This is a genomic window from Rubripirellula tenax (assembly GCF_007860125.1).
GTDB lineage: Bacteria > Planctomycetota > Planctomycetia > Pirellulales > Pirellulaceae > Rubripirellula > Rubripirellula tenax.
Map to the genome: position 1 here is coordinate 161,553 of NZ_SJPW01000008.1, position 115,343 is coordinate 276,895.

General features: G+C 56.0%; 81 protein-coding genes, 1 tRNA gene and 1 pseudogene (1 of these 83 only partly in view). 48 read left to right on the forward strand and 35 right to left on the reverse strand.

Translation table 11 applies throughout. From position 1 onward, the window contains the following. Positions 1-647 precede the first annotated feature (647 nt). The 8 genes from Poly51_RS26675 to Poly51_RS26710 form a co-directional block, all read right to left on the reverse strand. Positions 648-1,115, reverse strand: a complete 468-nt coding sequence (locus Poly51_RS26675) for a GNAT family N-acetyltransferase (protein ID WP_186775839.1) — start codon at positions 1,113-1,115, stop codon at positions 648-650. A 664-nt stretch (positions 1,116-1,779) separates the two neighbouring features. Then, on the reverse strand, positions 1,780-2,238 hold the full coding sequence (locus Poly51_RS26680; RefSeq protein WP_146461884.1) for a hypothetical protein: 459 nt from the start codon (positions 2,236-2,238) through the stop codon (positions 1,780-1,782). A 1,284-nt stretch (positions 2,239-3,522) separates the two neighbouring features. Continuing rightward, positions 3,523-3,921: a hypothetical protein gene (locus tag Poly51_RS26685; protein WP_146461887.1), complete on the reverse strand. Its 399-nt coding sequence runs from the start codon at positions 3,919-3,921 to the stop codon at positions 3,523-3,525. Positions 3,922-4,970: 1,049 nt separating this feature from the next. Next, entirely contained in the window at positions 4,971-5,471 is a 501-nt protein-coding gene (locus tag Poly51_RS26690) for a tetratricopeptide repeat protein (RefSeq protein WP_146461889.1), read from the reverse strand. Between the two features lie 104 nt (positions 5,472-5,575). Beyond that, positions 5,576-6,199, reverse strand: a complete 624-nt coding sequence (locus tag Poly51_RS26695) for a hypothetical protein (RefSeq protein ID WP_144059389.1) — start codon at positions 6,197-6,199, stop codon at positions 5,576-5,578. Between the two features lie 665 nt (positions 6,200-6,864). After that, positions 6,865-7,251 (reverse strand): hypothetical protein, encoded by a 387-nt coding sequence (locus Poly51_RS26700; protein WP_146461892.1) that lies wholly within the window; start codon positions 7,249-7,251, stop codon positions 6,865-6,867. A 269-nt stretch (positions 7,252-7,520) separates the two neighbouring features. After that, complete coding sequence (locus Poly51_RS26705) at positions 7,521-7,877, reverse strand: Imm8 family immunity protein (RefSeq protein WP_246114824.1); 357 nt, start codon at positions 7,875-7,877, stop codon at positions 7,521-7,523. Positions 7,878-8,408: 531 nt separating this feature from the next. Further along, a complete protein-coding gene (locus Poly51_RS26710) occupies positions 8,409-9,335 on the reverse strand; it encodes an AP2 domain-containing protein (protein ID WP_146461897.1) in 927 nt (308 codons plus the stop codon). Between the two features lie 45 nt (positions 9,336-9,380). On the opposite strand from Poly51_RS26710, the gene Poly51_RS26715 reads away from it, so the two are divergent. The 3 genes from Poly51_RS26715 (at position 9,381) to Poly51_RS30750 (ending at position 11,934) form a co-directional block, all read left to right on the forward strand. Further along, positions 9,381-9,686: a hypothetical protein gene (locus Poly51_RS26715; protein ID WP_146461899.1), complete on the forward strand. Its 306-nt coding sequence runs from the start codon at positions 9,381-9,383 to the stop codon at positions 9,684-9,686. A 535-nt stretch (positions 9,687-10,221) separates the two neighbouring features. Then, positions 10,222-11,679 carry an integron integrase gene (locus Poly51_RS26720; RefSeq protein ID WP_222435933.1) on the forward strand — a complete coding sequence of 486 codons (1,458 nt, stop codon included), beginning with the start codon at positions 10,222-10,224 and terminating at the stop codon, positions 11,677-11,679. Between the two features lie 93 nt (positions 11,680-11,772). Then, complete coding sequence (locus Poly51_RS30750) at positions 11,773-11,934, forward strand: hypothetical protein (protein ID WP_186775841.1); 162 nt, start codon at positions 11,773-11,775, stop codon at positions 11,932-11,934. 326 nt (positions 11,935-12,260) lie between these two features. On the opposite strand, the gene Poly51_RS26725 is transcribed toward Poly51_RS30750, so the two are convergent. Both Poly51_RS26725 and Poly51_RS26730 read right to left on the reverse strand, forming a co-directional pair. Next, on the reverse strand, positions 12,261-13,634 hold the full coding sequence (locus tag Poly51_RS26725; RefSeq protein ID WP_146461901.1) for a Gfo/Idh/MocA family protein: 1,374 nt from the start codon (positions 13,632-13,634) through the stop codon (positions 12,261-12,263). 171 nt (positions 13,635-13,805) lie between these two features. Then, positions 13,806-15,395, reverse strand: a complete 1,590-nt coding sequence (locus Poly51_RS26730) for a sulfatase (RefSeq protein WP_146461903.1) — start codon at positions 15,393-15,395, stop codon at positions 13,806-13,808. Between the two features lie 119 nt (positions 15,396-15,514). Between Poly51_RS26730 and Poly51_RS26735 the strand changes: the two are divergent. Then, positions 15,515-16,132: pseudogene (locus Poly51_RS26735) on the forward strand (tyrosine-type recombinase/integrase); the annotation flags it as partial. On the opposite strand, the gene Poly51_RS26740 reads toward Poly51_RS26735, so the two are convergent. The 3 genes from Poly51_RS26740 to Poly51_RS26750 all read right to left on the reverse strand — a co-directional run bounded on the left by Poly51_RS26740 (position 16,114) and on the right by Poly51_RS26750 (position 19,291). Further along, positions 16,114-16,185: transfer RNA gene (locus Poly51_RS26740), tRNA-Gln, on the reverse strand. The pseudogene Poly51_RS26735 and the gene Poly51_RS26740 sit on opposite strands and share 19 nt — an antisense overlap. 141 nt (positions 16,186-16,326) lie before the next feature. After that, positions 16,327-17,061, reverse strand: coding sequence for a redox-sensing transcriptional repressor Rex (locus Poly51_RS26745; RefSeq protein WP_246114802.1), 735 nt, complete (start codon positions 17,059-17,061; stop codon positions 16,327-16,329). Between the two features lie 280 nt (positions 17,062-17,341). Next, entirely contained in the window at positions 17,342-19,291 is a 1,950-nt protein-coding gene (locus Poly51_RS26750; RefSeq protein ID WP_146461905.1) for a family 16 glycoside hydrolase, read from the reverse strand. A 97-nt stretch (positions 19,292-19,388) separates the two neighbouring features. Between Poly51_RS26750 and Poly51_RS26755 the strand changes: the two genes are divergently transcribed. From Poly51_RS26755 to radC, 10 genes are all read left to right on the forward strand, one after another. Then, positions 19,389-20,168 (forward strand): hydroxypyruvate isomerase family protein, encoded by a 780-nt coding sequence (locus Poly51_RS26755; protein WP_146461907.1) that lies wholly within the window; start codon positions 19,389-19,391, stop codon positions 20,166-20,168. Further along, the gene (locus Poly51_RS26760; RefSeq protein ID WP_246114803.1) at positions 20,165-21,553 is read left to right on the forward strand and encodes a TCR/Tet family MFS transporter; all 1,389 of its coding nucleotides are present in this window, start codon (positions 20,165-20,167) and stop codon (positions 21,551-21,553) included. Before Poly51_RS26755 ends, Poly51_RS26760 begins: the two co-directional genes overlap by 4 nt. A gap of 189 nt (positions 21,554-21,742) precedes the next feature. Then, entirely contained in the window at positions 21,743-22,261 is a 519-nt protein-coding gene (locus Poly51_RS26765) for an RNA polymerase sigma factor (protein WP_146461909.1), read from the forward strand. Next, the gene (locus tag Poly51_RS26770; RefSeq protein ID WP_146461911.1) at positions 22,258-23,835 is read left to right on the forward strand and encodes a FecR domain-containing protein; all 1,578 of its coding nucleotides are present in this window, start codon (positions 22,258-22,260) and stop codon (positions 23,833-23,835) included. The genes Poly51_RS26765 and Poly51_RS26770 overlap by 4 nt, the downstream gene beginning before the upstream one ends. Positions 23,836-23,954: 119 nt before the next feature. Further along, entirely contained in the window at positions 23,955-25,214 is a 1,260-nt protein-coding gene (locus Poly51_RS26775; protein WP_146461914.1) for a DUF1559 domain-containing protein, read from the forward strand. A gap of 278 nt (positions 25,215-25,492) precedes the next feature. After that, the gene (locus tag Poly51_RS26780; protein ID WP_146461916.1) at positions 25,493-27,886 is read left to right on the forward strand and encodes a hypothetical protein; all 2,394 of its coding nucleotides are present in this window, start codon (positions 25,493-25,495) and stop codon (positions 27,884-27,886) included. A 118-nt stretch (positions 27,887-28,004) separates the two neighbouring features. Next, complete coding sequence (locus Poly51_RS26785; RefSeq protein WP_246114804.1) at positions 28,005-28,871, forward strand: histidinol-phosphatase HisJ family protein; 867 nt, start codon at positions 28,005-28,007, stop codon at positions 28,869-28,871. 41 nt (positions 28,872-28,912) lie between these two features. After that, complete coding sequence (gene ppnP, locus Poly51_RS26790) at positions 28,913-29,191, forward strand: pyrimidine/purine nucleoside phosphorylase (protein ID WP_146461921.1); 279 nt, start codon at positions 28,913-28,915, stop codon at positions 29,189-29,191. Between the two features lie 93 nt (positions 29,192-29,284). Continuing rightward, a complete protein-coding gene (locus Poly51_RS26795; protein ID WP_146461923.1) occupies positions 29,285-29,845 on the forward strand; it encodes a hypothetical protein in 561 nt (186 codons plus the stop codon). 70 nt (positions 29,846-29,915) lie between these two features. After that, the gene (radC, locus tag Poly51_RS26800) at positions 29,916-30,863 is read left to right on the forward strand and encodes a RadC family protein (RefSeq protein WP_146461925.1); all 948 of its coding nucleotides are present in this window, start codon (positions 29,916-29,918) and stop codon (positions 30,861-30,863) included. A 3-nt stretch (positions 30,864-30,866) separates the two neighbouring features. On the opposite strand, the gene Poly51_RS26805 is transcribed toward radC, so the two are convergent. After that, positions 30,867-33,290, reverse strand: a complete 2,424-nt coding sequence (locus tag Poly51_RS26805; protein WP_186775844.1) for a DUF11 domain-containing protein — start codon at positions 33,288-33,290, stop codon at positions 30,867-30,869. A 413-nt stretch (positions 33,291-33,703) separates the two neighbouring features. On the opposite strand from Poly51_RS26805, the gene Poly51_RS26810 reads away from it, so the two are divergent. Next, positions 33,704-36,517, forward strand: a complete 2,814-nt coding sequence (locus Poly51_RS26810; protein ID WP_146461931.1) for a hypothetical protein — start codon at positions 33,704-33,706, stop codon at positions 36,515-36,517. 18 nt (positions 36,518-36,535) lie between these two features. Here the strand turns inward: Poly51_RS26810 and Poly51_RS26815 are convergent, their stop codons facing one another. Beyond that, positions 36,536-37,543: a hypothetical protein gene (locus Poly51_RS26815; RefSeq protein ID WP_146461933.1), complete on the reverse strand. Its 1,008-nt coding sequence runs from the start codon at positions 37,541-37,543 to the stop codon at positions 36,536-36,538. A 221-nt stretch (positions 37,544-37,764) separates the two neighbouring features. Here Poly51_RS26815 and Poly51_RS26820 point away from each other — a divergent pair, with 221 nt between their 5' ends. Then, on the forward strand, positions 37,765-38,904 hold the full coding sequence (locus tag Poly51_RS26820) for a M24 family metallopeptidase (RefSeq protein ID WP_146461935.1): 1,140 nt from the start codon (positions 37,765-37,767) through the stop codon (positions 38,902-38,904). Positions 38,905-38,911: 7 nt separating this feature from the next. Beyond that, complete coding sequence (locus tag Poly51_RS26825) at positions 38,912-41,005, forward strand: SHD1 domain-containing protein (protein WP_146461936.1); 2,094 nt, start codon at positions 38,912-38,914, stop codon at positions 41,003-41,005. A 39-nt stretch (positions 41,006-41,044) separates the two neighbouring features. On the opposite strand, the gene Poly51_RS26830 is transcribed toward Poly51_RS26825, so the two are convergent. Further along, positions 41,045-41,815 carry a PIG-L deacetylase family protein gene (locus Poly51_RS26830; protein ID WP_146461938.1) on the reverse strand — a complete coding sequence of 257 codons (771 nt, stop codon included), beginning with the start codon at positions 41,813-41,815 and terminating at the stop codon, positions 41,045-41,047. Between the two features lie 87 nt (positions 41,816-41,902). Here Poly51_RS26830 and Poly51_RS26835 point away from each other — a divergent pair, with 87 nt between their 5' ends. Beyond that, positions 41,903-42,247 (forward strand): hypothetical protein, encoded by a 345-nt coding sequence (locus Poly51_RS26835; protein ID WP_146461940.1) that lies wholly within the window; start codon positions 41,903-41,905, stop codon positions 42,245-42,247. A gap of 38 nt (positions 42,248-42,285) precedes the next feature. On the opposite strand, the gene Poly51_RS26840 is transcribed toward Poly51_RS26835, so the two are convergent. The 4 genes from Poly51_RS26840 to Poly51_RS26855 all read right to left on the reverse strand — a co-directional run bounded on the left by Poly51_RS26840 (position 42,286) and on the right by Poly51_RS26855 (position 46,722). Beyond that, on the reverse strand, positions 42,286-43,158 hold the full coding sequence (locus Poly51_RS26840; RefSeq protein ID WP_146461942.1) for a hypothetical protein: 873 nt from the start codon (positions 43,156-43,158) through the stop codon (positions 42,286-42,288). Positions 43,159-43,580: 422 nt separating this feature from the next. Then, positions 43,581-44,696, reverse strand: coding sequence for an NAD(P)/FAD-dependent oxidoreductase (locus Poly51_RS26845; RefSeq protein ID WP_186775846.1), 1,116 nt, complete (start codon positions 44,694-44,696; stop codon positions 43,581-43,583). Positions 44,697-44,706: 10 nt separating this feature from the next. Further along, the gene (locus Poly51_RS26850) at positions 44,707-45,435 is read right to left on the reverse strand and encodes a methyltransferase domain-containing protein (protein ID WP_146461945.1); all 729 of its coding nucleotides are present in this window, start codon (positions 45,433-45,435) and stop codon (positions 44,707-44,709) included. Positions 45,436-45,444: 9 nt separating this feature from the next. Further along, positions 45,445-46,722 (reverse strand): prolipoprotein diacylglyceryl transferase, encoded by a 1,278-nt coding sequence (locus Poly51_RS26855; RefSeq protein WP_146461947.1) that lies wholly within the window; start codon positions 46,720-46,722, stop codon positions 45,445-45,447. A 160-nt stretch (positions 46,723-46,882) separates the two neighbouring features. On the opposite strand from Poly51_RS26855, the gene Poly51_RS26860 reads away from it, so the two are divergent. From Poly51_RS26860 to queA, 3 genes are all read left to right on the forward strand, one after another. Further along, on the forward strand, positions 46,883-47,641 hold the full coding sequence (locus tag Poly51_RS26860; protein WP_146461949.1) for a hypothetical protein: 759 nt from the start codon (positions 46,883-46,885) through the stop codon (positions 47,639-47,641). Positions 47,642-47,746: 105 nt separating this feature from the next. Beyond that, positions 47,747-49,705: an acetate--CoA ligase gene (acs, locus tag Poly51_RS26865; protein WP_146461951.1), complete on the forward strand. Its 1,959-nt coding sequence runs from the start codon at positions 47,747-47,749 to the stop codon at positions 49,703-49,705. A 44-nt stretch (positions 49,706-49,749) separates the two neighbouring features. Continuing rightward, complete coding sequence (queA, locus tag Poly51_RS26870) at positions 49,750-50,835, forward strand: tRNA preQ1(34) S-adenosylmethionine ribosyltransferase-isomerase QueA (protein WP_146461953.1); 1,086 nt, start codon at positions 49,750-49,752, stop codon at positions 50,833-50,835. Positions 50,836-50,859: 24 nt separating this feature from the next. Here queA and Poly51_RS26875 read toward each other — a convergent pair whose 3' ends face one another. Then, a complete protein-coding gene (locus tag Poly51_RS26875; RefSeq protein ID WP_146461955.1) occupies positions 50,860-51,558 on the reverse strand; it encodes a hypothetical protein in 699 nt (232 codons plus the stop codon). A gap of 771 nt (positions 51,559-52,329) precedes the next feature. Here Poly51_RS26875 and Poly51_RS26880 point away from each other — a divergent pair. The 7 genes from Poly51_RS26880 to Poly51_RS26910 all read left to right on the forward strand — a co-directional run bounded on the left by Poly51_RS26880 (position 52,330) and on the right by Poly51_RS26910 (position 65,724). Beyond that, positions 52,330-54,438, forward strand: a complete 2,109-nt coding sequence (locus Poly51_RS26880) for a flagellin N-terminal helical domain-containing protein (RefSeq protein ID WP_146461956.1) — start codon at positions 52,330-52,332, stop codon at positions 54,436-54,438. A gap of 315 nt (positions 54,439-54,753) precedes the next feature. Further along, positions 54,754-57,198 (forward strand): flagellin, encoded by a 2,445-nt coding sequence (locus Poly51_RS26885; RefSeq protein ID WP_146461958.1) that lies wholly within the window; start codon positions 54,754-54,756, stop codon positions 57,196-57,198. Positions 57,199-57,459: 261 nt separating this feature from the next. Then, the gene (gene fliD / locus Poly51_RS26890) at positions 57,460-60,222 is read left to right on the forward strand and encodes a flagellar filament capping protein FliD (protein ID WP_146461960.1); all 2,763 of its coding nucleotides are present in this window, start codon (positions 57,460-57,462) and stop codon (positions 60,220-60,222) included. Positions 60,223-60,257: 35 nt separating this feature from the next. Continuing rightward, a complete protein-coding gene (locus Poly51_RS26895) occupies positions 60,258-60,749 on the forward strand; it encodes a flagellar protein FliS (RefSeq protein ID WP_186775847.1) in 492 nt (163 codons plus the stop codon). A gap of 173 nt (positions 60,750-60,922) precedes the next feature. Next, the gene (locus tag Poly51_RS26900; protein ID WP_146461964.1) at positions 60,923-61,852 is read left to right on the forward strand and encodes a TraB/GumN family protein; all 930 of its coding nucleotides are present in this window, start codon (positions 60,923-60,925) and stop codon (positions 61,850-61,852) included. 96 nt (positions 61,853-61,948) lie between these two features. Continuing rightward, entirely contained in the window at positions 61,949-63,250 is a 1,302-nt protein-coding gene (locus Poly51_RS26905) for a DUF1552 domain-containing protein (RefSeq protein ID WP_146461966.1), read from the forward strand. Positions 63,251-63,252: 2 nt separating this feature from the next. Next, positions 63,253-65,724 (forward strand): DUF1592 domain-containing protein, encoded by a 2,472-nt coding sequence (locus tag Poly51_RS26910; protein ID WP_186775848.1) that lies wholly within the window; start codon positions 63,253-63,255, stop codon positions 65,722-65,724. Between the two features lie 22 nt (positions 65,725-65,746). Here Poly51_RS26910 and Poly51_RS26915 read toward each other — a convergent pair whose 3' ends face one another. Next, positions 65,747-67,510: a sigma-70 family RNA polymerase sigma factor gene (locus tag Poly51_RS26915; protein ID WP_146461969.1), complete on the reverse strand. Its 1,764-nt coding sequence runs from the start codon at positions 67,508-67,510 to the stop codon at positions 65,747-65,749. A gap of 233 nt (positions 67,511-67,743) precedes the next feature. Further along, entirely contained in the window at positions 67,744-69,744 is a 2,001-nt protein-coding gene (gene dnaG, locus Poly51_RS26920; RefSeq protein ID WP_246114805.1) for a DNA primase, read from the reverse strand. A 612-nt stretch (positions 69,745-70,356) separates the two neighbouring features. Here dnaG and Poly51_RS26925 point away from each other — a divergent pair. The 4 genes from Poly51_RS26925 to Poly51_RS26940 all read left to right on the forward strand — a co-directional run bounded on the left by Poly51_RS26925 (position 70,357) and on the right by Poly51_RS26940 (position 75,324). Beyond that, positions 70,357-70,779, forward strand: a complete 423-nt coding sequence (locus Poly51_RS26925) for a carbon storage regulator (RefSeq protein ID WP_146461973.1) — start codon at positions 70,357-70,359, stop codon at positions 70,777-70,779. Between the two features lie 582 nt (positions 70,780-71,361). Next, positions 71,362-71,775: a response regulator gene (locus Poly51_RS26930; protein ID WP_146461975.1), complete on the forward strand. Its 414-nt coding sequence runs from the start codon at positions 71,362-71,364 to the stop codon at positions 71,773-71,775. A gap of 37 nt (positions 71,776-71,812) precedes the next feature. Continuing rightward, positions 71,813-72,700 (forward strand): GGDEF domain-containing protein, encoded by an 888-nt coding sequence (locus Poly51_RS26935; RefSeq protein ID WP_146461977.1) that lies wholly within the window; start codon positions 71,813-71,815, stop codon positions 72,698-72,700. Then, positions 72,697-75,324 carry a CHASE domain-containing protein gene (locus Poly51_RS26940; protein WP_146461979.1) on the forward strand — a complete coding sequence of 876 codons (2,628 nt, stop codon included), beginning with the start codon at positions 72,697-72,699 and terminating at the stop codon, positions 75,322-75,324. The genes Poly51_RS26935 and Poly51_RS26940 overlap by 4 nt, the downstream gene beginning before the upstream one ends. Before the next feature lie 3 nt (positions 75,325-75,327). Here Poly51_RS26940 and Poly51_RS26945 read toward each other — a convergent pair whose 3' ends face one another. Both Poly51_RS26945 and Poly51_RS26950 read right to left on the reverse strand, forming a co-directional pair. Then, complete coding sequence (locus tag Poly51_RS26945; protein WP_146461981.1) at positions 75,328-75,909, reverse strand: NfeD family protein; 582 nt, start codon at positions 75,907-75,909, stop codon at positions 75,328-75,330. Beyond that, on the reverse strand, positions 75,906-78,095 hold the full coding sequence (locus Poly51_RS26950; RefSeq protein ID WP_146461983.1) for an NfeD family protein: 2,190 nt from the start codon (positions 78,093-78,095) through the stop codon (positions 75,906-75,908). The genes Poly51_RS26945 and Poly51_RS26950 overlap by 4 nt, the downstream gene beginning before the upstream one ends. A gap of 341 nt (positions 78,096-78,436) precedes the next feature. Here Poly51_RS26950 and Poly51_RS26955 point away from each other — a divergent pair, with 341 nt between their 5' ends. The 3 genes from Poly51_RS26955 (at position 78,437) to Poly51_RS26965 (ending at position 81,584) form a co-directional block, all read left to right on the forward strand. Further along, complete coding sequence (locus Poly51_RS26955; protein WP_246114806.1) at positions 78,437-79,540, forward strand: M28 family peptidase; 1,104 nt, start codon at positions 78,437-78,439, stop codon at positions 79,538-79,540. Between the two features lie 61 nt (positions 79,541-79,601). Next, positions 79,602-79,973 (forward strand): hypothetical protein, encoded by a 372-nt coding sequence (locus tag Poly51_RS26960; protein ID WP_146461985.1) that lies wholly within the window; start codon positions 79,602-79,604, stop codon positions 79,971-79,973. Positions 79,974-80,384: 411 nt separating this feature from the next. Beyond that, positions 80,385-81,584 carry a DUF1559 domain-containing protein gene (locus tag Poly51_RS26965; protein ID WP_146461987.1) on the forward strand — a complete coding sequence of 400 codons (1,200 nt, stop codon included), beginning with the start codon at positions 80,385-80,387 and terminating at the stop codon, positions 81,582-81,584. A gap of 157 nt (positions 81,585-81,741) precedes the next feature. On the opposite strand, the gene Poly51_RS26970 is transcribed toward Poly51_RS26965, so the two are convergent. Next, positions 81,742-81,990: a hypothetical protein gene (locus Poly51_RS26970; RefSeq protein WP_146461989.1), complete on the reverse strand. Its 249-nt coding sequence runs from the start codon at positions 81,988-81,990 to the stop codon at positions 81,742-81,744. A gap of 460 nt (positions 81,991-82,450) precedes the next feature. Between Poly51_RS26970 and Poly51_RS26975 the strand changes: the two genes are divergently transcribed. Further along, on the forward strand, positions 82,451-83,305 hold the full coding sequence (locus Poly51_RS26975) for an AraC family transcriptional regulator (protein ID WP_146461992.1): 855 nt from the start codon (positions 82,451-82,453) through the stop codon (positions 83,303-83,305). 71 nt (positions 83,306-83,376) lie between these two features. Here Poly51_RS26975 and Poly51_RS26980 read toward each other — a convergent pair whose 3' ends face one another. Together Poly51_RS26980 and Poly51_RS26985 are read right to left on the reverse strand one after the other, a co-directional pair. Continuing rightward, complete coding sequence (locus Poly51_RS26980; RefSeq protein WP_146461994.1) at positions 83,377-83,568, reverse strand: hypothetical protein; 192 nt, start codon at positions 83,566-83,568, stop codon at positions 83,377-83,379. Between the two features lie 124 nt (positions 83,569-83,692). Beyond that, complete coding sequence (locus tag Poly51_RS26985) at positions 83,693-84,910, reverse strand: DUF1559 domain-containing protein (RefSeq protein WP_146461995.1); 1,218 nt, start codon at positions 84,908-84,910, stop codon at positions 83,693-83,695. A gap of 386 nt (positions 84,911-85,296) precedes the next feature. On the opposite strand from Poly51_RS26985, the gene Poly51_RS26990 reads away from it, so the two are divergent. From Poly51_RS26990 to Poly51_RS27000, 3 genes are read left to right on the forward strand one after another with little or no spacing between them, the layout of a single operon-like run. After that, complete coding sequence (locus Poly51_RS26990) at positions 85,297-85,824, forward strand: sigma-70 family RNA polymerase sigma factor (protein WP_146461997.1); 528 nt, start codon at positions 85,297-85,299, stop codon at positions 85,822-85,824. After that, complete coding sequence (locus Poly51_RS26995; RefSeq protein ID WP_146461999.1) at positions 85,821-87,452, forward strand: FecR domain-containing protein; 1,632 nt, start codon at positions 85,821-85,823, stop codon at positions 87,450-87,452. Before Poly51_RS26990 ends, Poly51_RS26995 begins: the two co-directional genes overlap by 4 nt. Before the next feature lie 54 nt (positions 87,453-87,506). Continuing rightward, entirely contained in the window at positions 87,507-90,047 is a 2,541-nt protein-coding gene (locus tag Poly51_RS27000; protein WP_146462001.1) for a sulfatase-like hydrolase/transferase, read from the forward strand. A gap of 120 nt (positions 90,048-90,167) precedes the next feature. Here Poly51_RS27000 and lpxK read toward each other — a convergent pair whose 3' ends face one another. After that, on the reverse strand, positions 90,168-91,235 hold the full coding sequence (lpxK, locus tag Poly51_RS27005) for a tetraacyldisaccharide 4'-kinase (protein ID WP_146462003.1): 1,068 nt from the start codon (positions 91,233-91,235) through the stop codon (positions 90,168-90,170). A gap of 154 nt (positions 91,236-91,389) precedes the next feature. Here lpxK and Poly51_RS27010 point away from each other — a divergent pair, with 154 nt between their 5' ends. Further along, positions 91,390-93,624 carry an NADP-dependent isocitrate dehydrogenase gene (locus tag Poly51_RS27010; RefSeq protein ID WP_146462005.1) on the forward strand — a complete coding sequence of 745 codons (2,235 nt, stop codon included), beginning with the start codon at positions 91,390-91,392 and terminating at the stop codon, positions 93,622-93,624. Positions 93,625-93,683: 59 nt separating this feature from the next. On the opposite strand, the gene Poly51_RS27015 is transcribed toward Poly51_RS27010, so the two are convergent. Beyond that, positions 93,684-95,756, reverse strand: coding sequence for a YgiQ family radical SAM protein (locus tag Poly51_RS27015; protein WP_246114807.1), 2,073 nt, complete (start codon positions 95,754-95,756; stop codon positions 93,684-93,686). A 210-nt stretch (positions 95,757-95,966) separates the two neighbouring features. Here Poly51_RS27015 and Poly51_RS27020 point away from each other — a divergent pair, with 210 nt between their 5' ends. Then, positions 95,967-98,291 (forward strand): Orn/Lys/Arg family decarboxylase, encoded by a 2,325-nt coding sequence (locus tag Poly51_RS27020; protein WP_146462007.1) that lies wholly within the window; start codon positions 95,967-95,969, stop codon positions 98,289-98,291. Between the two features lie 13 nt (positions 98,292-98,304). Here the strand turns inward: Poly51_RS27020 and Poly51_RS27025 are convergent, their stop codons facing one another. After that, positions 98,305-99,432, reverse strand: coding sequence for a hypothetical protein (locus Poly51_RS27025; protein ID WP_146462009.1), 1,128 nt, complete (start codon positions 99,430-99,432; stop codon positions 98,305-98,307). Between the two features lie 57 nt (positions 99,433-99,489). On the opposite strand from Poly51_RS27025, the gene Poly51_RS27030 reads away from it, so the two are divergent. Continuing rightward, positions 99,490-101,049: a PrsW family glutamic-type intramembrane protease gene (locus Poly51_RS27030; protein WP_146462011.1), complete on the forward strand. Its 1,560-nt coding sequence runs from the start codon at positions 99,490-99,492 to the stop codon at positions 101,047-101,049. Positions 101,050-101,058: 9 nt separating this feature from the next. Here the strand turns inward: Poly51_RS27030 and Poly51_RS27035 are convergent, their stop codons facing one another. The 4 genes from Poly51_RS27035 to Poly51_RS27050 form a co-directional block, all read right to left on the reverse strand. Further along, positions 101,059-104,784: a PVC-type heme-binding CxxCH protein gene (locus tag Poly51_RS27035; protein ID WP_146462013.1), complete on the reverse strand. Its 3,726-nt coding sequence runs from the start codon at positions 104,782-104,784 to the stop codon at positions 101,059-101,061. 140 nt (positions 104,785-104,924) lie between these two features. Beyond that, positions 104,925-106,067, reverse strand: coding sequence for a glycosyltransferase family 2 protein (locus tag Poly51_RS27040; protein ID WP_146462015.1), 1,143 nt, complete (start codon positions 106,065-106,067; stop codon positions 104,925-104,927). Next, positions 106,064-106,879, reverse strand: a complete 816-nt coding sequence (locus Poly51_RS27045) for a lysophospholipid acyltransferase family protein (RefSeq protein WP_146462017.1) — start codon at positions 106,877-106,879, stop codon at positions 106,064-106,066. The genes Poly51_RS27040 and Poly51_RS27045 overlap by 4 nt, the downstream gene beginning before the upstream one ends. 94 nt (positions 106,880-106,973) lie before the next feature. Further along, a complete protein-coding gene (locus Poly51_RS27050) occupies positions 106,974-107,807 on the reverse strand; it encodes a DUF533 domain-containing protein (RefSeq protein WP_146462019.1) in 834 nt (277 codons plus the stop codon). Positions 107,808-107,922: 115 nt separating this feature from the next. Between Poly51_RS27050 and Poly51_RS27055 the strand changes: the two genes are divergently transcribed. From Poly51_RS27055 to Poly51_RS27075, 6 genes are all read left to right on the forward strand, one after another. Further along, a complete protein-coding gene (locus Poly51_RS27055) occupies positions 107,923-108,612 on the forward strand; it encodes a hypothetical protein (protein ID WP_246114808.1) in 690 nt (229 codons plus the stop codon). Positions 108,613-108,995: 383 nt separating this feature from the next. Next, the gene (locus Poly51_RS27060; RefSeq protein ID WP_146462021.1) at positions 108,996-110,891 is read left to right on the forward strand and encodes a 2-oxoacid:acceptor oxidoreductase subunit alpha; all 1,896 of its coding nucleotides are present in this window, start codon (positions 108,996-108,998) and stop codon (positions 110,889-110,891) included. Between the two features lie 52 nt (positions 110,892-110,943). Further along, the gene (locus Poly51_RS27065) at positions 110,944-111,951 is read left to right on the forward strand and encodes a 2-oxoacid:ferredoxin oxidoreductase subunit beta (protein WP_146462023.1); all 1,008 of its coding nucleotides are present in this window, start codon (positions 110,944-110,946) and stop codon (positions 111,949-111,951) included. A 132-nt stretch (positions 111,952-112,083) separates the two neighbouring features. Beyond that, the gene (gene cysK, locus Poly51_RS27070; protein ID WP_146462025.1) at positions 112,084-113,025 is read left to right on the forward strand and encodes a cysteine synthase A; all 942 of its coding nucleotides are present in this window, start codon (positions 112,084-112,086) and stop codon (positions 113,023-113,025) included. Positions 113,026-113,376: 351 nt separating this feature from the next. Then, positions 113,377-113,847 (forward strand): putative inorganic carbon transporter subunit DabA, encoded by a 471-nt coding sequence (locus Poly51_RS31485; protein WP_246114809.1) that lies wholly within the window; start codon positions 113,377-113,379, stop codon positions 113,845-113,847. Next, a protein-coding gene (locus tag Poly51_RS27075; RefSeq protein ID WP_246114810.1) for a DUF2309 domain-containing protein crosses the window boundary here: on the forward strand, positions 113,814-115,343 show its 5' portion. It continues 1,209 nt past the right edge of the window; 1,530 of the gene's 2,739 nt are visible here — the first part of the coding sequence; its start codon is at positions 113,814-113,816; its stop codon lies beyond the right edge, outside the window. The genes Poly51_RS31485 and Poly51_RS27075 overlap by 34 nt, the downstream gene beginning before the upstream one ends.

Below are 115,343 nucleotides of genomic sequence, written 5' to 3' on the forward strand. Positions count from 1 at the left end.
GCATGACGGCGTACCGTCGTAGTTTTCGGTACGTTGAAAACCGTTTGTCACACAGTTCAGCAAAATGGTCCAAGACGGCGACGATCTGGTCAGGTGTTGGCTTCACGGTTGCTAGGTGCCAATAACGGTCCGCATCAGCGGGCGTCGGGAGTGATCTTGCAAGCAAAGTGAGCCGCCGACCACCGACGCTCCGTTGCATGCGTTGGTTATCCGCGATTGTGGATACGAGGCGGACTGCCAGCGAGCATGGGCCGCGCGAGCGGAAAACAACGACGGAATGTCGCCGCGGTGGGCTGCGAGAGCAGAAAACAACGGCGGGACGCCGCCAGCCTGGACTTCGCCCACGTGGGTGACAACTGTCGAGGTGTGATCGTATCAAAGACGAGTCAGTCAAGCAAGTTTACACGAGTCGATGCCAGCAGCGCGTCGGGCGCACCGGTCAACGAGAACAGAGGCAGCGCACCGATCATCGAGCATTTGTCGAGCGCACGAATCATCGGGCATGCGTTCAGCGCACCATCCGCTGAGCATCAGGACCGCGCAACTCCACGCGCCGAGTCGGATAACGGTTCGGTTCAGCGGGTGGCGGGAGTGCCCGTGCAAGCAAACGAAGTCGCCGACCACCGCCACTCCGTTGCAACCGTTGGTTATCCGCAGTCATGCCGAGACATCGGTTGAAACCGAACGCCATCAATATCGACCACGCCCCCATCGGGCTTGAAACCAAAGCGCATGTAAGCGGAAACAGCGTTGAGTGAGGAGTTGACAGTAGCAAGGCGCAAGCCACATGAGCGTTGGACGCGACGGTCGGCTTCGTCGAGCAGTTTAGTGCCAATTCCCGAGCGCTGCAAATCGGAACGAACGAACAAATGGTACAGGTGGATCGGTGGTTTAACGACGACAACGGCGACGAGGTCGCGATCATCGAATGCGGCTAGATGAAGCCAGTCGTCTTTAAGTCGCTGTAGCGTCGAATCAAAGTCCAGGCTTGCGATCAGCACGTCGAGCCCACCAGGCCCGAGCGAAGGGCCAATGTGCTCGCGGGCAAGCGATGACACCAAGAGCGAGATTGCAGCGGCATCGTGTGTGCTGGCATCGCGAATGTCTACGTGCATTTCAGTCGGATAACGCTCGACATCACCGGGTGGCGGCGAAAGTCGTGATTTCGAAAAAACGTGACCACCGCCACTCCGGTGCATGTCATGGTTATCCCGTCCCAGCCGGCACCGCAATTCGGGTTTTGGGCAGCGGGAACCGCGTCGCTAGATTCTAGCGGGCGCTGGATTCGGCAGCAAGCAAATCGAGCATTGCGGTCGTCCAGCGGGTGTTGATCGTAATCGAAGGTTGGCCGAAACGGGGACTCTCTCGCCAATGGGTTGTCATGGTGGGAAAAGACAAATCGAGCCATTGGCGAGAGTGTCCCCGTTTCGGCCCGTGGAAGCAACGCAAGCCGCTCCAATGGTTAAACAGCCGCAAGTTTCGAGCGTTGCAAAACGTCGGCAGCAACTTGGAGAACACGACGTTCTGCATCGCCGGAAAAAATAGATCAGCATTACCGAGAGATTTTCCGGCGATGCAGTACGTCGTGTTCGTACGTCAATTCGAGACAACCGTTGCATCAAAGCCAGTCGGCACACCCGGCATTCGGGCGATGCAAAGCCCAATCGCAAGCATCCGGTCGGCACTCCGCGCTTTCGTCGGGATAACGGCGGACATCACGGGGCACGGAGAGTCGACTATCCATTGCAAGAAACGCCGCAAGCCGTGCTCCCGTGCATGTCATGGTTCCCCCCGATTTCCACCGATACCTCGCACGACGTTGAGCGCTGTTTTAATCCACGGATGTGTCGGTTCGGGAGTATCGAATATACCACCCTCGTATACAGTCAATCCAGAGTGCAATTGGCTGAGAGTGCCAAAAACATGTTCGATAGCAGATTCGTCCGAGTAGCTGACAACTTGCATTGTCACCATGCAAGTCCCGCCGTTCAGTCTCGCGACCAGCCCATCATGGTCACGTCGCTTTGTCGCGAAGCCAATGAGAAGATCAATGTCGTCGTCGAAAATATCTGACCCACGCTCCGTGACGTCAATTTGAAGAGCGCAATCGTGGTCACCGCGAACTAACGCCTCACCGTCAAAGCGGTATGCGTCGTCGATGGATCGAAGGGCTGTTTCCAACTCGGGAAGCGAGATGGTTGCCGCATCATCCAGTACGTAGCGGTGGTAGGTTGTCATTCAAGTATGTGGGGGAACGTTTGCCATCACCGGGTGGCGGGGGACGACGTGACTTCGAGAAAACCCGACCACCGCCACTCCGGTGCATGGCTTGGTTATTCGGTTCCCAGTTCCGCTTAGCAGCGGACAGCACTTGGCCATTGTATTGGGCGGTGAAATCGAAGACAACCTTTCCGGAGTTGGTTTCCGCTACGGGCTTGGCGCGGTGACCAGCGGGAGGCGGAAACGGGGTTGTCGTCACCAATGGTGAGTCCCGGAGGGGATAGACAAATCGAACCATTGGTGACGTGAACCCCGTTTCCGCCCGTTGAAGCGAGGCAAATGCTGCCAATGCCGAATGAGTGACCGTAGATGGGCGTTGCCAACCGCTGGCCTTAGCTTGGAGATCGGGACGTTCCGTATCGCCGGTGACAATGAACCAGCGCGACCAAGAAAGTCACCGGCGATACGGTACGTCCCGATCGGCCTGGCCATCGAATAGACAGTTGAAACAGAGCCATCCAGCGTTGCCGGCAGTCGTGTGAGCCTATCACGCATCCGGCCTTGAGCGAGGATTGGCGTCGACGACCAAAGTGTTGCAGCCCGAATAACGTCTCACATCACCGGGTGGCGGCGATTGACGTGATTCCAAAGAAACGTGACCACCGCCACTCCGGTGCATGTGTTTGTTATCGGCATTTATGAACGGGCATTGGTCGAGCATCGGGCAGCGGTTGCCACGCCGCCACAGTTTAGCGGGACTTGGTTCACGCGGCAAGCAATTGGGCGTTGACCGGGTCGGCAGTAAAACGGCAATTGTCATCCGACAGTGCTTGTTGACGGTAAACGAAGGATCAAAAGCGTTGTCGCTTGATCAGCAAACGAAAACAGCGAACACGTTCAAGAATTGCGAGCGGCTTGGAGGGAGGAAATCGCAAACGGAGGATCAATGCGTTTGACTCGCAAATTCGCTAACGCGAATGCCGAACGACAAATTTCCAATCAGGCGTTGCAGCAATCGCTAGTGCGAGCGAACGCGTGAAACACCTGAGACGTCAGTCCGATAACGTCGGACATCACGGGGCACGGAGAGTTGAGCATCCAATTCAGCAAACGCCGCAAGCCGTGCTCCCGTGCATGTCATGGTTCCCCGCTATTCTCGTCTCAGTCGCTGGGTACCGTCAATGTCGTGATCGTCAATTTCGACTGAGTGTCGCGTTTTGGAGACCGCAAGAAATATCCCGCCGCTGCGTAATCGTCGATGCCAAGAACGCAAGGTAAAGCGTGAGCTTGCGCGTCGTCCAATCAAGGTCCAATGCCAACAAGTACGCCAGCGGTAAGAAACACGACAACGCCTTCAACCAGAGTCATACCGCGTGAATTCAGTGGATAAAGCGATTGCCAAGGTAAATGGGAAACAATCATTTGCAGTCCGCCACAGAGCAGATAGGCCCAGCCAAGCCCGCGAAGGTTTGCGACGCGGAAACCGGCAAAGAGCAGTGCAAGGTAAAGCGTGACAATAAACAACGACAACAGGGAAAGCCGACGGTTTCGCTTTGAGTCCACGATCAAACATTCAGTCGGGGAACGTCCGCCGTCACCGGGCGGCGAGAGTAAAGTGAGCCACCGGGAAACGCGATGACGCCGCTCCGGTGCACGGCATGGTTCGCCGCTATGGTGCATCATCAGTTTCCAGGTGTTCATCACTCTGTCCACTGTTGGCACTGTCCCTGCGCCCGCTCGTGAACGACCGATAGATTAGAGTGCAGCCGAAAACGGCAATGGGCGCGCCGAAGTTGTAATACAGGTCAGGTGTCTCATCGAGAAAGAAGTCAATCGAAAATAGTATCACGAGAACAGCAAGGCCTTGCAGTATTGCACTACGAAAGTCTTCCACGCTCAAGGTGCGGCTGGAATTTTCTTTTTCGGCTGGTGGTTCGTATGGATTCAATTCGCTGATCGGTTTGGTCGCTTGGGTGTCGGCGAACGTTACCAATCACCCGGCACGCGCGGTAGATTGTCCATTTGAAAACGCCCGGCTCGCGTGCTCGGGTGCATTGGATGGTTCTGCCTTCGCCCAGGCTTGAATCGCCTCACAAAGGCTGTCATGCACTTGATCGGGTATGCACAGCCCGAATCCAAGTAGCCCTGAGCGCGATTGCAGATGGAGCATTCCATGACTTGCCGTCAAGAGAACGTTCGAAACGTCTAAATCCCGACGATGCAGGTCCCAACGAATTCTTTTCTGGAGTGCGCGCGACCAGACTGGGTGAAGACGCTCGCCGTACGTGTTGCAAAGATAAAGTAATCCAGGGCGACCAGAATCGTATCCGATCTGGTGCGGTGTGAAATGCAAGGAAATCGGGACCGGGGGAAAGATCACACGCGAAGATGCAAATATGCCAATCGCAATCCATAGTCCGGCAAAGGCGAAGCGGGCAGCAAGCTCAGCCGATCCAAACCAATCGTGAGGGAATCTCGCTAAATGGATGTCGGGAAGAACGAGGATAAGTCCCACGCACATCACTGCGAACTGGACAACCGCGAGCGCCCGTTCCTCCGATGCGCTACCCAACGCGACTTCGATGGTCGTTTCGGAATCAGCTGACGCGATTGAGACGTCAATCATCGGAAGTGCAAATCTTCAGTGGCAGAACGGTTACGATCACCGAGCCGGAACGATAAATCTAATTACTGAAAAAGACGCGCAAGTCCGGCTTCGCGTGCATCGTTTTGTTATCCCGCGATGAGAATCAATATTGATCCAGAAATGGTTCCATAAAAGATTCGCCCTGAACCTCTTCAAATTCTGTTGAAAACCGAACAACTTGACCAAGGGATCCTTGAAGTTCAATCGCCTTTTTAAGCGATTCGACCATCTCTGGATATCGTTTAAGTTTCATTAATGCATATGATTTCCGGTAGTGTGCGGTGAATGAGCGAGACCAAATGCTAAGTGCAGAGTCGAATTCCACCAACGATTCTTCGTAGCGACCTAATTCAATCAAGGACTTTCCGGCATAGTTTCTCGACGAGACGCCCCACGGGTTAATAAGTGAAGCCCTCCTGAAAGAAGTCACGGCGGATTCCATTTCGTTTTCATCCAGTGGTTCGTATATCGTCGAACCGCCTCCCGCCTCGTAGTATCCCCAGCCCCATTGCCAACAAACGGAGTAGGCGAGCCACCAACACGTTGCCAATATCACGACGCCGCTGAGCAATCGCCGCCACCATGTTTTTTTGGATTTGCTCAAAAGACTAGCCTAAGCGGGATAACGGTTACGATCACCGAGCCGGAACGGAAATCTTGCAAGCAGAAAAAAGCACACGCAAGTCCGGCTTCGCGTGCATCGTTTTGTTATCTGGCCAATTCTTCGGGTCGGCGCTCCTCGAACCAGTCATTCAGGATGAAACTATTTGGTTGAGGATTGCCAAACATCGGTTTAGTTTCAATGTTCTGGAGAATCGGTTGAATCATCATGAATTTCATGAATGATGGATCGTCAGTCGGGAAGTTCTGAATTTGATTTGCTGCGGTCTCAGCGGAATGCTTCACGGCAGTAGAGAAGTTTTCCCAGAGTTCCGCTGGAACGTCAGATCGCTCTTTCGTGTTCTTGAAGTTCGCGCAAATCGCAGCGCAAATCGACAAAGGCCATTGGGCATCCTTGGGATCGCTCGATTGAGCAGCGATTTTTTCGAGATGTGGATAGACAGCATAGGCTGCGGGGTAAATCTCGAAAGTCTCAAGATCGCAACATTCGTGGAAGATCCTAAAGTATTGATCGTCACCATTGGGAGGCAAGCTCAGCAGTGACGCAATGTCTGATCCAGTGCCGGTTCGACTGGCGTAGTTGGCCCATTGCGCATCATCCAGCCCAAGTACGTTTCTGTTCACGGTGACCTCATTGGTTGAGTTCGCACTCTCATTGCAGCCAGCAAGCATAAAGAGCAGCGCTACGATTGGGATGTAATTGGCTCTCATTGGTTCAGGCCAGATAACGATTGCAATCACCCGGTCGCGACGAGAGATTCTCAATTGTCAAAACGCCCGACTTCGCGACTCGGGTGCATTGCTTGGTTATTTGGCTTCCGCTGCTCTGAGTTTGTTTATCGCCTTCAGCACATTAGCTCGGTTCTTGGCGGCAATCATCCATGCGGGGAGCGAGCTTGCAAGGGTCGAGTTTCGAATCCTTTTTTCAATCGCTGTCGCTTCCGTCAGGCCGATACGATGATCCGCACCGACATACGAAGCGAGAAACGTTAAGTGGGAGTAGTTGTATGCCCACAGCGTATGTCCGCAGCAGGGAGTCTGTAGTCAAAGATTGTATCCGAAAACCCAATCCACTGGTTCACGGTCTGACCAACCGCCCAACCTTCCATCCTTTGTCGATCCACAATGTGGACAACAGAAACGTGCGCGCCATGGATGAACTTCAACGTCGGTCTCGAATCGGGTCACGTCTGCGCACGAATCACACTTCGGGCATCGAACCAAGAACCGGCCAGTGAAATCGTGGATTGATGTTCCGTCATCCAGATGGCGAGTGTCCATGGTCTTTGCCAAATAACGTCCCGCGTCACCGGGGCCCGTGAGTTGAGTATCCATTCGAGAAAACGAACCAACGGGCCTCCGCGTGCACGCGATGGTTACCCGCCGTTACGGGTTTCGAGCATCGTGTTAGGTTTAGAATCGTGTAGCCGCTTGATCGCGGCGTCAGAAAATGGCGCCGTACCCGAGACGATCGCGTAAGGTTGTTCAAGCTCCGATAGGCGGTCAGCCGATCGGTCAGTTAGGTTTGGGCAGTCGAGGGAGACAGACATCAATGGCAGTGTGCACAAAGCATCAAAGCCAACGTCGGTCATCGTTGAGTTGTCGATCGAAACATAAAAGAGCCGGGATTCGCCGGGACCGAGAAATGTAAAGCCAGTTGGAAGGCGCGACAATTCAGGGACGAGGGCAAGCATGGCGTCGTCGGTTGCAGCGTCACCGCGGAGGTCGAGCATGTAGTTTCCGTCAACCATGTCAAACATCATGAAACCACCGTGAGATTCAACCAATTCGCGAACGCGGTCGAATTGCGATTGGCGTTGATGGTAGACGAGAAACGGAGCCGTAAGCAGGCAACCAGTTGCGAGAGCGAAGCACGTCGTCAGAATCGCAAAGCGTCGTGACATGTGGATGTGAATTCAGTCGGGTAACGCTGGCGATGACCGCGGTCGCCGTGAGCGATCATCCATTGTCAAAACGGCCGGATCGGCGACTCCGGTCCATCGCTTGGTTCGCCGCTTCCCTTGGCGAGGCGTTACGACCCAGCCATCCCTTCGTATTCCCATTGCATGAAAACACGCAGTTGACCCACAAGCTCTTCCCAGCTGTGGCCGCAGACCGATTCTACACGATCACGAATCGCTTTCTCGACCGTTGCGGCATCATATTGGTCTACCAGTATACCAGGCACAAATTTATCGTGTTTGATTCGTCCAACAGCACGTGGAGTAGCGACGCAAACCTGAAAATCATTGCCGCCGAGAACGTCGGTGGCACCAACCGTCAAATGGAACCATCCGAAGTCATCGTATGGGTCAGGTGACTGGTATTGTAGGAAGGCATTCCAGTCGACATGGTCGTTAGATTCTAAGTGGTGAATTTCAGCCCGCATCACATCAGGTCTTGCGCAAGTGATTCCGTCGGCGAACGGTACGCGTAACCGGGAACGCGCGGGAAAGATTCTAACGGCCAAATCACTAAGCTCGCGTTCTCCGGTTCACGCGATGGTTACCCGCCGTCTTGGTAGTCAGTCTAGTGTCACCGATCCCTACCGTGCCCGCAATGCGAGCAGACCGATCCATCCCAGCGAAAACGAAATCCGCAGGATGGACAACGTCCAGCATGGCCCATCGAGTGCGGTCATGCGGTTTGACGCGAAGCCAGTCACAGTTCGGGCAGTCCATCTGTGTAGGGCTGCGATGTCCAGCGCCACAACCGGGGCAAATGCCGCTGTAAGACGTAAAGAAGATCGGCGGTCTTTTATTCTCAATACGTTCGATAGCGGATTCAAGTGAGCCAGCATCGTCGATTAGTAGCTTGCATTGGAGGACGCCAAACCCCGTCAGTTTCCGAAGTGCCATTACGTCTTGTGCGTTTGTCATGGAGTCGCGTGTTACGTCTGCGGCATTTCAGTCGGGTAACGTCACGCGTCACCGGGCACGCGCGAAAGATTCTCAACTGCCAACTCGCCTGGCTCGCGTGCTCCGGTGCACGCGATGGTTCGCCGCTTCTTCGATTTCGCGTCGAATATGAACCGTAGGCGTCGTAGATTCTCCGTTGGATCGCCATTGTGGACGGCAAGATGGCAATTGGAGCAGATGCACATCAATTGGTCTAGCGTCGTCCTATGGTTTGGTTGCATTTCAGCCAAAGGCACAGTGTGGTGAACCTCGATCAAACCGCGACCCATGGGACCGTATTCCTTCTCGAAATTGAAACCGCAGATTTCGCAAAACAGGTCGCCGTGTACGGCAAGAAACGCGTTGATCTTCTCAAGTCGAATCTTGTGATCGCGTTCCTTGTCGCGATGTATTCTATATTGTTCGTCACCCTCGAATGCCCAGATATCGCGATGCAGATCATCTTCTATTGTCCGGCGTCGCGGCATTGCGAACGCATCTTCGGGCCATTCGGCATCGAGATTCGCGATGGCAGTCTTGCGAGCCTCGATAGCAAGCCTCTTTGCTTCCTCCTCTCCATATTTGTCAATCGAGAAATTGCGGTGCCGACGTTTACCTTTGGATGGACACCAAGACGCGACCCAGTAGTAGACGGGCGTCCCATCGACGCGGTAGTGGCCTATCGTCTTGTAAACACCCGTGATTCCGGAGGTGTTATGAGACTTCCCAAGTTCGGCGTACTCGCGACGGTCGCGTGGCGGAATGATTTCCAGCGCTTCCTTGCGCCAAGCGATCGCTGCTTCGAGGGATTTTTCAGGTGAGCCGTACTTTGCGTCCGAAAAAGACTGACTGAAGGGTACGCCTTCGCGCATGTATCGAGCATTCCATCCCGTAATGGATTGCTCGTAGTCGAGCCGAGATATGCCGCGTGGAGGATCGGGGATAGCCATGGCAGTTGTTGTCGGCGAACGTCAGGATTAACCGAGTCGCGAGGAATGACTATGGATTCACAAAACAACGCTGCCGCGACTTCGGTTCAATCCGTTGTTCGTCGTTGCGTCGATTGCGGCTCGACCAATATCGTCAAAGAGTTGCCAATTCGCGATCGTGTGCATGAAGGTCCACAGCCGTCGCTTTGTTGGCCGGATTTATGCCGCCATCAAGTCCAAGTGCAAATGATGGATGGTAGTGACCCGCCAAGATGTGCGTGGTGCGGCAAAGACTACAGCGAGACTCGCGAATTGACGCTAGAAGAACAAATGGACTCGATGGCAAGGAATCGTGCCGCGTGGCTCGATTAGCATACGACGAACTTGTTTCTCACCCGTTGCAGTGGGTGGAAATACCGTGTTTTGACTTATTATCACGGGATGAACCTTCGGTAGCCTGGGGGGCGGCCGGACTTATTATCTCCTGGCGAGGCTTCGCTACCGCGTTGGTCATGGACTTATTATCACCGGTTCGGATGGGGGATGCAATCATTGGTAGCGCCGAGTTCAGAGCAATTTTCACTTCGAGGGCGCCGTCCTTTTGAGCGGTGTCGGTGGCACTGCTGTGCTGTTGCTCCCGCCGTTGTCGAGGGCTCTCTAAGTTCTCTTGTCTAAGCTCTCTTGTCATCCGGCAATGAACTACTCGACGCAGACTGCCTGGTCGCCCAAATAGAAGTGCTTCTGTGCTGCATCGCCGTTGCATCCCCGCTGGAGGATGGTGTACGTTATTGCACTCACCGCTCGACACTTGGTTGAAGCGGTGTTTTGTCCGTCGGGCAGATCGGGGCGGCGGTGAATTTCTGCCTCGGTGAGGACCTAGAGCCGCAAGGTTGAGGGAGTGGCGAACATGTCGATGTTTGAGAAGCCATCACGGGCTGAGCAGGAATTGAAGTGGGCGAAGATCTGGTTCAAGCAGTTCAGCAACTTTCATAAGCGAAGCGGGAAGACGGGCTGGGACTTCTCGCCCGACGATGTGATCCTGTTTTTGCGTTCCAAACGCGACCAGCGAATGCCAGCTTGGAAGCGAATGAAGATCCTGAACGGACTGCTGGTGTACCGCCGGTTTGAGCAAGAACTGCCGATTGATCCGTTCGCTTTCATCGTTGACAAGATGAAGGAAATTGTCGCCAACGAGCGGGCTAAACAAGACGGATACGACACGATCGAAGATGTGGTAGGCAAAATCGATCCAAAGGAATCGGATGCGATCCAACAATTCAGACGGGCCCTTCGCAAGGACGGCATGCGGTTGCAGACGGAGCGTTCTTATGTCGGCAAAGTGAAGGCTTTCATGGCGGACCGCGGCATGAGTTGCTTGGCCGATTTTGAAAGGGTGGGAGCTTCGGACGTCGAGGACCATTTGACGGATCTTGCGGTCGATGGCAACGTCGCCGCGTCGACTCAGAACACCGCGTTCCACGGTTTACTGAAGTTCTTCACGCTGGTGCTGCGGCGTGACATGGGGCACATCGAGGCCATTCGCGCCGGCAAGGGCAAACAGATTCCGACGGTGTTGAGTACGAGCGAGGTCGCCCGCGTCTTTGACGGCTTGGAGGGCGTTCATTTGACGATCGCACAGTTGCTTTATGGATGTGGGATGCGGATCAGCGAGGCGATCCGGCTGCGAGTGAAAGATATCGATTTCGAAAATGGGTTGATTGAGATTCATCAAGCCAAAGGAGGCAAGAGTCGACTCGTGCCGTTGCCGTCGGAGTTGGCGGAGCCGCTGCGCCGGTTCATCGATTCACGACGTTCGCTTCACGAACATGATTTGGCTAATGGCACGGCGTCGGTTTGGTTGCCGCACGCGCTGCATCGCAAATACCCATCGGCTCATCGCGAGTTTCGTTGGCAGTACTTGTTCGCATCACACCGCTTGTCGCGTGACCCTCGCACCGGTGATCGTCACCGACACCATCTGCATCACGAAACGTTCCCTCGGCACTTGAAAGTGGCGGTTGACGGGGCGGGCATCGACAAGCATGTGACCAGCCACACGTTTCGGCATTGTTTCGCAACGCATTTGCTTTGGACAGGCACGGACATACGGGCGGTGCAAGAGTTGCTGGGGCACAGTGACGTCAAGACAACGATGATCTACACCCACGTGATGAACCGGCCCGGGGTGCGGGTGACAAGCCCGCTCGACCGTTTGGTAGAGGAAGAGTCTCGCAAAATGGGCGAGGGCGATTCGCAGATTCAGGAATTGCCGACTGCATACGAGACTGGGACGTTGCAATTCGATGGGAGGGATCGGGACGCTGTTTGCGTTGATGGAAACGCAGGTTATTTGATCGCGGGGTAGAGGTAGTCGCGAGTGGGTGCCGTGTTGCACGAGCGGTTACGCCAAACGGGTTCTTGGTCCCGGGCTAGGAATCGCCGCAAATGCGAGGCGGCAATGGTTTCGACTCGCGTTGAGCAACGCCTTGCCGCGATGGCCCTGGTCGCTGTCGAGTCATGCCTGCCCGAACGCAAAATCGCACACGATCGGATCCTCCATCACATCAAGTTCGCACCATTGTTGAACAATCTTCCCGCCAATCCAGTCATCACTTGGTAGGTCGAAACATGGAACGGGCGCTCCGCCGGAGTCGCCCACAGCGCATTGCCGTCGCTGGCGTATTCACAAACGAAAGACCAACCCGGGAATTCCTGGGCTGCGGCGACCGGGTCCGTCTAAGCAGCGGCATCGGGATCGGGATCGGGATCGGGATCGGCTGCGTTTTTTGACTTGGATATTACCGCCGTTTTTTACACGACCAAACGGGTGGCCGAAAACCACGCGATTGAAACCACGCCGACGACGACTGAGCCGATAAGCGATGGTGTCCTTATATCAGGTCTTGGGTCTTGTACGAAAATTGAAGAGTAGCTGAACACAATCGACTACATCTCAATCTCGTAGCCTTCGCGGTAGGGGCGGCTCATCATGCTGGCGGCAAGTTCATCGCCGGTGATCTGCTCGGTCGTCTGATCCCAATGAATCGTGCGATCGAGTCGGCAGCTGATGCCGGCCAAGTGACAAACGTTGAGCATCTTCATGTGCGAATGCACATCGGAGATCGGTAAAGTGCGATGCTTTATGCTGTGCGTGAAATTGGCCCAGTGGGCATCGCGATCGTTGCCCATGATCGGCATGTCGCGATAGACTTTGGCGATTGCGTCCTTGGGTAACGGTTTCGTCGCTACATCCTCGATCGGCTTGCCAACTAACTTTCCGCGGTTAACGAAGATCCGGCCGCGCTCGCCTTCAAACAGTATGCCATTGTCAACATCATGGCGTATGTTGATCTGAACATCGCGATCGGCAAAGTCGACGATCAGGTCAAACTCGCGGGCCGTGTTGTAACGATTGTCTTGCATGGGAACGCCATCCTTGAATTCGACGTCATGTCGAGATGATCCTCCAACGGAAACCGGGTCGTTGTTCTGCCCGGCTGCCGCGATGCCCAGCATAGCGATGTCGATGTGATGGGCACCCCAGTCCGTTAGTTTGCCACCCGAGTGTTCGTACCACCATCGGAAATGCGTGTGCCCGTTGGTGTAGTTTCTGTCTGTATCTTTCTTGGGATCTTGAAGGTATCGAAAAGGCATCACGGGTGTTGGGCCGAGCCAACGATCCCAATCGAGTCCTTCGGGGACATCGGCGACAGAAATTTCCGGGCTCCATCCACCCGCGTCGATGCCAACGGTGATCTTGTATAGTTTGCCAAGACGCCCATCCGCGATCACGGCGAGTGCTTTGTTGAAGAAGTTCATGCTGCTTCGCTGCTGAGTACCAACCTGAACGACTCGCCCTGTTTGCTTTTGAACCTTGCGAATCAGCTTGCCTTCGTCAATCGTCAACGTGAGTGGCTTTTCGCAATATGCATCCTTTCCGGCAAGCATCGCCTCGATCAAAATTTTAGTGTGCCAGTGATCGGGCGCAGAGATTTGCACGATATCAATGTCATCTTGGGCAAGCACTTCGCGATAGTCGCCATAGAGGTCCGCTTTTCCGTCGCACAACAGGCCATTTCCATGAGCTAAGTGCTTTGCATCGACATCGCACAGCGCAACCAAGTCAGCAAACTGCTGTCCGACGGGGGCGGTGCGAGTCCCGTTCCCACCCACGCCGATCAAAGCAAAGCGAGGGCGCTCATTGGGCGATTGAGCGGATACGCGCGAAGACAAAGCCCCAAACGGGACCAGAGAGGCGGATGCAATCGCTGCCGTCTGGCCAAGGAATTGGCGACGCGAAGTGGGTTTCTTTTGAGTCATGTTTTTTCCTTGTCAGTGGTGTCGGCGTAAAGGATACACGAGTGGCTCGTCGAGGGTTCTGACGCTGCAGCGCCAGCGATGAACGTCGGGCAGTCGTCAGCATCGAACGACGATCGCTCCGCGTGATCGGTGCCTTCGGAGGCTATTCTTCGGTGATTGCCTTCGACGGAGCTACTTGAGTTTTGACAGGTTTCGTTTGGACTTGAGGGTCGGATCCGCATCCGCGTCGACGTAATTCGGTGGCTTGTCGAAATGGATGTCGGGAAAGATTGCCCGTTGTTGCGGGACATGCCGTTTCATTTCAGCGATCCGCTGAGCGTGTTCGGGGTGTCGGACCAGGTTGGTCCATTCCATTGGATCAGTGCTGAGATCATAAAACTCTTCCGCACCCGACAGGTGATGGATGTAGTGGTAGCGTTCTCCCATCACGGATGTTCCGGTGGCGGAAACCGTGACGCCGAAATGGTCCCAGGGCGCTGTGGGAACTTGCAAAAGCGGTGTGAAATCGTGGCCGTCCAATTCTTTCGCAGGCAGACCGCATAGACTGACCAGCTTGGGGTAGAGGTCAATTAGACTGACCGCTTGATTGCATTTGGCAGAGGACGTCATGCCTGGTGTTCGCACGATCAATGGGGTCTTGGCCGATTCGTTCCACACGGTGTTTTTGAGGTAGCGATGCTTTTCGCCCAAGTGCCAACCATGGTCACCCCAGATGACGATGATCGTGTTGTCGGCGTGGCCGCTTTGTTCCAACGCTTCCAAAACCAAGCCAAGGCATGTATCGACATAAGTGATACTTGCCAAGTACGCGTGAACGGCGTCCTTCTGCAACCCATGTTCTTGAATCCACCGATACTCACCGGTTGCCTCAAACGCTGGCTTGCCGTCGGGCAACAAAATGTCTTCCAAGTCGTCCGCTTTGACGTCCGGAATTTGCAGTGAATCTCGATCGTATTTGTCAAAGAATTCTTGGGGCACGACCCAGGGCAAATGCGGTTTTATGAAACCTATGGCCATGAAGAATGGTCTATCAAAGTCGCGAGTTAATTGTTCTCGAGACCAATCGGCGACTCGAAAGTCAACGGTTTCCTCGAAGGGACTCGTGGTCGGACCCCATGTCAGCTTGCTGCTGGTGCTTTTGAATTCAGGGCGTTTCTGGCCGTTGATCACGCCCGACTTACTGCTGGTGTAACGAGTGGTGTCGGGACTGTCCTTCACACCTTGGCGAGCCCGCGCATGCTCGTCGAATGCCCAGTGGCCGAAGTCAACGCCGTGCTCGGTCCCGTGCTTGTGAAAAACTTTTCCGTTGGAAAGCGTGTGATATCCGTACTTGGAAAAGTACTCGGGCAGCGTGGCGTGCGTTTTGACCGTTTCGCTGTACAGCATGTTTGAACCGTTGCCGTACACGCCGGTGCGGTTGGGCATGAATCCTGACAAAATCGCCGAACGTGAAGGGCCGCAGATTGGTGCAGCACAAACGGCATTGGAGAATAGGACCGATTCCTGCCTGCAGAAACGGTCCATGTTCGGTGTTTGAGCCTGCGGATGTCCGCCGAGTGGTCCAACCCAGTCGTTAATGTCGTCGATGGCAATGAACAACACATTGGGCGGCGTTTGATTCCGCCCAGGGTGCGAGCCAAGAAGCGGTGAAATCGCCGGAACCCTTTGCGCGGCTTCATTTTCGAGAAACTCGGTTTGTGCCGATGCGTTGCTGCTGATCACGAATGCGATCAAGGCAGCCATAATCAATTCCAATCGCATCACTGGATCTCCATCTTGTTTAAGAATGCGGCCAATGAAGCGGCTTCCTGGGCTGTCAGTTGATTCTTCAAATCCGGCATCATCGACGTTTTTCCGGCCATCATTTGTTCGATGTCGTCATCGACCTGCCCAACAACAGGATGATTGTGCGGAGCAACAAGACGCCGCCGATTCGTCGCTGTCCGATCTTTCCCGAGTTACGACCGCACCTGCTTCGTGCCCGCGAAATGGCCCCTCAAGGTGCCGTGTCAGTGCAAACCCGGTACGACCACAAGGCCAACATCCTGACGACGCTGGACAAGATCATCACCCGTGCAGGATTGGTGCCATGGGAGAAGCCTATGCAGAATTTGCGAGCCACCCGCGAAACTGAATTGCTCGCCCACTATCCCGCCAAGGACGTCACAAGCTGGCTTGGCAATTCACCGGACGTGGCAAACAAGCACTACGCGATGACGATGCAGGCAAGTTTCGACCGTGCTGTCGTCGATGGTGCCAAGATCATTGGCGTGACCACGGCAGCGATGGCAGCACGCAAACCAGTCGCCGACCCGCAGGCCGAAAGCGAAGTGGTGGACCTAGAAAAAACACCACAAAATCCACCACAGACGGTGCAGGCTAAGGGCGGACATCCTGAGACACAAAAAAAGCCGATTGAAGAAAACCCCGTAAATGACTGGGTATGTCTTCAATCGGCTTTGGCTGACTTGCCATTAAGCTACCCCGCTAGGACTTGAACCTAGAATGGCTGGACCAAAACCAGCTGTGTTGCCAATTACACCACGGGGTAGTGATGGGTTGTGTGGGCGAAGTTTAGCACGACTTGCGCCTTCGCCAAAGAGGACATTTGGAAGTTCTCTTGGGTTCGGTTCTCTTCGGCGATTTTTGCTTCGACCTTTAACGCTGGATTCGGTTTTTTGCCCTCTTACCGTCATCTTTGGGCCTGAATCGCGAACGCCAACCGTTGAAGTTCGCTTGCCAGGTCGACGTTCACCACCGCGACGCGTGGAGGCAATTTCAGCGTGGTTGGTGCAAAATTCAGGATCCCGTTGACCCGGCAACCCACCAGACGGTCGGCAATCTCGTGGGCAAACTCTGCCGGAACCGCCAAAATCGCCAATTCGGCCGGGTGATCGACGAGGAATTTTTCGATGGTTGCGGCATCGCGAATCTTGATCCCCGCGATCTCGGATCCGATTCGGTTGGGTGCGTTGTCGAACGCGGCGCTCAGTTCGAATCCGAGCCGCTCGAATCCCCGGTATCGCAGCAATGCGTCGCCCAGCGATCCCACGCCAACCAAAACCACCTTCCACTGCATGCCCGACCCGAGCACCTCGCCGATCCGATCAATCAAACGCTGAACGTCGTACCCGACTCCGCGGCGGCCGATTGTTCCTAAAGCGCTGAGGTCACGCCGGACGACTGGCGGTGAGACGTTGACGAGTCGCCCAAGCTGCTGACTGTTGATGTTCGTCGAATTTGTTTCGAGCAGTCGATGCAATTCCCGATGATACAGACTGAGCCGCCCGATCGCGGGTTGTGGCAACGCCGGCGAACTGCTGACGTCTTGGTTTGCGGCGGTGGAATTTCCGGCAGACGAATTCGCGGGGGAGGGAGCCGCGACTTCGTCGCTTGATGGGTCGTTCGTTGATTTCGGATCGGTCACAAACAACTCGCGAGGAGGGCTCGGGCAACCTCCATCTTACCCGCATCGGGTTTTCCCAACACGGAAAAACAGCCCGATTGGTGCGTCCACCACCTAACCGCCACGGTTGCACGGTTAATGACATGCAGTGCCAACGCAAATCCGGATATGGAACGTCACCGTTGGCTACTGCCGCTACCCGAAAACCAACGAGCGGCCGTGAGCTCGGACCTGACTGAAGACCTAACTGAGGCAACCGCCTGGACGCGCGGTGCGTCCAGACGAATCGGTATAAGATCGACTAGCGTTGCGCGACGTCCGATTTTTCCGTGGAATCGTCGAAACGGTAGATGCATTCACCGCGGGCGCTGTTGGTCAGGATATAGACCTCGCCGTTTTGGTCCTGCCCGAACGACAACACTGCGACGCTGTTGGGAAGCACTTGTTCGTTACGCGTAGCCGTGCCCGTTGCTTGGTCGTAAGTCAGTGCCCAGACGGTGCCGGTGACGTAGTCGGCGTACAAGTATTTGCCTTCCAAGTTCGGCAAGCGGCTGCTGCGGTAAACGCGACCACCTGTGATCGACTTGCCGATTTGGTGATCGTATTCCCACACGGGTCCGATCGGCTGGGCACCTTCGGTTGCGGGTCGGTTTCCGAAGGCGTGCGTGCCTTCACGGGTACTCCAGCCGTAGTTGCCGCCCTTCGTAATCACCACGACTTCTTCCCACAATTCTTGGCCGACATCCCCGGACCAAAGATTGCCGGTTTTGGGGTCGAAGGCAATTCGCCAAGGATTTCGGACGCCGTAGGCATAGATCTCTGGCCTCGCATCTTTCACGCCGATGAACGGATTGTGGGATGGGATGGAATAGTTTTTTCCGTCGGCGGCTTGGTCGACATCAATGCGCAAGATCGATCCCAGCAAGGTTGCAAGATTTTGTCCATTGCCGTGGGGATCGTTTCGATCGCCCCCGTCACCCAATCCGATGTACAGCTTTCCGTCTGGACCAAATTCCATGCTGCCGCCGTTGTGGTTCTGGTACGGCTGATCGATTTCCATAACGATTGATTCTGATGCAGGATCAGCGACACCGGTTTCTTTGTTGACGGTGAATCGCGAGACGACGGATTTCGGCTCGGTCCCGTGGGTGTAGTAGACAAACAGGTAGCCGTTGTTCTTGAATCCAGGGTGCATCGCCAAACCGAGCAGCCCTTGTTCATTGGCACCCGGTTTTTTCCAGTCATAGGCTTTGCCGCGCAGATCCAAAACCAGCTTTGATTCTTTAACGTCGGGTCGATTTTCGAACGACCAGATGCCGCCCTGCTGAGAAGCTGCGTACAAACGGTTGCTGCCGTCATTGGCGAACGTCAATTCCATCAAACGCAGGTCACGAATTTTTCCAGCGTCGTTGATGCCTTCCCATTGATCCCACTGCAAATCGGGGAACGCAAGGTTGCTGGCCATACCCAGGTTGGCGTCGATCGGTTGGGGCACGGACCCGTCTTCGCCGATTTCGCGAAGCTTGATGTTTCGATACGCGACTTCGTCGCCGTGATCTTGCAAACAGATGTAGCCTTTGCCGAGTGAACCGAAGTGCGGTAGCTTCGCAAACTTGCTAGCCCCGACCTTCTCTTTCCAATCTTTTGAACCGAGTTTGAAACGGAAATAGCGAACACCGTTCATGCAGACTTCGCAGTCGTCGTTGGCGATTCGGATGTACAGTTGGTTCCATTGACCAGCGGGGCGGGTCGAATCAACGACGGTCTTGTCCTTGGACCAGTTTGGCGCTGACGGTTGATACAGTTGGTAAAGCCAACCGGCTTTTTGCGGATCGTGTCCGTCGACGTTGTCTTGGACTTGGATTTCAGGGCCCGTGTGCCAAGGCGGACCGTCCGTTTCGCCGACATGGAACATCACACCGCTGTTGCCGGCGGCGCTGATTTTGTATTCGAGCGACAATTCGAACGCCGCATACTCGTCGTCGGTGATCAGGTCACCGGCGCCTTTCTCGGCCCGAACGAGCGTCCCATCGACGATCTTCCAGCCCTTGGACACGCCTTCTTTCTTGTAGTTCCGCCAGCCATCGGTCGACTTGCCGTCGAACAGCAATTGCCATCCGCTCCGCTGTTCGGATTGGGTCAAGTGGTTGACAGCTGTTTCAGCGCGGGCCGTGCCGGCGGGAAGCATTAGCGTTGAAAAAAGGGCGATGGACGCGGCCGTCATCGCAAAAAGGCATCTGGCTTGTCTCATGGATTAGCAACCGAAGGGAAGGCGGGGTGAGGAAAACGGATGGCAAGAGTATTATTCATCCCCGACCAAGTCACAACTGCGATGGAAAACGACCAGCATGCCGAAGAATGCCCCAAAATACCGCCCCTCTGTCTGCATCGACGCGGTGTTTGGAACGATCAGCTCGGTCGAAGCGATCGACCAAGTCGCTGCGGCGGGAATCAAGGCATTCGAATTTTGGGGGTGGTGGGACAAAGATCTCGACGCGATCGAAGCCGCCCGGGATCGCCACGGCATGCAGATCGCGGCCTGCTGTACCAAGTTTATCTCGTTGGTCGATCCCGCGACGAGGGACGACTATCTGGCAGGGCTGGCCGAGTCGATTCGAGTGGCAAAGCGGTTGAAGTGTCCGACGTTGATTTCCCAGGTCGGCGATTTTCGACCGGGTGTTGACCGCCGCGCCCAGCATGATTGTCTGGTGATCGGCTTGCGTCAGGCATCGAAACTTTTGGCCGACAGCGGCGTCACGCTGGTCATTGAACCGCTCAACGAGTTGATCGATCACAGAGGCTATTTCCTTGTCCGAAGCGACGAAGCGTTTGAAGTCATCGATCAAGTGGAAAGCGAACACGTCAAAGTGGTGTTCGATATCTACCACCAACAAATCAGCGAAGGACACGTGATCACGAATTTGCGGAACAACATCGACAAGATCGGTCACTTCCACGCAGCGGGAAATCCGGGCCGCAACGAATTGACGCGAGGCGAACTGAACTACCCCCAAATCTTTAGCGCCATCGGTGAAACGAACTACGGCGGTTATGTCGGGCTGGAGTACTGGCCCACCAAAGACGCCGTGACGGGGCTGCGTGAAGTGGCGGGATGGTTCGGTCAATGAGCGATTCGCCCACCAATCCTTACGAACCAGCCGCCACCCCGCCGTTGCCGGGCGCCCCGTCATCGGGCCCGCGGCAAGCGGCGATGGCATTCATCCTGCTGACGCTGTTTATCGACATTCTTGGAATCGGAATCGTGATTCCGGTACTGCCAGAGTTGGTTCGTGAATTGGTCGGCGAAGACCCCGTGTCAGCGACAATGATTGTCGACGCAGCCAGCATCGATGTGTCCAGTATCGATGTGGCGGTGACCGATGCTGTGGCGGCCAGCGAGACGAAAAGTTTCTCGAGAGCCGGACGTTACGTCGGCGTGATCGGTGCGACGTACGCGTTGATGCAGTTCTTGTTTGCGCCCATCATTGGCGCGTTGTCGGACCGTTTCGGTCGTCGGCCGGTGCTGTTGTGTTCGATGTTTGGACTGGGAATCGATTTCCTGATCCAGGGTTTCGCAACCAACATTGCTTGGTTGTTCGCCGGACGCGTCTTGGCCGGCATCATGGGCGCGAGTTTGACGACGGGTAACGCTTACATCGCCGACGTTTCGACCGACGACAATCGGGCTCGGAATTTCGGTTTGGTTGGCGTGATGTTCGGACTTGGGTTTACGATCGGACCGGCGTTGGGCGGCTTGTTGGGCGGGATCAGTTTGCGTTTGCCGTTCTTTGTCGCGGCCGGATTGGCGCTGGTGAATTGGTTGTACGGATACTTCGTTGTGCCGGAATCGCTGGGCGTCGACAAAAGGACGGCGTTCACGCTTCGCGGCGCCAACCCGCTGGATTCGCTGCGTCGCTTGGCCGACTATCCGCTGGTTGCCGCATTGGCGGCGGTGTTCGTATGCAAATCGTTGGCCCAACGGGGACTAGAGAACGTTTGGGTGCTGTACACCGGGTTCAAGTTCGATTGGGATGCGGGCGTCAATGGATTGGCCCTTGGTTTGGTGGGCGTGATGGCGATCATCGTGCAAGGCGGGATGGTTCGACCGACGATCAAACGTTTCGGTGAACGGGGCGCAGTCGTCGGCGGGACGATCATTTCGGCAATCGCATTTGCTGGCTACGGACTTGCGTCCGAGGGATGGATGATTCCGATGATCATCGTCTTCGGAGCATTTGGAGGTGTCGCCGGCCCGGCGATCCAGAGTTTGGTGACGGGATCGGTCAGCGAAACGGAACAGGGCCGAATCCAGGGAGCCCTGACGAGCCTGACGAGCTTGACCAACATCATCGCGCCGCTGTTCTTTAACACGCTGTTGTTTAGCTACTTCATCAGCGACCAGGCTCCGTTCGTGCTTCCCGGGGCCCCGCTTTTGGTGGGTTCCGCTTTGTTGACAGCGTCGATTTTCATCGCCATCAACGTGTTTCGCCGATTCCCCAAACCGGCGAGCTGATCCGTCGGGGTCGCGGCGACCAGGGAATCATCTCAAGCATAGGCTTGGTTTCAACTTTGCCAGGAAAACGGCGTCTGGAAACGACGTTGCCTAAAAGGCTTCGTAAGAATTTCCAAATTTTGGGTAATTTTTCCGAAGTTTGATGTCGAGAGATCGCAGGCTGCATCGTATGTCAGTCAAGGCAATTTTATGTTGAATGCGAAAACGATCACCGAACATCTGCTCCAGAATCGGCTGGCGTTGACTTCATACGTCTATTCGGTGACTCGAAACTTCCATCTGGCCGAAGATGTTTTTCAAGAAATTTGCGTGAAAGCGGTTAGCCAAAAACACGATTTTGAATCTTCGGATCATTTATCGAAGTGGTTTCGCGTGAGCGCCCGCAATCGCGCGATCGATGTGATTCGTACCCGCGAAGGTCGGTATGTGGGGCTGTCGGAAGACATGCTCGGGCTGATCGAGGGGAATTGGGATCAATCCACGGACTCGCGACGCGAAACGCTGTTGGATTCCCTTCAAGATTGCTTGGCAACGCTGACTCCGCGCAGTCAGCGGATCGTCAGGCTTCGCTATTTTGAGAATCGTTCTGGACGCGAGGTGGCTGAACTGATGGGCCAAAAAGTCGAATCGGCCTACCAAGCGATTGCCCGCATCCACCGGTTGCTGGGCGATTGTATTTCGCAAAAGTTGGAGACCGAGTCGTCATGAATGACAATGAACGATTTCTTTTTGAGTGCCGAATCGCCGCGTACCAAGATGGCGGTTTGGACGAAGCCGAATTGGCCAAGTTTGAAAACGAGATGCGGAAAGATCCGGAAAAGCTAAGGCTTTTTATCGGAGTGCAGCGGCAAACGGGTGCCATGATCGAATTGTTCCGCAACGAAGCGTTTCAAATTGCGGACCATGACCACTGCGATGATGGCAACCTGAGTCGCGACAACATCGCCCTCCCGTTGTCTCGCGGTTCCGACGAAGCGGATCGCGAACACAGTCGCCGATACCGGTCGCGAAATACATGGTTCACGGTCGCAGCGGTTGCCGCAGTCATCTTGGCGATGTTCACGGTTGGGGCGTTGGCGATTCGCGACGAACTTGCGAAGGGCTTGGTAGCCAACAACGGTTCTGCGACCGATCCGATACGCGATGATTTGAACGCAAAGGATCCTGGCCTATCGGATTCTGCTCAATTGGAAGCGCTTTCACAAATAGAAGCTCGGGGCGCCATCATCACTTACGGGAGCCAAGCAACGTGGTCGGACGGGAAGACGCGAAGCCTACGTGACCGGCTTGTTGATGGACAACGGTATCAACTGGTATCGGGAGCGACGCGTTTTCGTATGGCCGGCGGCGCGATCGTATCGATCGGCGGACCGGCGGAGTTTTCGATAGCCGATTCGACGACGATCGATTTCATATCGGGTCGATTGACGGCGCGGTTGCCAGACAAAAACAGTGATCTGAAAGTTCGTGCTGGGGATATGGAAGTGCGTGATCTGGGTACGGCTTTCGGATTGACGATGGCGGCGGACGGCAAAGTCGATGTTGCCGTTTTCGATGGCGAGGTCACCGCCCGTATCAACGGAGACATCAACCAGACTCAGGGAAAGACCTTCGGGCAAGGGATGGGATTTTCCGCAGACATCGACAGCGAACGACTCGAACCCATTCCCTATGCCCCCGAACCGTACCAGGACATTTGGCCTTTGACGGTTGGGATCAATGACGTGTCCGACTTGATCGAATTTGTGCCGCCGGGCCGAAACCAGTCGCTGCCGCTTTTGGCTGATGATCACAAACTGTTTCTGGTTGCTGAGCAGTTGAATCGCCGCATCGATCATCCATTGAGAGTTGATCTGTTGGGCGCAGGCCAGTCTTGGCCGTTGACCCGAGAAAATCGCCACCGTCTTGGCGAAGGACGGTTCGTCAGCAGTTACTTGTTGATTTATCAACCCGATGCGATCGAGAACCGGACAACACTCTCGATTTCCGGAAGCATCTCGTTCCAGCACGAAATTCTGGGGGTGGCAGTTTCACCTTCGCAGCTAAGCAAGACCGACGACATCTTTGGCTTGCCTGGAATCGACTATTCAAAATTTGACTTGCGTCGACTCGAGCACATTCCGACGGACAGTGGTCGAGTACCGGCCGACATTCTGCAAGCCAGCGAGGACGGTCGCGAGCTGCATTTCACGCTTTATGTATCGTCGGGCATGGATCACATTCGTGTGCTCGTTGACGACGGCAATCCGACGACGAAGGCTCGTATTGTTGGTGGTGAATGATGCGACGGAAATATTGAATCAAACTTGAGTAACGTTGGCGGGCGCATGTTGTCGGTCGACACCCCTTTTTGTGTTTCGAACGTGTATGCGTTCAGTCTTTACTTTTTGGAATAGATATTATGAGAACAGTGGTTCGGAATCGTTCCGGTTTCACTTTGGTGGAACTATTGGTTGTGATCGCGATCATCGGCGTGTTGGTTGGCTTGTTGTTGCCGGCCGTGCAAGCGGCACGCGAGGCGGCGCGGCGCATGAGTTGCAGCAACAACTTCAAGCAAATCGGCTTGGCCATTCACAACTACCACTCGGCCTACAAACAGATTCCCCAGCACGGATCTGGTACGGGACAGCGCGTCACCGTTGGCGCTGGCTTACAGTTCTGGAACAACAACAACTTTAAGAACCTCGAGCGATTGAGTTTCTTGGTTGCTTTGACCCCGTTCATCGAGCAACAGGCTCTTTGGGAACAGATTGCCAATCCAAACGGGTACAACGCGGACGGAACGCTCCGAACCCCGCCTTGGGAAGCGATGGGGCCCACACCGAACGTCGGTACATATGGCCCTTGGGCAACCAACATTCCAGGCTTCCGCTGCCCAAGCGACCCCGGCGAAGGCTTGCCGGCTTTGGGACGAACCAACTATGGCGCTTGCTTGGGTGATTCGATCAACTGTTCGACCTTTGGTGGCAAGACGGCATGGGTGATTACGAATACGAACTTCGCCCAAGAGATTCGCGCATCGGGTCGCGGGGTTTTCACCGCCAAGCAAACTCGCGCCTTCCGTGACATCATCGACGGCTTGGCCAACACGATCATGGCGGGTGAATTGATGACCGACCTTGGCGATCGAAGTGTCGCGACACGAATCGCAACAAACAACGATGGCCCGACCGTCTACACCAATCCAGCTTTTTGCGAGCAATTCGTGAATCCGCTTCGCCCTCAATTTTGGAACGAGACTGGCGTGACGCTTGGTGGTACTGGGTTCGGACGCGGTTACCGCTGGGCCGACTTCTCGCCCATTTTCTCGGGTGTATTCACCATTCTTCCGCCCAACTCGGAACTTTGTGGAATCGACCACAGCACATTGTCGGGTTTGTCACCGATTCCCGGTGACATGACGCTGGTCCCATCCGGCCAAGACCATGCAAAGGAAGTCGTTGCGTCGCCCAGCAGCCGTCACCAAGGTGGCTGTCACGTTCTGATGGGCGATGGTGCGGTGAAGTTCATTACCGATTCGATCGAAGCTGGAAACCAGAACGGTGAAATGGTCACTCGCCGTGGCACTGGACCGGCGGTCGCCGGCGCAGCTAGCCCGTACGGTTTGTGGGGCTCGCTAGGCACTCGGGCCAGTCACGAAGTTATCAGCGAAGAGCTCTAATCCTCTCCTCGTTACTTTGAGTCCAGAACGACTCTAAAGCCAAGAAAGCCAGCGATTTGCGGATCGCTGGCTTTTGTTTTTGGCGGAGGCAACGTCGAACGAAATACCGGGAAACTTGGGTTTGCGTTCAAACGCCCCATTTCGCTAACTTCTTAGCCGGACGTCCAAAGAATACTGACAACTACTTAAGCGAGACACGAGGTCGCGTGATGTGGTGGCTCGATAGCAATCTTCCCATACCCACGGTCACCAACAGACCCGTGGTCAGCGCCAGCCCCATGGCTACCGACACCATCACGGCGGTCGAACCATGGCATTCGCGAAACGTCCCGGTCACGCCCATGCCGCCGCAATCGGCGTCAAAACCGGTGGAAAACGGCTCCGCCGCCAATCGGCCCAAGCCAACCCGACGAGAACGGTTGGTCGATTTGCTGACGCCCGAACAGCGTGCAGTGAATCGCCGTCTGATGGAAGCGCCGAGTCACGAGGCAGTGGGCAACGACGAGACCGGCAGCGAGCTACGCCAGTTATCCGTCGACTTGGCAGTGATGGAGAAATCGCTGCGTGAAAAATCAACAACGATCAAAAGCCTTTCTCAGCAACTCGAACGGGCGTCCGGCGAGAAAGAGAGCGCCGTCTCGGAGCTGTTCTTACAAATCAAGAATCGTGACGCCGACACCGAACGGATTGGCGCGTTCATCGCTGGATACGAGGCGCTGCTGGCAAAACGCGACCAGGAGTATTCGGACATTGAACGAGAACTTGAGAAGGTTCGACGCGAGTCGTCGACTCGTTTGAAAACGCTCGAGTCAGGACTGGCCGCAGAAGCACGCCGAAAACGAGGCAGCGACGAAGCCGCTGAAATGGCCACCGCATCGATGGCCGACCAAGTCAGGCGTTGGCAGAAGCGAATGTCGGCCCAATCAGCCGAGCACGCGAAACAACTCGCTTCGCTACAACGCGAAGCAGACGAAGCACGGCAGCAATGGGCGAATCGGACGCGAATGCAAGCGGCAAGCGAGAGCCTTCAATCGGAAAACCTTCGCACGGCCGAAGAACGATGCGAGGAGCTGACTCGTCGCATGAACGAGGCCATGACCAGAGTCACCGAAACCGACGCCGCTTTGAGACAACTGCAGCGCGACCGGGCGGCCGATCTGTCGCGGACCGAGATTGAAGTGAACGTCCTGAGGGCGCAACTTGAGTCATCGGTGACGAAAAATAGCGAGCTAGGCATCCGATTCGCAGAAGTCGTCGCCGAAAACGAAATACTGAAATCGGAAGTTGGCGATGCAGAGTCTTTCGTCGACGAAGTTTCCGGTACGAGCGAGCGCCTTCGTTCGGAACTGGAGATGACGAAACGATTGCTGGAACTGTCTGAGCGTGAAGCCTTTCGATGGCGTGCCGAGGCGCAACGCGGTCGGGTGGATGCAACGTCACTTTCGGCTCGATCACAGTGGAGCGCCACAGAATCCGACGCCTGGCAGCGAGAGGCCTTTCGATGGCGTGCGAAGGCACTGCGTCATCAGGCCGATGCTTTGACGATCCTTGCACGAAAACAGAAAGAGAGTTTTGAATCGAACGTCTGGGAAGCGGAGGCTTTCCGTTTCCACTCCGCATGGGTTCAGGCGTGCGAGGTCGCCGATGGACTGCAGCTCGACGTTGACAGTTTGGATGAATTGTCGGCAAGGCAAGCGGAATCGCATGCGAATCAGATGGATGATTTGCATGTTCGAATGACAGGCGATCATGACAACTTGAAATTGGCGTTGGGCGAAACGGAGTCGGCGACGGACCAGTTACGAGATCGATCAGAGCAACTACAGCGTTTACAGGGCGTGTTGGCACAGTGCCGCGGCGAACTGGCCGAATCTAGTCGCGCGCATCAGGCCGCCGTCAATGACTTGGAGGCGAAGTCGGCCGAGCTGGAACGATTGGCGTCGCAGTTCGAGTCTGTGCGATCGAGCGCGGGCGCGTCGCAGGCCGACTTGGTGACGCTGCGTACCGATTTGGCGACCGCCAAAGCCGATTTGTTGGCTAGAGAAAACGAGCTGACGATCATTCGATCTGACTATCTAGCGAAGCAGTCCGAGTGCGAATCGGCTTGCACGGACATCGATTCGCTCCGGATGGAGTTGTCGAGAACGCAAACCGAACTGACCGAAAATTGGAAACTGTCGGAATCAGTCACCGACCGACTGCAACGCCAAGAGGCAACTCTAGAGCGGATGCAAGAACAGGAACGGCGATTGATTGAGATTCAGAATTCAGAGTTCTTGTCGTTCCAAAACCGAATCAACGAGCTGCAGAACACGGTCGAGGAATTGACCGAAGAACTGGACCAGCAACGTCAGCAGCGATCCGAAACGGCATCGGAGGCGGGTCAGTTGCAGATCCAACGCGATGACCTGATTGAGCAGATGCAGTTGCTTCGAGAGCAGAGCGATGCGCAAGCGAAAGACCTGGCTCAACTGGCTCAGGTCGCTGCCTCAGCCCAGTCCTCGCAAACGGAAACGGCTCGATTACGTGCAAGGTTGAGTGCCGGTCAAGCACGTGGCAAACTGCTGATCGAACACTATCGCAGTCGCTTGAAGGCCGCCGGTGAACAACTGGATCGTTGCCAACAAGAACTGCGACGCTTGCGAAACGCGACCGCGCGGCGAGCTGCGTAGACGAGGGCAGTTTCGTCGATCTGGATGGCGAGCCCACGAGAAGAGGGGTCGTCAAAATTTCCAGCGCCGCCTAGGGTGTAGACACGTTGAATGTGTTCGACCAATGAAGGGTGCCGCTTTGTCTGATTCCGATGCTTCTGAACCTCGAGATTCGCAGCCATTACTGTTCGAGTCTCATTCCCATACGCCGCTTTGCAACCATGCGATTGGCGAGCCAACCCTCTATGCGGCGGCCGCCAAGAACCGGGGCCTGCGAGGCCTGATTGTGACATGCCACAATCCGATGCCCGATGGTTTTTCGTCGCGGGTCCGGATGCGTGAAGATCAGCTCGATGAGTACATCGATTTGGTGGACGACACTCGTCAGCAATGGGCGGGCAGCGTCGATGTTCGACTGGGTTTGGAAGCGGACTATTTCGAAGGCTACGAGGCGTATCTCGAGAAGCAGCTTTCGTCCGCGGATTTCCATTTCGTGCTCGGATCCGTTCACCCACAAATTGATGAGTTCCGACAAAAGTACTGGTCAGCTGACCCGATCGAGATTCAACGAACCTATTTCCGTCTGCTCGCCAAAGCCGCGAAGACGGGGCTGTTCGATTCGCTGGCTCACCCCGATTTGATCAAGAACATGTTTTCGGATTCTTGGAACGAGCAGGCCGTCATCGATGACATTCGTAGCGCCCTCGACGACATCGCCGACACGGGCATCGCGATGGAACTGAACACTTCCGGAGTGAACAAAATGATCTCAGAGATGAACCCGTTTCCGGGGATGCTTCGCGAAATGCAAACACGTGGAATCCCGGTCACTTTGGGCGCCGACGCCCACCAACCCGAACGGGTGGCCGATGGCTACGAGACGGCGCTAGAGTTATTGGCGGATTGCGGATACAAACACGTCAACTTTTTCCTGGACCGCAAACGCCACTCGGTCGCAATCGACGACGCCATGGCGTCTTTGGTGCATCCGACAACGATCGGATAGCGATCTCCAGCCATTTTTTAACTCAACCGTTTCGAGCAAACATGAAAGTCAACGAGTATTTCGACGGCAAAGTCACATCCATCGGCTTCGAGAACAAAGAAGGCCGCGCGACCGCGGGCGTGATGGCGGCGGGAGAATATGAATTTGGGACGAGCGAAAACGAACTGATGAAAGTCGTTTCGGGTGAATTGCTGATCAAATTGCCCGGCGAAACGGACTTCACCAGCTATGCGGCCGGAACCAGCTTCAAAGTCCCCGCGAACGTTAAGTTCGGCGTCAAAGTGCCGGAATCAACGGCCTATCTTTGTTTCTATGGCTAGGGCGATGCCGCCGGCGATTTGATTGACGCCGGGCGCGGATGCGTTACGCTGAAAGGTAGAGACAAATCGTTTCACCTTTCACGGACCCCGGTCATGAACCGCAATCTTGCAATGTTTTTGTCGCTCGTGCTTGCGATGTTTGTCGTCGATACGTTGGTGGCGCAGGATTCGATCGACCGGCGTTCCGCGCTCCGCCCGCGGTCGGATACTTCGAAGGGTATTGTCGCGCCAGGTGCGAATTTGCAGCGACGAACGCCCCGCCAGGCTGACGTTCCGGTGCGAGTTCCTGCGGGCAACCAAACCGCCAACGGGATCCCACACAGTCATGGACCCGGAAATCACGTCCATGACGATCAGGTCTTTCGGGGTCACGGGAATCACGGCGTGCGATACCCGGTCTATGGCAGCGGCTATGGAAATGGCTACCCAATCCAATACGGTTATCCATCGCAGTACGGCTACTCGGGTCCCTATTATGATCAGGGATATTATGGGTACGGCAGCTACGGCTATGGCGTTCCGATTTACGGATACGGATATGGCGGATACTACGGCAGGGGTTCAATCACGCGCGGTACGCCGCCGTCAGCAACGCCGGGAAGCCACTACTTTGGCAATCCGCACGCTAGCCAGTACATCCCGGGAACGCGGTAGAGCCACACAACCGATGCTTGGACCGTTAAGATTTTGGCTTCTCAACGCCATCTCTTGACGGGCGAAACCAGTGAGCATTGAACGACGCCAACGTCTCTTCGCGGTCATCGAACCGCTCGTCACGTTAAACGACTTTTCGTCCGAAGAAGCCAAACAGAACTGCAGCGAGTCGCACCCCGCCTACGTCACTCGCACGCTCGGCCAATTGGTGACCGACGGCGTCTTGCAACGCAGCGAAGTGGCCGGTGAATTTCGTTACCGTTGGATCGAGTCGAAGAAGACGTTCGAAGCCGCGGTCTGGATCGACTCGCAAATTCACGGGACGCAGATCAAAGAAACACCGACCGAAGATCGGCCCCGCGAACGACTGCTTCGATTGGGCGCGGCATCACTTTCCAACGCCGAGTTGTTGGCAATCCTGATCCGCGTCGGCGTTGTCAAAGAATCCGCGGTCGTTGGCGGTAGAAAAGTCGCAAATCGGTTTGCCCAACGCATCGAGGATCTGTCCAAGTGTACGCCCAAGGACTTGAAGGACGTTTCCGTTGCGGTGAAAAAGGATAGCTACTGTCAAATCATGGCCGGCATCGAACTGGGCCGCCGCATCGCATCGATCGAGGCAAACCGGACGCCGATTGCAACCAAAATCACCAGCACCAAGGAAGCGATCGACTACTGCCAGCGCGCCTTCGCTCGACTTGCGACAGATGGCGTGCAGGAAGAATTCCACATCGTGACGCTCGACACGAAACACAAACCGATTCAAACGCACTGCATCACGATCGGCACACTTGACGCCAGCCTGGTGCATCCACGCGAAGTCTTTCATCCGGCGATCCGCGACAGCTCTTCCGCGATCTTGTTGGTGCACAACCATCCCAGTGGGGACCCGACGCCGAGTCGCGAGGATCATCAAGTCACCGATCGCTTAACCGAATCAGGGAAGATTCTGGGCATCAATGTCTTGGATCACATCATCGTTGCGCGACAACGATGTTTGAGCATCCGCGAATCAAGCTAAGGCCTACTGATCCGCATAGACAAGCGTGCTTTCTTCTTTCGAAACCGGCTTGGTTGCCTGATCGCTTACCACAACCGCCTTGACCAGGTGGGTGCCCGCTGCGACTCCGCGAACTCGCACGCGATACTTCATCTCCGCACCCGGTGCCAGTTGGGCACGCGGCTGGAACGCGACAAGGCCGCGTCCGTCGGTTCCTGCATCGCCATCCGCCGCGATCAATTCCAACCCTGGTGGCAAATACAGTTCCAAGCGAACATTCGTATCCGGTTTCGAGCCACTGTTGTTGATGGTGATCTCGTAGCTGGATTCGGCGCCCAATTCGATGGGTCCGCCTGGGTTGATAATTTGAAAACTCAGTTCGGCAAGTCCTTCGACGCGAATCGTGCGTTCATTTTTCGCGGCGATCCCTAGATCGGCCCGTGCGTCAACGGTGATGATCCGGTCGCCCGACTCAACCGCCAACAATGTCAAGGGAACCGACCCACGACCGCCAGGTGGCAACTGGGCCAATGACCAGAACACCGAATGGCGAGATGGATCGTATTGGCCTTCGTAGTCCGTACTGACAAATGTGAATCCACGGTCAAGCTGAACGGAGACTTCGACGTTGTTCGCGTCCGCCGTTCCCGTGTTCATGATTTCTAGCTGGCAAGCGACCTGGCGTTCCAGATAGCGAAGCGACGGAGCGGACAGTGCCACTTCGATCTTCGGCGCGATCACTTCGACGTTGATCGAGTGCTCGGCCGTCAAGCCGTCTTCGGATACCAAGCGAATGGTATTTTGAACCAAGCCGGGCGAAACAGCCTTAAGACGCAAGACCTGTGTACGCACTTCGCCGGGTGCCAAATTGCCGATCAGGTTATCGAGTTGACGACCCTTGGGGTGCTCGAGTCCGTCAGGAACGTCTTCCTGCAACGAGACGTTACCGGCCGTTCCGGATCCCGGATTGGAGACTTCCAGTTCGATTTCGAGCTGTTGTCCGATGAGTACTTTTTCGGGGGCGCGTTGGACGATCTTGAGTTCGGGTCGCGTGCTCATCGTTCGCACCGAAGCAGCGGCTTCGAAGGTGACGCGAGCCACGCTGCCGATTTCGCCTTCCGTTTCGGGAACCAATTGCATTGTTACCGTTTGTTCGGCACCGGCTTGCATTACACCAAGCTGCCACATCAAGACGTCGCCTTGCTGTACGGGTGCGGGCGAAGCATCAATCAAACGCGTTCCCTGCGGAACGCGATCGTGAACCGTGACGTCGGCTTCGACCGCACCGACATTTTGAACTTGGATGACGAACGTCGCCGGCTTTCCGACCGTGACTTGTGCGGGTGCCCGCTTATGAATCACGATGCTTGGCGATTGAATGCCTTCGAGCCGTCGGTCGCCGGGTAAATCCACCAGTAATTTGGAATCCATCTCGATGGCGCTAGCTGGCTGGGGCAATGCTTGCGGTTGATAGCCCGGCTCCGGTGCATATCCTTGAAACGCACCCGAGTTGGGCGCGGCCGCCGGATAGCTCGGCTCGGCACGCATGCCAGTGGGAACGTCCGCCAGGCTGGCCATGCGGGGTGGAGGATTGTTCGTTGCGGGGTATCCGCCTTGCTGATCAGCGTTGTACGCATTCCCTGGATAGGCGGTTGCGGGTGCGTACGTTATCGGCGCGGGAGCGGCATAGGCTTCGGCGGGCGGCGCCGGTGGCATGGCGTCACGTGGCATGGCGTCACGCATCATGTCGCCAGCGGGCGCCGATCGCAGCAGATTATCTTGCGCCATCGGTTGCGGCGCGGGCTCTTGCTCGGCTTCATAGTACTGGACGTCCGGCATCTCGCTGATACTGAATTCGGGCATCGGCGCTGCAGGTTGCGACATTGCCGGCGCGGGTGCCGGTTCACCGGGAGCTTCGGATGGGAACGTCATCGACAGCGAACGCTCGGTTCGAACGTCGGCGGCGTCGTAGGACATTTCCGCGGCCACGTCGTACTGTCCTGGGTCTTGTCCTGCATACTGCCCTGGGTCTTGCCCTGCATCGGGCGGCATCGCCCATTCCATTTCCGGTTGGGGGCTGCCAAGTGCGGCGGGAGCCGACGGCGGTGCGAAACCGGAATCGGCGGCGTCGTAACCATAGTCGTCCTGCGGCACTTCTTCGGTGTGCTGGACCATAGCGACGTTGGACGCCGCAAAGACGTCATCGTGAACATCACGATTTTCGGTAAACGATGCCTGCGCGAATTGGCGACGCTGTTCGTCGGGCTCGCTCAACCATTGCTCTTCCGCGATCCCGGCGATCGGTGCAGCCGGCTGGCCGATCGACGGAGCCTCGGCTGTCCAAGAACTGGTGCCGTTTTGCTTGTCTTTTTGGGCAAGGGCAGCCGCGTAGGCGCCAAAAACGATAGTAACCAGACCAGCGGCAAGTCGAACGCCAAACGATTTCATGGGTCGCATTCCTTCGCAGAAAATAACGGCAATTCCTTTGCCATTTCTTCTCGGTACCAAATGCTCGGCTTCCGGCGAAAGAGCAATCGTTGTGAAACTTGGAACACGAATTTGGTTTAGAACGATCAATCGGGGGATTGGCACCGAAGTGTCCCTGGCGACGCTTGCGTGTCGATGAGTTCGATGCCCACGTAAATGCAAGCAATGAAAGCATTTGCTCGTTGCAACCGCTACGAAGGTTCCTAGCCGTCCATCCGAGATGCTTTACCGCATCAAAACACGTTGCCTTTTCGCATCATTGCCCCAAAGCGCGTGCTAGGGTTCTTTGGGCAAACTCTGCCCAACTTGATTCCCTTTACCAACCCGCAGGACGCGGCCCTTTCGGCTGGCCCTGCGGATCCCATAGCAGGCTGATGAATCACACTGCACGGACGAACGATTCGCTCGCCCCCAACAGATTGCCGATGTTTCGGTTGCTGTTGGTAGCGGTCGCTTTGTTGGTCGCCATCAGCAGTGGATGCACTCAGTTGCGGTTGCCAGCCATTGATCCGACCGGATCTTGTCTGCTGACCCCCTTGCCCACGACCACCTCACTCGCCCTGCCCGGTTCGGGCGGCGAGGGGTGTGGTTGTTTCGGATGCTTAACAGGACTGAGGTCCTGCTTTACAAATCACCTTCGCAGCAAGCCCGGCTTCAGCTTCCCGACACCGGCTTTTCAAGACCCCGTCGATCCGCCGGCATGCCCAACGCCGGGTTCGACCGTAACACTCGGACAGAGCAACGAGCCCTGCGTACCGAGCGCACCATGCAGCGGGTCGTGCGCCACCGGTCCTCGCGCCGTGCTGCTTGGCGCCGAAGCCGATAACCAATGCCAATGCAGTTTGCCTGATCGCGGCAAACGCGGCTGCATCTTGCTGTCACCAACGAAAATTGTCGCCCCCGTGGGCGGCGAAGTCGTGCTGTTGTCGGGCGTCTGCGGCAACGACGGCTACTTGCAAATGAACGAGAAGCTTGAGTGGATGCTGGCACCGGATAGCGTCGGAACATTCATCCAAGTCGGCGACGATGACCCCGGAGTGATCGGCCGCCTTGCCGGTTCCAGCGTTCGTCCCGAAAAGAAGGATCCGTCCTACGCCATCGGCATCACCAGCACAAAAAAGACACTCATCACACGCGGCAATACGGATCCGCGTGACGACGTACGTCTGGAAAAAGGTCAAACGTGGATCACCATTTCCAGCCCCAGCGAAGGCGTCAGCCACGTCACCGTGCTGGCACCCGAAAGCGAGTGCTGGGACCAACGCAAATCAACGGCCACGATCTACTGGGTCGACGCAAAGGCACAATTCCCGGGTGCCCAAATCGTTCCCGCTGGAACGACCGTTGACTTGACCACTCGCGTCACGCGATCGGAACAAACCTTGCCGGCAAGTGGCTGGAAAGTACGTTACGAAATCCAGCAACCCGAATTGGCGACCTTCGCAGGCACCGGCGGATCGTCGGTAACCGAAGTCATCGTTGACGACTCAGGCAACGCGACCGCTCAATTGGTTCCCCTACCCGGCACCAGCGGCACCACCGCGGTCGACATGCAAGTCATTCGTCCCGGCGGACGAACGGACAACTTGCCGACGTTGACGCTTGGCCAAGGACAAACATTCGTAACCTGGAGTTCACCGAAGCTAGAACTTCGCGCCGGCGCTCCGGCTGTTGCTTCGTTCGACGTTCCCTATCAAGTCGTCGCGAACCTGCGGAATCCTGGTAACCAACCGGCCACCAATGTTCGCGTCGACCTTCAAACGCCTCCCGGGACTCGCATCATCCGTGCCGACGCATTCGCTCGCGTCGTGCCCAATGGTGTGACTTGGGAAATCGGCGTTCTGCCCCCGCAAACTCAGCTCGACCTGTTCGTCGAATTGGCGTCTCAGTCGCCCGTTGACCTCAGCTTCGAAGCTCGCGGTGACGGACTGGTTAGTAGCGACACCGTTCGCGTCGATGTGTTTCGACCTTCGCTGGGCTTGGCCGTCGCGGCTGTCGAAGATCGTGTGGAAGCCGGTCGACCAGTGACGTTCAACATCGACGTGACCAACAACGGCGACCGACCACTGACGGGCGCCTATGTCACGGCAACGGGTGACTCGTCGATCATTCACGAAAGCGGCGGCGTCCAAGTTCAAGACAACAAAGACGGACCGCTTCAACCCGGCGAAACGTGGCGAAAGAAAGTCGTCTTCACCCCCACCGAAGCCGGCCGCCGCTGCATCAAGGTCGAAGCATTCGCCGACGGCGGACAGCGAGCCGAGCAAGAAGCGTGCACTCTGGTCATCAATCCCGTACCACAAACCCCGCGACTGACCGCGACCATCGACGGAAAGTCTCGCGTCGCGACCGGCGACCCGACCTTAGTTCGCGCCCGGATCGTCAACGAAGGTCGTGGCGAAGCCCGCAACGTCAAATTCAACATGGTGTTCGATCCTCAATTGCAACTGAACTCAGCCACCGAAGGCGCCAGCGAACAAACGATCGGCCAGCGGATCATCACATGGAACGTGCCCACGATGGCTCCGGGGCAAGTTGTTGTTTTGGAAGGACTGTTCAACACGATCGCGCCGAGCCCTCGCTCGCGAGTATCGATCACAGCCGAGAGTGCAGAGGGTGCTCGTGCCAACGACGAATTCGCGTTCGAAATCATCGGGCCATCATCTTCGGTCCAACCGCCCCGCGGCCCCAACCTGCCGCCGGCCGGTACGTCACCCGAGATCCCCGGCGGACGAGCCCCCGAACCTCTTCGCGGCAACCCGAACGATATGGCACCACGAGGTGCGAATCCGATTCCGTCGGGCCCCGTCCGTTCGGGTCGACTGCAAACACAGTTATTCGGTCGGGACAATCCTGTTCGGGTCAATGAGCCGATTCGCTATTCGATCCGCGTCGCCAACGATTCGAACGTCCGTGACGGTCAAGTCGGAATACAGTTTGCGTTGCCTGACGGCGTTCGCTTGGAACGATTGGTGCCACAGACCAGTCCCGAGCTGAGCGACTATCGAATCGACGCAGGCGTCGTGTCACTACCCTACATCCCCAATCTTGAACCCGGCCAATCGGAAGACTTCGAGTTGGTACTTAGCAGCAACCAGCCACAACAGTTCGACTTGAACGTTGGAGTTCGAAGTCTGAATATGCCAGACGGCTACGTCGAAACGGTCACCACAACGGTCACTCCGTAACGGTGAAAGCCGCCGAAATCAGTTCCCGAAAAATCCGGACGGAATCGGACCAATGGTGAACGATTTGTAGAAAACTTCTTGCTCTTCCGCTTCGAGCGCTCGATCGACCGGAACACTCGGGTCGGCACCCATGCTCTTGGGCGCACAACCGAGGATACAGAATCGTTCGTCGACGTGGAAAACTTCCACCTGCATTCGCGGCAAGAAAATACTGCCATCGAGGACGCCCTTGATACCTTTGTATCCATTGCGTTCCATTTCTTGCCCGCCAAGAATCTCGCCACCGAGTTGCCGTTCGGCTTTCTTGCGCATTTGGTCCTTGTCCAGTGGTCGCTTGCCACCGTTCATCGCACCCAGAAAATAGGTCGACTGACTCTCGAACGTCGAAACCGCTTTACAATCGATGACGCTGGGCAGGTTGTCATAGGCGCTGCCCTTTGGCATCAGCACCAACACGCCTTCGATGCCTACGGCCTGATAGCCATCGGGCGCCGAAACCTGTAGCTTTGCGATCGCTTCGGCTTCGGACGGACCTGCATTCATGCGTTGTCGCCAAATCAAACCGCCGATGGTCGAGCAAACGATCAGCAACAACAATCCGATTGACATCCGAACGATCGCTGTCGTACTCATCCCGCCCTTTTTCTTCTTCTTGCCAGACGCAGGCGGGGCATCACCGTCGCCGCCCGCACCGTCGGATTTATCGGGCTCGGGCGCGAGCGGGTCGCCGGGAATTGGCCCCTCGTACATCGATGCTTGACCGGCGACTGGAAAGTGGCTGACGGCCGCGGTGGCCGATGCCGACGGAAAACTGATTCGGCCGAAATCGAAATTGTCGTCGTCTGGATCAACAGCGGCCATGGGCGCAGTGCGCTGGGCGGGTTGGCGCGTGGGTGCTGCCCCCGCCTTGCCAGCCGGATTTACGGCAACGACGGTTGCGCATTTGGGGCACTTGACGCGGCCGCTCGCCGGCGCCTGTGCCAACTTCATGGCGACGGCACACTTTGGACATTTGACGGTCAACATCTGGAAATCGATTCCCTCAGGCTGTTCTAGAATACGGTCCCTCCAATCGTATCTTGCATCCTAATCGATCACCACCGACAAAGGCCGTTGATGGCCCCTTTGTTTCGAGTTCGCCGCGCGTCAGATCGGGCGTTTGATCGTGTATAACGGTCGTGGAGAATCGGACGGGTCGTCCGAATCGGAATTTAGGCCAATTCATCGCCGCACACGTTCACAGATTCATGAAGATTCATTCCGCACGCATCCTGGCTGGTTTCCCCGAGAAGAATGGGTCGCTCTATCGGCGGCTGGGCGTCGCGCTTGGCGATCCGGCGGCTTGGATCGAACTCGATTCGCGCCGGATCGGTTTGGTTCGGGATCTGGAAATGGATCGCGTACGTCAAGTTGGACATGTCGACGATGTGACCTGCCCGGCCGAACACTCGCCGCCGGCCGGTTTGAGCGCGGACCGAGAAACGGCGACGGCCGAAGCCGCCGTACAGATCCTGCGAAGCGCTCGTTGCGAACGAGTGACGGCGGATCGATCGCTGCCATTCATCTTTGCTTGGCATCTGCAGCAAGCAGAAATCGTCGTCGAGTACGATGAGGGTCTGGGCGTCACCGACCGTCGTGCCAAAACGCGTTCAGAGATCGACGCACTGTCCAAAGCCCAGTCGATCACCGAAGAGGTGATGAAATGGATCTGCCAAATCATTGCTCGATCGGACGTCGGTGACAGCGGCGTGCTAGTACACGAATTCGAACCGTTGACCAGCGAACGTGTTCGATCGATGGTGGCAATCGAGTTTCTGAACCGCGGTTGCAGCATGACCCACGGCGCCATCATCGCATCGGCGCCCCAGGTTGCCGATTGTCACCACAGCGGGGCGGGGCCGCTGCGAACAGGCACCCCGATCATTGTGGATCTGTTTCCACGTGACGAGTCGACTCGTTATTGGGGCGATTGCACGCGAACCGTCGTCAATGGAAACATCAGCGACGAAGTCAAGGCGATGCACGCGGCCGTCGTCGAAGCCAAGGCAGCGGCGACGGCGAAATTAGTCGTCGGCGAAACTGCAAATGCCGTTCACCTTGCGTCCGAGCAGGTGTTGACGCGGCACGGATATCCGATTTCGCGCGGCACGTTGACCGACGGGCCCAGCATCCAGCATGGGACCGGACACGGCATCGGTCTCGATTTGCATGAACCCATCCTGCTGGATCATGGCGGCGGCGAAGTGATGGAGGGCGAAGTCTTTACGATCGAGCCCGGTCTGTACGGACGCCTTTGCGGCGGTGTGCGAATCGAAGACATGTTGGTCGTCACCGGTGGCGAAGCAAAGAACTTGAACGCGCTACCGGATGGATTGACCTGGGACTGATGGCGGCATGTCAATGAGATCCATTTGCAAGACTGTGATGCGAACGCTGTTGATGCTTGCCGCTGTCACTATGGTTACTGTCACCATGGTTTTAACGCAAGCCATCGGCCAAGACGGGGCGATGTTGGCCGATTCGTCTTGGGTTGAGCGACTCAAGGGAGACGACGTTCGGCTGTGGCTGGATTCGACCGGGATGCACGTGATCGAAGCAAGGCTAGCGGGGAAAAGCGGTGACTCCGTCGCGTTGAAGCGACTCGACGGTCAAACCATGTCGATTCCGGTCAACCGACTCAGTCGCGGCGACCAACAATTCATTGCTGCGTCAGGCGGCGCGGCCGAACAGGACTCCGCTGAAGAATCCCCCAGCCCCGCCAAGATCCCCTCGACGGTACGGCAATTCTTATCCGTCCAAGTGGACCGCGTCACTTCGTCCGCATCCGCCCGCGACAAAACCGTCAACGGCGTTCCGTGGCTTTCGGCGATGCTGCCGTCTTCGGCAAACCCACAACCCTTGGCGATGGATCGATCGGGAAAGTTCGTGATCGTCACCAGCGACGGGCCCGGCGAGGACGCTCGCAGCACCGGTCCATCGACGTCGGTCGTCTTTGATGTCGAAAATAATGTTGCGGTCGCAACGATCCAGTGGCCGGCCACCGTGCGCGTGCTGGATTACGACCCGCTATCGGACCTGTTGTTGGTCGGAACGCTTCTGCCGGGCGTCAGCACGAGTCGCTATTCTTCGACGAAGAAGCCCGAGTACAGCTTTCTGGTTGCGATGGCGGGACTACGGAGCTTTCGCTTGGCGGGGATCGGTTATGTCGACGCAGCTTTTTTTCTGCGCCCCGAAGAAATCTTTGCGACACGATCCAACTACGGCAACAACAACGAAATGTTCTCGGGCGGCGCGGTACTCGGCGATCGCATGCTGGTTCACAAATTTGACCGGATGTGTGGAGTCATCATCGGGCAAAGTAAACCGTTGTGGAGCTATCCGCTTGTGAACGAGGGCACGATTGCCGTCAGTCCCGATCGACGGTTCTTCGCCGCCAGTGACAACGAAGTCATCGGCGTCGTGGATGCGTCCACTGGCAAAATGATTCGCACGTTGCAAACCGGCGACGGCCAAGTCCGAACGATCCTGAGCTTTTCGACCAACGGCCGACAACTCGCCGCGATTTATTCCACGCGGATCGAGGTCTGGGATCTGGCTTCGTCGAATCGAATCGCCGAATCGTCTCACAAAAACGTGACGGGCAATTTGCTACCGACGGCAATGACGTGGATCGACAACGACAACATCTTGCTGGATCGAAAATGGCTTTACAACTTGAAGACACAGAACTTCATTTGGGAGTATTCGTCGATCAATGCAGTGGTGACGTCACGTGGTTGGACAATGGTGGACTCGCATACAGATTCGGCCCAATTGGTCGCGTTCGACCTTCCGCATTCGCCTGCGTCGGCCGCGATCGCCGACCTGGCGACTCAACCACAGGCCGTGGTCGTTGACAGTTCCTCGCCGATGCAAGTGTTGGTCGATGCGACGCCAGACCTTTACAACAAGCTTGAAAAGATTGCGACCGAAGTCGGAAAACGATCCGGATGGAACTTACAGAAAAAGGCCGACGTGTCGCTGATAGCGAGGGTCAAGCAAGAGCCCGAACCGATCGAGATCAGCGTGACCACGTTTGCAACTCGAACTATCGACGTTGGACCGCCCAGCGGATTTGGAGGTTCGTCGGGACTTGGCCAGTTCTTTCCGCCCTCGTTTCGACCGCCGACGTTCGGGCCACGATCGATTCAAGTCCCGTCGCGCGAGACGCCACGGCCACCGAGAAAGATCAAGTTTCAACCGTATTACTGCGAACTCGAAATCCGCAAAGACGGCGAGTCCGTTTGGAATTGGCGAAACGGATGGCGACCCGGAGGCTCCGTATCATCACCGGATACGGAAAGTGAAGCCGATCTGATCAAGCGGTTGTCCGTACCCAATATCGAAGGTATGCGAACGGTCTTCATCCCGCGAAGGATCGTCGACGAAGACGACCTGATCGAACTGGGAAAAAGCCAGCTCACCGATTCGGGTATCGTGGAACACTGAACCTCAACAGTTCGCGTCGGATTGTTCACGAACCGCCCATCAATTTCGCGTATCGATGATGACATCGGCCAACGCGGTGGCCAACGGATCGTCGTTCGCGGCACAAAAGCCCCAGTGCTCGCGTCGCCGCCAACCTTCGGCATATTCAAATCGACCGCTCATCCGACCGACTTCGCGACTGACGTCTTTCGCTGTTTCGAGATAACTGTCTTGGCCTTGGCTGACATCCAGCCATTGCTTTTGACTCTCGTGACACGCGAGAGCTTCAATCTTGGCGTCGATCACCTCCGTGACGTCGACGTACATGTGCGGCGTCACCAATTCACCCGTCGGAATTCGGTTGTGCACCGGTTGGGCGTGATAGACCGTGACCGGTTCCATGTACACCGACATCGGCGGATCGCTTGGGAAGTTCGGCATCCCATGGGCAAAGGCCGCGCTAACGGCCAAGCGACAAGCGATTTCGTGATCTTCCATGTAGTCGATCGGCGAGTGCGTCAATACGATGGACGGCTTTGCTTTTCGTACAATGGCGGCAACCTTGGCCAAGTTCGCCGTGTTGTAACAAGCTTCCATGTCCGGATAGATTGGGCCGTAGAACGTCGCACCCAGAACCTTACAGGCCTGCTTCGCTTCGCCCAAACGTGTTGCCGCACATTCGGCCGGTGCCAGAGTCGTTGAACCTCGGGATCCGTCGCACAAGTTGACATAGTGCAAGTCCCAACCGCGTTTGGCCAACTGCAACATCGTACCGGCGTATAAGTATTCGATATCGTCGGGGTGGGCAGCGATCGCGAGAATTGACGGCATGACGCAGACTTCCGAAAGAGCAAGGACTCAAATGAAACGAAGCACGATCCGCCATTGTCCACAAAATATCGACTTCGGGAAACCGTCATGATCGCCCGACATCGAGCGTTGGCGCTGCTGCAGGAGTGTACGGGAGAAACCCTTTGGCCGATCGACCATTGTCGACTTCGCGGAGTGCCGGAGCCTTGGATCGCTGAGCTGACCGATACGTTCGAGTCCGGCTTCGACAACGATCGCGATACGATCTATGCCAACGACATATCGTTTGCCCAGCGTCAACCCACCAACCAATTCCACGGAATTCGCGACGTTGATTTGGCAATGCGTTTGGGACGCGAATTGGGCGTCGATGTTCAACGACTGCAATCGACGGCGTTGGGACGGGCAACCCTGGTCGCTGCGATCAAACAAACATTGATGGACGGCGAATGACAACACGATTCGCCGCTAACAGCGCGTTAAATCGTTTTTCAGGATCCGCCGTCGTGATGGACGTGCTTTTGCGGATCACGGTCGTGGTGTTCTTGATTGATATGAATGTGCAGATTGCCATGATGGTCGAATAACCAAGCCCAACCGGCTTCGGTGACCGCAGAATCATCCAGATAAAGCGATTCGAGTTGGGGCATTTCAGCCAACAGTTTCAAACCTTCGTCGGTGACCGGCACTTTGATCAAATGGACCGTCCGCAGGGTCTGAATCTTTGCGATTTCCCGCGTCGCGTCGTTTCCCAATTTCGGGGAACCGATTCGCAGCTGACGAAGTCTCGGCAGACTCGCCAAGGCCGCGATACCTTCGGCAGTGCATTCGCACTGGGGCAGATTCAGAAACATCAACGACGGGCACTTCGACAACTCGCGAAAGCCTTCGTCTCCGATCGGCGATAATCGCAGCCGCAGTTGTCGCAGATTTGGCAACGCAGCGATCGTCGGCATCGCAGCATCTGTCACGATCCCTTTGTCGACGATAAACGTTTCGATCGAATCGTTATCCTCCAGCGCAGACATCATGGAGTCATCGACTTCGAATTCTTTCACGTGAACCGTCGTGATATCTTCGCTGTTCTTCACCTTCTCGCAGAGATCTTCGAACAACACAGACGGAGCGATCGCCAATTCTGATTCGACCTCGACAGAGTTCATCGCGAACGTCGACCAGATCAGGGCGCCGACGAACGCTCCGGTCAAAACTGCAGCCAGGATCACTTTACGGCGACGTCGTTTCTTTGTCAGCTTTTCGGCTGTGATCGCCAGCACGGTTTCGCCGGCTTCATCGACCGATTGGGACGGGTCGACGTTGTCAGCGGCTACGTTGTCAGGGGCAACGTTGTCAGGGTCTGGCATTTCGGGATCTTGGTTCGACATCGGTGCCCGTCAACAGTCTAAAAAAAATGCATCAGGGCGTCGCGATTCGCGAACGCCCTGATGCGTATGAAATTTCAGCGAGAAGCCACTTGCCGAGACGATTGACCCAGAAACCGTCGCATGCAAACGATTGACGCTTTGACTGTACGAAACAGGTCAGTGAACATTTCCCGCAAAGTGTTCACCACACCGAAACTTCAAAAACGCTCAAACTACCGGGCGGGCAAAGCCATTTTCGGCCACTTGTCCGTCACGGTATTAGGGGATTAACAGCCGTCTGGGTAAAGTGTCAACCGTGATTCCCGCCCTGGAAAACCATTTTTGCAGGGATCGTTGGTCATTGCTGGCAACATCCAGCATCCCATCGTTTCACTGGGTCGGCCGACTCAAAACAACGTTTTTTACGACGGCGACCGGTTCAGTCCTCGGACCAACGGCGAGGCGAGCCCCGGAAACATCGCCAGTGAGCCAGCCGCCACAATCCTGGCTAACGGCCATCGCAGAGCGCTGGTGACCCAACGACATGTGCGTTTTTCGGCGGCCAACAGCGTCAAACAACGCGTTTGCCACGCGTCGCCGACACTCGCGGGTTGATGGATGTGTTCGGCAATCACATCGGCGGCGGCAACACCGCTTTGCAGGGCCCAAGTCATGCCTTCGCCCGTGAACGGTTCGATGTATCCCGCCGCATCACCGATCGCCATCAGTCGCCCATTGCCGACACGGCGCGACCGGCGAAGCGGCGGAGTCGTCATCGCCGTCGATGCGTTTTCGATCGACGAAAAATCAAACTCACTTCGTTCCAACAACCGACGCACCCGCTCGACCGGCGCTATTCCGTTCGATGCCGCACCTGATCGAAGCGCGGCGGCAACGTCGATTCGACCGTCGGCCAGTTTCACCAGTCCCACGTATCCGTCGTCGTCGCAAGCCATGTAGATCACGCCACTTTCGACGTCCCGAACGTCGGCAAGAAACGAGATCCCGAAAGGGCCGTGGGGCGCCGCGGTCCATGGTAACTCGCGACTGATACCGCCCGCTCTCAGTCCCGCCGCGACCACGACGATCGAATAGCTTTGCTGATGATCGCCGGAACCTGCGATGTTGCGACGAACATCGACGCGGTCTTTGTGGACCGAGGCCACCGTCGCTTCACATCGCATTGCGACGTTTACGCCCACGGCAGCGGCGTGTTCGATCAGCATCGGATCAAGTGATTCCCGCGAGATCGCCAAGCCAGTCGGCAGGGGGACCTCGATCCTGCGCCCGCCCATGGAAGCACACCAGCGGTCCGTCGAAACGCCGCGGTCTTTGGCAAATTGTTTCAACCCCAAACGGTCCAACATCGCCAAACCCGTGACGCCGATGCAGCAGCCACAAACTTTCGGCCGCGGGAAGGACTCTTTCTCAACCAAATCGACTGCGATGCCTTGCTGACGTAGACGAATGGCGCACGCGGAACCCGCAATACCGCCACCGATAACCAGAATCGACGCTTCGGATGCAGTGGTTGGCATCAACATGGTTTCACGCGAAAGCGACCGACGACTCGACCACCGTGCTGGTGTCCAGTGTTGCGATAAACCGACAGGGGAACGAACGCCACACACTGACCGGACGCGACAACGATTTCTCGGCAATCGCCTTGAATTCTTCGGCTGTGAAAGCCGAACGGACACTGACTTTGGCGTCATGGTGGACGATCCGCGATCGCGAAAGCATGTGTGCGCCGATCGTCACCAAACCTAAGTTCGCGCGAGATCGATCCAAGTCGCAAATCAGAATCCCGTCGTTTGCGGCCACCTGCATCGACTGCAGCAAACGAACGACTTCCGAATGGTTCAAGTGGTGCATGAACAGCGAACAAGTCACCAGATCAAAACCTTGTGGCAACGGTGCGGTCAAGCAATCCGCGGTCAGCGATCGGATCGTGACGCCGGCGGCACTCGCGCGACGTTGCTGTTCTTCGGCGGCGAAGTGACTGATATCGATCGTCGTCACTTGCAGAGCCAGCCCATCACGGCGCGCTTTTTTTGCCCACGCAATGGGTACATCGCCGGCGCCGCTGGCGATATCGAGCACTTTCATTGCCCGGCCGTTACGATTCACAGCTAGCTTGCGAAGCTGGCGGTACATCGCCGCCGAGACACCTGTGAAACTGTTTAATCGCACCAATCCGGAGAGCGCCGCGGCATGCCGCTCGGATGATAAACCGGGCTGGTCCATCCACTCGGGTTGAATGTCACGGGTTCTCATGCGTCCGCCTCAGCCGTTCGGTGAAGCTTCCGAATGGAGCGCGGCCGACGATGTTCCTCGATAGATCCACACGAGGCCGACGATTGAAAAAGCGAACACAAAGAGGCTGACCCACTGAGAAATCGACAAGCTGGTTCCAAATTGGCCGGCTTCATCGACGCGAATCAATTCCATGATGAAACGCAACACCGCATAAGACGCGAAACCGGCAATCATCACGGCGCCAGCACGAAGATTCGCAAGTGACAATCCGCAAAGGGCTAAGCATAGCACAAGTGCGCCGAAGCTGCTGATCAGTTGAGCCGGTGCGACGGGCAGTGCTTTGGGCGGCAGTTCGTCGGGCGTCCATCGATACCGCCGACCGTCGACCGTCGCGATCACGCCCGGAAGTACGTCTTCGGCGGGGATCGCCCGCGAGGCGTTTGCGAACACGCTGCGATCTTCGGCGAACTCGTTCAAACGCGCACCAACTTGGATGCCCGCACGGTCCGCGATCGATCCGTCGCGCACGTCGGTGATCTGGCGAGTATCACGGTCATAGGAAAACCCCAACAACTGGCCGTCAAATAGCTGGTCCTGGTAGACCTTGGCCCCCGGCGGAAAATGCAGCGCTGTCGGGCCTTCTTCGCATCGTCCGCCGTAACAACATCCATTCATCAAACAACCGATGCGACCAAAGAACAGACCCAAGAACATGCAGGGCACGATCACGTCACCGAACTTCAAGACGGGTAAGTGATGTCGGAACAGGAAGTAAGTGACTGCCAACGAACCGCCGATGAAAGCGCCGTAAACGACCAAACCGCCTTCGGTGAACTTCAACATGTTCCCGATCGTTTCGAACGTGGTTTCGCCAATGAATTGGTCGCGGTACTGAGTCACAAAGAACAAACGAGCGCCAAAAATTCCGCCGAAAAATGCCCACGGTGCCATGGCGTAAATCAGGTCTGGATTCATACCCGCCCGCTTGGCGCGAAAGGCCGCGAGCGAGACTGCGGAACCGACCGCCAACAACAACATCGCCCCGTAGCCACGAAGCGCCATGCCGACCGGTTCGCCGTCAAGATTCTTCAGTTCGACCATTGGCAAAACGATCGTGACCGCGGCGACGGCCATCGCCCAAACCATGCCTTCGGTTCTGACCACGTCACCGATCGTTTGCCCCCGCCGCTTGGCGACAACGATTCGAACGACCAACCCGACCGCCAAAGCGATCAACAGCCACCCGAATCCAAAAACGGGCAGCCCGGCGATCTCGTGCGGGATCATCAATAGGGTTCGTCGCATGGCAGCGGCCGTAGGGCAAAAGTGAGTTGTGCGTTGTTGGTCTGGACGGGTACCGATCCACTTTTCTACGCTCCAGACGGCCAAACCGTCTAGGTCGACCTCGGCGGAACGCCATCGACTTCACCGTGAAACTTGCATCATCCATCGGAGATCATCGACGATGTCGTCCCATTCACAATTTTACCGTGGCTTATCCATGGTCGTCGCGATTGCCGTCGGATGTACGCTTGGGGCTCGTCCGAGTTCTGCGGAAGACCGTACGTTTTGCGTCACCGTGAAGACGTTTTTAGGTACCAGTGCGGACGCATCGGCCGAGCACCGTATCATTTTCGACAACGGTCTGATTTACGACTTGCCCCAATTGGATCCGGCAACCGTGACGGTTTACGATCCGGCCCAGGGCCGCGTGACGATGTTGGATCGCCCTCGGCAGGTCCAGTCGTCGATTCGCATCGACGACCTGATCGAATTCACGTCCAAGGCTCGCGCGGCGGCAACCACCGATGAGCAAAGGGCCCAGTTGGGCCTCAATTCCAAGGTCAAAACCAGCGATCGAATGATCGGTTACATGATCCAATTCAGCGGCGCGACCTACCATACGTCGACCCAGAAACCGGCGGATCCAAAAATGGCGAGCGAGTTTGGTCAGTTTTTTGATCTAGCTTCACGACTGAACTTGGTCCGCAACACCTGGTTGCCCCCATTCGCGCGAATGACATTGAATGACCGGCTAACTTCGTCGGGCGAAATTCCGTTGGAAACGACGCTGACGATCAAACGCGGCGAACAGACCAACGAATATCGCACAACAACGACCATCGACGGGCTCGCCGACCGCGATCGCACGGCCATCGATGAGGTCCGGGGAATGATGACTCTTTACAAAGAAGTGGCTGCCGGCGATTTTCCTGATGCCTGATTCAGAATCGGTCGAGCCGGCCGGTCCGTTGGGCATTCGTTTGTACTAAACTGGTCGTTTACGTCCTGTCGACGTCCCTTCGACCGTTTATTGAGAACTGCCGCAATGAGTGACCCTTCCGGTCAAATCGACCACGTACTGATCGAAAACCGTTCGTTTCCCCCGCATCCAGAATTCAAGAAACGCGCGGTCATCTCCAGTGATGACCAGTACGAACAGTTGTACGCCCGCGCACGCGATGATCGTGATGGGTTCTGGAAGGAAGAAGCCAACGAGCACCTGCATTGGTTCGAACCGTTCGGCGAAGTGTGCCAGTGGAAGGCGCCGCACGCGAAGTGGTTCGTCGGTGGCAAAACGAACGCCAGCTACAACTGTCTGGATCGTAACATCGATGCCGGTCGAGGCGACAAGTTGGCAATCGTCTGGGAAGGCGAGCCCGGTGACACACGAACGCTGACTTATTCCGAACTTCGCACCGAAGTCGCCAAGTGCGCTGCCGCTTTGACCCAAATGGGAATCGGCGTCGGCGACGTGGTCAGCATCTATATGCCAATGACACCCGAGTTGCCGATTGCGATGCTGGCTTGTGCCCGCATCGGCGCGATCCACTCAGTCATCTTCGCAGGCTTTAGCGCCGAATCGATCGCAGATCGCAACAACGATGCTTCCGCGAAATTGGTAATCACGGCCGACGGGCTGTATCGCCGCGGGAAGGTTCTGCCGCTGAAAGAAACCGTTGACGAAGCCCTGGCAAAATCACCGACCGTTGAAAAGTGTTTGGTCTTAAAGCGAACGGGGACGGACAACGTCCCCATGACCGACGGTCGCGACATCTGGTGGCACGACGTCGTCGATACCCAATCCGGCGACTTCGACGCGGTGCCGCTTGATTCCGAAACGCCGCTATTCATCCTTTACACGTCCGGCAGCACCGGCAAACCGAAGGGAATCCTGCACACCACCGCGGGATACAACTTGTGGGCCAAGCGAACGTTCGAGTGGGTGTTCGACCATCGCGACGATGACATCTATTGGTGTACGGCCGATTGCGGTTGGATCACCGGTCACAGCTACATCGTGTACGGCCCGCTGTCGGCCGGCGCGACGTGTTTGCTTTACGAAGGCGCACCGAATCACCCGGCCGAAGATCGTTTTTGGGACTTGGTCGAAAAGTACAAAGTCACGATTCTTTACACCGCGCCGACAGCCGTTCGCGCGTTCATCAAGTGGGGCGACGAACACGTCGACAAACACGACTTGTCCAGCCTTCGATTGCTAGGCAGCGTCGGCGAAGGCATCAACCCCGAAGCGTGGATGTGGTACCACAAAAAGATCGGTGGCGAACGTTGCCCGATCGTCGATACTTGGTGGCAAACGGAAACGGGCGGCATCATGATGAGCCCGCTGCCCGGCATCACCGCCACGAAGCCCGGATCGTGCACCACACCGCTGCCGGGCGTCGTCCCGGCAATCGTTGACGAAGCCGGCAACGCCGTTGATGCCCAACACGGTGGCATGTTGTGTATCGCCCAACCCTGGCCCGGGATGCTTCGCGGCATCTACGGGGACGAGCAACGTTTCGTTGAACAGTATTGGTCGATGGTCCCCGGCAAATATTTGACCGGCGACAACGCGCGGAAAGACGAAGACGGCTTTTACTGGATCATGGGTCGGATCGACGATGTGATCAACGTGTCCGGTCACCGACTCAGTACGATCGAAGTCGAAAGCGCGCTGGTCAGCCACGAAGCGGTCTGCGAAGCCGCCGTGGTCGGTCGCCACGATGACTTGAAAGGTCAAGCGATCGCGGCGTTCGTCACGATTCGAGATCGTGAACCGAACGAAGAACTTCGCAAAGAATTGAAAATGCACGTTCGCAAACAAATCGGTGCGTTGGCACAACCCGACGACATCCGCTTTGCCGCCACGCTGCCCAAAACGCGAAGCGGCAAGATCATGCGACGGTTGCTACGTGATGTCGCGTCCGGCCGTGAAGTCGTCGGCGACACATCAACGTTGGAAGACTTGTCCGTGCTGGCGAAACTGAACGACGACGAAGCCTGATCGCCGTGTCTCGCCAAGATTAGCCGGATCGCTACAATGCGGCCATGAACGAAATCGACCTCTACGACTATCAGTTGCCGAAGGAACTGATCGCCCAAGAACCTCTGGCCACACGCAGCGATTCGCGGTTGATGTTGGTCGATCGTGATCGCGGCACGATCGATCATCACCATGTTCGCGACTTGCCCGAACTGCTGGCCGCCGGCGACACGTTGGTGATGAACAACAGCAAGGTTGTGCCGGCGCGTTTGGTCGGATATCGATCGATCACTGGCGGACGTTGGCAAGGGTTGTTCTTGCAGGCCGATCGGGAAACCGGCATTTGGGAGGTGCTGACCAAGACTCGGGGCACGCTTCGTGATGGCGAAACGATCGTCGTGAAAGATCGCGACGGTCGGGACGGAATGCACTTGGTTGTCGTCGCGCGAACCGACGATGGCAAACTGCTGGTCAAACCAAGTTTGCCCGAAGATTCAGGGGCAACCCAAGCGGCGGATTTGAAGGAACCGGCCGATTGGCTGGACCGTTTCGGACGGATCCCGTTGCCGCCGTACATCCGAGACGGACACATGGTTGACGCCGATGTCCAAAATTATCAAACCGTCTACGCCAAGGATCGCGGCAGCGTCGCCGCTCCGACGGCGGGTCTGCACTTCACCAAAACGTTGCTTGAAAAAGTTCGTGCCGCTGGCGTCGATACTGCCGAAGTCACGTTACACGTGGGCATCGGAACGTTTCGGCCGATTCAAACCGAAACGTTGGATCAACATGCGATGCACACCGAATGGGGTAGCATCGATGCGGCGACGGTCGAAAACATTCGCGCTCGCCGCGCCCGGGGACGTTGCATCGCGGTAGGAACGACCAGCGTTCGCGTTTTGGAGAGTTCGGCTAGCAAGAACGACGGCAAGTTAACGCCGTGGACGGGCGAAACAGATCTGTTCATTCGTCCGCCCTACGATTTTAAAGTGGTCGACGGCATGATGACCAACTTTCATTTGCCGAAGAGTTCGCTGCTGGTCTTGGTTAGCGCGTTCGCGGGTCGCGAGTTGGCGCTGAAGGCCTATCAAACGGCGATCGAGAACGAATATCGCTTCTACAGCTACGGCGATGCGATGCTGATTGTTTGAAGCATCAAGAATTGATGCAATCGTTCACATCGTTCTTGGCGACTCTGAATTGAGTTCGCCAATGCCGGTTTCGGCAACGCAGGCCAGGGACGGTTCACCGGCAAGCAATTGATCCACCACAGCAAACTGTGCTGCACCCGTTCGACGCGACAAGCTGCTTAGTCGCAACGGGACCGTCATTCCCGATTTCCATTGGCGAGGCGGTTCGCCGCGGACCACCACCGGCCCGACGTGAGCCGTTCCGGCGATGCGGGCCCGCCAACCACCGCGGCGAGTCTTTTCGTCCAACAAAACGCAACGCACCTGGTCGCCGCTGGTGAAATGGCCGCTTGGTTTGCCGTGACGGACGATTCGAGATGGACGCAATACCTGGTCGATCCCGCCACGTCTCTCGTTTACCGCTTGCCAGCTTCCCGCAGTTGGCGTTCCGACCCACGCTTGCACGAACACTCGTTTGGGTTGATTGCCTTGCGCTGTCCCAATCACCAAGCCATCGTCCAGCCTGGCTTGCTGTTTTCTAACGATAGCCAGAGCAACCAACCTTGCCGCCCGAAGCGTTTCTTCGACACAGACAAGTGCCACAGTGCTGTCTCGGTTCTGAACCATGACGCGATAGTTCCGCACGAAAACACCCGTGACCTTTGCCCCGGGGCACTCGGCATCGCCGGCGTCCGATTCAACCGACGGTTGTGACCGACACGTCTCCCTCGAGATTTTTGACATCAACATTCACTCCCACTCAAACGGGCATCGCCGAATGGACGTGCCGACCGACATGGCCGGCGCGCACCGATACCGCATGGTTCAAGCGTTGGAGTGAAAGAGGTCGCTAAAGATCAGGCATGAATCGCTCGTTGGAAGGTTTCGCATCTGCAAGGACGGTTGTAAAACGCCCCCGCTCTGTCAACCAAGAGAAGCGAGGTTCGCACTGGGTTCACAGTAGATTCGCAGAATCTAATTCTTCGTGACGCAGGAAGCGGCAATAAGTGGAAAATCTCACGACCGAGGACTGAGAGCTCGAGCGGGGCGCGACGACGTTTCCCTTCGAGCCGTTTTGCCGAACCGTGCATCGTTGTGTGCATTTCCCAAAAAACAACGCACACCCGACTTTGTTGCGATGGTCTTGCGATTCGGCGAATGTTGTCGGCTAGTTCATCACTCAAATTTGCAAACTCAGCTGTATTGGAGTGTTCTCTGTGATCGTTGTGACGTCTAGCGAAGCTGGATGGGCGAGGCGGCGACTGCTTTCCTGATGCCTATAGCGATGATGTCGATTGCACGGCCCTAGGTGAACGAACCGGCACCGTTTTCCCAACTTCTGCAACAGTGCACACCGGAAAAGTGACCCATGTTTCACTCGGACGCAGAGCTTGCAGGCATGTTGCGATCGGTTGTCGATCGCTGCCACGCGGGGCACGCGTTGTAACCGGTCGATAGCGGCCGGATCCATTTTCCTCGAATCTGCGATTCGCCGCACCTTAGGGATACTTAAACATGACCAGAATTAACACTAACGTTTCGTCGCTCGTCGCTCAAAACCGTTTGCAATCGAGCAACAAAGACTTGAACTCGGCCTTGACTCGCTTGAGCACGGGCCTTCGCATCAACAGTGGTGCCGATGACCCGGCCGGTTTGATCGCCAGCGAAGCCTTGCGATCGGAAATCACGGGTCTGAACAAGTCGATTACCAATACACAACGGGCCAGCCAGATCATTTCGACCGCTGACAGCGCTTTGGGCCAAGTCAGCAACCTGCTTAACGACGTCCGTGGCTTGGTTGTCGAGGCCGCCAACAGCGGTGCTCTGAGTGCCGACGAAATCGAAGCAAACCAACTGCAAATTGACAGCTCGCTGGAAGCGATCAACCGAATCGCCCAAACAACGACCTTCCAAGGTCGTAAGCTGCTCGACGGCAGCCTGGGTTTCCAAACCAAAGCCGGCACAAACTTTGGTAACGTCAAGGACTTGCAAGTCGACCAAGCCAACCTTGGTTCGACCGATAAAGTTGACGTTTCGGTCACGATCAGCAAAGCTGCTGAGCAAGCATCGGTATCGCTGGCAAACATCCCCGCCGGAATCACCGCCGAATCTGCAACGGGCGACTTGACATTTACCAGTCAGACAGCCGCAGCAGCATCGACGGTCGATTTCACACTGGGAACGGAGAGCTTTACACTCACCGCCGATGCTGATGGCGTAGCCGGCGATGATCTGAGTGTTGTCGTTGCTAACACCGGTGCATCGGGGACGTCCCCGGTAGTCTCCAAGACCGGTGACGAATACACCATCACCCTTGCAAGCGATTCGACTGCAACAGCTGACGATATCGCACTCGCGTTCAACACTTTCGTTGACGCTAACGACGACGATGTCACGCTGACCACGACAGGTGGAACGACTGACGTCGGTGCAGCCACATTAGCGTCGACATCACTTGCCGGCGGTGCTGATATCGGTGCGGCCACAACTGCAACGATCAACCTGACAGCCAAAGAAGGCGGAACCGCAAGCAACATCACCAGCATCGCCTATGCGGAAGTCAGCGGTACAACGCCTCCGACCGCAGCGTTCGATTCCGGCACCGGCGTCCTAACCGTAACGGTTGACGATGCGTCAAGCGTAACGTTGGACTCCATCGTTGACGCGATCAACGCGGGCGATGATTTCAGCGCCGCAGTCGAAGCCGGTGGTGACTTTACAAGCTTCGATCCAACGATTTCCGCTGGTGCGGGCAGCAATTTCGTCGACGGAATCGACGCTGGTGGTGGATTGGCTGAAGCAGCCGTTTTCGAACTGCAAGGCGCCAGCGGCAGCGAAGTGTTCAACGTCAGCAAAGGCACCACAATTGACGAATTGGTCAGCCAAATCAACTTGGTTTCAGACGCAACGGGTGTAAAAGCCGAAGCCGACGGGACCACTTTGAACTTGACTTCGACCGCTTACGGATCCGCCGCGATCGTCGACATCAATGTCATCAGCGAAGCGTCGACGGGTACATTGACCGCAGCAGTGGGTGCCGGCAAACGAACCACCGGTTCAGACATTCAAGCCAAGGTCAACGGTATCGATGCCAGCGGTAAAGGCAATAGCCTGAAGATCAACACCTCGACGTTGGACTTGTCGCTGACCGTTAACGAAGGCTCGAATGAAAACATCACGTTCACGATCAACGGTGGTGGAGCGAAGTTCCAACTCGGTTCGGACGTTGTCGGAAACCAACAAGCTCGTATCGGCATCAACAGTGTTAACACCGCTCGCTTGGGCGGAACCGCTGGTAAGTTGTTCGAACTGGGCAGTGGCGGTTCGGCAGCTTTGTCGAAAGATCCATCCAAAGCAGCAAAGATTGTCACCGAAGCCATTGGGCAAGTGACCGGTCTTCGTGGCCGTCTTGGTGCGTTCCAAGCGACGACCTTGGACAGCAACTTGATCAGCTTGAACGAAACCAAGGCCAACCTGCAAGAAGCTGAAAGCTCGATCCGCGACGCCGACTTCGCTCAAGAATCGGCCAAGTTGACGCGAGCACAAATTCTGGTTCAGTCGGGCACCAACGTGCTGTCGCTGGCCAACCAGAACCCACAAAACGTTCTGTCGCTGCTTCGTTAAGAAGTCAGTTTCACGCTGAACGATTTACATAGAGCGCCAGCCGGCCGAAGGGAAACCTTCGGCCGGCTGGTTGCGTTAATCTTTCATTGAAACGTCAAGTTGTGACGTCTGAAGGATCTTTCTCGGGCACCGGCGACCAAATTCGCCACTCTTCCCCAAACGGCTTCGGAATTCGGCGCCTGCAAAGCCGATGTCCCCAACGAAGACCTCGCCGTGTTGATCGATGTTCGATCGCCTGGGCAACGGTCCGTCCCGGTCCATCGCGGCCGGATCCAAACTCAATCCGCCCCGCGATTAGCCTAATAGGGTCCACCCATGACAAGAATCAACACTAACGTTCCTTCACTCGTTGCACAAAACCGTTTGCAAACGAGCAATAATGATCTTCAAACCGCGTTGACTCGTCTGAGCACGGGCCTTCGCATCAACAGCGGTGCTGACGACCCGGCCGGTTTGATCGCCAGCGAAGCACTGCGATCAGAAATCACTAGCTTGGGCAAAGCAATCAGCAACACCCAACGTGCAAGCCAAATCATCTCGACAGCTGATAGCGCCTTGGGCCAAGTCAGCAACTTGCTCAACGACATTCGGGGTCTTGTCGTCGAAGCGTCCAACAGTGGAGCTCTAAGCCCCGACGAAATTGCGGCGAACCAACTCCAAATCGACAGTTCGCTGGAAGCGGTCAACCGTATTTCTCAAACGACGACTTTCCAAGGACGAAAGCTGCTGGACGGAAGTCTTGGTTTTCAGACGACCGCTGGAGCAAACTTCGGCAATATCGCTGATCTGAAGATCGATCAAGCAAACCTTGGTGCAACCGGATCGGTTTCGGTCGATGTGACCATCAATGCGGCTGCCGAACAAGCCGCTGTCGCGTTTGACATTCCCGTCGGTGTGGCATCCGTCGCCGCGACGGGATCGGTCTCGCTTTCGCAAGCACCTGGATTAACGGCGGCGTCCGGATCCGTTGGGTTCAGCCAGACGAACACGGGGTCGGCATCGACCGTGGACTTCACGCTTGGTGGAGAAGCCTTCACATTGACGGCCGACGCCAACGGAACCGCGGGCGATGCACTGACCATTGCGGTCAATGATTCGGGTGCGGGAGCAACAGGTATTGTTGTCGGCAAGACAGGTGATGACTACACGATCACGGTTGAGAACGGACTAGCCGTCACTGCGGACGAAATTGCACTCGCCTTCAACAACTTTGTTGATGCCAACGACGATGACGCGACACTGACCACAACTGGCGGGACGAATGCAGTCACCGGTGGTACGTTGGCCTCGACATCGCTTGCCGGTGGTGTCGACGACACCACCAGTACGGCGTCTATCAACGTCACGGCCGATGACGACGGCACAGCCGGAAACGTCAACTTGGTCTTCACGAAGACAGTCGGTGCACCGACCAGTGCAAGTATCAACGGCAGCGGCGACATTGAAATTGTCGTCGACACGACCGGCACAACGACACTCGAAGAGATTCGTGCCGCGATCGACGGAATCGAAGGTTTCTCTGCGGCGTTGGTCAACACCGATTCCCCGATCGTGGGTGACTACGACAACACCGGTGCCGATCCAGCATTGACCGACTTGACGGGTGGAACCGACGGTACCGCAGTCACCGCATCGATCGCATTGACTACGGCGTCCAACGGCGCAAGTTCGAACACAGCCGGAATCACGTTTGCTCGTGTCAATGGAACGACGACGCCAACCGCGACGGTCGATGCCAGCGGAAACCTAACGGTCACGATTGATGACACGGATGACACGACGATCGCCAGTATCGTCAATGCAATCAACTCGGAAGGAACCTACGAAGCGGTTGCCGATGTCAGCGGTGGATTGACGACAATCAACGGCGACAAATCAACGGAAACGCCGACACCGTTCGCCGGTGGCGTCGACGGATCGGGTGGATTAGCCGAAGACGTCGTTTTCGAACTGCAAGGCAAGACGGGCAGCGAAGTATTTAACGTCAGCAAGGGAACCACAATCAATGAACTGGTAAGTCAGATCAATTTGGTTTCCGACGCTACCGGAATCAATGCCTCTTCCAACGGAACGACCCTGAGTTTGGAATCGTCTGCCTACGGTAGCGATGCCGTCGTCGATTTGCGAATCATTCAAGAGGCAGATACGGGAACGCTCACCGCCGAACTGGGATCTGGTATCCGTGACAACGGCGAAGACATCAAGGCAAAGGTCAACGGCATCGATGCGAGCGGTCGCGGCAATACCTTGACGATCAATACCGCAACGCTAGACTTGTCGATCACCGTCGAAGAAGGCAGTGAGGACCCGATCAGCTTCAGCATCAATGGTGGCGGTGCTAAATTCCAACTCGGAGCCGACGTCGTTGGAAATCAACAAGCTCGCATCGGGATCGACAGTGTCAACACTGCACGTCTGGGTGGACCTAGCGGAAAGCTGTTCCAGCTGGGTTCGGGTGGATCAGCCTCACTTGACAACGATGCAACGACGGCTGCTCGAATTGTCACCGAAGCGATTGACCAAGTCACAAGCCTTCGTGGTCGACTCGGCGCATTCCAAGCGACGACTTTGGATAGCAACTTGATCAGCCTCGGTGAAACTCGAGCGAACCTGTTGGAAGCTGAAAGCTCCATCCGCGACGCCGACTTTGCACAAGAGTCCGCCAACTTGACGCGAGCACAAATTCTGACCCAATCCGGTACCAACGTACTTTCATTGGCCAACCAGAACCCGCAGAACGTTCTGTCTTTGCTGCGATAACGAACTTCGCAGTCGAAATGATCGAAGTAAGGACCGGCGAGTCAGCTCGCCGGTCCTTTTTTTACAAATCGCCCGGGTTTTCGGAATAATTGGCCCAAACCACCCTAACGATCGACACCCATCGAGAGTCCCTGGAATTGTGTGACTGCCCATCCCGCGAAAGCCTGGGGAGTGTGCTAGCGTTTTTGTGGACCCGATGTTCTCCCCCAGCCGATCTTAAGTGACTGGTGGAACTTCTTTCTCAAACACCGTTTGCCAATTATGGGGCGATTACAGTCATCTGTCGGATTGGTCACCGGTACGAATATCCAAAGTACCGTCGATCAACTGATTTCTATTAGCGGGCAACCTCGCGATCGCCTGATTTCGCGAACCGAGCAGCTCCAGAACCAGCAACGAGCGATCGCTGAATTGACGGCGTCGGTTATTGGCGTGCAGTTAGCGGGCAAGAAGCTAGCCAATGCATCGGCTTTTCAATCGAAAAGCGCCGTATCATCGAACGCTGATGCACTCTCAGCCGCCGCCGGCGAGAACGCAAAGGCAGCGACGCATACCGTTCGCACGCTCCAGACCGCCGCTACCCACGCAACCAGTTCAAGACAGCGATTTTCAAGTGCGGACGTTGCGCTCGGATTCACCGGACAAATAAGGGTCGCTCCCTCGGGCGGATCGATAGACGGATCTGCTGACTTGTCGAAACTGAACGATGGACGTGGCGTTGAAGCAGGCGTCATTCGGTTTACTGATCGCTCGGGCGCGTCGGCCGAAATCGACTTCAGTGATGCGAGAACGATTGATGACGTTTTGCAGATCATCAACGATGCCGAGGTGGACATCACTGCAACGACTGAAAACGGCGCTATCAAACTGGTTGACAAGAGCGGCAGCACGGCATCGAACCTGAAAATCGAACAACTTGGTGACACAGAAACCGCGGCCGACCTCGGGCTATGGGGCATCGACGAAGCATCCAGTTCCGTTTCTGGGCTGAAGTTTGAACTACCAGAAGGCGTTTCGTCACTGCGTGGAACGGCGTTATCCGAACTCGGCGGTGGAAACGGCATTGGCCCGCTCGGCAACCTGGACATCGAACTCTCCGATGGATCATCCGCAACCATCGATCTATCAAATGCGACCACGACGGCCGAGGTCATCGACTCGATCGCTGCGTCTGGGCTTTCTCTGATCGTAAAGTACAACGACGCCAAGAACGGCTTTCAACTTCGCGACGTCTCGGGCGGCACTGGCAACTTTAAAATCTCATCGACGGATGATACGGCCGTCGACTTGGGCGTGGCCAACGACACAACCGACGATGTTGTTGTCGGAGCGAGCCTCAATCGGCAAACCGTAACATCCGACACGTTACTTTCGTCACTGAATCAGGGGGCCGGCGTCAACGGAAGCTTCACAATCAAGGACTCGTCCGGCAAAATCGGCGCGATCAATCTGAAACTGAAGAACATCACCAACATGGGTGAGTTGATCGATGCCATCAACGAATTGTCCGTCGATGTGACCGCCTCGATCAATGAAAACGGTGACGGCATCTCGATCGTCGATAATGCTGCTGGCTCCGAGACACTCACTATTCGTGACGCCGGGTCGGGAACAGCTGCAAAAAGCCTAGGAATCGCCGGAGCAGCAACCGCCCAAACCATTGGCGGTCAAAGCGTCTCAGCGCTCGTCGGCACCCAATCCAATGTCATTGAAGTCACCGAGACCGATACACTTGCGTCTCTGGTTGAGAAAATCAACCAGGACGGTCGCTACGGCACATCTTCGATCCAATCCAACTCGGACGGCACGTTCGCCCTCCGCATCCGCAGCAACACCGCCGGCGGCCAGGGACAGTTTGCGATCAACACGACCGGCTTCGACTTGGACCTCCGGACCGAAAGCCGCGGCCGTGATGCGTTGATTGCAGTTTCAACCGACGAAGGATTGGAACGTTTCGTAACAAGCAGCGACGGAGTGTTCGACATTGATGGCGCTGCGGGATCCGAGCCAATTACCTCGGCATCACTGCTGAGCTCACTTTCGGGGTCCGCGGCTTCCGGTAGCTTCACGTTGACTGACAGTGCCGGAAAGACAAGCGCGATCAATATCACCACTCAGGGTATCAAAACGGTCGGTAGCTTCATCGATGCGGTCAATGCTCTCGACATTGGCGTGACCGCGTCCATCAGCGAAGACGGCGCCGGAATCACATTGATTGATACCGCGGGGGGAAACAAGACACTGACAGTTTCTGATGTCGGCAACGGCCTTGCCGCATCGAGTCTTGGAATCGCAGGTACCGCTAAAACGCAAACCATCAATGGCGAAAGCGTATCGGCTCTAACGGGATCAACGTCTTCTGCTTCCACCGAATCGACCGGCTTGGTATTCACTCTGAAGGAACTTTCTGATTCGCCGATCACGATCACCGTTGCAGAAGACTCCAAAGCAGTTGAATCAGCAGCAAAAACGTTCGTCGATCAATACAACAAACTGATCACAAAAGTTGACTCTCTGACCTTCTTCAATGCCGACTCGAACGAAGTCGGATTGCTGTTTGGATCAAGCGAGGTTCAACGAATCACAACCGGATTCAGTCGTCTTTTGTCGGGCACTGTCAATGGTGCAGGACCAATCAAGTCGGTTGGGCAAGTCGGGATCAAGTTTGCAACCGGCGGAAAACTAGAGCTCGACAACGACAAGTTGGTCGCCGCACTGGAAAGCAATCGGGAAAACGTGCAAGCGTTCTTCGCGACCGATGAAACCGGCCTTGCAAATCGACTGGACGAGCTGTCCGATCGTATCGCTGGTGTCGACGGAGGCCTACTGCTGAATAAAACGGATACGTTGGGTTTGCAAATCGAACGCAACAGTACGCAAGTCGACAAGATGAACGCTCGATTAGACAAAGAACGCGATCGATTGCTTGCAACGTTTTATGCGAATGAGACTGCGATATCGAAGCTGCAAAGCAACAGTTCAGCAATCGACCAGATTCAACGCATCACTATCGACGGCAGCTAGACCGAGCTGGCTTTCAAGACCCATCAAGGATGACCATGTCGACCAATCCCGAAAATTTTCGTCCGCGCCAAGGCTTCGGCAGCGACCAGTATTTCGAGTCTGCGATCCGAATGGCGTCACCGGCGCGATTGCGTCTGATGGTGACCGAGCGGGCCGTAGAAGTTGCCGCCACGTTGGCGAGGGTTTGGAAAAACGGTGAACAGCTCGGGCCGAACGAACACTCGCTTAGTTTGCTAGAACTGATTGGCGAGTTGCTTAGCGGAATCGCAGGAAGTCCCGACCCTGACGAAAAGAAACTCTGTAACCAGATCAGCGATCTGTATGTGTTTCTGTCGAAACACTTGGTGCTGGCGGAAGACAACAGCGATTTTGCTGCCATCGACGACATTCGCCTTGTCCTTGAACTGGAAGCCGAGACATGGCGTGCCGTGTGTGCGCAAGAACTGACTTCCAAACAGGCGACAACCGAGCCCGTGCGGAACGCAGAGCCGTCTGGAGCGTCGAACGGACTGAATTTCAGCGCTTAATGCGAAGACGTCCGAAACGTCGTCGCCAGATTTTTCAATCGCTGAGACACGCTCTTTCCGTCCCGGAACGAACGCAAGTTGCCGTATCAGGTCCGAAGCGCTATCCTACGGGAAGTGAGCGGTCGCAATTGCGGTCGTTAGAGACGTCGACCGCTTTCCCAGAGGCCGGATGAATGCGCTGGATTATTGTTTCGCTCGGATTGATCTTTGCCTTTGCATCGGCGGTGGCCAATGCACAAACTGCGGTTGCCGACCCACCGGTTGCCGACTCGCCTCAAGACGCAGCAGATGACGATGGCAAAACGCTGGTTGACGAACTCTACATCCGATTCGCGAAAACGGATGACGACAAACCTAAAGCACTGCAAACAGCGATCGTTCGTTTTCGCGGCAAACCAGACACGCAGCACGCGGGCAAAATTGTCGATCTGGTCGGCGTCGTCCACATCGGTCAGCGGGAATATTATAACGACTTGAACGATCGATTGTCCCGATACGACAGCGTGTTGTACGAATTGGTTGCACCGGACGGAACTCGTATTCGCCCCGAAGATTTGAAAGATCGGCGCAGCGTTCTCGCATCGATGCAAACCGGCATGAAGGACATGCTGAATCTCGAGTACCAACTCGAGATCATAGACTACATGGCGACCAATTTTCGTCACGCCGATATGAGCCCCGAGGAATTTGTCGAAGATCTCGAAAAACGCGGCGATAGCGTTTGGAAAATGGTCGCTCGAATGATGGGCGCGGGACTAGCGTCGCAAGCGTCCGGCAACGGCGGCGATGCAGGCATGTTGTTCGCACTGTTCAGCAACGACCGATCCAAGAAAATGAAACAAGCCATGGCTCGCCAATTGGTCGACATCGAATTGGTGACGGCGGGAATGGACGATGCCAGTGGCCACAACACACTGATCAAAGGCCGCAATATCAAAGCCTTTGAAGTCCTAGAAGACGACCTTGCCAAGGGCAAAGAAAATGTGGCTGTGTTTTACGGGGCCGGTCACTTGCCGGACATGGCCGAAAGGTTAGAGCAAGACTTTGGGATGGAAGCGACCGAGACCACTTGGCTAGACGCCTGGGATTTGACGCGGAACTAGTCGCAAAAATCGTGACCAAGTCGAACTAGACGGGTCGCGCGTCAAGGTGTCTCAGCTACAATAGGGTTCCCACCTTACTCTTGCTGAGAAAACGTTATGGCGACGACCACGTCCCCCCGCCGCGGCTTTTTGAAAGCTGCTGGCATTTCCATTGCCCTACCATCGCTTGCTTCCAACACGCGGGCCAGCGCGGTCGATGCGAAACGCCAGTTGCCGTCGCCGCCCAAGCGGATGGTGTGCGTCGGGAACGAGTTTGGAATGTACCCGGGCGCGTTCTGGCCCGCGATCGATAAAACGCACAGCGACGCGTCGGCGAAGTTGTCACCGCTGCTGACCCCACTTGAAAAACACCGTCGCAACTTCACGCTGTTCTCACATCTCGATCACGGCCTGAAGGGCGGTCACTTCGCTGTCCACACGTTTCTAACGGGCGTCAAGGCTGTCGATGCAGGCGGAATGCCCGACGGTGGAATCAGTCTGGATCAACGAGCGGCGGAGCACGTCGGATCGCAAACTCGATTTCCGTCATTGACCGTCGGCAGCGAATCCGGATTGCATGGCGGTTGTCGGATGAGCTGGACTCGGACAGGGACACGCGTACCGCCGATCCAAGGACCACGCGAACTGTTTCGCATGCTGTTCGTCGACACCAACAAAGACGCCAAAACGAAAGCCTTTGATCGAATCGATCTGCAGGGTTCGATTCTTGATGCTGTGTTGGGCGATGCCAATTCACTCTCGCGTCGCCTGAACCCGCGCGACAAAGATAAATTGGACGAATACTTGTCATCCGTCCGTGAAGTCGAATTGCGACTCGAACTCGACCGACGGTGGCAGAAGGTTGCTAAACCGAAAGCCACCATCGACGAACCGTCGGATCAGGGTCTGACGCATGACCTTCCCAAGATCTACGACCTGATCGCATTGGCGCTGCAAACCGATTCGACACGCGTTGCGACGATCGAAGTCGGCGGCAGTTTCGCGGCGTCCGATTTAGGAATTAAGAAGGGTTACCACGGTCTTTCGCACCATGGACAAGTTCAACAGAACATCGATCTGTTAGTTCAAATCGAACGCTATCAGGTGGAACAGTTCGCACGCTTCCTTGATCGACTGTCGTCGATTCGCGAACCAGAATCGGATGGAACGCTGTTGGATCATACGATGGCCCTCTTTGGCAGCGGCATGGGGAACGCGAACTCGCATACCAACAACGACCTTCCCGTCGTGTTGGCCGGCGGTGGGTTTAAGCATCAAACGTTGCTTGAGATGCCGTCGGAAAAGAATCGTCGACGGCCGCTGTCGAATCTGTTTTTAACGATGCTGCAACAGTTCGGCGTCGAAACCGAATCGTTTGCGACCAGCACGGGAACGCTGACCGGATTTGAAACCGTATGAAGATGCGAATTGCAACTCTTGGCGCGACCTTCGTGATCGCAATGTCTTCCCCCGTCGCTGCCGACCCGCCCCCGCCCGAATCGAAGTTTGCGTCGGCGATCCAACCGTTCGTTGAAAACTACTGCATCGAATGTCACGGCGACGACGATCCGAAAGGCGATCGATCGTTTGAATCGCTCGCTGCAGTGATTTCGGACGACGAAGTCTTGGTTGACTATCAAGACATGCTGGACCAATTAAATTTGTCCGAAATGCCGCCGCCCGAAGCCGACCAGCCGAACGACCAGCAGCGTCGCATTGCGATTGATGCTCTGACCGATGTGATCCAGCAATATCACGCGTCGCGAGTGGAGACATCCAATCGTTCCGTGATTCGGCGTTTGAACGCACGAGAGTACCGCAACACCATTCGAGATCTTCTCGACCTCGACATCACCATTTTTGATCCAACGACCCGGTTCCCCAGAGACCAGCGGGTCGAACATCTCGACAACATCGGCGAAAACTTGGTGACGTCGTCTCACCTGTTAACGGCCTATTTGAACGCTGCCGAGCAAGTGATTGAGCGAGCGTTCTATCCCCTTGAAAAACCACCCGCTCGAACTTGGTCTTTCCGAGACAGTTTCCGACAACAGCCCGAAATCGACAACGTCCATCGAACGTCCAATCGATTCAAGCATATGACGCTTTACGATGTCGTCGGTGCCGACAAACCGGAAGGTGCCTATGGTCCAATTCTGGCGTTCGCGGAAGGTGTTCCCCACGACGGCGTATACGAAATACGTCTACGTGCCGAAGCGGTCAATCGCAACCACCCCTACGACCATGCGTTTATCGGCACCGATCGCGATCAACCCTTTCGACTGGGAATTGTCCCGGGCGACGCCACGGTCGGCGATCTTCATCTGCCCCAGCCCATCGAACCGCTGCTTGCAGAACTCGAACTGGCCGACGAACCGAAGTGGTACACCGTTCGAGTTCCGCTTGACCGCGGATACACACCCCGCTTTACGTTTCGAAACGGCTTGATGGATTCGCGAAACTTGTGGGGCAAGCTTGTCAAGAAGTATCCGAACATGTTCCCAAAAGGCATCAACGGGATCGTCGAACTCCGCCGAAACGCGATCGTTCACGGAAAATTGCCCCAGATTCGGATTCACGAGATCGAAATCACCGGCCCGATACTCGCGCAATGGCCGACACAGAGCCAACGTGTGCTCTTCGGCGACGATTTCCAGCGCCTTGCGGCGGGTGAAACGATCGACGAAGGCACTGTCCGCGATCACTTCCGCCGGTTTGCGTCGCTTGCCTATCGCCGGCAAGCATCCGACGCTGAAGTCGACCGCATCATGCAAATGGTCGAAGTTCGCCAGCGTGCCGGACGTAGCCAAGTCAACGCGATCGCCGACGGGTTCAAGACGATACTCTGTTCACCCCATTTCTTGTTTTTGGACGAGACTTCAAGCGATGATGGCGAACCACTTTCACAGCATGCACTTGCATCCCGCATCTCGTACTTCCTTTGGGCGTCGATGCCGGACGAAAAACTGCGTCGGCTGGCCGATGAAGGCAAGCTCAGCGGTGACGATGCCATTCGCAACCAAGTCCGACGATTACTCGGCGATCCCAAGTCAGATGCCTTCGTTCGTGGATTTCTGGACAGCTGGTTGGCGCTGAACGAACTGGGTTCCGCGCCACCGGACCGTGACACTTTTCGCGATTTTTATCGCCACGATCTGGGTGCAGCGATGCGTCAGGAGACCCAGATGTTCTTTCGACATCAATTGGCCGAGAACCTTCCCGTCGAGAATTTCATTGATTCCGATTTTACGTTCGTGAATCCTGCGCTCGCCGCGCTGTACGGCATGCAGTCACCCGCCGAACAATCGTTTGCATTGACGGCGATCAGCGACAAACGGCGGGGCGGATTGCTGGGACAAGCCAGCGTGTTGACAGTCAGCGCCAACGGAATCGACACATCACCGGTTGTTCGGGGTGTTTGGATGCTAGAGAACTTTTTGGGGACGCCTCCATCGCCTCCGCCACCCGACGTTGAACCGCTGGACCCGGACACCCGCGGCGCCAAAACGATCCGCGATCAATTGTCCAAGCATCGAGACGTGGCGACGTGCTACGATTGCCACCGAAAAATCGATCCGCTCGGTTTCGCGCTGGAAAACTATGACCCGATCGGAAAATGGCGAAACGCGTACGCGCGGAACGCAAAGATCGATCCATCGGGTGAATTGCCCGATGGAAAACCGTTCCAAGACATCCGCGACCTGAAGCGAATTTTACTGACTCGGAAGTCGCAGTTCACCCGCTCGATGGCGACCAAGATGTTGGCCTACGCGAATGGTCGGTTGACGGTACCCGGTGATCGACCGGACATTGAAAAAATCGCGAGCTCCGCAAAAGGAACCCGCGATTTGGTAGAAGCAGTCGTTTTGAGTCAACCGTTTCGAACGAAATGAAATCGGACGACGTGACGTCGACTTACGCGGCTGTTTTCAGAAACGAACTCAAGCGATCCGAACGCGATGGGCTTTGCAGCTTTGCAACGGCCTTGGCTTCGATTTGTCGAACTCGCTCGCGAGTCACTTTAAAAATCCGACCGCACTCTTCCAGCGTGTAGCTGTATCCGTCGACCAAGCCGTATCGCAAACGAATGATTTCGCGTTCGCGGAAAGTCAACGTCTTCAACAATTCGTCGATTTTGCCTCGCAAGATACTGCTTGCGGCATTCTTAACCGGGTTGTGGCTATCGCTGTCTTGAATGAATTCGCCGAAGCTGCTGTCTTCACCTTCGCCGACCGGACGATCCAGGCTGACCGGGTGACGACCAATGTCCATCACTCGACGAACTTCTTCGATCGGGACTTCGGTTTCTAATGCGATTTCTTCGTACGTTGGTTCGCGACGAAGATCTTGGGTCAGACGCTTTTGTGCCTGACGCAATTTGCTGAGCACATCGATCATGTGAACGGGGATACGAATCGTTCGTGCCTGATCGGCAATCGCTCGCGTGATCGCTTGACGGATCCACCAAGTCGCGTAGGTGCTGAACTTGAATCCGCGACGATATTCATACTTGTCGACGGCTCGCATCAATCCCGTATTGCCTTCTTGGATCAAGTCCAAGAACGACAGACCGCGGTTGCGATACTTCTTGGCGATCGAAACGACCAACCGTAGGTTTCCGCTGCTTAGTTCTCGCTTGGTCGATTCGTACTCGTCAAAGTATTTGCGAGCCTTCACCATGCGGTTATGCAGGCTCTTGGGGCTCTCTTGAGTGACCAACATCAACTCGCGAAGCTCTTGCTTCAGGTCGGCAGCTTCGTCGCGGCTGATAGCATCGCGACCGAGATCGGCCAGTTGCTGGCGAATGAAATTCATGCGTCGCGAGATGTCTTCCAATTGCTTCAACAACGGCGTCACGCGGCGGCTTCGCAAGCTCAACTCTTCCACCAACTGCAAACACTTGCGTCGGTTGGAGATAAATCGGCGGCGAATTTCAGCCTTCAATCGAGGCGATGTGCTGCGACGAACCATCAAGTCAAAGTCTTCTTTGTTTTGACGGATCAAGTGATCCAGACTTCGCAAGTTGTGTGGCATCCGAGCCGTGATTTGCTCTTTGGTCAGACGTTCCGTCAACGAAACCTTGATCGTGCGATCGAACGGCAACTCACCCGCATGAACTCGCGTCAGTGTTGCGACGGTGGCACGCATGGCGTAGTCGGATTCCAAAAGAGCCCGGCGAAATCGGCGACGATTGATTTCAATCTTCTTCGCCAGCGAGATCTCTTCTTCGCGGCTAAGCAATGGAATCTCAGCCATTTGGCTCAGATACATGCGAATAGGATCGTCGCTGGCCTTGGGCAGATCACTGGGCGATACCAGGACGACGGCGTCGTCATCATCCGAATCATCATCGGCTTCGTCGGCAGGCGCGACGGCGTCGATTGCATCTTCACCGAGTGTGCCGGCGGCATCCATCGCCGCTGCCTTTGCGGCTGCCAACTTTTTCTCAAGGGCCGCTGCGGTTGCGGCTCGCGTGACTGTTTGAACGGGGCGGAGGGCCTTGGCTTTGACTTCTACTAGCTCAATGCCGTGGTGCTCGATTGCCAGCAACAAGCTCTCGAGCTTTTCGGGATTGACGTCTTCGTCGGGCAGATAAGCGTTCACCTCAGCGTAGGTCAGGAATCCTTCCTGAAGTCCTCGGGTGATCAGCGACGAAAGGTGTTGGTCCATCAATTGCATCTTGCAAACCTTTTAAAGTGCGCGTCGTCTTGAAGCGCTGGGTCGTGTGAAATTCCATTTCCTGATTCTCGGAACGATTGTGTCTTTCGACTTGCTGGCGAAACTCCTGTTTCAAGTGTTAAAAACGTGCGGGCGTTTTTTTCATTCGTTCACGGGACGAAGATTGTGTCCCGGATTCAAAATTCTGCCTAGCTGAGTTTGGTCATATTCAGAACTTTCTGAATTCTTTTTTTCTAGTCGGCTTTGATTCCTCGTCTTTGGCGGTCTTCTTCAAGTAGACGGTTCAGTAAAGCGATCTCCTCGTCTTCATCCATCGAAGCCGAGGCGAGCTGTTCAATTTGCCGTGTTTTCTCGTGCGTGAATGCGCGTTCGCGGAAGCGTGTCAAAATCATCGCGTACCGTTCCTCCGGAGTCTCGGGAAGCTTTCCCAAGCGATCGCGCACACGTTCTTGGAGTGTTACGATCTGGTTCTTCAACTGTTCGTTTTCGACTAACAACAACAATGCGTCCGCATCAAGTTCGCGACCGGCGAGTTCCAAATCTTGGTACGCCGTCATCAACATCACGGCGGTTGTGGACTCGAACCAATCGGGATCGATCACTTCGACCGCCATCGCGGCTAAGTCGGGAACTTCGATCAGCGTTTCAAAGAACTGTCGATCCAAACCCGTCAGCGGCGTCAAACGGGGTGACGGATCGGAACAGCCAGACGGACTGCGGGTCGGGCCAAACGAGTCACCATACGAAGCGGTATCACCGTGGGAATCTTCGCCTTCCCCAGCTTCCGCAAATGCAGCATTCGGATCAAACGACTTGCCTTTAGAAACGTCGCGTTTGGACTGCGGTCTCGAATTCGCTTTGGCTTCGATGGCGACCTTCGATCGTTGTCGCGATTCGACTCGCAGCGCTTCAAGCCGTTGTTCTAGCCGTTCGGTTTTGAGCTCGAAACTGTGCGAAAGGCGGACCAGCAATTGGTCGACCCGAAGACTCGGCGGCGCCTTTGCGACAATCTTTAACATGGTATCGACGGCGGTCGTCACCGCGTGCGTATCACGCGTGAAGTCGACGCCTTCGGTCAAGCGTGACAGCTTGTGATCCAGCGCATCGGGTGCATCGGCAACCAAGCGATCAAACGATTCTCGCCCCTGGGATTGCAAGTAATCCGCCGGATCGTTCCCTTCGGGCAGCGTCAGCACTCGCAGGTCCACGTCCGCGCCGACGAATAGTTCCAGCACCTGATCCGCCCGCGTTTGGCCGGCCGCGTCACCATCAAGCACCAACACGACCCGCTGGGCAAATCGCTTCAATATCTTGACGTGCGCTTCACCCAATGCCGTCCCCAGCACCGCAACCACAGGCTCGACACCCGACTGCCTAGCGGCGACGACGTCGGTGTATCCTTCCATCACCAACACTTCGCCTTGCCGCCGTATTGATTCGCGAGCCAACTGCAATCCGTAAAGCTGATTCGACTTGCGGAACAACAAAGTCTCGCGACCGTTGATGTATTTCGGGCCGGCTTTGTCGCCGTGCTTTGCGGCAATGCCCGGAATCAATCGCCCGCCCATGCTGATGGGACGGTTTTGCAAGTCGTGGATCGGGAACATCAATCGACCACGAAACATATCGACTTCACCGTCGCCCGATTGCCGAGCCGAAGCGATCCCGGCGGCCTGTGCGACTTCGCCGCTGAACTTGTTCTTCTTCAGCAGATCCACTGCGTACGACCAGGAATCGGGCGCAAAGCCGACACGAAAACGATTCCGGTTTTCGTCATCGATGCCACGCTCGGCCAAATAGTCACGGGCGATCTTGGCGTCGTCCGTTTGGCCCGACTCCAGGATTTCGAAGTACTCGTCGCATACCAGCTTCATTGCCGCAAAAAGTGTTTCGCGATCGTCCGGCGCACCCGGCTGTGTCTTCTTTCCTCGCGTGTATTGCTCGATCGGGATGCCTGCCAACTCGGCCAACGTGCGAATCGCGGCCGGAAAATCGACTCCGTCGCGACGCATGACAAAGCTGAAAACGTCGCCGCCGATATCACAGGGCCAACACTTCCACGTTTGACGTTCCTGGTTGACCGTCATCGACGGCCGACGGTCGTTGTGCCACGGACAACGGGTGACAAAGTTGCGCCCCTGAGGCTGCAACTCCAGCGTCGCACCGACAACATCGACAATGTCGATGGCGCTTCTAACCCGCTCTTTCAGATCGAGGTCCGTGGGAAGGGACAAACGAGAACTCCATGATGCGACCAAAGGAAAAACGAGACACCGATGACCGCGAATAGGCTCGAAAACAGCCTTTTCGTGAGGCAAAAAAGAAATGCTCGCGCATGACCTTCCCTGGGCGTCTCACTCAACCAAGTTGGCGAAACTTGTTCAATCGGTCCACCCGGCGATCAACGAGGCGCAAACCTCTTACCAGCGGGCAAATTTCGATTCCTGCATTCCATTGCAAAACAGCGGTGTCGACCTGATCTTCATTGGTTTCGACCCACGCCGCAAGCGACTAGGGATTCTGGAAGTGCCGCCAAACCGGGTCAAGACCAGATTTGAGAAATCTTTTTCCATAGCGCGTTTGGGCTAAAGTCGATTGGTTTCCACCACCCCAGAATTGCAATCGATTGTAAGAAGTTCGCTTTCGAATGCCGAAGTCACTGCTGCCGAAAACCCCAAATTCCACGCAAATCCTTTCCGAGAAACAACTTGCGAGCGAATCCGAAATCGTGCGTCGGACATTGGCACACTCTGTGCATTAACCATTCATCATCAGCCAACCGGCTGGTGGAAAACAAACGACGCAAACAAAACTTCTCGAAGCAATCTCAAGCAAAGGACTCTGCCATGTTGGTTCTCACCCGTAAAGTTGACGAACAAATCCTGATCGGCGACGACATCAAAATCACCTTGATCCGCGTTCGAGGAAACAGCGTTCGCATCGGAATCGAAGCTCCCCGTGAAGTTCGAGTGGTTCGCGGGGAACTGCAAAAGATCGAAACCCAAAAACAAGAGATCGAAGTCGAACTGGACGGTGACGCGGAAATCGATGACCTGGCCCAATTGTTCGCACATCCCGAATCCCAACGGGTCGGTCGTCCGGCGATCGCGAACACGCCCGCCTCGAAAGCGACCGGTGCCGCAAATCGCATTGCCAAACTGGCGACTTCGGAATCAAAGGCTGAAGTGTTCGTCGGATCGGTCAACCGTTCGGGTGGCGACGCAAAGTTGAACCGCGCTCCGCTGGCAAACTTCGTTTCTGCCAGCTAGCGGCAACGATGACCGGGCCGGAGCGGCAAGCTCCAATCCCTGACGTGTCGCGGCTTTGCCTCGATGCAACGATGAACGCTTCTTAGCTACGCTGGCTCAATCGGTTGTGGTTCAAGATCGATGGCGTCCAACGGCCATGAAATTGGGAAGGAGGGACTTCAAAGAATTGTGTCCACGCCCATGCCCCCAAGGAGGGTGAAATGAGGCGCGTCGACACCCACGCTGTCTTTGCCGCCGAACCATCGGACCGATCGCCCCATTGCAGCCCGCTTCCGTCACAACACATGTGGCCGAACGAAGGCGACGAAACGCTGCTGCTGCCGAACGAATCCTTGCCTTCCCTACAATCGTTCGCTTCTTCCAGCAGCGTCGGCTTTATAAAAATCTACGCACGCTTCCCGTCGCTTTTCCCGCGAAAAGCGAGCAACGGTCTATTTGTATAGATCATCTGGCGTTTTTTACGGGCACGGATAGTGGCTTTGTTAGTTAAGCCATGGACGCCCAGAGACTATGCGACGAACGCATCATCGCGATTGAGACGTCTGCAAGTCTCCGTTCGTTGGCAAACGCGAGAAGTCTTCCATGCAACCAAACCTCGACAGCCAAGCTAAACCGATTCGACGAGTCATGCTCGTTGATGATGACGGCATGGATAACTTTCTGCACTCGCGGTCGCTGAAAAATTCCGGTCTGGTCGACGACATCATCGTTTTCGAAGAACCAGAAGCTGCGCTCCAATACTTGCGCCAATCGGCGAGCGACATTGATCTGATTTGCCTGGACATCAACATGCCACGGATGAACGGGTTCGAGTTCATCACGGCTTTCGAAACGCTCTGGGATTCCAACCGCGAGAAACCCTTGATTCTGATTCTATCGACGTCCGTCGGTGAAATGTCGGCCGAGTATGTCGAGCGCATTCCTCGATTGATCGGCGCCGAACCGAAACCGCTGAACCGAGAACTGATTCAACGTCTCAGTCGCGAACATTTTTGATCTGAAGAAGCTGACAAAAACATCCGGGGCGCCCCACATGAACCCATACATCCAAATCCTGCTGGTTGAAGACGAAGAATCCGACGCCTTCCTGGTCTCAAGGACCTTGAAGCAGTCTGTTTACTACAAATTTGATGTCGTGGTTGCGGGTACCCTTTCCGCTGCGATGAAGCAGTTAGAAGCAACGGATTTCAATGTCTGCTTGCTGGATCTCGGCATGCCAGACGGTTGTGGGATCGAGTCGCTGAGGGTGATTCGAAGCATCGACGCTCGAATTCCGATCGTCGTGTTGACCGGCAATGACGACGAAGCGTTAGGTTTAACAGCGATCGAAACCGGCGCCCAAGACTTCATCGCTAAAAACTCGCTCGACAGCCGTTCGCTCTCACGCGCATTGGTGTTTGCAATCGCACGCCAAAATACGGTGCTTGGATTGGCCGCCGACGCTCACACGGACATGCTGACGGGACTTCCGAATCGTCGGATGCTCAGCAGCGATTTTGAACGGATGCTTGCGAAATGCGATCACCTATCTGTCGCGATCCTGGACATCGACAACTTCAAGTCCATCAACAGCGAATTCGGGCACTTGGTCGGCGACCGGATGCTGCAACACGTCGCCAGTGTCGTTCGCCAGTACGCTGGTGATGACGTCCAAGCAACTCGTTTCGGTGGCGAAGAGTTTGCACTTTTGATTCCCGAATCAAATGTTGATTCGACGTTCGCATACGCAGAAGCGCTGTTAAGAAACATCGAGGACGCGCCGCTGGTCATTGATGGCAATCGCATCTCCGTGACTGCCAGTATCGGAATCACGCAAGTCCAGCTTGCCGATGGTCTCGAGGAATCACTCCACCGCGCCGATCTAGCGTTGTACAGCGCGAAACAGTCAGGCCGAAACCGCGTTTGCGCTAGTAAGACATGATCAAATACATCGAACAGTCAACCGCCTCGGCGCGGCAAAGGCTCGAGAAAGCCGGAACATTTCAGTGGTTTCACTGGCTTGTCATTGCTCTTTCACTTGGACTGACTTTCGTTGCTTGGTACTACGCCACCGTCCAACAGGCGGCGAAGACCCAGCTTCAATTCGATCGAGAATCCGATCAGGCTGTATCGTTGGTCGTCGATCGTTTGACAAAGTGTGAGCAGGCGTTGTGGGCCGGGGCCGCGTTTGTGACATCATGCGACAGCGAAGTGAATCACAATAAGTGGGACGACTACGCGACCAAACTTGAACTGGATCAACGGTTTCCCGAAGTCAACGGGATGGGATTGATCACGAGATTCGAAAAACAGAAACTTGAGTCGTTCGTAAATTCCCAGCGCCAAGATCGCGCCGGCTTTCATATCTTCCCACCGCACGATCAAGACGAATGCTGGCCAATCGTTGCGATCACACCGGTCGACAAGAATTCGAAAGCGATCGGTTTGGACATCGCCCATGAAGTGAATCGAATCACTGCGGCCCGAAAGGCACGCGACACGGGGACCGCGCAAGTCACCGGCCCGATCGTCTTGGTTCAAGATTCGGCCCAAACGCCCGGCTTTCTGTTTTTCGTGCCCTACTACGGCAAGCCATCCGCGTCGGACAAAACCACGCCCGCGAAAGACTTTCAAGGCATCGTCTATGCGCCGTTTGTCGTACGTGAACTAATGGCAGGAGTGCTGGATAAAGATCGACGACGTGTCGGCATTCGCATCAGCGACGCTTCAGAGACGCTTTTCGACGAACATGTGACTTCTGAACCAGACTTTGATCCTGATCCGCTGTTACGCAAGACCACTTCGGTCGAACTCTACGGCCGCACTTGGACGTTTGATATTTGGACGACTCAATCGTTTCGACAATCGATCGACCGTTCGCGATCGACGTCCATCTTGGTCGCCGGAATCTTGATCGATGTCATGTTGATCGGACTGTTCTATTTGGTTTCTGTTCGAGCACGTCAAGCGCTCGGCCTTGCCGACACCATGACGGATGAGCTGGCAAGATTTAGCCTGGCCGCAAGCGTCAACCAGATCGGCATCTTTGACTTTGACGTCGCATCACGTCGATTCAAATGGAACGATGCAATGTTCCGACTATTTCAACAGTCTCCCAAGTCGTTTGCCCCCGATTTCGATTCGATGCTCGACTGCGTCCACCCAGAGGACCGATCGGCCCTCAAAGACTCGCTGCAGCACTCGATCCGGAACGGTGAGATATTCGACGCCCAGTATCGCATCACGACACCCGGCGGCGAGATCCGCCACTTGCTGGCGCGGGCCGTCGTCATTTCCGATCGCGAAGGCAGGGCGACTCGATTGCTTGGTGCGAATACCGACATCACCTCGAAACAGGCGGCTGCCCAAAAGCTAAGCCAGACCTTGCAGATGCAAGCGGCGATCCAAGACGCGGCCGGCGTCTCGATGGTTTCCACCGACTTCGACGGTACCATCTTGTCGATGAACAAGACGGCGGAAAAGATGCTGGGATATACGCAAGACGAATTGGTGCTGAAAGCCACGCCGGTCGTCCTTCACGACGCGGCCGAGCTTCAGAAACGTGCGGACGAGCTGGCCCATGAGTTGTCTCGCCCCGTCACTGCTGGATTCCAAGCCATCATTGCGATGTGCGTCGACGGAAAAACGGCACAGAGGGAATGGACCTATGTTCGCAAAGACGGAACTAGGTTTCCGGCGCTCGTTACCTTGACGGCTTTGCATGACGACAACGGAAACGTTAGCGGGTATCTTGCGGTCGCCGCCGACATATCGGCACAAAAAGAGTCCCATCTTGCGCTGCAAAAATCCAACGAGCAGCTTGAGCGCAGCAACAGCGAACTCGCGCAATTCGCGTACGTTGCGTCCCACGATTTGCAGGAACCGCTTCGCAAGGTGATTTCCTTTTGCGAGCTTCTGGAAGAAGACTGCATCGACCAAATTGATGAAGATGGTCGTCGATACATGGGATATATCTCTGACGGTGCGCGGCGGATGCGACAGCTCATCCAAGCCCTACTTTCGTATTCGCGAATCCAGGAAGAATATTCTCGCGCGGAATGTGTCGACATGAACGACATCGTTCGGATCGCAGTCGACGACTTGTCTGCGCCGATCGATGAATCCGATGCCGTTGTCACTGTTGGTCGACTGCCGGTGGTCATGGGAGATCCGACTCAAATGGTACAGCTGATGCAAAACTTGATTGGCAACGCGATCAAGTACCGCGATCAAGCGGCTCCAACGGTTCATATCGACGCGCAGAGAAGCGGTGAGGATTGGCTGTTCCATGTCGATGACAATGGAATCGGCATCGAACCCGAATTCCGTGAACAGGTGTTCGGAATCTTTAAACGACTACACAGCCGAACGGCCTATCAAGGGACCGGTATCGGACTGTCGATATGCCAGAGAATCGTCGAGCGTTCCAACGGAAAGATTTGGATTGAAGATTCACCCACCGGCGGAACACGATTTCGGTTCACCATTCCGGTTTCGAATTTGACCGTCGATCACGAAGCTGACGAGCGAACGCCAAACCAGGAAGCTGTTTCAATCGGCGGATGACGCCTATTCGAAATCAAGAGACTCTAGAGATTGCTCGAGGGACGGCGGTGACACCGGCACCGCGTCGCCATCGCTGCCAGTGTTGTCTTCTTCGGTCAAGTGGCGCACTTGAACCCGGCCTGCGGAAACTCGCGTGACTTTGACGGCGTCGCCCGCTTCAATGGGCATGCCGATACTCAAAGCGTCGATCTTTTCTCCGTCGACCAGAATCAAGCCGCTCGGCAACAGCGGCGTCAGCGCAACGCCGCAATGTCCGACCAAGCCATCCAATCGCGTCCCGTTGATCGTTGTTCGCGGTGGGCCGGCGGCGGCCACTTGCCCTAGCCGTCGATTCAGCATTCTTCGACCGATCGGTGTATGGGGCCAAGCACGCAACAAACCGGATATCAGCAGCGGCGTCGAAACGACAATCACGACCAGAAAGACCACCCCGGCGGCGAGGCTGTGCGAGAATGCGATGACCAGGGTCGAGATCAGCGCCGCGGCGGCGGCAAACCCCATCAAGCCGCCCGTCGGCAACAAGAACTCGCCAATCAAGAGCACATAGAAAAGCACCAATAGCATCACGGCATAAAACAGTGTCATGGGTCCCCACCCAATTCAACGATCACTTTCGTCGCTTGTACGGAAATGACGCGCACGCTGTCGCCGGTCGAGCAAGAAGTTCCGTCGCTGATCACCTGTACGATTTCATCACCAAACTTCGCCTTTCCTGACGGCCTTAGCGGCGTCGTGGCGGTACCGACGCGTCCCATCAGGTGTCCATAGTCCCCAAGTTTCTCGGATTCATTCAGCGCTTCGGTGTCGGAAGCCTCCATCACCAAGCTGCGAAACAGCGGCACGTGCGGAAGCATGATTCGCATCAAGATGAATCCGCCGACCATTCCGGCGGCCCCACCGAGCGCCAGCCAGACTCCTTTGGCGAACAAATTCAACTGGTAAACGTTCTGTGGAATGACAAACGTCTGGGTCATCAACACAACGCCAAGAACCGTCAGCGCCAGTCCACCGATTCCGAAAACGCCAAATCCGGGCACGACGAACAGTTCAATGGCAATACAGATCAGCCCGACCGACAAGGCCACCAACTCCAACCACTCGGCCGTTCCCGCCAAGAACTTCATCCAGAAAAACAATGCAAAACAGACGAGCGCGATGAAGGCAGGCACGGTGGCCCCCGGCGCATTCGCTTCCGCCGACAGCGCCGCAAACCCAATGAACAACAACAGGAACGAAAGTGTTGCGTTTCGTCCAAGCCGCTCCACCAAGCGGACCAAGCCACGATCGGACACTGGCATCGGTGTCTCGGCCAAACCCAAACGACGCGAGACGTCTTCCAGGGATTCACTTTCACCATCGGCCAACCCGAGCGAGACGGCTTCGGCGGACGTCAGTCCGTCGTCCAACAGAATGCGTTCGCCGCGTTGCCAAGTTGCCCGCTCGATTTCTTGGTCGTCCGCCGATGCAGCACCCGCAATGATGTCTTCATCTGTCGCATAGCGGACACGCCCGGTTTTTTTGTGGGTGTAACGATAGGTCTCTAATTCGGGAACCAATAACCCGCGGATCAGCGCCGCGGGCCGTTTCGTCGACGATGCGATCTGTTCGATCAGTTCGTCGTATCGATCCAGGTCTTCACGAACGATCGTCGCCGCGCCGGGGCCGCCCAAGCGGGCATCCGGCTTGATCCACAACGGCTTGCAAGACAGCGCGATCAAGGACGCGTCACCGCGTGCTTCACCACGAATGAAACCCGCGACGGTTCGCAGCGGCGGTTGCGGGTTCGAAAACGACGCGGCTAGCGTGGTGCTGTCGTCGAAGTTGCCGCCGTTCGAATCGATGCTTATCAACCAAGTGTTCACATCGGAACTTTTCCCCAGCGTTGAATCAAGGTTGCTTTGCCAACGACGCGCCCGTCCGCCTGCGACCGATCCCGTGATCTCCAGCAAGACGCCACTGGCGTCACCGACCAGACTTGTGGAACCCACCGCATTCAATTCCGCCAAGTCCAACCACTCAGCGGCATCTTCGATCGAATCGACCTGGCCGGCCGCGATCCGAGCACGCCGCAATTGCCTTGCATCCAAGCGAAGTGGTTGACCAGCCGCGCTGTAGACATCTTCGCCCACCAACGAACCATCCGATCGAAGTTGTTCTAACTCGTCGCCCGCGGCAAAACTCTGCTGTCCGCCGACGCTCGAAACGAGCGCTAATTCGGTCTCGGGGTCGACAAGCGCCGCCACGACGGCCGGTGGGAACAGCCCTCGGCGGCGAGCAATCTTGTCATACACCAGCGCGATCGTTTCCATGTCGCCGGATTCGTTCCTCGCGGCGTTCGCAATCACAGCATCGGGACCCACCAACATCAAATCCGACGCCAAGATCGGCAGTGTCAAATGGCCACTGACTTCACCGTTAACCAACGCGACGACACGAACTTGCCGCAACTCGTCGCTACTCAACGCCCGCGACAACCGCAATGCGTCCTCGAACATTGTTTCGCCGGTGTTCTCAGCGGCAGAAAAATGGAGCACGACGGTGACGCGAGTGTTCGGCGCCGCCGCCTCGCTGATCCTTCTCAACTGATCGACCAATCCCTCGGCGTCCCGACCCGTCATCGGATCGGGAATGTCAATGATCTGACCGGTCTTGACCCCATCGCTCGCCAGATCGTCCGCCGCCCTAACATTTACGATCGCAAACGCAACCGCAATCAATGCGAAAGCGATACGAGTCAAGCAAAACGACTTCGATAAGTTCCAAGGGACCATGGTCATCCTCTTCGCCGCCGGTAACATTCGAATCCTATTCAATGCGCAACGCGATCAATGCGTCACATGCGTTTGGGAATACTGTCCGTCAAGGTTGGTCGACGAACACACAAATAAAATGGCACCCTTGGAGTTAACGTTCGCCCTCCGATGGCCACGCGATTAGTCGGATTGTACGCCCTGAACGATATTCATGCCTATCATCGATCGATTATAGGGCGATGGGGACCGCCATGAAGCCGGGCCATCCGGGTTGGCGATCATCGGAAAAACGGCGACAATGAGTTGGCATGATTGCAGAGATCGAGACCGAATAACCTCCGGCGGCGGCGAAACCAACGATGATGAAGCTTAGCGATGCAGACGTGGAAGCCAGCCGAAAGTCGACGCGAACGTGGTCACACCAATCGACGCTGTCATCGGCGGCACCGGCGTCACCCACGCCCGCACCCTCGCACTTCGGCCGTCGCTTGGTCGCCGCCGTCGTGTTGGCCTCGCTTTTTGTTGGCGGATGGTTTTGGTTTGCTCGAAACGGCGACGGCCCTATCGATTCGTCGCCGTCGGCTGTGTCCATCCCGGCACAATACGATGCCGATCGCGCGATGGGTTATTTGCAACGGTTGTGTGACTTCGGGCCTCGCCCGTCGGGATCGTCCGCCATGGTCTCACAGCAGAAATATCTGAAAGCGTTTTTCGCCGATCGAGGTGCCTTGGTCACGATGCAGTCCTTCGACATCCGCCATCCCGAAGATGGGTCCGATGTCACAATGTCGAATATCATCGCGTCGTGGGGCTCGGATCGTCCGAAGCGTTATCTGTTGTGCGCCCACTACGACACGCGACCCTATCCCGACCAGGATCGTCGTAACCGGCGAGGCGTTTTCGTGGGTGCCAATGATGGTGCCAGCGGTACGGCAGCGCTGATGGAACTGTCACACCAGTTCGGTGATGGCGGACTTCCCAGCGACGTGGGAGTCGACGTGGCCCTGTTCGATGGCGAGGAATTTGTTTGGCAGCAGGGTCGCGACGACTATTTTCTTGGTTCAAACTTTTTCGCCGAAAAGTACAAAGCGAGTCCGCCGTCGGTGCCTTACCAGGCGGGCATTCTGTTGGACATGGTCGGCGATCGCGAGCTCAAGTTGTTTTACGAAGGCAACAGTATGAAGTTTGCTCGCGACGTCGCGAAAAATATCTGGGCCGTCGCGTCCGATTTGCGAGTCGATGCGTTTGTGCCGCGGATCCGCCACGAAATTCAAGACGACCATCTGCCGCTGAACCAGATCGCGCGTATTCCGACCGTTGACTTGATCGACTTTGATTACCCGCGTCCCGGGTTAGGAAACCCATCGTATTGGCACACCGAACAGGACGTGCCCGCCAATTGCAGCGGCGAATCGATGGCGGCCGTTGTATGGGTCGTTCACACGTTTCTAAATCGACAGTAATCGCTTCGCTCAACGCGATTGCATTCGTTATCGCGTTCCCTGGTCGGAAAGAGGATCGAACATGTTCGCCGGATCGCTGATCCTAGCCGCCACACTCATTTCGGTCGCAGCCTGGTTGCAGTGGAACGAAGTTTCCGGATGGGGTGATCGCGGGCAATCCCAAACGGAATTGGACGAGCGTTACCATCGCCAACGCAGCCGATCGCGAACACGCACGAACATCATCATCGCGTTGTGCGGCGTGTGCATCTTGGTCGCCGCCTTCATAGGTCCGGGGCCCGTGTGGATCGCCGCGTGGCTTTCGGTAACGGTTGGGCTAGCAACCGTCGTCGGCTTGGCGGGCCTGGACGTATTGCGAACCCATCGATACCAACTCGCGAAACTGCAAGAGATCGGCGACCGCCGTCAAGTTGACAAGCAGAAATCCGCCTAGTCATCCGAACGCTGTGCACAGATGGATCCGCATCTTCAAGATCTCAGCAGCACCAAATTTAGGAGGAACAGCGTAGATCCGAATCCGAGAGGTTTAGGCTGTTCCTGTACCGAAGCAACGCGGAAGCAAGAATGATTCCAGCGTCCGCTCGTCTCGTCAGCAGCGTCCCGCTGGACTGGCGTTTTTAGCTCGTCGACCGTTCTAAAAAAACCTCCAAGAGGTTTGTTTTGGCTATGCCTCGAATGATCTGGCTATGTCCAAAGGTTCTGATCGCCCCATAATAGGGCAGTCGACGAACGCTTATCTCCCCGTCTCACCGCCGGTCCAAAACTGCGGCGATTGATGAGGGGAAACTCGCTTCGCGTGATTTCCGCTTGGTTTTCCTTCCTAATTTCTGTCGAGGTACCTGAGATGTCTACGAATCGTAGCCGCACAAGCGGCTTTACCCTGGTTGAGCTGCTGGTGGTTATCGCCATCATTGGCGTTCTGGTTGGCCTGCTTTTGCCAGCCGTTCAGGCGGCACGTGAAGCTGCACGCCGGATGAGTTGCAGTAACAACTTCAAGCAAATTGGACTTGGACTGCACAACTATCACAGTGCCTACAAGCAATTGCCGCTTCACGGTGCCGGCACGATGAGCCCCACGATCGACTACGCGTGGCGATCATCGGACATCTGCAACGTCGAACGCCTCAGTTTCCTTGTTGGCATCACGCCTTTCATCGAGCAACAATCTCTGTGGGAGCAAATCTCGAACCCGCGTGACAACAACGGCGGTACGCCGGCGATTTGGCCAGCGATGGGCCCGACCCCCCAGCAAATTTCTTACTCCCCATGGGCAACCGACATTCCAACATTGCGCTGCCCGAGCGATCCGGGCAGAGGGCTTCCCGCACTCGGCCGAACAAACTACGCCGCTTGTATGGGTGACTCGGCCGAACGCACCACGACCGGTGCTTGGCGAGACAACGGTACCGTTGGCAGTCTTCCGAACGAAGTTTTGGCGGAAGAATCGCGAGCGGCTCACCGTGGCGTTTTCGTAATGCACAAGCAAATGAAATTTCGCGACATCCTGGACGGGCTCTCCAACACGATTTGTGCTGGTGAAATCGCAACGGACTTGGGCGACAAGGACAAGCGCACGATCAATTTGAATATCGGCTGGAACTTCCTGCGTAACCGCGCTCCGACCTATTGCCGTGACATGCCACAAGATTATGTCGATCCTTTGCGTCCTCAGTTCTGGCGAGCCACGGCACCTGTCGTTGGTGCAACCGATGGTCGTGGTTACCGCTGGGCAGACGGATTTTCGAACTTCAGCGCGATGTTCACGATGCTTCCGCCCAACCAAGAACTTTGCACCCAGCAAAACGCGGGAAACCCAGGTGTCTATCCTCCATCGAGCCGTCACCAAGGTGGCGTGCACATCCTGATGTCGGACGGTGCGGTTAAGTTCATCACCGACTCGATCGAAGCAGGTACGGCCGCAAGCGGCGGAACCGCCAGCTACCCGATCTTCCGTTGGCGCCGCCCTGGAGATGCGAGCCCATACGGATTGTGGGGCGCTCTTGGCACCCGCGCGAACAAGGAAGTTATCCAAGAAGAACTGTAGTCACTACGGTTTGGATAACGACTGACTAAACAAAGAGCCTCGCGACGTTTTCGTTGCGAGGCTCTTTCGTTTTTAGCTGGCACGGCGGTCGCAAAAGCAACCGCCAAATCTAATTTGCAAACTTCGCCGGACGTAAACGCCGAATGCGAACCCTTCTCTATTCAGCGGACGGCGTAGCTTCGCCTTCGGCCATGCTTTTCAAACCTTTGGGGTCGGCCTTCAAGGCAGCTTTCTCCGCTTCGACACCCTGCATCATCGAGGCTTCCGATTCGGCAACCATTCGATTGTATTCATCAATCTTTGACTGCTCGAGACCTTCGGTAACGACTTCGTTGGTGCCACTGCCACCACAACCCGCTGCAAGAAAACATGCGGACGCAAGAAGGAAACTAGTAACGATTTTCATTTCTAAACTCGAAACGAGGAACTTAGGGAGGACGGATTGACCCGATCGCAGTCCGTACATGGCTAACAAAACGCGACACTGTCAAATTCGCTCAGGCCGGCCGAGATGATCGTGCCTTCCGTCACTCACGAAGTTGGATTTTCAGCAATTGCTGGGAGCGTTCTATTGCAAATTCATTATGAAGATGCCATGGTCATGAACCATAGCCGGATGCAACATCTCATAGCTATTACCAACCTCAGTTACCACGCCGATAGCCTCCGGCCTCAATGGCACGAGGCTAGGGAACGGTGAGCGGTTTTGACGCTAGCCACCGAAACTTCGACTGAATGCCGCATGGAAATGCCCGTGGGTAGCGTTATTCCGCTCAGTTCACGAATCCTTAGCGTCGTGACATTTGCCTTCGGCTCAATGTTTCGCGGCCACTTAACCTTGACCGAAGCCTGTTGCGGAGTTTTCTTTGTCAATTGAACCAGCATTCATATCGCGGCAGACGGTTGATGCACGGCGATTCTATTTGGACCTCGATCCACCACTCGATGCTCCGCTGCGAGTGGTGTGTGGGGGTGTCGAAAGGATGCGAGAAGACTATGTCGTCGAACGAAGCGACTTTCCCTATTTCGGGATTGAGCTGGTTACCGAAGGCAGTGGCAGCTTGTGGCTGGACGATCGCCATTTTTCGCTCGGACAGGGCGTTACGTTTGCCTATGGTCCCGGCATCCCGCATCGCATCGAAAACGTTTCTTCCCCAGCGATGCGGAAGTATTACTTGGACGTTGTGGGCACGGAAGCGAAACAGTTGCTGGAATCCGCCGGGCTGCTTAGCGGTCGGCCCGTGCTGATAGGCCGACAAATTGAATTGACGGACCTGTGGGATGCGATCGCGGGCGAGGCACGCGAACACAGCGCCATCTCGGTCGACGTCTGCCAAATGTTGGCCAGAATTTTGGTTTTGAAGATTCGTCAGCGTCGAATCACGGATGGCAAGACGATGCCCGCGGCATACAACACCTACGAAACGATTCGACGATATATCGAAAACAATTACCTGTCCGTCTCGTCCATCGAAGAAGTCTCGAAAGGCTGTGACGTCAGTTCCATCTACGTGTCACGACTCTTCAAGCGGTATTCCGAAACCGGTGCGTATCAATTCCTGCTGCGGTTGCGGATGAACCATGCCGCCGAAATGCTGATCGAAAACCGATTGAAGGTCCAAGAAGTCGCCGACGTCATGGGCTTCTCAGACGCCTTCCAATTTTCTCGCGCGTTCAAACGGGTCTATGGCGTCGCACCCAGTCGGTTGAAGAAGATGTAGGCGACCGTGGTGGGCGAAGCGCATGTCGCCGCCAACCTTGCTAGGCAACGACATTGCGCTCCACTGTAGCCCTAATCAGTTCCGCCTGCAGCGGCTTCTCGCTGAGCCGCCGCCTCCGCGGCAGCTTCTTTGGCTCGAATCTCGGGCGAGTCATACAGCGCCTTCGCTTCATCCTTGTCGACGACAACTTTCGCCGAAGGCTCTTCGCAACCAACGGCGCTGATCATGAATAGAGAACACGCGATCAATACGTACTTGGTCATTAGAAAGTTACTTTCGTTTGGTGACTGCCATGTGGCAGACAAGTTCAGTGGACATTAGCAACGAAAGGGCCTCGCCATCCAAATGATGAAACGAGACCCATAAATACTGTTACGCGAGGAGGAACTAGAGTTCTTCTTGAATAACTTCTTTGTTAGCGCGTGTGCCCAACGCGCCCCAAAGACCGTAAGGACTTGCTGCACCAGGAACGGTGTCGGGCGGCGTGTTTGCTTGAAGAACGGGCTTCGCCGTTTGATCACCCGACTCGATCGAGTCCGTAATGAACTTGACGGCTCCATCGCTCATCAAAACATGAACACCACCTTGATGACGGCTGCTGGCCGTGGCGATTCCTTCACGTTCACGTTCGCGACCCCAGCTCGGATTCCCGCCCCAACAAACTTCGCGATTGGGCGGCAGCATGGTTTGGAAGCCCGAATGATAGAGATAGCCCGAAGCCCAACGAAAACCGCGGCCAGCCGTTGCTCCGCTCTGACTGGTCGCCGTGTTTCCGATCACGCTCGCATCCCAAAACTGAGGACGCAAAGGATCCACCGAAGCCTGGCAAGACAAAATGCTGTTGCGAACGGTGTTGGGGTTTGCAGTCAGCAGAGCATTCGTACGAATGTCATTATCACCAAGATCGGTCACGATTTCACCGGCACAAATCGTGTTGGCAAGTCCGTCCAATATGTCACGAAACTTCATGAACTTTGTCGGTACGAAAACACCTCGCATCGCAGCGCGAGTCTGTTGTTCCCATCCACTGACCGGCGATTGCAGATTGTCGCCAAAGGCCCCCGTATTGGACCGCCGAAGTGCATCGCCAAAACACGCGGCATAGTTGGTGCGTCCCAGCGCGGGCAAGCCAACCCCGGGATCGCTAGGACAGCGATACATCGGAAGCTCGGTGATCCAGGGATCGTAATTCGGGTTTTGCGTGGTCGGTCCCATCGCGGGAAAGACGTTACCCGCACCATCATCGTAAGGATTGCTGATGACCTCCCAAATCGCTTGTTGCTCGACAAACGGCGTGAGTGCGACCAGCATACTGAGCCCAAGACGATTGTTCGTCAGACTCGAACCGGCGTGCCAGGCAACATTGCCACTGGATTCCCCACCCGTTCCGCCTTTTTGCATCGGCAAGTTTTTATATGCCGAATGGTAGTTGTGAATACCAAGACCGATTTGCTTAAAATTGTTGCTGCAGCTCATTCGCCGCGCTGCTTCGCGAGCCGCTTGGACGGCCGGCAAGAGCAGCCCGACCAAGACGCCAATGATTGCGATCACAACAAGCAGCTCGACGAGCGTGAATCCGTGACGTTGGTTCTGCCGTAAGGACATAGAATCTTCCAAAAACAAGTTAGAAATAGTTCGCATCAGCCGTTCAGTAGGGGAGGCCGATTGCCGTTAGTGTGAATCCACGCGAGATCCCCAAAAGTGAACCCGAAAATTCGCAATTTTCTTTTTTTCTTCCGCCTAACCGCCGTTTGAAAAAGGGTCTGACCTTGGAGACGTTGCTGAAACATTGTGAAGTCGAAACGCCGGAGAGGGTCAGACCCCTTTTTCAAGGGGCTGCGAAGGGCGGCAATCCGATAAAAACCCGAATACGGATCGTTTTTCGGTTCAAATCTTTGCCTCTGGCCACGATTCATTGCGAGCGAAGGCAACTCGCTTGCCCGCTTACTGTTTTCGTTCACGTCAAAAAACCGATTGGTCAGAGCAATCCCATGGACAACCAGAACTTGGAACAGTTCGTGCGTCAGTACTCACGCACGCAGTTGCAGATACTCGGCTTCATCCAAATGTTTGTCCCGTCACCAACCGAGGCCGAAGAAATTCTGCAGGAAACCAGCGTTGTGCTTTGGACAAAATGGTCGCAGTACGATTCCGATCGAGATTTTGCGAGCTGGGCGTGCGGGATCGCCCGCTACGAAGTTTTTAAACATTTGCGGAAGCGAAAGCACAATGTTTACCTGAGCGAACCGCTGCTGCAGCAAATTTGCGACGTCGCTTTGTGCGACACGCGATCGCTCGCCGAAGATCAAGCCAAGCAAGAAGCATTGGCTCGCTGCTTTCAAAAACACTCGCCCGCAGATCAGCATCTGCTCAACGAACGATATCGCGATACGAAATCGGTGGATGAAATCGCAAATCAGCGTTCGGTTACGCCGCGTTCCATTTACAAACGACTCGCTTTGCTTCGCGAGATGCTAAAGAGATGCATCGAAAGCACGATTCATGAGGCCGCGCTATGAATGATGAACAAGCAAGCCGATTGAGCGAGTTGCTAGACAAATGGTGCGATGGCTCGTTGAACGCCCAAGACGGAAAAGAGCTCGAATCTATCTTAACGAATCACCCTGAGGCTCAGACTCACTATCTGGAACATATGGAACTTCACGCTCGATTGTCGCGCATGTTGAAGTCTTCAACGAATCAGCCAAGCGTGATCGAACAGCGGCAGCAGGTCAGTGCAACTCCAATGCGTTTGCCAGACCGCGTCCGCAGAAACTGGTTTTGGGGTGCGATGATCGCTGCATCGGTCATCGGTTCCATCTTCGTCTTCAAATTGGCTAAGGACGAACCGTTTGCTGCACGCGTGATCAAAAAGATCGACTGCGATATTGAGTCTTCAAGATGGCAGAGCGAAGGAACGGATCAGTTGGATGCCGGTCGCACGATCACACTCAACAACGGCGTGCTGGCATTGGAGTTTGGTTGTGGCGCGACCGTTGTGGTCGAAGGTCCCGCAGAATTCGAAGTCGTATCTGCATGGAAATGCATGCTCCACACCGGAAAGCTCACTGCGTATGCTCCAGAGCGGGCGCGAAATTTCACGGTTGAAACGCCGTCCAGCGAAACGGTCGATCTAGGAACATCGTTTGGCGTTCAAGTCGACGATGACGGCGCATCTGAAATTCACGTTTTCGAAGGTGAAGTACAGGTCTATGACAAAAGCCTTGTCGGCAACGAACCGAAAGAACGCGTCAAGCTGTTTACCAATCAAGCGTCGCGGGTCGGTAACAACGCCGATCCCATGGCCGAATTTGCTGCCAACGCAAAGAGCTTTGTTCAGCTTCCCCATTCAGATACCAACGCGACCTTGCCCGCATCCGCCTTGCCGTTCGGCCCTAACGATGGGCTGGTCCTTTGGTTGGATGCGGATAGACAAGTACAAATGGATGAATCAGACCGCGTGGTGTCCTGGGGCGATCAGCTTGCCGGTGGAAACACACGACCCGAAAACGCATGGCAAGTGGATGTCGATAAACGGCCATACTTGAGTAGCGAATCCATCGACGGTAAACCGGCGATCCGGTTCCTCGGGAACGAGCATATGGTCACCGAACCTCTGAGCACCGGTAAAGATGTTTCCGTTTTCCTTGTTGGCAAACTTTCGCCTCGCCAATCGGACTCGGACGTTCCTTCGACGCTGATGAACTTCGGGTCGTCCCGAAACATCAGTGTCGTTCGTTTTCGTGAGGACTACTTGGCCAGTCGCGTTTTAGCCCCTTGGCGAGACGGACGTCATGAAACCAGTGGATGGCTGGCACTCGAAAGAAATATGACGGACGTTCCTTTGGTGATCGCAATGTTCTATTCCCACACACACAATCATTCGCAGTTGTTCATCAATGGCGAGGACATGGGCACGACGAAAGCCTGGATCGACGTTTCGATTGACAATCCGCGATTCATCGGCTGCGAGTTCGATGGGCGGCATCACCTTGTTGGCGATATCGCCGAAATCATGATATTCGACTCGATGCTCGATACCGAAACGCTGAAAAACACTTCGCATTGGCTGAGCGAAAAGTACTCGATTGCCCACGGTCTAGGTGTCACCAAAGAGCCGATGCTGGGAAGCGAACGAAAGCCATAACAGCTTCCCACATCCTGGCTTGGTAGATCCGACATTCTCCCCACGACATCACCTATGAACTACAACAAAAACATTTTCCGTTGGCTGCTTCCGGTGCTGATCGTCGCGTCGTTGCAAGACATCGGATCGACGAAAGACAAATCTGAATTCTCGAATCGATACAACGTCTTCAAGACTTTCCGAATCAAAGGTGCGGGAGGAACAGACCATATGGAATTGGCCGCTCGATATGGCGCCAATACGATTCGCACGTGGAGCGTCAGCGAGGACACCAAGACTTGGCTCGAAGATGCGTCGCGACTGAATCAAAAGATGATTTTGGGTATCTGGATGCCTCATCAAGGAACCAACAATTCGCGCGGTGTGACTTACGAGCAGGATTACCGAGAATCCAGACCAAAGATCCTGAATCGTCTGAACTCAACACTCGATCAATACGACGATCACCCGTCGGTGCTGATGTGGGGACTCGGCAATGAGGTCCACCTGGATGAGCACTATCTGAAAACCGTCAACGAAATGGCGAAGGTCATTCACGGGCGTAACCCGAACCGATTAACGTGCGTCGTCATCATCAACGCCCCAAAGAGTTCAATCGATCTGATCCAAAAGCACGCTCCCGAAGTCGACATGATCGGCGTCAATTCCTACGGCAGGGGAGCAATGCAAAATGCCATCAAGAACTTGGAAGAGCACTGGAAGAAGCCGTATTTCTTTTCTGAGTATTCTTGCACGGGACCATGGAGCGCAGCCAAGGGCGTCGGCGATCTTTCTTTAGAAACGGTTCCGACGAAGAAGGTTCAGGAACTCCGCGACGCCAATGGTGCGCTGCATCTTGGTAAGAACAATTGCGGGGGCGTCGTCTTCGTTTGGGGTGAACATGTCAACGGTATGGATACCTGGTTCAGCATGCTTTTGCCCCAGGCCCCGACACAACATTTGCGGCTTGGCGAAACTCCACTTGTCACGGCGATGGCGGATGAGATGCACCGTGCCTGGACAGGGCTGGACGTTGAAAATCATGCGCCGCTGATCAGCGCAATGACGATCAACCAATCAGCCCGCGGGGCCACGGTTGCACCCAACCAAAACTTAGACGTCGCCGTGGACGCATCGGACGACGACGGTGAAGATTTGACCCATCGCTATTGGATCTTCCCCGTTGACGGAAACAAAAAACAGTCCGCGGTAACAGGTCCGATCGATGGTGACGCGCTAACGACGGTCAAAGCACCGACGGAACCCGGTAATTATCGTTTGCTGTGCCAAGTCGATGACGGCAACGGAAAGACCGCGGTGCATCATGTCCCGGTGATCGTCGAAGCGGAGACGGTCCGGCCGAACATCTTGCTGATTTTTTCGGACGATGCGGGATATGGTGACTTCGGGTTTCAAGGCAGCAAACAGTTCAAGACGCCGCAGATTGATCGCCTTGCATCATCGGGCGTCATTTGCACGAACGGTTACGTGAGCGCTTCCGTGTGCAGCCCATCGCGAGCGGGGCTTTTAACGGGACGTTACCAACAGCGTTTCGGTTTCTTCATGAACCTGCCAACTGAACTCGCCGAGCGAGCCGATGATCCGCAAGGCTTGCCGGTCAACGAACTGACGTTTGCCGATGCTTTGAAAGAATGCGGCTATCGCACAGGTGCCATCGGAAAATGGCACCAAGGGGAAGACGCTCGATTCCATCCGAATCGACGCGGTTTCGACTACTTCTATGGATTCCTCGGTGGTCACCGCAGCTATTTCCCGATTCCGCCCGATGGCTCGCAACCCAGCCAAACTTTGATGCGAAACCAGGAATCGTTGCCGGAGGGTAATAGCGACTCTTACACCACGGATCTCTTCACCGATGACGCGATTCGATTCATCAACTTGAAGGATGCGTCGAATCAACCGTTCTTTTTGTACCTGTCGTACAACGCGGTTCACGGTCCGATGGATTCGCTAGATGAAGACCGCGCACCATACGACGATCTCAAAAACGAGAAACGCCGTAATCTTGGCGGAATGACCGCTGCGCTAGATCGCGGCGTTGGAAGGATTTTGGACGAACTAGACGATGCGAAAATCCGCGACAACACGCTGGTCGTGTTTGTCAACGACAACGGCGGCGGCGAATACATCGCCGCGAATAATTGGCCACTACGGGGCTACAAAGGACATGAATGGGAAGGCGGAAACCGAGTGCCATTCGTTTTCAGTTGGCCGGGCCATCTTAAGGCAGGGACGAGTTATGATCAGACGGTGATCTCGCTGGATTTGTTTCCGACGTTCCTGTCTTTGGCCGGAGGTGATGCCGGTACGCTGGCGAAACCGCTGGATGGTGTGAGCCTGATGCCGTTCCTGCGTGGGCAGTCAGACGGTAAGCCTCACGAGGCCCTGTTTTGGCAACGTCGAAACGCCGCGGTGCGCGCGGGAGACTGGAAAATGATTCACTTGGTGACTCGCGACGGGGCGATTGAGCTTTACAACTTGAAAGACGATATCGGCGAGAAGAACAACGTCGCAGCACAGCACCCCGATGTGGTCAGCGACCTTCGGTCGATGCTCGAAGAATGGCAATCGGGACATTCCGACCCGATGTGGTAGGGTTCAATTCGCGATTCCGAGAACCAAAACGGGCGTTTCGCGACCAGGATGATCAAGCCCAAAAAAGAAGCATCACATCGATCTTCGCTCACGCGTCGCGAGAGCCTGAGAACCGCAGCATCAAAAATCGGAATCCCCGTCTTTGATTGACGAAACGATCGGATCCAACCAAGGAGACACATCGCCGTCGATTTCCAAGTCGATGGTGATCGCAACCAAAGGCTTGCCACCGATGCGATCGGTTCTCAACTTGACCAAATCCTTGTGAGTACAAACGACTCGATCGATGGAATCGCCAAGGTCGCGGACCCACTGGCGAATCTCGGCAACGACCTCGGAAGAATAGGTGTCGTGATCGGGGAAGTGCTTCGATGCAATCACCGTTGCTTGGCACGACAACACTGTCTGCTCAAAAGCGTCCGGATTTCCGATCGCTGCAACCAAGGCAACACTCTGGCCCTCCAGCGATCGAATCGGTGATGTGAGATCTGGGAATTCCCGCAATCCGCTCGGTACGTGACGCGACCGAAGGACCGCTAAATTCGGCTTCACACTTTTGATAAGGTTTTCGATTTCGGCTAACTTGGCTGCGTCCGCCGCATCGCATCGCGTCAGGATCACCAAGTCGGCCCTCGTCAGTCCGGTGATCGGCTCGCGAAGTAGACCACGGGGCAACAGATGCCCGTAACCAAACGGACACGTCGCATCGATCACGACGATGTCCAGATCGCGATGTAGACGGCGATGCTGAAATCCGTCGTCCATCAGGATGACTTCGGCTTCGAGTTCTTCGACGACGATCCGCGCGGCTTCGACACGATCGGGGTTCTGAACGTGGGGAACGTCCGGGAGCCGATCATGCAGTTCAAGTGCTTCGTCGTTGACGTCGTTATCCCCACGGCCGTATCCGCGACTGATGATCATCACCCGTCGCCCGCGTGATCGAAACCACTTTGCCAAATAGCAAACGATGGGCGTCTTGCCGGTTCCGCCGGTCGTCAGGTTGCCGACGCTGATCACAGGCACCCCGGCCGCGTGCGTTTCCAGCTTGCCCGAATCGTACTGTCGATTGCGACGCTTGACCGCGATTGCGTAGGGAAATGATCCGACGCGCAGCACGCCGCGAGCCAGCATTGCCGCTGGCCCGCGTCGCTGGCCGCTCATGATCGATCGGAAATCCCACTTCATCCCGATACGATAACGTGCGATGGTCCGCCCCAACAGCGATCACCGATCGTCGTGAAATGTGCGACCAACCGTCGCGACCGATCGGGTCTGTCGCCTTGGGCGGTGTGGGTGGTACTATCTTGGCGAGAGTACGACACGAACCAGGAACCAATCCATGACCGGCAATACCGCGAAAATCATCTACACGTTCACCGACGAAGCGCCAGCGCTGGCGACTCATTCGCTGCTGCCGATCGTCCAGGCTTATTGCCAAGCGGTTGGCGTACAAATTGAAACGCGGGATATTTCGCTTGCCGGTCGGATCTTGGCCAACTTTTCCGATTTCTTGACCGACGAGCAACGGTGCCCCGATGCATTGGCCGAACTGGGTGAACTTGCCAAAACGCCCCAAGCTAACATCATCAAGTTGCCCAACATCAGTGCCTCGATTCCTCAGTTGATCGAAGCGATCGAAGAACTTCAATCGAAGGGGTTCGCCATACCGAGCTTTCCCGACGATCCGAAAACCGAAGAACAACAGTCGATTCGCGCATGCTACGCCAAAGTCCTCGGAAGTGCGGTCAATCCGGTGCTCCGCGAAGGCAACTCGGACCGCCGTGTTGCCGCACCCGTCAAGGCATACGCTCGCAAAAATCCGCACTCGATGGGTGCTTGGTCGCCCGATTCGAAGACTTGTGTTGCGTCGATGGCAAGCGGTGACTTTTATGGAAGCGAACGATCGCACGTGATGTCCAAAGCGGGCAACGTCCGCATCGTTTGGATTGGCAAAGACGGAAACAAGAAGGTCTTGAAGGACGCTTTGTCGCTGCAGGCGGCCGAGGTCATCGATGCATCGGTGATGAGTCGCGCGGAATTGCGCCGATTTCTTACGGAAGCGGTTGCGGACGCCCGCGCCAACGGCTTGTTGATGTCGCTTCACATGAAGGCGACGATGATGAAGGTTTCCGATCCAATCATCTTCGGACATTGCGTGACGGTCTACTTTGCGGACGTCTTTGAAAAGCACGCGGACACGTTCAAGCAGATCGGCGTCGACCCGAACAACGGCCTGGGCGATGTCTACGCGAAGATCCAATCCCTTGATGCGGAAAAACAAACCGAAATCAAATCCGATATCGAAGCGACCTACGCCAAGGGTCCGGCGCTGGCGATGGTGGATTCGGACAAAGGCATCACCAACTTGCACGTGCCAAGCGACGTGATCATCGACGCATCGATGCCGGCGGCCATCCGAGCGTCGGGCAAGATGTGGGGGGCCGATGGGAAGCTCCATGACATGCTGGCGATCATTCCCGATCGTTGTTATTCGGGCGTCTACCAAGCCACAATCGACTTCTGCAAGACTCACGGTGCGTTCGACGTGTCAACGATGGGCAGCGTCGCGAACGTCGGACTGATGGCCCAAAAAGCAGAAGAATACGGATCGCACGACAAGACGTTCCAAATCGCCGGCGAAGGCGTTGTGCGAGTCGTCGATGACGCCGAAACGGTGTTGATGGAACACGCCGTTCGCGAAGGCGATATTTGGCGGATGTGCCAAACCAAGGACGCGCCGATCCGCGACTGGGTCCGCCTAGCAGTGGCTCGAGCACGTGCGACGGGTTCACCAGCGATCTTCTGGTTGGACGAAAATCGCGATCACGACGCGAACTTGATCAAAAAGGTCACGGAATACCTGCCCGATCATGACACCGAAGGTCTCGAAATCTTGATCATGTCGCCCGTCGACGCGACCACGTACACATGCGAACGGGCACGGCAGGGTAAGGACACGATCTCGGTCACCGGGAATGTGTTGCGAGATTACTTGACGGACTTGTTTCCGATCATCGAATTGGGAACCAGCGCTAAGATGCTGTCGATTGTTCCGTTGTTGGCGGGCGGCGGTTTGTTCGAAACAGGAGCCGGTGGGTCCGCCCCCAAGCACGTCGAACAACTGGTGAGCGAAGGCCACTTGCGATGGGATTCACTGGGTGAATTCCTGGCAATCGCGGTCTCGCTGGAAGACCTAGCATCGAAGACGGCGGACGGAGACATCAAGGTTCTAGCGTCGACATTGAACGATGCGACATCGAGACTACTGGACGAAGACAAGTCGCCCAGCCGCAGCGTTGGCGAATTGGACAACCGAGGCAGCCATTTCTACTTGGCGATGTTCTGGGCCCAAGCACTCGCTTCACAAGATACCAGCCCAAGATTGAAGAGTGCGTTCGCCGAGCTAGCGACAAAGCTGGCCGAACACGAGTCGCAAATTGTGGCCGAGCTTAACGGCGCGCAGGGCAAACCAGTCGACATCGGCGGCTATTACTATGCCGACGAATCGAAGGTCCAAGCAGCGATGCGTCCCAGCCAAACGTTTAACGCGGCGATCGCTTCGCTGGTCAGCTAGTGCGACGATGAAAGGCTCGCAACCTGGCTGCGGGCCGATTCAGAAAACGGGATCACTTGTTACTGAGCGCCGCCCCGTTTGGGGCGATATCCGGTGCTCTTTCGTTCGCGACGTTCCTTGACGCTTCCCTTCTTCTTGTCGGGCGCGCCGTCGGCTTTCGGGATCGTGTGGACGTAGTCTCCGCGGAATCGTTTGTTAGCGTCTTCGCGGCGCCGATGCTGAGCCTCTTTGGGCGGCTTCGACGGGATCAAGCATTCACACCCGTCGCCCACCAAGTCCATGCGGCCGACCGAACGCAGTGCCTCGCGGACTTCGAAGTAATTCTCGGGCTTGAAGAACTGCATCAGTGCCCGTTGCATCTTGCGTTCTTTCATTGCCTTGGCGATGTACACCGGTTTTTTCGTGAACGGGTCCATTTCGGTGTAATACATCGTCGTCGCGACGTCCAACGGCGCCGGAATGAAGTCTTGAACCGCGTCCGGCTTGTAACCGTTTCGTTTCAAAAACAGCGCCAACTCGATCATCGCGGACACGTCGCTGCCGGGGTGCGAAGCGATGAAGTAGGGCACAATGAACTGCTTCTTGCCGACCCGTTCGGATTCTTGATTGAACACTTCGGTGAAGTGCTCGAAGTCGTCGTTTTTGGGTTTGCGCATCTTGTTCAGCGTCCCAGCATCGACATGCTCAGGCGCAACCTTCAGTTTTCCGCCGACATGGTGGGCGGTCAATTCTTTCAGGTATTCGGGCGACGTCCGAGCCAAGTCCATGCGAATGCCGCTGGCGACGAGGACCTTTTTCACGCCGGGGATCGCACGAGCTTCTCGCATCAATTCGATGACCGGCGTGTGGTCGACGCCAAGGAGTTTGCAGATTTTGGGGTGAACGCACGACTGACGCCGGCAAACGGCTTCGACTTCCGGCTTGGTACATTGCATATGATACATGTTGGCGGTCGGTCCGCCGATGTCGCTGACCACACCAGTGAACGACTTGTCTTCGGTCATCTTCGTGATCTCGGTCAGCACCGACTGTTTGCTTCGCGATTGGATGATACGACCTTGGTGGGCCGTGATGCTGCAGAACGTGCAACCACCGAAACAGCCTCGCATGATCGTGACCGAGTTCTTGATCATCTCGTAGGCGGGAATCTTCTCGGTGTAACTGGGGTGCGGTTGACGCGTGTAGGGCAATCCGTAAATCGCGTCCATCGCCGCTTCGCTGATTGGCATCTGGGGCACGTTACAAACGACCGTTTGGGTGCCGTGCCGCTGGAATATCTTGCGAGCGTTGTGGGGATTGGTTTCATTGTGAATGATCCGCGTCGCTTCGGCAAAGTCCAACTTGTTGCCAAGCACGGCTTCGTACGACGGGATCTCCATCGCGTCGTCGGGGATCGATTCGGAAGCGCCTAGCAAATATGCGGCGCCTCGCATGTCGCGTAGGTCCTTCACTGATTCGCCCGCTTCAAGACGTCGCGCGATTTCGACGATCGCGTTTTCTCCCATCCCAAAGCCGACCAAGTCCGCCTTGCTGTCCATCAGAATGCTGCGTTTCACCTTGTCCGACCAATAGTCATAATGAGCCAACCGACGCAGCGATGCTTCGACGCCGCCGGCGATCACGGGGACACCCTTGTAGGCCTCGCGGGCACGTTGACAGTAGGACAGCGTTGCCCGGTCGGGCCGCAAACCGATGCGGCCGCCTGGCGAATACGCGTCGTCGTTGCGAACTTTCTTGTTGGCCGTGTAGTGATTGATCATCGAGTCCATGTTGCCGGCGCTGATGCCGAAAAACAGCCGTGGACGACCAAACTCTTTCCAAGCGTCACAGTTTCGCCAATCCGGTTGGCTGATGATGCCGACTCGGTAACCGGCGGCTTCCAAGACACGTCCCAAGATCGCCATCGCGAAACTGGGATGGTCGATGTAGGCATCACCGGTAACAAACACGATGTCTAGTTCGTTCCAACCGCGTTTCCTTGCTTCCTTCATCGTCATCGGCAGCGGATCGGCCGCCAAAGGGCCGGTGGGTGTGCGCCCGCCCGCCGTCAAGTTCGACAAATAGTCTCGCGACATAGCGGGGGCCAAGGCGGCAGCGGCGTCGATGGGATCGTTGATGACGGGAAGTTGCATGAAATCGGACGTCGGGAGTGTTTTTGGGTCGGCAGGTGCAGCGAGAACAACTTTAGCGCCTCATTGTAGGGCTATTAAAAGCGTTTGATAGCGTGAAAACGACGGTTTTCAGTGCCGGCAAACCGGTGGCCAAGATTTGATCTCATCTTTGAAGGTCGGGGCCAAGAACGTAAACTTCCGCTGCTGCCCTAAATCAACCAAAGGATTCGCATGAAATTTCGCTTCCCGATTCTGATCATTGACGAAGACTACCGCTCGGAAAATACGTCGGGGCTGGGCATTCGTGCGCTCGCCGAAGCAATGGAGGGAGAGGGGGCTGAAGTGATCGGGGCGACCAGTTACGGGGACCTATCGCAATTCGCTCAACAGCAATCTCGCGCGTCGGCTTTCATTTTGTCGATCGACGACGAAGAAGTGATGTCGTCGGATGAAGAGGAAGGCCCCGCGATTGGAAAGCTGCGTGAGTTCATTCAAGAAATTCGCTTTAAGAACAACGACATCCCGATTTTTCTGTACGGCGAAACCAGAACGTCGGCGCACATTCCCAACGACATTTTGCGGGAATTGCACGGCTTCATTCACATGTTCGAAGACACGCCGGAATTCGTCGCCCGGCACATTTTGCGTGAAGCTCGATCGTACACCGATGGTCTGGCACCACCGTTCTTTCGAGCACTGTTGGATTACGCTCGCGACGGGTCGTATTCGTGGCACTGTCCGGGGCACTCGGGCGGCGTAGCGTTTTTGAAGAGCCCCGTCGGCCAGATGTTTCACCAATTCTTTGGCGAGAACATGTTGCGTGCTGACGTATGTAACGCCGTCGAAGAGCTCGGCCAGTTGCTAGACCACACCGGTCCGGTGGCAGCATCGGAGCGGAATGCGGCCCGCATTTTCAACGCTGACCATTGTTTCTTCGTCACCAACGGAACATCCACATCGAACAAGATGGTTTGGCACTCGACCGTCGCGTCGGGCGACATCGTGGTCGTTGACCGCAACTGCCACAAATCGATTTTGCACTCGATCATCATGACGGGTGCCGTGCCGGTATTCTTGACGCCGAAACGGAACCACTTCGGGTTGATCGGGCCGATCCCGCTTGAAGAATTCCTTCCCGAGAACATCCAGAAGAAGATCGACGCCAACCCGTTCGCCCGCGCGGTTCAAGAAGCCAATCCGGGACGGAAACCGCGAATCCTGACCATCACGCAAAGCACTTACGACGGCATCGTCTACAACGTCGAAATGCTGGAGGAGTTGCTGGACGGAAAAATTGGCACGCTGCATTTTGACGAGGCATGGTTACCGCACGCGACATTCCATGATTTTTACCGCAACATGCACGCGATCGGCCGCGACCGACCGCGATGCGAAGAATCGATGGTCTTTGCGACGCACTCGACCCACAAGCTGCTGGCGGGGATCTCGCAGGCTTCGCAAATTCTGGTCAAAGAACCAAAAAATCAGAAACTGGATCGCCATATCTTTAACGAGGCGTATCTGATGCATACGTCCACGTCGCCCCAGTACGCGATCATCGCGTCGTGCGATGTCGCCGCAGCGATGATGGAGCCACCGGGTGGCACTGCGCTGGTCGAGGAATCCATCTTGGAAGCCCTGAACTTTCGCCGGGCCATGCGAAAAGTCGATGCCGAGTGGGGCGACGATTGGTGGTTCCAAGTGTGGGGGCCCGACGAGATTCCCGAGCACGGCATCGGCGAGCAGAGCGATTGGATCTTAAAGGCCGACGACGAATGGCACGGCTTCGGGCACCTAGCCGACGGATTCAACATGCTGGACCCGATCAAGGGTACGGTCATCACACCGGGCTTGAATCTGCACGGCCAGTTCGCCGAGACCGGCATTCCTGCTTCGATTGTTACACGGTACTTGGCCGAGCACGGCGTCATCGTCGAAAAGGCGGGTCTGTACTCGTTCTTTATCATGTTCACGATCGGCATCACCAAAGGCCGCTGGAACACGCTCGTCAGCGCCCTTCAACAGTTTAAAGACGATTACGACAAGAATCTTCCGATGTGGAAAATCTTGCCGGAATTCGCGGCTAAGTTTCCCAAGTATGAATCGGTGGGCCTGAGAGACCTTTCGCACGCGATTCACGATACGTACAAGCAAAGTGATATCGCACGGGTGACCACGGAAATGTACTTGTCCGAGATCACACCCGCGATGTTGCCATACGTCGCGTACGACAAGATGACGCACCGTGAAATCGATCGTGTCGAGATCGACGACCTGCTCGGTCGCGTCACGGCGGTCCTGCTGACGCCCTACCCGCCGGGCATCCCGTTGCTGATCCCTGGCGAGTGTTTCAATCAAACGATCATCGAATACTTGCAGTTCGCAAGAAAGTTCAACGAACGCTTCCCAGGATTTGAAACTGATATCCATGGGTTGGTCACAGAAACAGTCAATGGAGTTCGCAAATACCATGTCGACTGTATTCGCACCAAACCGGACCAAGAACTCGAGCAAAACACGGCATCGGCGGTCAAGAACTTGGTTGCGACGAACTAGTACAGCGTCGCACCTAAGACGTGGGATAGGCTTCCAGTTCGGCCGCGGCCAAGTGCGCGACCCAAGACTTCAACCGCGGCCATTCGCTGCTATCTAGGCTGTTGCTGATCAGATCTTCGCGATGGATGGTGACTCCCGATCCGTCACCAAATTCGGCCGTGATCGTTTCATCCTGAAGTCGCACACGTTTGGCTTCGTTCCAAAAAACTTGCCAGTGGCTCCCCGGCAAAAAACCACACACCCCATCCTCGGTGATCCAACCACGCATCAGCATTCGATAGGGCTGCGGCGCCGCACGTGCGTATTCGCTCTGCCCGATCACACCGACGGCGATTGGGAACAGTGCGATCAAGACGATCGCGAAAATATCGACTGACCAGAAAAACAACAGCACGCAAACGGCGTAACCAAAAACTTGGAGCCCGTTGTAGTACATGATCCGCCGCCGTTCCTCGTGCGTCAGCGGAGGCTTCGTCGGAACAACGCTTTGAAACCCGACGGCTCCCTTCGGCATCGTCGCCCAATCGACGATTGCTCGGCAAGTCGAAGGTTCGACAGCCTGCGATCGGATGCGTTTGACCCAAGCAGAAACAGCTTCACGCGAATACCCGTCGATGCAGTTGTGGGGAATCGCGATCGTACATGCTTCTTCACGCGTCCAAGCTAACCGGATCCCACGCTCTCTAACCGCAACTTTCCCGAAGGCTGCCCACGAAATTTGATAGTCGGGAACTTCGGCGTGGCCGTCGCACGTCAAACCGTATGCGTCGAGATATCCGTGGATCGGCCCAACGAGCCCCGGCGATTTCTTGACCAAACGCTTGGCCCGAGATCGACTGCTCAGTAGCCAATTGACTGCGGCCAGCGCACTCGACATTGCAAGAAACATGCCCAACACGGCTAAAATTACCTGTGGATCATCGCGGCCCATCCACACGCCGGCCACGACCAAAACGGCAAAGAAGCCGATCGCCAACACGCAAACCCCTTGGAACACTCGCATGATCCACGGCACTTCGATCAGCGCAACGAGGTCTTCGAAAGTCACGTCACCGTGCAACGCGATTCGATCCAACGCGTTCGTTTCAACGCGTGAAATGTCCGCGGTCGGCGGGCGATAGGGATTGTGACTCGGTTGCATGACGGGCTCCTGATCCGCCATGATAATCGAACTCCCTCCACCAAACGTCGGACCATCATGACTTGGCAGCACTGGCTACGCGTAAAGACTCAAGACCCGACCTTTCTTTGGACCATGACGTTGTCCATTTTGGTGACAGGTGTGGCAGCGGGTTGGCTGGCTCAATTCGCACCGAAATCGAAAAACGTCGACTCGAAGTCAATTCACGATGCAATCGCGATGGGATGGGAATCTCCCGACGACCTAACATCGTGGCTACAAGCGATGGACGACGACGTTCCGTTTGACTTTCGGTTGGTCGCCATTTCGCATCTTGAACTCGACGACGATCAGTCCGCCGCGTGGAGCGCCGTTGACCTAACGTCCGGTTCAACCCAACGGGGTATCGCAAGCCAATTGTTACTCAGCATCGCTCTTGGAAAACCAACACCTCAACTCGATCAGATGGCCAATACCGCCCCGGCCACCCGTCACGCCAATCAAGCGATCGGGGCCCTTCATTTGAGTCAACGATCGTTCGGAACAGCGGGCAAGTATTTTGAACGCGAAGGTTTGTTTGAAGATGCCGAAATCGCACGGCAATTTGCATTGGACGTCTATGGGGCGGCCAATGATTCGGCTGCGATTGAGCGACTCGCGAAACTGCCGCCGTATGCGCCGCTGATCTCGCCGAGCGAGCGACTGTTAATCGCGGAATCGAATCGTGACTGGACGGAGATCTTTCGCGTGATCGTGCCCCTTACCGCAGAACGATTCAAGCAGGGCTTCGCGACATTGCTTGCGATCATCGCGGGCATCGGATGGTTCGTTTTAGCGGCGAGAATGGGTCGGGCGGGAACACGCGAGGGAGCGAGGCTTTGGTTGTGCGGACTGGCGATCGTGATGGGTGGACTCAGCATCCCCGTCACCAGCTTGGTCAACATTTGGCAAGAACTCGATTGGGGAATCACCGAAAGCAATGACTTGATCGAAGGCATCAAGTTCTACGTTTTGGGCGTCGGCTTTCGCGAAGAGTTCGCAAAACTGTTGATGCTGTTGCCGTTGATGCCAATCATCGTGCGACGGCGAAGTCCGATCGAAGCCTTGATCGTTTCCGCTTGCGTCGGTCTGGGTTTCGCGATCGTCGAAAACATGGGCTACTTTGCCCGCAGCAGCAGTACCGATTCGATGGGACGCTTTTTAACCGCCAACTTTGCACACATGTCGATGACGGGTTTGATCGGGCTGTCGTTCGCAAGGTTCTTCTGGAAAAAGCAAGACATCAGTCACGCTTTATTGACGTTTCTTTTGGTGATGCTGGCCCACGGTTTTTATGACGCAACGATCGCCGTCCCGGGGCTTCAGGACTTGAGCATCGCAGGCACGATCATTTTCATCCTTCTTGCCTACGCGTTTTTCCACGAAGTCCGATCCGAATACCAACAGACGCCGGAAACGATCAGCCTAACAGCGTCGTTTCTATTCATCGTTTCGATGCTGACCGCGATCACCTTTGTTTACGTCAGTTGGCGGATGGGATTCGCCGCAAGCGTAACCCTGCTAGCCGTCGACGTGCTCGGGCTTGGCGTGATGGTCTACATGTACTTGCGTGAAATGCCCAATTCGCTGATTCATTGAACCGACTGTCTATTTGTCTCCGTAAACAACGGCTTGCATCAAGTGAAATGTGCCTTTGCCTGACAGACCGACGCGGATGAACTTACCAATCGTCCCTTCGGGCAGGTCGATCATGACTTCACCATCCATTGAATCGGCCGACCAAACCTTGCGGTAGTCCTTGTCGTCGTCACTAACCCAAACCGTGATTCCGTCTTCGCGACCATAAAATTGCGATGACAGGCGATTACGCAACCAAAGGTGCCGGATCGGCTGAGACTTCGCCAATGCGATCGTGATGAACGGTCGCTCGGTATCGTGGTCGGAATGGAACGCGAAATCAAAGTCAGTTCGTTCGAACGGCGACAGAAACAGATGCAACTCGTTGTTGTGAGATGTTCGGGAAAAACCATCACCCAGTCGCAAACCCGCGTCTCGCGAAATCTCGACCGCGGATTGGTGCTCGCGAAGTGGCAGCGGTTTTCGATACGACGTGCTGACCCAACCATCCTTCTCGACGCCGCGGACGTCCCTTTGGCGTTTCAAGTACTCGACCAAGTCCAAAAACTCGATCGGTGCTATTGTCTTTGCCAGTCCCTCGGGCATCGAACTCGCCTTCATTTCTTTGCGAATCTCGATGTCGCCCTTCAACAAGGTTTCCTCCTTGCCGTTTGCGATTCCCAACGTGATCGATTCGTCATCCTCGCGAAGGATAAAGCCGTTGTGGGTCGTGCCGTCGTAGGTCAACAGTAACACGGTTTCGTAACCCTTCGATATTTCTTCGTTAGGCATCAGAATCGATGTCACCAACTTTTTCGCATCCATTCGCGACGCGACGTCGCTCAGGTCCGGCCCAAACTTTTTGCCTAAGTCTCCGACCATGTGACAGGCCGAACAGACTTGCTTGAAGACGCCCTCGCCCCGCCCGGCGTTGCCGCCACGAATGTCAACCAACTTCGCAATCGCCTTCTTCCGTGCTCGGGGATTGGCATCGACATTCTCGGCGATATCCAATGGCGCAGCGGCCGCGCCGCCGGGGCCGCTGGCTGTGAGGTAGCGTTTGAAGTGCAACTTGGCCTGATCCGACGACGATGCCAAGAATTCAGCGTCCTTGTTATGTTTCTCCCACCACGGTTTCGTCGCATGCAGCGTGTGTTCCAACGTGTACTCGATCCAGTAGTCCATCGGCTGGTTCGTGACGGACAAGGCTAACTCGGTCGCATCGTCTGATTCCAAAAAGCTGATCGCACGAACGGCTTCAAGTCGCACTCGCGGATGCGGATCCTTGACAGCGGCTGCGAAAATCTCCTTCGCGTTGGCGAAACGTTCCAATTCGTTGGACACCGTTGATACGGCCGCCGCGCGGGCATGGTATTCATCCGACGCCAAGATACGATCAACAAGCTTCGCACTGACGTCACGAAAGCTCTCTTGAATCCACATCGCTTCGCACAGCTTCATCGCATCGCTTTCGCCGTCGATCCAGCGATCGACCGCGGCAAAGACTTCGGCTTTGGGACGCAGACGAATTTCTCGACGCACTCGGTACCGCGTACGAAGCTCGGGAACAAGCAACTCGTCGAGCAATTGGTCCACCGAAAGTGTTTCCAAGTTGATCGGCGTCAACAAAGGCTTGTTCGTGTTGACCATGCGGTAAACGCGACCGTGGGTATGATCACGGTTCGGGTCTCGCTGCGAATATTGCATGTGACCGATCAGCGCGTTGCACCAATCGCCGAACCAAATGGCGCCGTCCGGACCAATCTTGGGATCCACGGGACGGAATGTCATGTCCGTTGAAGACAAAAGATCGTCGATTCGCTCGCCAACCATGCCCGCCGAGTCTTCGTCGTCGGTCAGAGTGAATCGTGGCATGCCGTGCATGTTGATCACGCACGCATAGATGAATTGGCCCTGCATCGATTCGGGTAGATGTCGTGAGTATAAGAACTCGTTCCCGACGGCTGGTCGCATGCCTTCGTTATCGAACACGGGTTCGAGGGTCTTTCGCGTTTCGACTTCTTTGCCCGACAAGGGCGATATCCAGTGCTGCTTGGCGTTCGTGCCGTCTCCGACCATGCCGTTGTTCCAGGGGTCGAACACCAAACACCAAGGGTTGCCGTAGCCCGGCGTCACAAAGTGCCGGAACTTTTGCGTCAATGGGTCGTAGACGTAGTCGCCGCCCCGGTTGCGATTTCGAAACGCGCCCCACGGCGTTTCCAAAGTCGTCGAAAGCGAGATGCCTTCAAGCATGTGCAATTGCCCGCCGTGCGAATACTCCCACGCGCCAACCGTGTGGTGAGTATCGTCCGTCGCAATTCCGTCGATCACTTGAACCACTTCATCGGCTTGGTCGTCACCGTCGGTGTCTTTCAAGAAAAGGATTCGGGGTTCATCGACCACCAGCACGCCGCCATCAAAGAACTCGAAACCGGTTGGGCAAATCAGCTTGTCGTAGAATGTCGTTGATTTGTCCGCTTTTCCGTCGCCGTCGGTGTCTTCCAGAATCAGCAACCGATCATCGGGGCGTTTGGCGCCGGGCTGCCACTGGGGATAGTTGGGCATGCACGAAACCCACAATCGGCCCCGCGAATCGAACGCGATTTGGTTCGGATTCGCCAGTTCAGGAAACTCACGTTCCGATGCGAATAGCTCGACGCGGAAACCGTCGGGCATGCTCATCATCTCGATGGACTCTTCGGGCGTCGGATAAACCAACACCTCTGGCTCGCGCATTTGACGAAAGTTTTCGTCTCGAGTTCCGAACATGGTTTCGGGGGTGAAGACTTCGCCGGTCTGCGAATCGTCGGGCTGTTCCGCAACCGGTCGGTCCGCCGCCAGATCCCAAATGTATTGGTCGCGGACGGAGTTCATCGACCGGATTTTGCGGTACTCGGTCGGAAAAGTTTCCGTGTCCCAGGTGCGTCGGCCACCGTAGACGTACCAACCGTTGAGCATCCGATAGTCTTGTTGGTGCAGCCAGGATTTGTCGTTAACCGTTTGGCGCACGGCGTCATAGCGAGGGTTCGCGGTCGGATCAGCCGATCCGTCGCCGAACAAAGATCGATCCATGATCTCGGCGAGCAACCTATCGCCCGCTTCATTCAGGTGAACGCCGTTGATCGTGTACTGAGCACCTGGCTGGGCGGAAAAGGCCTTTGCAGTGGGCGTCCAGACATCGACGAATCGATGGCCATCTTTCTGGGCCATTTCACGGATTGCATCGGAATAGATTCGAAGACTCGCATTGCGATCGCTGGCATCGGGGTGCAGCGGATTGTCGGTCGACTCGAACGCCGCAGGGCTCACCAGAACAAAACGGACCGGATGATCCGTGTCCGCGTACTCGGATGACAGTTCACCGATCCAGTTGCGATAGTTGGCGACGAATTGATCGACCGAAGCCTGATCGTTTCCATCAAAAGACTCGTTCGTGCCATAAAAGCACATCAGCAGCGTCGGCGAAAAAACCTTCAACGGATCGTCGATCGTCGTGTAACTTCCCGGCCGTTGCCGCTCGTCCACTTCGTCGGCGGGCCAACCAAAATTCCGAAAACGGATATTTGCGTCGGGATGCCCCAAGTGCAGACGCGTCTCGAAGTGACCAAACAGATTCATCCGCTCGGCCAGCGAATTGCCCACCGCGGCTATTTTTTCCCCCGCTTGGATTGTCAGCGCGTCCGTTTGATCTGCATGCGAAACGGAAACAGTCATGCATCCGAAAAAGAGCGAGCAGAAAAGTTGCTTCAACTTCATGTCTTAGGGACCCAGAAAAATGGGAGAAGGCGGGAGGGCAGGCGAGACCGATGAACGGCAAAGCCATTGTAATCAGTATTCTTATATTCGAGTGCAAAGAATCAACCTGCGAAATTGCGTCGCGAGGCTAACGGTTTGCGTCAAGTCTCGTTCCGTCCCCGCCATGCCACTTGCCGGCCGCAAAGATGGTTGACCAACGCGATCCATTGCAAAAACACAAAAATCGTTACCGCGACGGAGTGAAAAAGAACACCGGCGATCGGTTGACGCAGACGCTTTGCGGCGATCGCCCGCGGAAGATGCCCGGCGATGACTCCCGCAATCGAAACGAAGACAGCAATCGACTTGCCACCCGCAATCGCGGCCGCAAGCGTCACGATCGGCAGCACGCTGCCGCCGACCAGCAGCACCGAAAACGGGACAATCAGACGCGGGTTCGCGATGCCTTCGACTGCGTTCTTCAGGACGCCGCGAACGACCTGCGATGCGTCGGTATACATCCGGCATTCGGCCAGTGCGGTGCCGTCAATCACATCGGTGCTGAGGCCGACGTTGCGATAAGCACGCGGCAACTTCAATCCGTCGTGACGGGAACTCTTGATCGCTTCGTGCGTGCCCGCCGTCGTGTAAGCACTCTTGCGGGTCATGAACAATTGTCCGCAACCGGATGCGTACGACGGATGCGTGCTCGATCGCATTCGCACCAATGGCAAGAACCCAAGGAGGATGTAGTGCATCAGGGGGATGATCCACTTTTCCAACCACGTTCCCGTCTCTTGGTGCGGAAACGCGCTCAACAAATCAACGCCCGTTTTATCCTGGCGACGCGTTAGTGCCCAAAGCGTGCCCGGCGACAAACGAACGTCGGCATCCAGGAACACCATTCGGTCGTGAGTTGCGGCAGCGGCCAATTGGAAGCATGCATGCTGCTTGCCGTTCCATGCCTTGGGTAGAGCCTCGCTTTCGATCAACCGAACTCGGGAATCCGATGCGGCCATTTTACGAACGACAGTGGCTGTTTCATCGGTCGAATGATCGTCCAGTACCACGATCTCGACTTCGACGCCGTGGCTGGCAAGCGCCGCCGACACACTTTTGGCGATCGCCGATTCTTCGTCGCGCGCGGGAATCAGCACCGAAACGCGGCGATCCCGATCGGACTCCATCGGCGCGTGTGCAGCGAAATCGGTTTCGTCGACACAAAAAAGCGGCAGATTCGTCATGAACATCGCTAGCGGAATCATGGCTAGAACGAGTCCGAGGATGGAGAGCACCAAGATCATTCGAACTGGTTTCCGTGTTGGGCGCGAAAGCGTTTTCCGGTTGCCCAAGATTTGATTCGCCGAAAAAAGTCATATGTTCCTCCGGCACCGCGGCGACCGGACAACACGTTGTCAAACGGTTCGCTGGATCGAATGATGGACGACTGTGACAGTCGGCTTTGGTTTTCTCGCAAAGCCGCGGTCAACAATTCGTTCCAAGCCGCTTTGTCGATGCCGACGTGATCGCCAATTCGGATCGGTTCGCCGAGCCGGGCCATGCAAACGGGCAATCGCTCGTCCCAGAAAACGTACTCGAGTGCCAACGGCAAAGCCCAACCGCCCGAACGCTTCGAGCACAGGTGCGCCAGCCCCGGCATCAGCGGCGCCGTGTCATCGCGAGCATCACAGAACCGGCCTTCGGGTGTCATCCAAATGGCGGTGTTGGGCGTATCGAGAATTCGCTTACTCGTTTTCAAAAACGCAGCCGCGCCGCTGGCGTGATTCAACTCGACACCATAGAAACCCAGCTTCCCAAACACTTTGTATTGAGCCAAGGCCGACGCATCGATCGGCGCGAAAAACTGGCGTTCGGGGAACAGCGTCCGGTTCAAGTAATGCGCGACCAACGGGTCCCACCAAGACGGATGGTTGCCAAACACGACAAGCGGTTCGCCGTTACAAACGCTTGCACCGGATCTTGAATCTCGATCAACCGCGACGGCGTGGAAATGCCGACCGAGATAGGGTTTCAGGAAGCGGTGAAATCCGTCTTGGAACCAACCCGGAACAACGGGCACACCGTCGCTTGAATCATTCACGCGGGTTGATGCCATCGGTTCTATTGCTTTGCCGTCGCGGGACGACCCAGGATTTCCGCCATGCGAAAAAACGGGCGATTCTTACTACTTGAAAACGATCGATTGGGGTCTACCACAAGCATACCGCACCACAACGGCGGTGGATTTGATTGCACACCTGAGGGTCGATTCGCAAGCACTTCGCGAACTCGCGTAGGTAGTTCGCTTCCAATTGAGTATCGACGTCGATCGCCATCAACGAAACCTGGTAAACCTCGTATTCCATGCCGCGCGGCAGATCATGGATGAAGGCATGGACATCGTGACGTCGCCCGAACTCTCGCCTCAGGAACGCCACCTCATCCGGGTCGAGCGGTTGAAGTTGGTCGACGATACGATCCTGTTCGAGTTTGTCGATTCGTCCGTCGGATTGTGCGGCCATTACCATCGCTTCGATCAAGATTTCGGCGCGGCGGTGATACCCCAGGCCGCTGTGGTGATCATGGTGGTGGTCGCCGTGCCGCGGTTGTGGAGCATGGCGAACGGTCGGCGGTTGATACTCGGGACGTTGCACCCACTGGCTCGCCTGCGGTGCGAGCCGGCCGCCACCTCGGTGGTGGCGATGAACGCCGTCGCGGACGATGTCTTGAAAGGGTTGTTGAAATCGAGGATCGAACCGCGGATCGACCTGGCGCGGATCAGCTAGCCTGGGATCAGCTAGCCTGGGATCAACAGCGTCGTCATGGCGTTGACGTTGCTGGCGGGGATGATCACCGGCATTGGAGTCTGCGATTCCGTTGAGGATTTGTCCCAGGACGGCGCCATTGCCGCCGGTGCGCGCTGCTCGCTGGCTGAGCAAACCGCCGAGTATCTTGACTGCGTCCATCGATCGCTCCGATTCACCGTAGTGTTCAAGAAGAGTGTGGCCACTGTATCGGCCTGGCGCGTGTCGCCATTGAGTCATTTGTCTATTTCGGAGTATAGCGAATGGCCAAGGTCGGCGCTTTACCGCTGGTCGATTCGCCGACGAGGCGTCAAACTCCCGTTGGCTTGCTGCGTTCTTTGCAAGTTTCTGTTCATTGAAAATAAAGGCCGAACCGCTGGACGATCTGAAAACTGATTCCTTGATCGACCCTTCATTCCTATTTCGATTTGAATTGTCGATTCAACACGATCCATGCGAATGGTCGACAAAAGGCTTGTCTTTGCCGGCCGCTTGCCGCTTGCCGTCGCTGGGTGCGCTGGGCGATCGGCCGGTGTTTTCGGACGTTCGAATGGCGTGGTGCAAATCCGGAATCGGATTGCACATCAGCGTGAATGGCAAGCGACAGTTGCCCTGGTGCCGCGATTCGCGTCTAGAAGACAGCGATGGGTTTCATGTTTGGATCGATACGCGGTGCAGTCCATTGATCCACCGCGCCACACAGTTTTGTCATCGATTCTTGTTCATGCCTGCCGGTGGCGGCCCGAAACGCGAACATGCCACTGCGGCGATCATTCCAATCAACCGGGCACGCATGCATCCAAAATCGTTTCCGCCAAAAACATTGAAGATTGTCGGACTTCCTCGCCACGACGGGTACGAGATGTCGGGTTTTATTCCGTCCGACGCTTTGACCGGGTTTGATCCGGCGGACCAACCCCGAATCAGTCTGTATTACGCCGTCATCGACCGTGAACTCGGCTGGCAAACGCTTTCGCTCGGCCCCGAATACCCTGTCATGGAAGACCCCAGTCTGTGGGGCGAAGCCATCCTGTCCGGCGGATAGCAGCCTGTTGAAAAAGGTGTCTGACCCTTTGGAGACGTTGCTGACACATTGTGAATTCGAAACGTCGAAGAAGGTCAGACACCTTTTTCAACAGGCTGATAGGCCGCTCATTCTTGGCCTTCAGCGTCCCCATTCGTTGTCCCTCTGCCGTCTCGGCTGCGGCGGGTTGCGAGCGCAAGATTGTTAGCAATTTCGGTCAGAAGGCCGACGCTTTGGACGAACCATCGTATTTTTGGTCAAAAACAGAGCAACTGTGGCCGGAAAACGGCGTTTGCCCGTTACCAAAACGCCCGCGATTTATAGAATTTCGGTAAGTTCTGAACCCGGAACGATCGATACAACCCCTAAAGTCCCTCCTACTTACGCCAGAACCTGTTGCCAGCATGACGGTTTCCCCCACCACGACCAAAAAAGTCCAGTCCGTTTCTGGAATAACTGTCCGGCTCGCCGGCGACTCGGGCGACGGGATGCAGTTGCTTGGAACGCAGTTGACCAACACCAGCGCGTTGGCGGGAAATGACGTCGCCACGTTCCCGGACTTCCCCGCGGAAATCCGAGCCCCGCGAGGTACTCGCGCCGGAGTATCGGGATTCCAAGTTCAATTCGCTAGCGAAGAGATCTTCACGCCCGGTGATGTCTTGGATGCACTGGTGGTGATGAACCCTGCAGCGATGGTCACCAATTTGGGCGATCTTCGCAAAGGCGGCATCCTGATCGCCAACGAAGACGGATTCAACGACAAAGAATTCAAGCTCGCCAAAGTCGAATCGAACCCGCTTGAAGCCAGCGTGATCGAAGAAACTTACCGCGTCGTCAAAGTACCGATGACCACATTGACTCGCGATGCCGTCGCCAGCTTTGACCTTGGCGTCAAACTTGCCGATCGCTGCAAAAACTTCTTCGCGATGGGTTTGGTGTATTGGCTGTTCGGCCGATCGCTGGAGCCGACACTGAGATTCATCGAGGACAAGTTCGGTAAGAAGCCTGATGTCGCGGCGGCCAACGTCGCGGCCCTTCGCGCCGGCTGGGCTTTCGGTGAAACGACCGAAGCGTTCGGCGAAAGCTACCAGGTCGAAGCGGCCGAGCTGAAACCGGGCACGTATCGCAACATCATGGGCAACCAAGCGATCGCGATGGGATTGGTCGCCGCTTCCAAAGTCAGTAACAAGGAAATGTTCTACGGAACGTACCCCATCACGCCGGCAAGCGATATTTTGCACGAGCTGACGAAGTTCAAGAACTTTGGCGTTCGCACGTTCCAAGCCGAAGATGAAATCGCGGCGATCTGCGCCACGATTGGCGCCGCGTTCGGGGGAAGCATGGGCGTGACCGCCAGCAGCGGCCCCGGCATCGCGTTGAAGGGCGAAGCGATGGGGTTGGGAATGATGTTAGAGTTGCCGATGATCATCATCGACGTCCAACGTGGCGGTCCGAGTACGGGGCTGCCGACGAAGACCGAACAGAGCGACCTGTTACAGGTGATGTTCGGGCGCAATGGCGAATCCCCGTTGCCAGTATTGGCGCCGCGTTCACCCGGCGACTGTTTTGACATTGCGATCGAAGCTTGGCGAATCGCGACGGAGTGCATGTGCCCGGTCATCATTTTGTCCGACGGATACATCGCTAACGGAAGCGAGCCATGGCGTGTGCCAAAAATGTCGGAGCTGCCGAAGATCGAAATTTCGCACCCCGAGGGCACCGACGACGAAACTGCGTTTAAGCCTTACGCTCGCGACGAAAATCTGGCACGGCCGTGGGCGGTTCCCGGGACTCCGGGATTGATGCACCGCGTCGGTGGTCTTGAAAAAGAAGACGTGACAGGCAACGTCAGCTATGACCCCGCCAATCACCAACACATGACGAACACGCGAGCCGCGAAGGTCGCCAACATCGCCAAGCGGATTCCCGCCCAAGATGTATTTGGCGAAACGTCAGGCGACGTGTTGGTCATTTCGTGGGGCGGGACTTACGGATCGTGTCACACTGCGGTTGATCGCATCCGAAAAGCCGGCCATAAGGTCAGCCATGCCCACGTTCGCTACATGAATCCGATGCCGGCCAACATGGGCGAACTGATGAAGTCGTTCACGAAGGTCGTCGTTCCCGAGCTGAACACCGGACAACTGCGGATGCTGTTGCGAGCCGAACACTTGGTCGACTGCATTGGCATCAATAAAGTCCAAGGCAAGCCCTTCACAGTCACCGAGTTGGTCGAACAGATCTCAGCGATTGCGGTCGACGCGGAAGCATCCGATCCTGGCAAGCGCCACGCTTCCTAAACTGACCTAACGACGTCCCACCTTACTTCTAGCACCCAACACCGATCTTTCCATGTCTCTTCCTGTTTTAAAAGCTTCCGACTTCGCCTCCAACCAAGACGTCCGTTGGTGCCCCGGCTGTGGCGACTATTCGATTCTGGCACAAATGAAAAAGGTGCTGCCGGAATTGGGAGTGCCACGTGAAAAGATCGTCTTCATCAGCGGCATCGGGTGCAGCAGCCGATTCCCGTACTACATGAACACGTACGGCATGCACTCGATTCACGGCCGCGCGCCGGGATTCGCAACTGGCCTGAAGTCGACGCGTCCCGACTTGATGGTTTGGGTCATCACTGGGGACGGCGATGCGTTGTCCATTGGCGGTAATCACTTCATCCACATGTTGCGCCGGAACATCGACGTCAATGTGGTGCTGTTTAACAACCGCATCTATGGCTTGACCAAGGGGCAATACAGCCCGACCAGCAAAGAAGGCCAGATCACCAAGAGCACGCCGATGGGATCGATCGACCATCCATTGATGCCGTTGTCGTTGGCACTGGCGGCGGAAGCGACGTTTGTGGCGCGATCCATCGACGCCCACGTCAAACATTTGGGCGAAACGCTCGCCCGTGCGGCCGCTCACAAGGGAACGTCCTTGGTCGAGGTTTACCAAAACTGCAACGTCTTCAACGACGGCGCGATGGCATATGCCCAAGAGAAGAAACAGCGCGCCGACAACGTCATCGAACTTGAACACGGCAAGCCGCTTATCTTCTCGGGCGGAACCAAGGGGATTCGCTTGGTCGGCAATCACTTGGAAATCGTCAACACGGCCGATGTCCCCACGGACGACTTGCTGATCCACGATGAAAAGTCGCCCAACCCGTCGATCCACATGATGCTGGCCCGCATGAGCTACCCCGAAATGCCGGAACCGATCGGAGTCTTCCGAGCCGTCGAGGGCGTCGCAACTTATGACGACCAAATCAATCAGCAGGTCGAATTGGCAAGAAGCAAAAAGGGCGAAGGCGACCTTGAGAAACTGTTCGCCGCCGGGGACACCTGGACCGTGAAGTAATTTGGCAGCAACCTTGATCGTTTCACTTTCCACCCATTACACCGCGTCCGTAGCTCCATAGCATCGTGGACCAGTGTTTTTGGGTTGGCGAGAGACGAGTGAATCTGAAAACTGAAATCGGGAGATTTTTTGATGGCAAGAAGCAAAAGCTACTCGGACATTACCAAGGCTGTCGGCGACACCCCGATGATCCAGATCAACCGCCTAGTTCCCGCCGGCGGAGCGACGGTTTTCGCAAAGTGCGAATTCTATAACCCGCTCAACAGCGTCAAGGACCGCATCGGCGCGGCCATGATCGCCGCTGGTGAACGAGACGGATTGATCAACAAAGAAACTCACATTGTTGAACCGACCAGCGGCAACACCGGCATCGCGTTGGCATTCGTTTGCGCCGCCAAGGGTTACAAGCTGACGCTGACGATGCCTGAGTCGATGTCAGTAGAACGACGCGCACTGCTGCGAGCGATGGGCGCGAACTTGGTTCTGACCCCGGCCGGCGACGGCATGAAAGGTGCCATCAATCGTGCGATGGAATTGGTCGAAAGCACGCCCAACGCCTACATGCCCCAGCAATTCGAAAACCCTGCCAACCCCGCGATTCACGAAGCGACCACCGGTCCCGAAATCTGGGAAGACAGCGGTCACAACATCGACGCGATCGTCGCGGGAGTGGGCACCGGTGGCACCATCACCGGTGTGGCGAAGTTTTTGAAAAAGCAAAATCCGAACTTCAAGGCCTTTGCCGTTGAGCCGACGCATTCGCCCGTGATTAGCGGCGGCGCCCCCGGCAAACACCGTATCCAAGGCATCGGCGCGGGCTTCGTCCCAAAGAACTTGGACGTTTCGATCGTTGACGACGTCGTTCAAGTCGATGACGAAGATGCGTTCGAGTGGGGCCGCAAGCTGGCCAAGATGGAAGGCATCGTTGGTGGCATCAGCAGCGGAGCCAACATGTGGGCAGCCGCACAAGTCGCCGCACGTCCCGATATGAAGGGCAAGCGCATCGTCACGATCATGTGCAGCCTCGGCGAACGCTACCTCAGCACGCCACTGTTCGGCGATCTCGGCCTGTAGCAACGGATCAGTTGTGATTTTTTGAGAATGTCTCATCTGAATGTCGCCTGTTGCTCGGCAAAAGGCTTGGCAGATGACGCTACTTTCGCAGAGCGAAAGACGAAATCATAAAGTCAAAACCAAGGCGCGACTCGCATCCATGAGGCCAACATCCCATGGCCTTCTTGCACTGTTGCGGTGCATGGCGGAAACACGCCACACCACCGCGTTTTCTATTGGGATTTGTTAGATAAAATACGAGTCGGACGTGGGATGCCAACTTTCGCGGCAACTCGCATACAGTACGCTACGGACAAAACGGGGCCAAGAGAAAGGGCCGCGTCCCTTCCGCTACTTTAAAACCGACTCAACATGCGCGACACGTCATCCAGTGTTGTTTCATCCGATCCATCTTTTTCGACGACTTCGTCGACCGGATTGAAGTCGCAAGTCTCTGCTGAAACCGTTGACCGAATCAAGCATGCCATCGAGCACGCGACGCACTATCTGCCGTCGCAGGGCCCGATCTCGATCTTCGTTCACCACAACACGCTGCACTCGTTCGAGGATCTGCCGTTCGAGGAAGCGGTGCTCGCCGGTGGTGCGATGTACGACTGCCAGCCGTATCTTTCCGAGGGCCGCTACCGCGAAGCACTCCGACGTGGCCGGATCACCCTGGACGAACTTCGCGACGTGTTGCTGGATGATCTGGGGGACGAAGCCGACGATTTGGTCGCCAGCTTCGGAACGCTGTACACATTGCGTTTGTCGATGCTACAGATGCCGCCTCACGAAGCCCCGACGCCGAGTTGCAATGGTTGTTGGCGGAATCGGATCTGCTGAAGAAGTTTAACGAATCGGTGCCCACGCAGGTCGCCGATCGGATGGTCGGCGGAACGCATCAATGGGTTTACCGCCATCGAGACAATAAGCAAAACGAATCCGACGGCAACACCGACGGATCGGTCAAGCAACTGGACGCTCCTGACGCCGCACTGCTCGCGTCAATGCTGAAGCAATTTCGAGATCACAACATCGATTCCTGGTCAAAGTCGAAGTGGACCGCGTTTGTTTTGGAACTGCTTTGGAATGTCTGTCATCGCGGCGTCGAACAAGCCGGGCTCGCCGCGCCGACGCTGCCTCGCCCGCTGCGTCATCGCGACAGTTTGCTGCGAGCGACCGGCGTCGATTCAGATCAGCTGGTCCACGAAGTGATGATTCGGTTTTGCGGAGTCTTTTTGGACCAAGGCTTTGCCGGATTGTCGCTGCCACTTCGCGAATCCGGGTTTGCGGCGTCGTTCGCGAACTTGTATTTGCAACCGATGTCGATCATGCCGTCATGGATGAAGCCGATGCGGGCAGAACTGGCGTCGATCGCCATGGGCGGCTTCGACGTGCATCGTTCGATCGCTCAATCGCTTCAATCGCTGGGCGTCGACGACACCGAGCAGAAGGATTATATCCACCAAACGATGCTGGCCCTGCGAGGTTGGGCGGGAATGATATGGCAGATGGAAACCGCCGCACCGTTCTTTCCCATGCCCGCGCCGGCCGGATCATTAGCCGAGTTCATCGCGATCCACTTGATGCTGGAACGGCACGCGATTGCCGATGCGGGAAAACGCTTATACGGAACGACCGATCTGCACCAGATTCATTCGCATACATCAGCCAAAGCCGCCACCGTGCCCGTCGCGTCGGTCGAGCAGCGAACCTACACCGTTTTTCAACTCGCTCAAACCGGCGGCTGGATGCCCGACCAATTGCTCGCCATGTCCCAGCCGCAATGGCAGCGACTGATCGGCGCGATCGAGTCGTTCACGGAACACGATCGACGCCGCATCTTTCATTTGGCTTTCGAGAAACACTATCGAACCGACACGCTGAACGCCATCGTCAATCATGGCAAGCGAGTTGCGATGCGGCCGAAACAGGAAGTCAAGACGCCGCCCGCTTACCAAGCCATCTTTTGCATCGACGATCGCGAAGAGTCCATTCGTCGTCATTTGGAAGAAGCCGATCCCGCATGCGAGACGTCCTCGGCGGCCGGATTTTTTGCCGTCGCGATGTACTACCAAGGCGCTGATCACGCACACTATCGTCCACTGTGTCCGAACGTGATCACGCCGTCACACTACGTTCGCGAAGAGCCGTTGTTTTCGTCGGTCGAAGACAACGAGAAACGCGCCCAGCGGCGTCGACGCATCGGCGCCGTCACCCACCAAGTGCACGCCAGTTCGCGGACCATGTTGGGCGGTTGGATCACGGGCATCTTTGGCGCCGTCGCGACCTTCCCGATGGTGGCTCGCATCATGGCGCCCAGATTGACGTCGCAGGTA

Coding starts and splice junctions, on each gene's coding strand:
- Poly51_RS26675 (WP_186775839.1), bottom strand. CDS start 1,115: ATGCACGTAGACATTCGCGATGCCAGCACACACGATGCCGCTGCAATC.
- Poly51_RS26680 (WP_146461884.1), bottom strand. CDS start 2,238: ATGACAACCTACCACCGCTACGTACTGGATGATGCGGCAACCATCTCG.
- Poly51_RS26685 (WP_146461887.1), bottom strand. CDS start 3,921: ATGAACACCTGGAAACTGATGATGCACCATAGCGGCGAACCATGCCGT.
- Poly51_RS26695 (WP_144059389.1), bottom strand. CDS start 6,199: ATGAGAGCCAATTACATCCCAATCGTAGCGCTGCTCTTTATGCTTGCT.
- Poly51_RS26700 (WP_146461892.1), bottom strand. CDS start 7,251: ATGATGTTTGACATGGTTGACGGAAACTACATGCTCGACCTCCGCGGT.
- Poly51_RS26705 (WP_246114824.1), bottom strand. CDS start 7,877: ATGCGGGCTGAAATTCACCACTTAGAATCTAACGACCATGTCGACTGG.
- Poly51_RS26710 (WP_146461897.1), bottom strand. CDS start 9,335: ATGGCTATCCCCGATCCTCCACGCGGCATATCTCGGCTCGACTACGAG.
- Poly51_RS26715 (WP_146461899.1), top strand. CDS start 9,381: ATGACTATGGATTCACAAAACAACGCTGCCGCGACTTCGGTTCAATCC.
- Poly51_RS26720 (WP_222435933.1), top strand. CDS start 10,222: ATGTCGATGTTTGAGAAGCCATCACGGGCTGAGCAGGAATTGAAGTGG.
- Poly51_RS30750 (WP_186775841.1), top strand. CDS start 11,773: ATGGTTTCGACTCGCGTTGAGCAACGCCTTGCCGCGATGGCCCTGGTC.
- Poly51_RS26725 (WP_146461901.1), bottom strand. CDS start 13,634: ATGACTCAAAAGAAACCCACTTCGCGTCGCCAATTCCTTGGCCAGACG.
- Poly51_RS26730 (WP_146461903.1), bottom strand. CDS start 15,395: ATGCGATTGGAATTGATTATGGCTGCCTTGATCGCATTCGTGATCAGC.
- Poly51_RS26750 (WP_146461905.1), bottom strand. CDS start 19,291: ATGAGACAAGCCAGATGCCTTTTTGCGATGACGGCCGCGTCCATCGCC.
- Poly51_RS26755 (WP_146461907.1), top strand. CDS start 19,389: ATGCCGAAGAATGCCCCAAAATACCGCCCCTCTGTCTGCATCGACGCG.
- Poly51_RS26760 (WP_246114803.1), top strand. CDS start 20,165: ATGAGCGATTCGCCCACCAATCCTTACGAACCAGCCGCCACCCCGCCG.
- Poly51_RS26765 (WP_146461909.1), top strand. CDS start 21,743: ATGTTGAATGCGAAAACGATCACCGAACATCTGCTCCAGAATCGGCTG.
- Poly51_RS26770 (WP_146461911.1), top strand. CDS start 22,258: ATGAATGACAATGAACGATTTCTTTTTGAGTGCCGAATCGCCGCGTAC.
- Poly51_RS26775 (WP_146461914.1), top strand. CDS start 23,955: ATGAGAACAGTGGTTCGGAATCGTTCCGGTTTCACTTTGGTGGAACTA.
- Poly51_RS26780 (WP_146461916.1), top strand. CDS start 25,493: ATGGCTACCGACACCATCACGGCGGTCGAACCATGGCATTCGCGAAAC.
- ppnP (WP_146461921.1), top strand. CDS start 28,913: ATGAAAGTCAACGAGTATTTCGACGGCAAAGTCACATCCATCGGCTTC.
- Poly51_RS26795 (WP_146461923.1), top strand. CDS start 29,285: ATGAACCGCAATCTTGCAATGTTTTTGTCGCTCGTGCTTGCGATGTTT.
- Poly51_RS26805 (WP_186775844.1), bottom strand. CDS start 33,290: ATGAAATCGTTTGGCGTTCGACTTGCCGCTGGTCTGGTTACTATCGTT.
- Poly51_RS26810 (WP_146461931.1), top strand. CDS start 33,704: ATGAATCACACTGCACGGACGAACGATTCGCTCGCCCCCAACAGATTG.
- Poly51_RS26815 (WP_146461933.1), bottom strand. CDS start 37,543: ATGTTGACCGTCAAATGTCCAAAGTGTGCCGTCGCCATGAAGTTGGCA.
- Poly51_RS26820 (WP_146461935.1), top strand. CDS start 37,765: ATGAAGATTCATTCCGCACGCATCCTGGCTGGTTTCCCCGAGAAGAAT.
- Poly51_RS26825 (WP_146461936.1), top strand. CDS start 38,912: ATGTCAATGAGATCCATTTGCAAGACTGTGATGCGAACGCTGTTGATG.
- Poly51_RS26830 (WP_146461938.1), bottom strand. CDS start 41,815: ATGCCGTCAATTCTCGCGATCGCTGCCCACCCCGACGATATCGAATAC.
- Poly51_RS26835 (WP_146461940.1), top strand. CDS start 41,903: ATGATCGCCCGACATCGAGCGTTGGCGCTGCTGCAGGAGTGTACGGGA.
- Poly51_RS26840 (WP_146461942.1), bottom strand. CDS start 43,158: ATGCCAGACCCTGACAACGTTGCCCCTGACAACGTAGCCGCTGACAAC.
- Poly51_RS26845 (WP_186775846.1), bottom strand. CDS start 44,696: ATGCCAACCACTGCATCCGAAGCGTCGATTCTGGTTATCGGTGGCGGT.
- Poly51_RS26850 (WP_146461945.1), bottom strand. CDS start 45,435: ATGAGAACCCGTGACATTCAACCCGAGTGGATGGACCAGCCCGGTTTA.
- Poly51_RS26855 (WP_146461947.1), bottom strand. CDS start 46,722: ATGCGACGAACCCTATTGATGATCCCGCACGAGATCGCCGGGCTGCCC.
- Poly51_RS26860 (WP_146461949.1), top strand. CDS start 46,883: ATGTCGTCCCATTCACAATTTTACCGTGGCTTATCCATGGTCGTCGCG.
- acs (WP_146461951.1), top strand. CDS start 47,747: ATGAGTGACCCTTCCGGTCAAATCGACCACGTACTGATCGAAAACCGT.
- queA (WP_146461953.1), top strand. CDS start 49,750: ATGAACGAAATCGACCTCTACGACTATCAGTTGCCGAAGGAACTGATC.
- Poly51_RS26875 (WP_146461955.1), bottom strand. CDS start 51,558: ATGTCAAAAATCTCGAGGGAGACGTGTCGGTCACAACCGTCGGTTGAA.
- Poly51_RS26880 (WP_146461956.1), top strand. CDS start 52,330: ATGACCAGAATTAACACTAACGTTTCGTCGCTCGTCGCTCAAAACCGT.
- Poly51_RS26885 (WP_146461958.1), top strand. CDS start 54,754: ATGACAAGAATCAACACTAACGTTCCTTCACTCGTTGCACAAAACCGT.
- fliD (WP_146461960.1), top strand. CDS start 57,460: ATGGGGCGATTACAGTCATCTGTCGGATTGGTCACCGGTACGAATATC.
- Poly51_RS26895 (WP_186775847.1), top strand. CDS start 60,258: ATGTCGACCAATCCCGAAAATTTTCGTCCGCGCCAAGGCTTCGGCAGC.
- Poly51_RS26900 (WP_146461964.1), top strand. CDS start 60,923: ATGCGCTGGATTATTGTTTCGCTCGGATTGATCTTTGCCTTTGCATCG.
- Poly51_RS26905 (WP_146461966.1), top strand. CDS start 61,949: ATGGCGACGACCACGTCCCCCCGCCGCGGCTTTTTGAAAGCTGCTGGC.
- Poly51_RS26910 (WP_186775848.1), top strand. CDS start 63,253: ATGCGAATTGCAACTCTTGGCGCGACCTTCGTGATCGCAATGTCTTCC.
- Poly51_RS26915 (WP_146461969.1), bottom strand. CDS start 67,510: ATGCAATTGATGGACCAACACCTTTCGTCGCTGATCACCCGAGGACTT.
- Poly51_RS26925 (WP_146461973.1), top strand. CDS start 70,357: ATGTTGGTTCTCACCCGTAAAGTTGACGAACAAATCCTGATCGGCGAC.
- Poly51_RS26930 (WP_146461975.1), top strand. CDS start 71,362: ATGCAACCAAACCTCGACAGCCAAGCTAAACCGATTCGACGAGTCATG.
- Poly51_RS26935 (WP_146461977.1), top strand. CDS start 71,813: ATGAACCCATACATCCAAATCCTGCTGGTTGAAGACGAAGAATCCGAC.
- Poly51_RS26940 (WP_146461979.1), top strand. CDS start 72,697: ATGATCAAATACATCGAACAGTCAACCGCCTCGGCGCGGCAAAGGCTC.
- Poly51_RS26945 (WP_146461981.1), bottom strand. CDS start 75,909: ATGACACTGTTTTATGCCGTGATGCTATTGGTGCTTTTCTATGTGCTC.
- Poly51_RS26950 (WP_146461983.1), bottom strand. CDS start 78,095: ATGGTCCCTTGGAACTTATCGAAGTCGTTTTGCTTGACTCGTATCGCT.
- Poly51_RS26955 (WP_246114806.1), top strand. CDS start 78,437: ATGATGAAGCTTAGCGATGCAGACGTGGAAGCCAGCCGAAAGTCGACG.
- Poly51_RS26960 (WP_146461985.1), top strand. CDS start 79,602: ATGTTCGCCGGATCGCTGATCCTAGCCGCCACACTCATTTCGGTCGCA.
- Poly51_RS26965 (WP_146461987.1), top strand. CDS start 80,385: ATGTCTACGAATCGTAGCCGCACAAGCGGCTTTACCCTGGTTGAGCTG.
- Poly51_RS26970 (WP_146461989.1), bottom strand. CDS start 81,990: ATGAAAATCGTTACTAGTTTCCTTCTTGCGTCCGCATGTTTTCTTGCA.
- Poly51_RS26980 (WP_146461994.1), bottom strand. CDS start 83,568: ATGACCAAGTACGTATTGATCGCGTGTTCTCTATTCATGATCAGCGCC.
- Poly51_RS26985 (WP_146461995.1), bottom strand. CDS start 84,910: ATGTCCTTACGGCAGAACCAACGTCACGGATTCACGCTCGTCGAGCTG.
- Poly51_RS26990 (WP_146461997.1), top strand. CDS start 85,297: ATGGACAACCAGAACTTGGAACAGTTCGTGCGTCAGTACTCACGCACG.
- Poly51_RS26995 (WP_146461999.1), top strand. CDS start 85,821: ATGAATGATGAACAAGCAAGCCGATTGAGCGAGTTGCTAGACAAATGG.
- Poly51_RS27000 (WP_146462001.1), top strand. CDS start 87,507: ATGAACTACAACAAAAACATTTTCCGTTGGCTGCTTCCGGTGCTGATC.
- lpxK (WP_146462003.1), bottom strand. CDS start 91,235: ATGAAGTGGGATTTCCGATCGATCATGAGCGGCCAGCGACGCGGGCCA.
- Poly51_RS27010 (WP_146462005.1), top strand. CDS start 91,390: ATGACCGGCAATACCGCGAAAATCATCTACACGTTCACCGACGAAGCG.
- Poly51_RS27015 (WP_246114807.1), bottom strand. CDS start 95,756: ATGCAACTTCCCGTCATCAACGATCCCATCGACGCCGCTGCCGCCTTG.
- Poly51_RS27020 (WP_146462007.1), top strand. CDS start 95,967: ATGAAATTTCGCTTCCCGATTCTGATCATTGACGAAGACTACCGCTCG.
- Poly51_RS27025 (WP_146462009.1), bottom strand. CDS start 99,432: ATGCAACCGAGTCACAATCCCTATCGCCCGCCGACCGCGGACATTTCA.
- Poly51_RS27030 (WP_146462011.1), top strand. CDS start 99,490: ATGACTTGGCAGCACTGGCTACGCGTAAAGACTCAAGACCCGACCTTT.
- Poly51_RS27035 (WP_146462013.1), bottom strand. CDS start 104,784: ATGAAGTTGAAGCAACTTTTCTGCTCGCTCTTTTTCGGATGCATGACT.
- Poly51_RS27040 (WP_146462015.1), bottom strand. CDS start 106,067: ATGATCTTGGTGCTCTCCATCCTCGGACTCGTTCTAGCCATGATTCCG.
- Poly51_RS27045 (WP_146462017.1), bottom strand. CDS start 106,879: ATGGCATCAACCCGCGTGAATGATTCAAGCGACGGTGTGCCCGTTGTT.
- Poly51_RS27050 (WP_146462019.1), bottom strand. CDS start 107,807: ATGACTCAATGGCGACACGCGCCAGGCCGATACAGTGGCCACACTCTT.
- Poly51_RS27060 (WP_146462021.1), top strand. CDS start 108,996: ATGACGGTTTCCCCCACCACGACCAAAAAAGTCCAGTCCGTTTCTGGA.
- Poly51_RS27065 (WP_146462023.1), top strand. CDS start 110,944: ATGTCTCTTCCTGTTTTAAAAGCTTCCGACTTCGCCTCCAACCAAGAC.
- cysK (WP_146462025.1), top strand. CDS start 112,084: ATGGCAAGAAGCAAAAGCTACTCGGACATTACCAAGGCTGTCGGCGAC.
- Poly51_RS31485 (WP_246114809.1), top strand. CDS start 113,377: ATGCGCGACACGTCATCCAGTGTTGTTTCATCCGATCCATCTTTTTCG.